This window comes from Actinoplanes sichuanensis (assembly GCF_033097365.1).
GTDB lineage: Bacteria > Actinomycetota > Actinomycetes > Mycobacteriales > Micromonosporaceae > Actinoplanes > Actinoplanes sichuanensis.
The window spans coordinates 8542948-8658290 of the sequence record NZ_AP028461.1 but is presented as its reverse complement, the minus strand read 5'-3'; the positions used below and the strand labels follow the sequence as shown (position 1 = coordinate 8658290).

The window sequence follows — 115343 nt, the reverse complement described above, 5'->3', positions numbered from 1 at the left end:
CGTCACCGACGAGGTGATCGAGGTCAGCGACTCGGACTCGTTCGAGATGACCCGTCGTCTCGCCCGTGAGGAGGGCCTGCTGGTCGGCGGCTCCTGCGGGATGGCCGTGGTGGCCGCGCTCGAGGTGGCCCGCAAGGCCGGCCCGGACGACGTCATCGTGGTCCTGCTGCCGGACGGCGGCCGTGGCTACCTTTCGAAGATCTTCAACGACAAATGGATGGCACGGTACGGCTTCCTGCGCACCCAGGAGGGCACCCCGACGGTGGCCGACGCCCTGGCCGGCAAGGGCGCCGAGATCCCGCCGCTGATCCACGTGCACCCGACCGAGACGGTCCGCGACGCCATCGACTACATGCGGGAGTACGGCGTGAGCCAGCTCCCGGTGCTGAAGGCCGAGCCGCCCGTGGTGACCGGCGAGGTGGCCGGCTCCATCTCGGAGAAGGCGCTGCTGGACGCGCTCTTCACCGGTCAGGCCCACCTGCACGACACGATCGAACGGCACATGACCGACTCGCTGCCGATGATCGGTGGCGGTGAGCCGGTCGCCGAGGCGGTCGTGCTGCTGGAGAAGGCGGACGCCGCGATGGTCCTGGTCGACGGCAAGCCCGCGGGCGTGCTGACCCGTCAGGACCTGCTCGCCCACCTGAGCTAGCTGGCTCCGCTTCGCTCCGCGGCAAAATGCCTTGTAACCGGTGATGAGGCACGCGATTTTCCGACGCCCGCGGGGTTTGCGGGTGGCGGAAAATCACATGCCTCATCACCGGCGGCATTTTGCGGGCCGCCCAGTTCTCACTCCGCTCACGGGGCCAGGTGTTCGACCTGTTCCCAGCGGGGGTCGGGCGTGACGGTGATCCGGACACGCCCGTCCTGCCAGCCGCCGATCAGCGGTTTCAGGACCTCGGCGGCCACCGGGCTGTCGGCGTAGAGGTGCGTGGTCCGTACCCCGTCGCTGGTCTCGTGGGCGACCACCACCATGCCGTCGGCGTGTGCGGCCACGTGGTCCTCGAAGCCGTGCAGTTCGGCCAGCGCCGCCTTGTCCGGGAAGCCGTTCTCGTCCCGGGCCGAGTACGGCACGTCCATCCGGATGTGCAGGTCGTGCCCGGGCCAGCGGGCCGGGCGGAGCCGGGTCTGAGCCATCGCGATGATCGGTTTCCCGCCCCGGATCCCGGACATGTTGCGCCAGCGCGGCTCCCCGTCGGCCGGTTGCATCGCGGCGACCAGGTCGGCCAGCCGCGGACCGGTCAGCCCGGCGCCGGTGAGGGTGGTGACCGCGTCGATCGCGCCGACCCAGATCTCCACGGTGTCCTCGCCGAGCAGCCAGTCGAGCGAGAGGTACGCGATCTGCCCGCGCGCCTCCTCCGGTAGCCCAGGGAAGGCCGGGTGCCACACCTCGACGTTCACGCAGTCGCGTTCCTCGTCGTGGTCGGCGTGGAATCGCAGCTCACCCAGGTCCAGGTGGTGGCCGTCGATCGCCAGCCGGGCCCCGTCCAGTGCGTCCGGCCGGCCCTGACGGGCGGCCGCATAACCGAACGTCTCGTCCGGCGCCGGCCCGGCCCGCCGCCAGCGCTCGGCCAGGGAACGCAGCTCAGGTGATCCGCCGGTGCTGACCACCAGCAGATGCCGGGACGTCGTGCCGGCCGCGAACTCCCAGTGCAGGTCCGGATGGATCGCGGTGACCAGGGCGGCGATCTCCTCGATGAGCGTGTCGTCCGGACCGCCGTCGATCATCTTCTCGGCGCGCGGCCGAGCGCTCGCCCACCAGGCCCAGAACGCCGTGATCGCGTCGGCCGGGCCCGCCTTCTGGCGCCTCTTGAAGATCACGGCAGGACCGTACCAACAAAGGGCCGGATACGGCGTGAACAGCGCGGTAGACAGCCTCGGTACATGGATCGTCACGGATAGTCGCGGCAATCGCACAGACAGTCCGACCGCCTGATGGGCCGCTGCTGTTGTATGTGTCGTGACGGAGCTATGAGCCACTCCCGGACGAAGGGGCAGGAGATGGTCGACGTCGACGAGGCGGCGCCCGCCGGCATCGTGGACCGCCTGCTGTGGCGGGACGCGCAGAACATGCTCGGGCGCCACGTGGAGTCCCGCAACGGCACCTGCGTCTGGTGTGGATGGCGCTGGCCGTGCTCGGCGCGACACCTGGCCGAGCGCGCCGACGCGATCGCCAGGCGCCCCTGGCGTGAGGCTTGGACGCTCCGGCACGACCTGAACAGCATGCGGGCCCTGCCCGGACGACGGGCCGGGCTGGACGAGATCGGCGGCCGGTACACCGGTGCCGGCTCGCACCACCGCAACGACGACCACCGGAGGTATCAGGCCTGACCCCAGGACCACGACGTCGCCGACACGCTTGACCGTCCCCCGGCAAGTACGGCTTCCCGGCCCGGCCGACGTCGACCAGCGGTGACACCGGGGCGCCCCGCCAGCGCACCGGTATCCCGCGCCCAGACCCGCCCTTGAACTGGATCCCAGATCGGCACGCCTCCGCTGATCGAGCGCCTCCGGCCAGGCGCATCCGGTTCGGGCGGGGCGGTGGGCGGGAGCACGCGACTACAGGTTCCCCCGCATTCACTCGGTCGCGTGTTCCCGCCCAACCAGCAACCCCTACAGCTCGTGTGTGTAGCGCAGCTGCGGCAACGGATGATCGTTGACCGGTGCGACCCTGGTCGCGCCGTCCGGCGTCCAGCCGCCACGCTCGTAGAAGCGCCGTGCCACCTGGTTGTCCGCCAGCACCCACAGCACGGCCCGGTCCGCGTCGAGAGTCGCCAGCTGCGCCAGCGCGTTGATCATCAGTTGCCGGCCGATGCCCGAGCCGACCCGACGCGGCTCCAGATGGATCGCGTACAGCTCGGCGGCACCGTCGGTCTCGCTCGGGCCGACGTAGGTGAATCCGGCCAGCTCACCGTCCGCCTCGGCGACTGTCATCAGGTGTGTCTCGCGTTCCCACTTCCAGCGCTCCACCCACCAGGCGCTCATCGCCTCCGGCCCGCGGGCGGCGAACGTCTCGGGCGGCAGCAGACCGGCGTAGGCGGCGGCACGGGAACGATGATGCAGCGCGCCGACCGCGATCAGGTCGGCATCCTCCACCGGGCGAAGCAGAACTGTCATGCCACCAAGGGAACCAGTCTCAGGCTGCCGCCTGACGCGAGGGCACCTTCACCCGGGACAGATCCTCGGCGATCACCACCGGACCGTCGAACTCCTTGCGCGCCTCCTCCAGGAAGCGGTTCGGGTCCGGATAGCGTTGCGAGAAGTGCGTCAGGACCAGCTTTCGTACGCCGCACTCGCGCGCGACCGCAGCGGCCTGGCCGGCCGTGAGATGCCCGACCTGCGCGGCGAGTTCCGCGTCCTCGGCGAGGAAGGTCGACTCGATCACCAGCATGTCGACGCCCCGGGCCAGCTCGAACACGCTGTCGCAGAGGCCGGTGTCCATCACGAAGGCGAAACTCTGCCCGGGGCGGGCCACGCTCACCTGCTCCAGGGTGACGTCACCGAGCCGGCCGGTGCGCTGCAGCTCACCGACGGCCGGGCCGCCGATGCCATGCTCGGCCAGCAGGGCGGGCACGATTCGGCGCGAGTCCGGTTCGGTCAGGCGGTAGCCGTACGTCTCGATGGGGTGTCGCAGTGGAAGCGCGGTGAGTCGCCCCGCGGACGTCTCCACCTCGAATCCGGCGCCGACCGGACCGGGCACGATCTCCGCGTTGTCCCAGTAGCTGGTGGCGTGCCGCAGGCGGTCGAAGAACTCCTGCCCACCCGCCGGGTAGTGCACGGTGACCGGATGCGGCACCTTGTCGAGCGAGATCCGCTGGAGCACGCCGGGCAGGCCGAGGCTGTGGTCGCCGTGGAAGTGGGTGATGCAGATCCGCCTGATCGGGGTGACCGGGAGGCCGGCCATCAGCAGCTGGCGCTGGGTGCCCTCACCCGGGTCGAAGAGGATCACCTCGTCGTCCCAGCGCAGCAGATAGCCGTTGTGGTTGCGGTGCCGCGTCGGCACCTGGCTCGCGGTGCCGAGCACCATCAGCTCGCGCGTCACCGAAACTCCCCCCGGATATGAAGCGACCCCTGGGGACTTCCGCGATCGCAATCACGGTCCGGTCGGACAAGGCCGGATCCCCAGGGGTCGGGTGGCTGTCTGATATTCGCCGCACCGCTGCCACACGGTCTCGACGTAGAGCTGTCAAGGACAGCGGCTAGCGGACAGCCACCTCACGAGTCCCGTTGCTATACAACTTCGGACCACCTCCCTTCACGTGTACGGCCACGTTATCCAGCCCGTGCGGGGAGTGCCAACGAATTTGAATCACTACAGACGCGGGAATATCAGCGGGGAGTCGTTGGTGCTCTCGACGAACAGCGAGGCCGGTCCGACGATCTCCGGGTCCGGGACACCGACGATCTCCGGGTCCTTACCGGTGTAGTCGAACCTGTTCAGAACGTGCCGCATCGCGTTCAGCCGGGCCCGCTTCTTGTCGTTGCTCTTCACCACCGTCCACGGGGCGTCCGCGGTGTCGGTGTAGAAGAACATCGCCTCCTTGGCTTCGGTGTAGTCGTCCCACTTGTCCAGGGACTTGAGGTCCATCGGGGACAGCTTCCACTGCCGGACCGGGTCCACCTGGCGGATCGCGAACCTGGTCCGCTGCTCGCCCTGCGTCACCGAGAACCAGAACTTGACCAGCTTGATGCCCGAGCGCACGAGCATCCGCTCCAGCTCCGGGGTCTGCCGCAGGAACTCCAGATACTCCTTGCGGTCGCAGAAGCCCATCACCCGCTCCACGCCGGCCCGGTTATACCAGGACCGGTCGAAGAGCACGATCTCTCCGGCCGCCGGCAGGTGCTTGATGTAGCGCTGGTAATACCACTGGGTGCTCTCGCGCTGGTTCGGCTTCTCCAGCGCGACGACCCGGGCGCCACGCGGGTTCAGATGCTCCATGAACCGCTTGATCGTGCCGCCCTTGCCCGCCGCGTCCCGGCCCTCGAAGAGGATCAGCAGCCGCTCGCCGGTGTCCTTGCACCAGTTCTGCAGCTTCAGCAGTTCGATCTGCAGCAGGCGTTTGTCGTGGTCGTACTCCGGGCGGGGCAGCCGCTCGTCGTACGGATAGTCGTCCCGCCACGTGTCCACCGGCTGGCCGTCGGCGTTGAGCAGACGCGGGTCGTCGTCCTCGTCGTCGACGACCCGGTAGCCGGACAGCTCGGCGATCGGCCCGTCATAGGGGTTGGTGGTCGCCTGATCGAACTCGGATTGCATGACACTGATTCATACCCGCGAACGCCAAGACCACAACCGGCTTGATCAGAACACTCGCCTAACTTTTCGACGCCGAGACGCCTTCGCCAGCGCCGGAACCTTCGCCAGCGCCTCCCGGCCCACCTGCTCCTGCCGGCCGTACAGCACACCGAAGTGGAAACTGTCCGAACCCAGCTCGCGCAACACCCCACGGGCGATGTTCGAATCCTGGTAGTCGCCGAGCCCGTCCTGCAGGGCGGTCAGCGCCTTCACCAGCCGCTTCGCAGGTTTGCCGGCGCTCGGGGCGATCAGCTCGACGGCGTACCGCGCCTGCTTGAAGCCCTTCCGCGACTCGTGGATCTCCTCGTCGACACCGGAGGCCAACGCCGCGTCCAGCTTCTCGTCCGCCTTCGCCAGCACCTTCCCGGCCCGGCGAACCGGGTCCGGGGTGCGCGGTGAACCGTGGTCCACCAGCTCGTCGATGCGGTCCAGCAGATCCAGGTAGCGGTCCGTCTCCAGCGCCTCGGCCAGCTCGGCCCGGCCGGTCTCGATCCGGTGCTCCAGGTGCGCCCGCACCCGCTGTGCCGTGTGCGCGAACTCCGGGCCGGCCTCGTCGACCAGCGCCAGCAGCTTGTCCTCCAGCACCTGCGGGTCACGGACCGCGCCCAGTACCCCGGCCAGCCAGCGCAGCTCGTCGCGCAGATCCTGCTCGTCGAACGCCTTCTTGTACGTCTTCAGCGTGCTGCGCAGACGACGGGTGGCGACCCGCATCTGGTGGACGGCGCGCGGCTCACCACGGCGGGCCGCCGGGTCGAAGCCGACGATGGCGTCGCGCTGCTCACGGGCGTACCGCATGACGGGGTTGTCGCTGTTTTTGGTCTTTTTGGCGGGCTTGATCGAGGCCAGCCGTGCGGCCAGCGCCCGGGCCACCTTCGACGGGCCCGCGGCCGGGGTCGCGCCGGCCTCGAACAGCCGCTGCTCGACCGCCTCCAGCACCGCCGTGTCCCCGTCGACCAGCTCGACCTCGACCTCCTGCCAGACCGTCTCGGTGCCGTCCGACTCGGCGGTCACCCGGTCCTGTGCGACAAGCGCGAGCGTGCGGCCGTCGGCGTCGCGCAGCGGCGTCTCCACCCGATGCGTGCGCAGCCGCGCCACCGGACCCAGCGGGCTGCGCCGCACGATCGACCGGACCAGGGCGATCAGCTCGGCCGGCACCGTGTCGCCGCTCGCCGGCAGCCGATGCTCGGTCCGGCCGTCACCGTCGCCCGGGGTCTTCAGATGCCAGCCCGCGTCGTTGCCGCCGCTGCGTTGCCGAAGAGTCCGGCGATTTCTCATCAAGCGGAGGTCTTCGGTGTCGAAGTACGTGGCGTCGAGATCATGGGTCTCGGCACCGTCGACGCCGGCTATCTCGCCGACACCGACCAGGTCAGGAAGTTCGAACGTCTCTGGGACGTCGTATTTGCGCTCGGTCTCGGTGGCGATCTCCACCCGTCCATGGTGCCTGGCCCGACGGCTCGTGCACAGCGGTGTCTCAGGTTCGCCTGGCATCGTGGTGGCCCGGCCAGTAAGGAGTGCTCATGGAGAAGTCCGAACGCCGCCCGATCACACTCGCCGCCTCGCTCGCCGGGCTGCGCCTCATCGGCGCCGGCGCCGTTCTCGGCCTGGCGCTCGCCGTCCCCGCGTCGCCCGCCCAGGCCGACCCGCCCCGGCCCCCGGCCACCACGCAGGACCAGCCCGACGAGGCGCCGGAGGGCTAGGGTTCGTCACCGTCGCAACTCGTCGCTGGCCATCAGATAGATGGCTCGGGCGTAGTTGGCGGTCGCCGCGTTGTAGTACATCGTCGCGAGGCCGGTGCTGAAATTGTTCGTGGTCAGCGCGTTCTTCGCGTTCGACGACGCGGACCAGCGGATCTCGGCATCGGTGGTGCTGATGCCGCGGCGCGCGCAGCGCAGCCGGTTCATCTCCTTGCCGGTCCGCCAGGTGTCGAGGGCCACTTCGGCCTCACGCATCATCGCGCGGGCCTGCTGCATCAGGGACTCGGCGAGGTCCCAGGCGTCCTGCTCGTTCTCGTTGTGCTGGTAGATCGGATTCACATCCACCTCCCGCTGGCTCGATTTCGAGTTTGAGCGGAGTTTCCGGACATGTCGACTTTTTTCGATCGCCAGCGTGAAATCCTCCCCACCCACTTGCCACCCGCCACCCCGCCTGATCACCGGTGCTCCCCGTCCCGTCGCGGACCCCGCCCCTGATCGCCTCTCCGCAAACCTGGACATAGCTTTGATAACGCTTCCAAACGGGCAGTAATCTGATTCGGCAGAAAAGCCAAAAGAGTTTTTGGAGAATCCTCAACGAGGGCACGGGACAGCCCCCAGTGGGGTGAGCGCGACGTCATGACTCATGGACGGGTCGGTTCGAATCCTGGATCAGGGAGGAGCCACTCATGGGTCTTCGTATCAATCAGAACATCGCCGCGCAGAACGCCTACCGGAACCTGTCGGTCACCGACAACCAGATGGCCAAGTCCCTGGAGAAGCTGTCCAGCGGCTTCCGGATCAACCGCGCCTCCGACGACGCGGCCGGTCTGTCGATCTCCGAGGGCCTGCGCTCGCAGACCAGCGGTCTCAAGGTCGCCGTCCGCAACACCCAGGACGGCGTCAGCGTCGTCCAGACCGCTGAAGGCGCGCTCAACGAGTCGACCGCCATCCTGCAACGCATGCGTGACCTGGCCGTGCAGACCTCGAACGCCGGTGCGGTGGACGCCGACGCCAAAGACGCCGCGAACAAGGAACTCCAGCAGCTCAACCAGGAACTGGACCGGATCGGCAGGACCACCTCGTTCGGCAAGTCGAAGCTGTTCGACGGCTCGTTCGGCGCCATCGCGAAAACCGTTGACGGTCGGGCCTTCGCGGCAGGCACCCGTGGTGCGGCCATCGGTGGTGTCGCCATCGCGCTCACCGGCGGGGGAGCCACCTTCAAGCTCACGCAGATCGACGGCGCCGCCACTGTCCCGGCCACCGGCATCGACGTCACCCTCCCGGCCGGGGCGCTCTCGGCCACCTCCAGCGGCCAGGACGTCGCCAAGGCGGTCAACACCGCGATCTCGGCCGCGCTCAAGGGCGCGGGTTACCAGGGCAACGAAGTCCAGACCACGGCCAGCACCGCGGCCAACGGCGACACCACCTTCAGCATGTCCGGCACCGGCACCTTCAAGATGATCGACGGTGCCTACGGTGTCGATCTGCTCGCCAAGATCGGCCTGGCCCCGTCCCCCGTCGTCACAAGCGTGACGGGAAGCGCGGTCGGGAACCTGGCTTCCACCATTGCCGCGCTAGACGCGGTCAGTCAATCCTTCGACCTCACGCAGATCGACGGCGCCGCCGTGAGCCCTCCCGTCACCATCACCATCGCGAGCGGCAGCTTTTCGAACGCGGTCACCGGTCAGGACGTCGCCGATGTCATCAACGCCGCGATCACGACCGGGCTCACGGCCAACGGCTACGCGGGCAACGAGATCAAGATGACCGCCGGCGGCGACACTTTCAGCATTTCCGGCGGCGGGGCCTTGACGATGACCGACGGTCTGGCCGGTGCTGCGCTGCTCCGCGAGATCGGCATGCCGGGCGCCCAGGTCGGTGCCCCCACGAGCGCGAAGGGGAGCGCGGTCGGGAACCTGGCTTCCACCATTGCCGCGCTAGACGCGGTCAGTCAATCCTTCGACCTCACGCAGATCGACGGCGCCGCCGTGAGCCCTCCCGTCACCATCACCATCGCGAGCGGCAGCTTTTCGAACGCGGTCACCGGTCAGGACGTCGCCGATGTCATCAACGCCGCGATCACGACCGGGCTCACGGCCAACGGCTACGCGGGCAACGAGATCACGATGAGCGCCGCCACCGCGGCCAACGGTGACACCACCTTCAGCATGTCCGGCACCGGAGCCTTCACCGCCGCCCAGGCCACCGCCACCGACATACTCGGCGACCTCGCGTTGACGAGAACCACGACGCTCACCGGTGTCACCACCGTTGTCGGTGTCACCACCATCGTCGGTGCCGCCACCGTTGTCGGTGACACCACCGTCACCGACGGAAACACCGGCCGGTTCCAGGTCGGTGCCGACCCGAACGAGCGGATCGGCATCACCATCACCGCGGTCAACTCCAACACTCTCGGCACCGCGGCACTCGACCTGACCACGGTCGACGGACCCGACGCCGCGATCACCGCGCTGAACAAAGCCATCGGCTATGTCTCCGACACCCGCGCGAACCTCGGTGCCTACCAGAACCGGTTCGAGCACACCATCAACAACCTCAACGTCGCTGTCGAGAACCTGTCGGCCTCCGAGTCCCGCATCCGCGACGCCGACATCGCCGCGGAAATGGTCACCTTCACCCGCGTCCAGATCCTGACCCAGGCCGGCACCTCCATGCTGTCCCAGGCCAACCAGTCCGCCCAGAGCGTCATGTCCCTGCTCCGCGGATGACCACCATCGGACGCCTGGATACGGCCGATGGAGAACCGATGGCTACTCGGCGACCTTCGCGACGCCCGTCGGGCAGGTCAGGCCGTTCGGGCCGTGGTTGCAGTAACCGTTGGGGTTCTTGGTCGGGGCCAGGTACTGCTGGTGGTAGTCCTCGGCGTAGTAGTACCTCGTCAGCGGCTTGATCTCGGTGGTGATCTCACCAAGCCGGGCCTTGGACACCACCGGCTGGAACGCCGCGAGCGACGCCCGCGCGGTCTCGGCCTGGGCCTCGGTGGTGGTGTAGATCGCGGACCGGTACTGAGTGCCCACGTCGTTGCCCTGGCGCATGCCCTGGGTCGGGTCGTGGTTCTCCCAGAAGGCCTTCAGTAGCTGCTCGTACCCGATCCGGCTGGGGTCGTAGACCACCTGCACGACCTCGTTGTGGCCGGTGCTGCCGGAGCAGACCTCCTCGTAGGTCGGGTTGGCGGTGAACCCGCCGGCGTACCCGGCCGAGGTGGAGTGCACGCCCGGCAACCTCCAGAAGATCCGCTCGACGCCCCAGAAGCAGCCCATCCCGAAGACGGCGACCTCGTAGCCGGCCGGCCACGGGCCCTCCAGCGGGGTGCCGAGGACCTCGTGACGGTCGGCGACCGGCATCGAGATCAACCGGCCGGGCAGAGCGGTGTCGGCGGTGGGCAGGTCGAGCTTCTTGTACCGCAGGAACACGGTCACTCCCTTCGTCCGCCCTCTGCAACGCTGAGCCGGAGGTAATCCTTACCGATGGCCTCGGCGACCGTGGTGGCCTCCTCGTCGCTGTCGTACTTCCGGCGGGGCCAGAAGAATCCGCGCAGGCCGTCGCCCTTGGTGCGGGGCACGACGTGGGTGTGCAGGTGTGGCACCGACTGGGAGACGATGTTGTTCATCGCGACGAAGGTGCCCTGCGCTCCCAGAGCGGCCGGAACAGCGGCGGCGATGGAGCGGACAAAGGCGAAATAGTCGGACAGCAGGTCGGTCGGAAGGTCGGGCAGCGTCACGATGTGCGGGCGCGGCACCACCAGAACGTGACCCTTGAACACCGGGCGGATGTCGAGAAACGCGATGCCCGCCGGGGCGGACGCGACGGTGAAAGCCGGGATCGATCCCGCCACGATGCCGCAGAACACGCAGTCCGCCATCTGGTGAGACTAGCCTTGCGCAACATGACGGCTAACAGCTACGGGTTCGACACCCTCGCCATCCACGCCGGCCAGGAGCCGGACCCGCGGACCGGTGCGGTGGTGCCACCCATCTACCAGACGAGCACCTACGCCCAGGACGCCGTCGGCGCCCCCCGCCTGGGTTACGAGTACAGCCGGTCCGGTAACCCCACCCGGGACGCCCTCCAGGAGTGCCTGGCCGCGATCGAGGGCGGTCGGCGTGGCCTGGCCTTCGCCAGCGGCCTCGCGGCCGAGGACACCCTTCTGCGTACGGTGTGCCGGCCGGGCGACCACGTGGTCATCCCGAACGACGCCTACGGTGGCACTTTCCGCCTTTTCAGCAAGGTCGCCGAGCGCTGGGGCCTGGACTGGACGGCCGCCCCGCTGGACGACATCGACGCGGTCCGGGCCGCCTTCCGCCCCGGGCACACCCGGCTGATCTGGTCCGAGACGCCGACCAACCCGCTGCTCAACGTGAACGACATCGCGCAGCTGGCCGCTCTCGCCCATGAGTACGACGCGATGCTGGCGGTGGACAACACGTTCGCCTCGCCGTATCTCCAGCAGCCGATCACCCTCGGCGCCGACGTGGTGATCCACTCCACCACCAAGTACCTGGGTGGGCACTCCGACGTGGTCGGCGGTGCGCTGATCACCGCGGACGCCGGGCTCGGCGACGAGTTGGCCTTCCACCAGAACGCGATGGGCGGCGTCAACGGTCCCTTCGACGCCTGGCTGACCCTCCGGGGGATCAAGACCCTGGGGGTACGGATGGACCGGCACTGCGACAACGCCGAGCGGATCGTCGGCTACCTGCGTGAGCACCCGGCCGTGGCGAGCGTGCTCTACCCGGGCCTGGAGACGCATCCCGGGCACGAGGTCGCGGCCAAGCAGATGAGCCGGTTCGGTGGCATGGTGTCGTTCCGTGCGGCCGGCGGCCCGGAGGCGGCGATCGCGATCTGCAACAAGGCGAAGCTCTTCGTGCTCGCCGAGTCGCTCGGTGGGGTGGAATCGCTGATCGAGCACCCGGGTCAGATGACACATCTGTCGGCTGCGGGCTCAGCGCTTGAAGTTCCCGCCGATCTCGTGCGACTGTCTGTCGGCATCGAAACCGTTGACGATCTGCTCGCCGATCTCGAGCAGGCCCTCGGATAAGACCGACGCTGGAGAAACTGAGAGCGATGGACTCGACGACCTGGGTGGGCGCCACCGCCAGACAGATCTCCCGTGCGGTGCGCCGCGGAGACGCGAGCGCCACCCAGGTCGTGGCCGATCACCTGGAGCAGATCGCCATCTCCGACCCGGCCCTCGGCGCGTTCCGGGTGGTCCGTGGCGGCGAGGCGATCACCGAGGCGGAGAAGGTCGACGACCAGGAGGACCTGGCCAACCTTCCGTTGGCCGGGGTGCCGGTGGCGGTCAAGGAGAACACCGCGGTGGCCGGGCTGCCGACGTGGCACGGTTCGGCCGCCGCCCGTACCCCCGAGGTCGCTGAAGAGGACCACGAAGTGGTCCGTCGGTTGCGCGGCGCAGGTGCCGTCGTGGTCGGGGTGACCAAGATGCCGGAGATGGGTCTGTGGGCCGTCACCGACGACGAGGGCGGCCCGACCCGCAACCCGTGGGACCTGGAGCGGACCCCCGGTGGCTCGTCGGGTGGTTCGGCCGCCGCGGTGGCCGCCGGCCTGGTGCCGATCGCGCAGGGCAATGACGGGCTCGGCTCGATCCGGATCCCGGCCGCCTGCTGTGGCCTGGTCGGGCTCAAGCCGGGCCGCGGCGTCGTCCCGGTCGACTTCGGTGACAAGGACTGGTTCGGCCTGGTGGAGAACGGCGTGCTCACCACCACGGTGGCCGACGCCGCGTTGGGCTTCTCGGTGCTGGCCGGCCAGGCCCCGGCCAAACTGGTCGAGCCGTCGAAACTGCGGATCGGCGTCTCGTTGCGGTCGCCGGCGGCCGGGGTGAAACCGGACGAGGCGAACGTCTCGGCCGTCGCCAAGGCGTCGAAGCTGCTCGTCGACGTCGGGCACGACACGGTCACCGCCGACCCGGTCTATCCGACGAGTGTGGCCCTGGGTGTGCTGGCGACCTGGTTCGCCGGGGCGTATGTGAACTCGGAGGGTCTGCCGGTCGAGCGCCTCCAGCCGCGGACCCGGCGGCACATCGCCCTCGGCAAGACGATGATGCGGGCCGGTCTGGTCCGGCAGAAGCAGCGGGACGCCTGGCGCGAGCGGTCCACCCAGTTCTTCGCCGACAAGTCGGTCGACCTGTTGCTCACTCCGGCGCTCGCGACCGCGCCACCGCCCGCCGTGCAGTATTCGGCGTCACCCTGGCGCAAGAACATGTGGGCCAACGCGTCCTACGCGCCGTACGCGGCGCCGTGGAACTACGCCGGGCTGCCCGCGATCGTGGTGCCGGTCGGCTTCCGGCCGGACGGGCTGCCGCTCGCCATCCAGCTCGTCGGGCCGCCCGGATCGGAGTTGCTGCTGCTCTCGGTGGCCGGCCAATTCGAGGTCGCCAATCCCTGGCAGCGGCACGCCCTGGTATGACCGACTGCACCGAGTGGCAGCCCCCGGAACCGGAACAACAACATCGCGGACGAGGGCCACGAGGGCATACCGATTGAACACAGTCTGAGGCCGGGCTTCCGGGGCGGCCGGGGCCGGATGGCACGATTGGTGTCCATGACCGCCTCCGGCACCTCGCTCGACCTGCTCACACTCGCCGACGTCGAAGCCGCCCGCGACCTGCTCTCCGGTGTCGTCAAGGAGACACCGCTGATCCCGTCGCGGCCACTCAGCGAGATCACCGGGGTGCCGGTCTGGCTCAAGTGTGAAAACCAGCAGCGCGCCGGGTCGTACAAGGTGCGGGGGGCGTACACCCGGATCTCCCGGTTGTCCACCACCGAACGCGCTCGCGGTGTGGTCGCGGCGAGCGCCGGCAACCATGCACAGGGGGTGGCGCTCGCCGCGGGTCTGCTCGGTGCCCGGGCCACGGTCTTCATGCCGGAGGGCGCTCCACTGCCCAAGGTCTCCGCCACCAAGGGGTACGGCGCGGCCGTCGAGTACGCCGGGAGCAGCGTGGACGACGCGCTGGAGGCGGCGCACGACTTCGCCCGTACCACCGGAGCGGTTTTGATCCATCCCTTCGACCACCCGGACGTGATCGCCGGCCAGGGCACCGTCGCCCTGGAGATCCTGGCCCAGTGCCCGGAGGCGGCGACGATCGTGACCGCGGTCGGCGGCGGCGGGCTGATCTCCGGGCTGGCGGTCGCGGCCAAGGCGCTGCGGCCGGACATCCGGATCGTCGGGGTGCAGGCGAGCGGGGCGGCGGCGTACCCGCCCTCACTGGCCGCCGGCGCCCCGCGCAAGCTGGAGTCGAGCGCGACGATCGCCGACGGCATCGCCGTCCTGCGGCCCGGTGATCTCACCTTCGCGCACGTCGCGAAGCTTGTCGACGAGGTCGTCACGGTCAACGACGAGGATCTGTCGGCGGCGCTGCTGGTGCTGCTGGAACGGCACAAGACGGTGGTCGAGCCGGCCGGTGCGGCGGCCACGGCGGCCCTGCTGACCGGTGCTCATGTGCCCGCCGCGGGTCCGGTGGTGGCCATCCTGTCCGGCGGCAACATCGACCCGATGCTGCTACTGCGGGTGATCGAGCACGGACTGGCCTCGGCGGGCCGGTTCCTGCGGCTGGCGGTGCGTTGCTCGGACCGGCCGGGGGAGTTGGCCCGGCTGCTGCGGGAGATCGCCGCGCAGCGGGCGAACATCGTCGACGTGAACCACTCGCGGCAGAGCCCGCGGCTCAGCTTCGGCGAGGTGGAGGTGGCGCTGTCGGTCGAGACCCGCGGGCCGGCGCACTCGTCGGCGCTGATCAAGGCGCTGCGCGACGCCGGTTATCGGGTGGCTCTGCTGGCCGACACGACGCCCTGACCCACGGAAAAGCCCGCGGCGAGCACGCCGCGGGCTTTCCGAAAAGCGGTGATCAGCCCTCGAAGGGGCCGAACTCGACCACGGTGACCTTGATGTCCGCGCCGCTCGGGGTCGCGTAGGTGACCGTCTGGCCGGGGCGGGAACCGAGGATCGCCTGGCCCAGCGCCGACTCGGGGCTGTAGACCTTGAGCTTGGTGGTGGACGCGATCTCCCGGGAGCCGAGCAGGAAGGTCTCGGTGTCCTTCTGGTCGTCGTCGAAGTAGATCGTCACGACCGAGCCGGGGCCGACCGCGTCGGCCGCCTTGATCTCGCCGACCTCGGAGTTGCGCAGGAACTCCTTCAAGTACAGGATCCGGCCTTCCTGACGGCTCTGCTCCTCACGCGCCGCGTGATAGCCACCGTTCTCCCGGAGGTCACCCTCCTCACGCCGTGCGTTGATCTCCGCCGCTATGGCCGGCCGGTTGGCGATCAACTCGTCGAGCTCGGCCTGCAGCCGGTCGTAAGCGTCCTGGGAGAGCCAGGTCTTCGGCGCCTCGGAACTGGACACGGTCGATCTCCTTGCTGGAACGGGGCATGGTCGAAGCACGCCACCTGAAAGGCGTCATGCTGAACGCAGCGAATTACCAAGCTTACCAGCGGTATGCGGGCCGCCCGGAAGGTGAAATGTTGTCGGATCTCGACTCAGCCCGCGGCGCGGCAGCCCATCACGTCGCCCACCGAGGCCTTGCTCTCGGTCTTCACCGGCTGGCTGACCTCGACCGCGCCACCGCCGTCACCGGCACGCACCGTCACCGCCTGTCGACCGACCTCGAAACCGTCGTAGTCGCGGGCCCGGACCATGCACATCGCGGCGCCACCGGCCGGCACCCGAACCCGGAACTCGACCACCATCTCGGTGTCGGACGGAATGCTCCAGCCGATGATGTCGGCCGTGTAGTCGGTCTGACCGAACTTGTCGTAGTAGGCATAGGTGATGCCGGAGATCACGACAACGAAGGTCACGATGGCCAGGACCGGAGCCAGACGACGCCGTCCACCTTCACGGCGACGGCCGTACCGGCCGGGCGGGAAGACCGGAGCTGTGGCGTGCGTCTCGCTCACCTGACGACCTCTCGTGCGTTTGTTGTCGGGGGGATCGGCCAGAATGGCAGGGTTCCATCTTCGCAGCCGATCCCGGCCCGCCGACGGCAGGCCTGGTCGAGAGGATCTCAACAACCGTGGCCGAGCAATTGCGTCTCATGACCGTGCACGCGCACCCCGACGACGAGTCGAGCAAGGGCGCCGCCACCATGGCGAAATATGTCGCCGAGGGTGTCCAGGTGCTGGTGGCGACCTGTACCGGTGGGGAACGGGGCAGCGTCCTCAACCCCAAGATGGATCGGCCCGAGGTGCTCGCCGACATCACCGAAATCCGCCGCGCCGAGATGGACCGGGCGCGCGAGATCCTCGGCGTCGAGCAGGCCTGGCTCGGTTTCGTCGACTCCGGGCTGCCCGAGGGCGACCCGCTGCCGCCGCTGCCGGAGGGCTGCTTCGGCCTGCAGGACCCGGAGGAGGCGGCCAAGCCGTTGATCAAGCTGATCCGCGAGTTCCGGCCGCACGTCATGACCACCTATGACGAGAACGGCGGCTACCCGCACCCCGACCACATCATGTGCCACAAGGTCTCGGTCGTGGCGTTCGAGAAGGCCGGTGACCCCGAGCTCTACCCGGAGCTGGGCGAGCCGTGGCAGCCGTCGAAGCTGTACTACAACTCCGGCTGGACCCGGGCGCGGATGCTGGCGCTGCACGAGGGCATGCTGGCCGCGGGGCTGGAGTCGCCGTATGCGGAGTGGCTGGAGAAGTGGGCCGACCGCGACGACCGGGGTGACAAGATCACCACGCGGGTCGAGTGCGGAGAGTATTTCGGGATCCGTGACGATGCGCTGCGTGCCCACGCCACCCAGGTCGACCCGGACGGATTCTGGTTCCACATCCCGCTGGAGATGCAGCAGAAGGTGTGGCCCACCGAGGACTTCGAGCTCGCCCGCTCGCTCGTGGACAGCCCGGTTCCGGAGTCCGACCTGTTCGCGGGCATCCGGGAGAAGGTCGACGCGCGCTGAGCAGTACGCTGGCGACGTGGACTTCGTAGTAGCGGTCAACAACTTCGGCGACACCCGATCGGGCGGCCTGGCCGGCCCGATGGGGTTGTTCCTCATCGTCCTCATGTGCGTGGCGACCGTTCTGTTGATCCGCAACATGAACAAGCGAATCCGTCGGCTTCCCGACAGTTTTCCTGTTGCATCTGAGCGCGATCGTGTGTCAGAGATCGCCCGCGGCGGCGACGCGGCCCAGCGTCCCGACGCCGCCGCCGCCGGTGAGGTCGAGACCGATCGATCGGTCGCCGCTGGCCAGGGCGAGGAGGCCGAGGTGACGGGCTCGCGCGACGAGTCGTCCGCGCCCGGCTCGCGCGACGGTTCGACACCCGCCTGATCCACTTCGCGCCTCGCTCGCCGCGCGTGGTTTCGACCGCCGCGCGGCGAGTGTGGCCGTCTCGACCCCGTCAAGCCCTGTTGCGTTCATCAGGATTGATTTAGCCTTCCGCCGGGGGCCGCACGGCCCCGGGACCCTGCGCGGAAGGGGGCGCCGACATGCCACTTGTCCGGCGCAAACTCTCCGTAACCGATCTGCACGTGCATCGGGCCGTGCGTCTGCGGATGGCGCCGTGAAAGCCGTCCGGGAGTCCTGGCACACCGCGACCGGCGCCCTCGGCCGCCCCCGCCCGGTGCGCATCCTCACCGCCGTCGTCGTGATCGCCGCCGCTGCCGCGGTCCTCCTCGGAGCCCTGCAACCCGTGCCGGTCGCCGACGGCCGACCACTGTCGCCGACCACCGGCGTCTGCGTCGCCGCCGTCCTCTCCGCCATCGCGCAGCTCGCCGGTCTCCGGTTCCGTCTCGGGCCGGACGCCGTCTCGGTGAGCTGGGCCGAGGCCGCCGTGGTGGTCGGCTTCGTGGTCGCACCGGCCGGCTGGCTACCGGCCGCCACCCTGGCCGGCACCGGCGCCGCCTGGCTGCTGCTCGCCTGGCTGACCGGGCTGCGCAACGTCGCCGAGATAGTCCACCTGGTCGCCTCGATGACCCTCGGCGTCGCCGGCGCCGCACTCGTCACGTCGTTGCTGGCCGGGGAGGTGCCGGTGCACAGCGGCCGGCTCCCGCTGGCCCTGGCCGCCGGTGCCGGCACCTACCTGCTCATCACGTTCGGGCTGGTCGTACTCACCCTGATGCTGCACCGCGACGCCCACCCGGGGCAGATCGCGGCCCGCGTCCTCTACGCCAAACTGCCGATGTCGATCGGCAACGTCATCGTCGGGGTCCTCGCCGTCTACGCGCTGATCCGGGAACCGCTCTGGCTGCTCGCCTTCGGCCCGGTCCTCTGGCTGCTGCACCGCACCTACCGCTTCCACCTGCGCGCCGCCGAGGAACGCCGGATGTGGGAGGCGTTCGCGGCCGCCACCGCCCGCCTGCCCGGCGCCAGCGAGGCCGAGGTGGCCCGGGCCGGTCTGCGCGGCGCCCTGGAGGTCTTCGGCGCCTGCCGCGCCGAACTCGAGGTGCACACCGGGCACGGCCGCCGGCGGTACGCCCAGGACAACCCCGGCCTGGAGGGCGACGCCGGCACGCGATCCGGAGCAGCCGTCACCCGGACCATGGTCGTGGCCGGCCGGCCGCTCGGTGAGCTCACCGTCTGGCTCGGCGACGCCGGGCTGCCGGGACCCCGCGACGAGGCGGCGATCGCCGCGTTCGGCGAAGCCCTGGCCGGCGCCCTGCACGACGCGGCCGCCCACCAGCGCATCTCCGAACTGGACGCGCGTGCCGCCCACGATCGCCTGCACGACCCGCTGACCGGCCTGATCAACCGGGTCGCGCTGGCCGGCGAGGGCGACCCGCTGCTCCGCTCGCTGGAGCGGGACCGGCAGGTGGCCCTGCTCCTGCTCGACATCGTCGGCTTCCGCCAGGTCAACAGCACCCTCGGGCACGGCGGCGGCGACGAGGTGCTGCGGCTGGCCGGTGGCCGGCTCACCGCGCTGACCCGGCCCGGTGAGCTCGTCGCCCGGATCGGTGACGACGAGTTCGCGCTGCTCCTGCCGGTGACCACGCTCGCCGACTCGACGGGGCAGCAGAGTCGACCCAGCCCGCTGCCGGCCGCCCTGCGCCGGGCCCGGGAACTGGTCGAGCAGTTGCGACTGCCGGTCGAGGCGGCCGGGGTCCGGCTCTCCGTCGAGGTGACCGTCGGCGTGGCGGTGGCCGCGGCGGGAGAGGCCGAGGTGGCTGAACTGCTGCGCCGCGCGTCGATCGCGGTGGACCGGGCCAAGGAGCTCGGCATCACCGTCGGGACCTACGACAGCGGTCAGGACGCCAGCAGCACCGACCAGCTGGCGCTGCTCGCCGACCTTCAGGACGCGTTCGCCGCCGACGACCAGATCCTGCTGCACCTGCAGCCCGCCGTGGATCTGGTGACGGCCGCACCGACCGGGGTGGAGGCGCTGGTCCGCTGGCGGCATCCGCGCCGGGGTCACCTGTCGCCGGCCGAGTTCCTGCCCGCGGTGGAACGCAGCGAACTTCTCATCCCCTTCACCAGACGGGTGCTCGACCTGGCGCTGGCCTCGGCGGCGGACTGGACGGCGGCCGGCATCGACGTGCCCGTCTCGGTCAACGTGTCGGCTCGCAGCCTCACCGACCCGACCTTCCCGGCGCAGGTCACCGAGGCGTTGCGCCGGCACCGTACCCCCGCGTCCCGTCTGGTCCTGGAGATCACCGAATCGGTGGCGGTCAGCGAGCAGGAGATCGTCGACGAGGTGCTGGCCCGGCTGCGGGCCTCGGGTGTGCAGGTGTCCCTCGACGACTTCGGCACCGGTTTCTCGTCGCTGGCGTCGGTCACCCGGATGCCGGTCGACGAGATCAAGATCGACAGGTCGTTCGTGGACGAGATGATCGACTCGGCGGCGGCCGGCGCGGTCGTCCGGGCCGCCGTCGAACTCGGCGTCCGGCTCGGGGTCCGGGTGGTCGCCGAGGGCATCGAGACGATCGAGCAGCGGGCCGCGCTGATCGCGCTGGGCTGCCCGTCCGCGCAGGGTTACCACTTCTGCAAGCCGATGCCGGCCGACAAGATCGTCCAGGCGCTGACCCAGCTGGCCCGGTCGGCCCCTCCGAATGTCACCCAGCTCAGGGCCGACGGCACGGCATAGTCTGGGGGCATGGCCAACCGTCTCGCTGATGCCACCTCGCCCTATCTTCAGCAGCACCGGGACAACCCGGTCGACTGGTGGCAGTGGTCGGCCGAGGCGTTCGAGGAGGCCCGGCGGCGTGATGTGCCGGTGCTGATCTCGGTGGGCTATGCGGCCTGCCACTGGTGTCACGTGATGGCTCACGAGTCCTTCGAGGACGAGGGGATCGCGGCGCGGCTCAACGCGGCGTTCGTGGCGATCAAGGTGGATCGGGAGGAGCGGCCCGACGTCGACGCCGTCTACATGACCGCCACCCAGGCGATGACCGGGCAGGGCGGATGGCCGATGACGGTCTTCGCCACCCCGGACGGCCGGCCGTTCTTCTGTGGCACCTACTTTCCGAAGGACCAGTTCGCCCGGCTGATCTCCTCGGTCGAGGAGGCCTGGCGCGACCAGCGGGAGGCGGTCGTCCAGCAGGGTGCCGCGGTGGTCGAGGCGGTCGCCGGCGCCCAGCTCGTCGGTGGCCCGACCGCGCCGATCTCCGCCGAGCTGCTCGCGGCCTCGGCCTCCGGCCTGGCCAAGGAGCAGGATCAGCTGTACGGCGGATTCGGCGGCGCCCCCAAGTTCCCGCCACACATGAACCTGCTGTTCCTGCTGCGCCACCACGAGCGGACCGGTTCGGCCGAGGCGCTGGAGATCGTCCGGCACGCGTGCGAGCGGATGGGCCGGGGCGGGCTCTACGACCAGCTGGCCGGTGGTTTCGCGCGGTACTCGGTGGACGCCACGTGGACGGTGCCGCACTTCGAGAAGATGCTGTACGACAATGCGCTGCTGCTCCGGGCGTACACCCGGTTGTGGCGGATCACCGGTGACGTCTACGCCCGCCGGATCGCCGACGAGACCGCCGCGTTCCTGCTCCGTGACCTCGGTACCCCACACGGCGGTCTGGCGTCGGCTCTGGACGCGGACACCGACGGCGTCGAGGGTCTGACGTACGCGTGGACGCCCGCCGAGCTGATCGGGGCGCTCGGCGAGGAGGACGGCACGTGGGCCGCCGATCTGTTCCGGGTCACCACCCGGGGCACGTTCGAGCACGGGAAGAGCGTGCTGGTGCTGGCTCGGGACATCGACGAGGCAGACCCGTCACTGGTGGAGCGCTGGCGTGCCGTACGGCGGCGGTTGCTCGCGGCGCGTGACGAGCGCCCGCAACCGGCCCGCGACGACAAGGTGGTCGCCTCCTGGAACGGCCTGGCGATCACCGCGCTGGCCGAGCACCCGGCGGCGGAGTCCCGGGCGGCGGCGGTCGCGCTCGCCGAGGTGCTGGCCGAGCGGCACATCGTCGACGGCCGGTTGCGGCGGGTCTCCCGGGACGGTGTGGTCGGTGAGCCGGCCGGGGTGCTGGAGGACTACGGCTGTGTCGCGGAGGGGTTCCTCGCCGTGCACCAGCTGACCGGGGAGGGCCGCTGGTTGGACCTGGCGCGGCAGCTGCTGGATGTGGCGCTGGCCCGGTTCGGCAACGGTCAGGGCGGGTTCTACGACACCGCCGACGATGCGGAGAAGCTGCTCACCCGACCGGCCGACCCGACCGACAACGCCACCCCGTCCGGTGCTTCGGCGATCTGCGCGGCTCTGGTCGGCTACGGGGCCCTGAGCGGCGAGACGACCTACCGGGAGGCGGCCGACTCGGCGCTGGCGACGCTCGGGCCGCTGATCGAGGGGCACCCGCGCTTCGCCGGATACGCCGCCACCGTCGCCGAGGCCGCGCTGGCCGGGCCGTTCGAGATCGCGGTGGCCACCACCGACCCGGCGGATCCGCTGGTGGAGGCCGCGCACCGGCACGCGCCGGGCGGCTCGGTGATCGTCGTCGGCATCCCGAACCAGCCAGGTGTACCCCTGCTGGCCGACCGCCCACTGACCGACGGTGCCGCCACCGCCTATGTGTGCCGCGGTTTCGTCTGCGACCGCCCGGTCACCACGCCGGCCGACCTCGTGGCCCGCCTGCGGCCGACGTCGTGAACCCCGGGGACTCGGGACAGCTCTGCGGGCCGGCCGCCGGTTCGCGGTCGCGGCCGTAGGCCGGGGGCGGGGTGGTTGCGGTTGGGGAGGTGTGGCCGTACCACCGCGATTTGGGGGTTGATCTGCGGCGTCGCTAGGCTGGCCTGGCGATGGATACCCGAACCGGTCTGCCTGTAGTCGGCATGGTGGGGGGCGGGCAACTGGCCCGTATGACCCACCAGGCCGCCATTTCTCTCGGCCAGTCACTGCGCGTGCTCAGTGAGAAGCCCGATGACAGTGCCGCGCTGGTCGCGGCCGACGTGCCGATCGGCACGCACACCGATCTCGCCGCTCTGCGTGAGTTCGCGAAAGGGTGCGACGCCGTCACCTTCGACCACGAGCATGTGCCGACCGAGCACATCGAGGCGCTCGAGGCCGAGGGGGTGAAGATCTTCCCGGGGTCCAAGGCGCTGGTCTTCGCCCAGGACAAGGGCATGATGCGGGAGCGTCTGGCGTCGCTGGGGGCACCGGTGCCACGCTGGGCCCGGGTCGCCACCGGCGAAGAGATCGAGACGTTCGCGGGCGGGTCCTGGCCCGTCGTGGCCAAGGCGACCCGCGGGGGTTATGACGGTCGCGGGGTCTGGATGGTCGGTTCCCGCGAGGCCGCCGACGACCTCGTGTCGACAGGCATCTCGCTGATCGTCGAGGAGAAGGTGCCGTTGCGGCGCGAGCTCGCCGCCCTGGTCGCGCGGTCGCCGTTCGGGCAGGTCGCGGCCTACCCGGTGGTCGAGACGGTGCAGCGCGACGGCATCTGTGTCGAGGTGATCGCGCCCGCGCCCGATCTGTCCGACGAGCGCGCGCTGGAGGCGCAGCAGCTCGCCATCGACCTGGCCACCTCGCTCGGGGTGGTGGGTCTGCTCGCCGTCGAGCTGTTCGAGACCGACGCCGGCATCGTGGTCAACGAGCTGGCCATGCGCCCGCACAACTCCGGCCACTGGACCATCGAGGGCGCCCGGACGTCGCAGTTCGAGCAGCATCTGCGGGCCGTCCTCGACTATCCGATGGGTTCGACCGCGCTGGCCGCCCCGTTCGTGGTGATGGCGAATGTGCTGGGTGGCGAGCCCGGCGGCATCTCCATCGACGAGCGGCTGCACCACCTGTTCGCCACCGACCCCGGCGCCCGGGTGCACCTCTACGGCAAGCAGGTCCGTCCGGGCCGCAAGATCGGTCATGTGACCGTGCTCGGCGACGATCTGCTCCAGGTGCGCGCGCGGGCGGTTCGCGCCGCGAAGTGGCTTCAGGAGGGTGTGTAGATGAATCCCGTCGTCGGCATCATCATGGGCAGCGACTCGGACTGGCCGACCATGGAGGCGGCCGCGGTCGCTCTGGCCGAGTTCGACGTCCCCTTCGAGGTCGGTGTGGTCTCCGCACACCGGACCGTGAAGAAGATGGTGGACTACGCCGAGTCGGCCGCCGACCGGGGCATCCGGGCGATCATCGCCGGGGCCGGCGGGGCCGCGCACCTGCCGGGCATGGTGGCCGCGCTGACCCCGCTGCCGGTGATCGGTGTCCCGGTGCCGCTCAAGCACCTGGACGGGATGGATTCGCTGCTGTCGATCGTGCAGATGCCGGCCGGGGTGCCGGTGGCCACCGTGTCGATCGGTGGGGCGCGCAACGCCGGCCTGCTCGCGGTCCGCATTCTCGGGGCCTCGCACCCGGAGATCCGCCAGCGGATGGTGGATTTCCAGGCCGGCCTCGAAAAGCTGGTCGCCGAGAAGGACGCGGCGCTGCGCGACCGCCTGATGGGTTAGCTCACCGCATCTTCGACAGCACCTCGCGGAACTCCTGGGTGCGCCGGCGATTTTCGCTCGACGCGCCCAGGAACAGCAGCACCACACCGACCGGGATCAGCATCAACCAGGGGCCGCCCACGGTGAAGGCGAAGGCCAACGCCGCGACCACGGTGGCCACCGTGCCGACCACCACGGGCGCCTGCTGACGGGTGCGCGAGCCGATGATCAGCGTCACCACCGCCCCGAGCAGCAGGAGCACCGCCCGCAGGTCGCCGCCGTTACCGGCGATCACGATGCCCATCGTCGGCACGAACGCGGCCAGCAGCGCCGGGCCGTACGCCGCCCAACTGCTCAGATCCGGCCGGTGATGCGCCTCCACGATGCCGACCGCCAGGGCGAGAGCGGCGAACGGCAGGGTGTACGCCTCCGGCAGCCCCACCTCGTTGAGCGAGATGAACAGCCACCAACCGGCGATCTCGAACCCGACCGCCACCCAGAACAGCGTGCGCCGCTGGCTCGCCGTACGGTCCGGCCGCGACGCGGTCAGGCCCAGCACCGCACCCCACGCCGCGAGCAGCGCCGCCAGATGGACAGGCGAGTGCAGGGCCAGCGCACCGGCGACAGCCGCCGACGCGTAGCCGCTCCACTCCACGGTGATCGCCTCGGCCCGGTACTGCGGCAGCCCGAGCCGGGGCAGCGCCGCCTCCAGCGACAGCAGCCCGGCGCCGACCGCGAGCACCCCGAACGCCGCCCAATGCCGTTCCAGCCCGGCCGAGATCGCCACCGCCATCACGAACATCTGGCCCATCACCGCGGCGAACAGCCAGCCCAGCAGCCGGGCCGACTGGTTGCGCCCGGCCAGCGCCGCGACCAGCCCGACACCCACCGCGCTGCCCAGCGTGAACACCGTCAGCGACTCCAGCGCGAGGCTGCCGGCCAGGCCCGCGCCACCGGCCAGCAGGCCGATCACGAAAACCACGGCCCGGGTGGTACGCAACAGTGGCGCCCGGTGCGCGACGGGCGGCGGAGTGAGCGCCAGCCCCAACATCGAGATGGTGAACACCACGAGCGCCGCACCGGTGGCCGCCGGGAATCCGGCGCCCAGTGCGATCGGTGTGATCAGCAGGGTCAGGGCCAGCCCCGGCAGGATCACCGGAACCGCCTCGGACACCTTCCCGCCGAAACCGACGGCGGCGAGCGCGGCGGCGCCGGTCAGCAGGATCGCGGCCAGGGCGCTGGTGCCGTCCACGTTGCCGGCGGCCGGGTCGGTCAGCGCCGGGATCGGGCCCTCCCAGATCGCCCGCAACTGGCCCAGCGGATCGAACAGCGCCGCCCGCAGGGCCGGGGCCAGCGAGAACAGCGCCAACACGGTGGGTAGCAGGGCCAGCATCACGGCGCCCGTGGCCGGGTCGGCGAGCCAGCGCTCACCCCAGCCGGACCGCCGCAGCCGCATCGAACGGCTGGCCGCCGGACTGTCGTCGAACGGCGCGACCCGTGGCAGATCCGACGGTGCCGGCGGAACCGCGGCCCGCAGCATCTCGGCGAGCACACCGACCAGGGCGGCCGCCGCCGCGTAGAGGGCCGTCGGATAGTCGGTCGGGATACAGGCCACCGCGGTCACCGTGGCGCCGAGCACCACACCGATGGTGGCCCACGGCAGATACTGCGGAAGGAACCGGCTGAGCGCGGCCAGGATCGCCAGGCCCAGCGTGGAACCGGCCAGCGCCGCGCTCAGTACCGCCTCGATGCCGTGCCCCTGGTCGGCGGTGAGCGCGGCCAGCAGACCGGGCAGTGCCAGCAGCACCGAGCCGGTGGCCGCGCCGCCGATCTGCGCCCGATGATGCGGCAGCACCCGATCCGGAGCCCGATCCGGCGCCTCGTCCATCTCGGCGGTGTCGTCGAACGTCGTGGGCGGCGCTTTCACCGGGATCCGGGCGGCCGCCGCCACCAACACTCCGAGCAGCACGATCACCAGCAGGGCGAGTGCGGTCGACCAGGGCCGGGCCAGGCCTGCCGAGGTGGCGTGCAGCAGCACCACGGCAGCCACCCCGGCCCGGGCGCGGGCCGAATGCGGGTCGGTCGCGGCTACGGCGGCCAGCGCGTACGCGACCGCGACCGCCGTGCCCACCAGCAGCGGCGACCACCAGGGCAGGCCGAGCGCGTACGGCGTGCAGATCGCGGCCAGCGCGGCGGCCAGCCCCGATGCGTACGGCGACCACGGTCTCGGCATCGCCATGGCCGCCGTGATCGCGATCGCGACCAGGGCGAACGGGGCCTGCCAGGCACCCGGCGGCGCGGTGGTCGGATAGGCGGACAGGTCGGCGGCCCACAGCGGCCCGGGCAGCGACAGCACCTTCAGCCCGCCGACCACCGCCTGCCAGCCGGCGATCGCGCCGACCACCAGGGCGGCGATGCCGAGGCCACGGGCCGGGCCGGGCCGCCAGTCGTCCGGCAGGATAGTCACTCCCATGCCGACCAGCAGCACCATCACACCGGCGACGGCGAGCGGCGCGTCCGGGAAGGCCAGTGCGGCGACCCGGGCCAGCGCGCCGCAGATCGCCACGGTGGCGGCCGCGGCGGCGATGTCCGGGCCGTCCAGCACCCGGTCGGTCCGCCCCCGGTTGTCGATCGACTTGGCGAAGAAGAGCAGGAGAGCCGCGCCGAGCAGCAGCGCGCCCACCCAGATGTCGGGTGCGGTCGCGCCCGGGGCGAAGAGCGCGGCCAGCGCCATCGCCATCGCGCCCAGCCCGGTCCCGACCGTCATCGGCAGGCTGATCTCCCGCCGCGCCACCTGGAACACGGCCGCGTAGCTGAGGGTGCCGGCGACCGCGAGGAAACCGGCGGCCAGCGCCGGAACCGTCGAGCCGGCGGTCGGCGGCGGGCCACCACCAGGGTCGGAGACGGCCAGTGCCGCGGTCACCGCGGCGCCGGGGATGGCCAGCGCGGCCGCGCCCGACGCCCAGTCGCCGATCACCCAGGCGAACAGTCGCACCGGGATCTGCCGGGCCGCGATCGCGACCATCACCCCGGCCCCGGCCAGTGCGGTCAGCACGGCCGCGGTCAGCCAGGACGCGCTCAGCGCGGCACACGCACCGAACAGGCCGACCACACCGGCCGCGGCCACATGGGTCGCGGCGGTCCGCAGCGTGTTCGCCCAGAGGCCGGCCGCGCCCAGGCCGATCGACGCCAGCACCAGCGGCCACGGGGCCTCCGACCAGGGCAGCCCCAGCGAGGCGGGCACCGACAGCGCGGTCAGGGCGATGCCGATCACCGCACCCTCGTGCCGGATCGTGTCGGGCAGCGCCAGGGCCGCGGCGATCGTCATCAGCAGCGCGCTGAAGGCCAGCAGCCAGCCGGACGGGCCGACCGCCTCGGCGAGCTTCTGGGCGTACGCCGCGGTGTCCGCGTCCCAGATCGGGCGGGCCGCGGCGACCGGTGCGACCGCCGCGCGCAGCACGTCGACCCCGACGACCAGACCGAGAAGGATCAGTGCACCGGTCGACGCGTACTGCGGACCGGACCGGGCCGCCGCGGGCAGTAGACCGATCACCGCACCGGCGATCGCGACGGTCGCGGCGGCGGCCACCACGCTCCAGTTCGGCGCCACCACACCGGCGATCCGGGCCATCGCGCCGATCACCGCCAGGGTGAGCACCGCGCCCGCCACGTTGATCGCGGTCGGCTGCTTGAGCAGGCGGGCGGCGGCCACCGCGGTCAGCGCGGCGGCGATCAGGATCAGGCCGGACCGCAGCGCGTCACCGAGCACCTGGGCCTGCAGCAGCGCCACCGACGAGTAGAGCAGCGCGCCCGCGGACGCGATGCAGAGCAGCGCGAACGTCAACTCCCGGAGCCAGTCGGCGGACGGCGGGACGGCCGGCGGGGCCAGCGGCATCGAACCGGCGGGCGGCGCGCCCTCCGGCCGCGGCCCGGGGAAGATCCGGGTCGGCAGCCAGCGGCGACGCGGTCGGTTGAAGCCGGAAATGATCAGATCCGGCTCCTCCTGGCGGGACTCCGGCCGGGGCGGGGCGTCCGCGGCGTACGTCGAGGGGTCGGCCGGATCCGCGACGCGGTCGGTGTCGGCGTCGGCGAGCGACTCGCGGTCGGCGGCCACCGGCCGCCCCAGCGGCCAGCGCGGCACGAGCCGCCCAGCCCGGATCACCCGGGTCAGAAGCAGCAGGTCGAGGAGGGCCACGGCGGTCAGCGCGAGGCCCCAGCCGGCCGGGCTCTGGATCATGGGGTACGCCAGGAGCGGCGCGACCGGCTGTGTGGCGATCACCGTCGCGTACCGCGGAGCGGCCAGTCGCGTGGCCCCGGCGTAGACGAAGGAGGCCACCGCGGTGATCGCGAACGTGATGCCCAGGTAGAGAGCGGTCGGCACGTCCCCGCCGGTCAGCGGGCTGTCGTGCAACGCGTACAGCGTCATCGGGAGCAGGATCAGCCCGATCGCGGCGATCGTCTCACCGGTCGAGGTGAGCCCGCGTTTGGCCACGCCCGGGGCCACCGACAGGGCGATCCCGGTGGACAGCGCCAGGATCAGCGCCCGCGCGAACGGGTTGTTGACCGCTACCGTGGCGAAGACGACCGCCGCCACGCCGAGCAGCAACGCGCCCAGGACCAGCAGAATGTTCTGCACCGACTGGGTGGACGCCTCGGGCGGGTGCTCCATGGTGGCCAGTGGCGGGCGGCGCGGTGGTGGTTTCGGCCGGGGCTCGGGCCGCTCGGTCGGTGGAGGATCGTCGACCAGCAGCGCGGCGCCGTCGGTGGCGACCCCGGGCGGCCCGGTGTGCGCGGTGCCCGGCTCGGCCCAGTCCGGCGGCGGGCCCGGCCGGCGGGCCGCCGGGCGTGGCGGCTCCTCGGCCTGGACCGGAGCCGGCTCACCGGGCCGGGGTGGTGGTGGGAAGTCGACAGGCTTACGGCGAGCCGCGGTACGCCTGGTCTTGGTGCCCTTCGCACGCTGCTGTTTCTGCGCGTGCGCGAGGATGTCGCGCTGGAACAACGCGGCCTGGAGCTTGCTCGCGATCTTGGTCCGCTCGGCGGCGGCCTGCATGTCGCGAATCTTCAGGTCGGATATGGAGGCGTCGATGCGAGCCAGTTGTTCGTCAACGTGATCGGGCTCGTCAGCCTGCGCCACAGGACCTCCTCGACCGTCCGGCCGCTGTCTGTAGTTAGAGCATGCCTTTCCGGCACCTCATTAGAACAGTCTCAACCGGGTGGAGATCTGTGGAAACGGCCCCGAACCCGGCGGTTTCCCCGGGTGCCCTGGTCAGGCCGCGATATTCGGCACACTCAGGACTGTTGCCCAGCCCACGCTACGCACCGGTAACATTGCCCCGGGACGACCTTAAGGATGGTTAAGGGCATGGCTGATTTCGACGTCTACCAGCTTCCGGAGGACCACGAGACGATCCGCGCCGCCGTGCGTGAGATCTGCGACGCGCGGGTCGCTCCGCACGCCGCCGAGGCCGACGAGACTGGTGAGTTCCCCAAGGCGTCGTATGACGCCCTGCGCTCCTCGGACTTCCACGCCCCGCACATCCCGGTGGAGTATGGCGGCGCCGGTGCGGACGCTCTCGCCACCGCGATCGTGATCGAGGAGGTGGCCCGGGCCTGCGCCTCGTCGTCGCTGATCCCCGCGGTCAACAAGCTCGGCACGATGCCGCTGATCATCGCCGCCTCGGAGGACCTCAAGCAGCGCTACCTGAGCAAGGTCGCCGCCGGGGAGGGCATGTTCTCGTACTGCCTCTCCGAGCCCGAGGCCGGCTCCGACGCCGCCTCGATGACCACCCGCGCGGTCCGCGACGGAGACCACTGGGTGCTCAACGGTGTGAAGCGCTGGATCACCAACGCCGGCGTCTCGGAGTACTACACGGTCTTCGCGGTCACCGACCCGTCCGCCCGCTCCCGCGGCATCTCCGCCTTCGTGGTGGAGAAGTCGGACGAGGGCGTCAGCTTCGGCGCCCCGGAGAAGAAGCTCGGCATCAAGGGCTCGCCGACCCGCGAGGTCTACTTCGACAACGTGCGCATCCCGGCCGACCGGATGATCGGCGAGGAGGGCACCGGCTTCGCCACCGCGATGAAGACCCTCGACCACACCCGGGTCACCATCGCCGCGCAGGCCATCGGCATCGCGCAGGGCGCGCTCGACTTCGCTCTGGGGTACGCCAAGGAGCGCAAGCAGTTCGGAAAGGCGATCGCCGACTTCCAGGGCCTGCAGTTCATGCTCGCCGACATGGGCATGAAGCTGGAGGCGGCCCGCCAGCTCACGTACGCGGCGGCCGGCAAGAGCGAGCGCGGTGACGCCGACCTGACCTACTTCGGCGCGGCCGCGAAGTGCTTCGCCTCCGACGTGGCCATGGAGATCACCACGGACGCGGTCCAGATCCTCGGCGGCTACGGCTACACCCGCGACTACCCGGTCGAGCGCATGATGCGCGACGCCAAGATCACCCAGATCTACGAGGGCACCAACCAGGTGCAGCGCATCGTGATGGCCCGTCAGCTCCTGAAGGGCTGAAAGAAACACTCGGCGCGGGGCCGGCCGCTGCCGGCCGGTCCCGTCCGCCGTCCCAGGGTGTCGCGCGTCAGGATCTCTTCCAGGCCTGGAGGAGTTCGGCGGGGCCCGTAGGCCGCGCTCAGGCCGGTGTGGGAGGCCGCCGGTCACCAGAGCCGCGTCGAAGGCCTCGGCCGGGGCCGACCGGAGGATCCCCTCGAAGGCGTCCACTCGATCGACCAGGTAGGGCACCTCGTCGATCACCACAACACTCGGCCGGACGCGGTGAAGAAGACCGCGGGCACGCCCGCGCGGTCGACGAACGCCTCCTCCCGAAAGCGGTCAGATAGTCACGACAGCGATACTTTCATCAAAGAAAGTATCGCTAGCGAAACTATCTTCAGCGCCGACTCGGCCTGTCGGAGGGAAGGCGCTCGGTGTAGAACACGCTGGCGCGGAGATTCCGGGTCTGCTCCTCGGTTAGGGAGTCCAGAGCTGGTGGGGCCGGGGTCCGGGCGAAGTGTGGCCGGAAGTGATCGCGCCTTTCGGGCCAGGTCATCACCACGACGCTGAGCAGGGTCACGCCGAGGATCAGCGACAGGAACACGAAGTCGAAGACATCGACGAACAGGCCGTCCGGGTGTGTGCCCCACAGCATCGGCACCGCCCATGGGAACGGCAGCACCAGGGCGACCGTGGCCGCCGTCATCTGCAGGTAGTCGCCGGGGTTGTGGTGCGCCCACCGGCTCCGCAGCCACTCCGGCACGCCGAGCCGTACATCCTGGTCGTGCAGGAAACCGGCGTGCGGCACCTTCAGCTGGTTGAGTGCGGCCGGCTCCTCCCGCCGACTCAGTGCCTCCAGTAGCGCGATCTCGACCGGATGGTCCGGCGGCACGTCCGGCCCGCCGTCCGCGGGTGTCGACAGCAGCCCCTCCGCGTCGATCCGCACCCGGGCGTCGAGCAGCAGCGCCGCCGCGGCGGCCCGGTTCATGTCGGCCGTGCGGCCGATTCTGCCCATCGCGTGGTACGGGTCGATCTCCACTGCCGTGACGCGGGCCGCCGCTGTCCGGCGATCGACCTGGTCGCGTGCCTGCCAGCAGACGGCGAACCCGGCGAACACGAGTGCGGTGCTCCAGGCCAGCACCTCGAAGTAGTCGCCCAACGGCATACGGCACCTCCCACCACTGTGGCCGACTGTATGGCCGGGCACCAAGCCGGACCACCGCTCTGCACGTTCTGGACGCAGAGCGTTGACGAACCGATGACACATCTGAAACATTGAATGCCTCGGCATGCAAAAAGTAAGCAGCAAGACGAAAATTTTGCACTGCCGGGTCCCTTCCCCCCCTCGGCGTGGCGGCGCCCCCTGTTGGACGACCCCTGCGCCGGTCCGACAGGACGGACCCCTCATGAAGGCGATAACCCTCAGCCGGCGGCTGGTCGGCGTGGCCCTCGTGGCCGCTCTGGCCGTCTTCGGCCTCACCCCGCAGGCCGCGCACGCGGCCGGTGGGCCCAACCTCGCGCTCGGCAGAGCGACGAGCGCGAGCGGCTCGCTCGGAGCACAGCCCGCCTCGGCCGTCAACGACGGCAACCCGAACTCCTACTGGGAGAGCCCGAACAACGTCTTCCCACAGTGGATCCAGGTCGATCTCGGCGGCAGCGTCGCGATCGACCAGGTGGTGCTGAAGCTGCCGCCGGCGTCTGCGTGGGCCACCCGCACGCAGACCCTGAGCGTGCAGGGCAGCACCGACGGCTCCGCGTTCAGCACGCTGTCGGCGTCCGCGGGCCGGGTCTTCAACCCGGCCACCGGCAACACCGTCACGATCAACTTCACGGCGACGACCATCCGGTACGTACGTGTGCACATCACCGCGAACACCGGCTGGCCGGCCGGTCAGCTGGCCGAGCTGGAGATCTACGGTGTGGCCGGCCCGGTCGACCCGGACCCGGAGCCGCCGGCCGGTGGCGACCTGGCCGCCGGTAAGGCGATCGAGGCGTCGTCGGCGGTCTTCAACTTCGTGGCCACCAACGCGAACGACGGCAACACCGGCACCTACTGGGAGTCGGCCGGCTTCCCGTCCACGCTGACCGTCAAGCTCGGTGCCGACGCCGAGGTGACCGGCCTGGTCGTCAAGCTCAACCCGGACACCGCCTGGGGCCCGCGGACGCAGAGCATCCAGGTACTGGGGCGGGCCGGCACCGCGACCACGTTCACCGAGCTGAAGGCCCGTGCCGACTACGGGTTCAGCCCGTCCGGCAACCAGAACACGATCACCATCCCGATCAGCGGGCGGGCTTCGGACGTACGCCTGCAGATCTTCAGCAACACCGGTGCGCCCGGCGGCCAGGTCGCCGAGCTGCAGGTGATCGGCGCCTGGGCGCCGGCGCCGGATCTGGTCGTCACGTCGGCCACGTGGAGCCCGGCGAACCCGAACGAGACCTCCGCGATCACCCTGACCGCCACCGTCCGTAACTCGGGCACCGTGGCCGCGGCCGCCACCAAGGTGGACTTCAAGCTCGGCGGCACCGTCGTGGCCGGTGCGGACGTGCCCGCACTCGCCTCCGGAGCCTCGGCCACCGTCACCGGCAACGCCGGAACCCGGCCGCAGGGCAGCTATATCGTGTCGGCCACCGCCGACCCGGCGAACACCGTGGCCGAGACGAACAACGACAACAACACCTTCACCGCGGCCTCGCCGCTGGTCGTCGGCCAGGCGCCCGGCCCCGACCTGCAGGTCACCGCGATCAACATGAACCCGGCCAACCCGGCGGTCGGCGCCGCGGTCAGCTTCACCGTCGCGGTGCAGAACCGCGGGATCGACGCCGCGGGCGCCAGCACCACCCGGGTGGCCGTCGGCGGAACCACTCTCACCGGGGCGACCTCGGCGATCGCGGCCGGCGCCACCACCACCGTCACCATCGGCGGTACCTGGACCGCGACCAGCGGTGGCGCCACCGCCGTGGCCACCGCCGACTCGGCCGGTGTGGTCGCCGAGACCAACGAGAACAACAACACCCTGTCCCGGTCCATCGTGGTCGGTCGGGGTGCCGCCGTGCCGTACGTCTCCTACGAGGCCGAGGCCGCCCGCTACCAGGGCACGCTGCTCCAGGCCGACCCGCTGCGCACGTTCGGGCACACCAACTTCGCCACCGAGTCCAGTGGCCGCCAGTCGGTACGCCTGAACAGCACCGGCCAGTTCGTCGAGTTCACCTCGACCAACCAGGCCAACTCGATCGTGGTCCGCAACTCGGTGCCGGATTCGGCGAGCGGCGGCGGCCAGGACTGGACGATCAGCCTCTACGTCAACGACGTGTTCACCCGGAAGCTGACACTCAGCTCACGCAACAGCTGGCTGTACGGCACCTCCGACGACACCGAGTCGCTGTCCAACAGCCCGATGGCCGACGCCCGCCGCCTGTTCGACGAGTCGAACGCGCTGCTGGGCCAGTCGTACCCGGCGGGCACCCGGTTCAAGCTGCAGCGCGACTCGGGTGACGCGGCGAGCTTCTACATCATCGACATGATCGACCTGGAGCAGGTGGCCCCGGCGCTGAGCCAGCCGACCGGCTGCGTCTCGATCACCACCTACGGCGCGGTCGCGAACGACGGGCTCGACGACACGGCGGCCATCCAGCGGGCCGTCACCGACGACGAGAACGGGGTGATCCCCTGCGTCTGGATCCCGGCCGGCCAGTGGCGTCAGGAGCAGAAGATCCTGTCCCCGGACCCGACCCGTGGCCAGTGGAATCAGAAGGGCATCCGGAACGTGGTGATCCGCGGCGCCGGGATGTGGCACACCCAGCTCTACTCGAACACCCAGCCGCACCAGGTGACCGGCAACATCAACCACCCGCACGAGGGCAACGTCGGCTTCGACATCGACGACAACACCCAGATCTCCGACCTGGCGATCTTCGGCAACACGCAGAACCGGGCCAACCGCGGTCACGGCCTCAACGGCCGGTTCGGGAAGAACACGAAGATCAGCAACGTGTGGATCGAGCACGTCAACGTCGGCGCGTGGGTCGGCCGCGACTACTCGGACACGCCCGCCTACTGGAACCCGGGTGACGGCGTCGAGTTCACCGGCATGCGGATCCGCAACACCTTCGCCGACGGCATCAACTTCTCCAACGGCACCCGGAACTCGCGGGTCTTCAACTCCTCGTTCCGGACCACGGGTGACGACGCGCTGGCGATCTGGGCGAACCCGTACGTCAAGGACCAGAACGTGGACATCAACCACGACGACCACTTCCTGAACAACACCGTCCAGCTGCCGTGGCGGGCGAACGGCATCGCGATCTACGGGGGGTACAACAACAGCGCACAGAACAACCTGGTGTACGACACCGCGAACTACCCGGGCATCATGCTGGCCACCGACCACAGCCCGCTGCCGTTCTCCGGTACCACGCTGCTGGCCAACAACGGGCTGTACCGGACCGGTGGGGCGTTCTGGAACGAGGACCAGGAGTTCGGCGCGATCACTCTCTTCCCGTCCACGAAGGACATCACCGGCGTCACCATCCGGGACACCGACATCATCGACTCGACCTACGACGGCATCCAGTTCAAGAACGGCGGCGGCAACATGCCGAACGTCACCGTCACGAACGTACGCATCGACAGGTCGAACAACGGCGCCGGGATCCTGGCGATGAGCGGAGCCCGCGGTAACGCGGTCCTGTCCAACGTCCAGATCACCAACTCGGCCGACGGCGACATCGTCATCCAGCCGGGTTCGCAGTTCACCATCTCGGGCAGCTGATCCACGGGTGTGCGGGGGCCGGACGGTCCCCGCACATCACTATGCCGCGGCGCAGGTGGTGGCGGCGAGGATCGGCCAGCCGGCGCGCTCGGCGACCGCCGTCAGATCGGGGTCGCCGCCGATCACCGTCGGGTGCCCGACCTCGGCCAGGAACGCCAGATCGCTGGAGTGGTCGCCGTATCCGAAGCAGCGTGCCGGGTCGGCGCCCCGGGCGGCGATCAGCCCGAGCACCGCGGACCGTTTGTTGTCACCGATCATCGGCACGGCCACCTCGCCGGTGAGGCGGCCGTCGCCGTCCAGCAGCGGTTCCGTGCAGAGGATCGTGTCGGCGCCGAGGTGTGCGGCGATCGGGTCGAGACAGGCCCGGAACGAGCCGGAGACCAGCGCGACGACGTGCCCGGCGGCCTGGTGGAACCGGAGCGCGGCGATCCCCTCGGCGAGGAACGGCTCGGGACGGGTGCGCAAGTCGGCGTACCAGCGCTCGCCCTCGGCCAGCAGCCCGCTCCAGTTCGACCCGGCGAAGAGCCGGTAGTAGGCGCGGTTGATCTCGTGGCGGGGCACCCCGGCGGCGGCCGCCCGGCGCAGCGCCCCGGCTTGCTCGTCATAACGCGTGCCGTCGTCACCGTCGGCGGCCAGGTGGAACCGCAGGAAGTCGAACATGCTCTTGGTGTCGACGAGGGTCTCGTCCACGTCGAAGAAGGCGATCGTCATCCCGGTCACCACCGGACCAGGCTCATGCCGACCGCCATGCCGCCACCGAACGCCACGAGCAGCACCAGTTCGCCGCGCTCGACGTGGCCGGCCCGTACCGCGGCATCGAGAGTGACCGGCACCGAGGCGGCACCGGTGTTGCCGTATCGGTCGACGGTGCGGTGCACGGACGCGTGCGGCAGCCCCAGATCGGCGGCCAGGTCGTCGAGCATCCGCCCGTTCGCCTGGTGCGGCACCACGTGCCGAACCTGTGCCGGATCCACCCCGCTGTCGGCCAGGAACCGCCGCACCAGGCCGGGCACGTGGGTGGCGACATAGTCCCGGACGGCCCGGCCCTTCATGGTGAAGAACTGGTCGCCGGCCGCGATCGCGTCGACGGTCAGCGGGGCCCGGCTGCCGCCGCCCGGCACCCCGATCAGGTCGGCGTGGTCACCGTTGCTGATCAGTCGGTGGGCGAGCACCCCGGAGCCGTGCGGCACCGCGCCCACGATCACCGCGCCGGCGCCGTCACCGAACAGGATCGTGGTACGCCGATCGGCCGGGTTGAGGATGCGGGAGTAGACGTCGGCCCCGATCACCAGGGCCCGGGAACCCTCCCGTCCGGCCAGGAATCGCTCCGCGGTGCCCAACGCGAAGACGAAGCCGCTGCACACCGCGTTGAGGTCGAAGGCGGTGGCCCCGACGGCCCCGAGTTTCGCCTGCACCAGGGTTGCGGTCGGCGGCTGCGGGTGGTCGGGCGTGGAGGTGGCGACCACGATCAGGTCGATGTCGGCGGCGGTCAGCCCGGCCTGCCCCAGTGCCCGCTGCCCGGCCATCGCGGCCAGGTCGGAGGTGGCCTCGGTGGGCGCCGCCCACCGCCGGGTGCTAATGCCCGTCTTACCGAGGATCCACTCGTGGTCGACTCCGGCCGGGCGGCCGACGTCGTCGTTGCCGACCTCACGTTCCGGCAGGTAGGAGCCGGTGCCCAGGATGCCGGCCGGAGCGGGTCCGGCCCGGCGGCCGGTGATAACGGTGCGCATAGCGTTCCCCCGAATTGATCGAATTTGCTTCCGGCTGCAAATACCCGGATTTGTTTTCTTTATTGTCTGATCGGCCGGTCGAACGTATCCAGTGGCGTCGGTGAGGGTCAATCCCGATGTCCGGAAAGCGATTGTGACCGGGCGCACACGGCATTGTAGGATGTGTCACCTCTGCGACCGCTCAAGTGTGTTGACACTCAAAGAGAAGAGCCGATACGTTCGGTCCGAACGCGACTGTGGCCGACATCTTGGGGGGCGGCCCGGCGGAAATCGGGGGATATCTCATGCGAGTCGTTTCGTCCTAGTGGACAAGCAGTCCCAGTCAGCCGGTGGCCGAGTGGCCGGCCGGTTTCCTGTCATGCCTTTCGCGCGCGCCGAGTCGATTCCGGCGGTGCGAGGACGAGCCTGTTCATTTCAACTAGGAGTCATCGTGCGAAAAATCTGTATCGTCGGCGACCGGTTCCGTGGTCTGGAGCAGCACGAGCGCGTCAGCACGCTGAGCGGCTTCACCCGCTCGCTCGGCAGCGGCGCCCTGGATTCGCTGGACGAGGACCTGGTGCTGGTCGCCGGGGACGGCGTCGGCCGCTACGAGTGGGACCACCTGGCCGAGGCGCTGGCCCGGCGCGGTCTGGAGGACCGGATCACCATCGAGGCGCGCGACGAGCCGCTGGTCCGCCGGGGTGAGGCGCACAAGCACCGGGAGACGAACATCCTGGTGGCGGGCCTGCATCGGGTCGCCGAGGGGCACTTCGCGGCGTCGCTGCGGGTGCACAACGACAATGAACTGCTGCTCGACCACCAGACCGGTCAGCACACGCAGGGCATGGTCTCGGTCGAGGCGGCGCGGCAGATGTTCCTGGCCGTGACCGAGCGGTTCTACGCCAGCGCCTGGCCGCAGAACCACTACTACTACGTGCTGAACTCGATGAACGTCACCTTCGAGAACTTCCTGTTCCCGATCGGGGCGACCCTCGACCTGCACGTCGAGCGGGCCGACGTGGCACGGCCCGAGCGTCTGGCGATGACCGTGCGGGTCGACGTGTCGCAGGCGGGCCGGCGTTGCGCGTCGGTCGCGATCGAGTACACCGCCTTCGAATCGTCGGTGGTGGAGAGCAAGGAGACCAGGCGCGCGGCGGCCGCCGTCGACGTCGTGCTCGACCGGCGGCTGGTCACCGCCTGACCGTCAGCGCACCTCCGGCGTCGCCGGGTGGAATCGGCCGAGACCGGTTCCACCCGGCGACGCCGTTTGTTTCACCGATAATGTCGAAGCGATTCGAGAATGCCGGGCGGTAAACAGTCACGGACCATTTACCACCCGGAAATGAAGGCTCAGGAGGAGAGTGCCGCGATGCTGATCGTGAATCCGGCTCCGGCGCTGATGAAAATGTCGGTCCGGGGCTTATCGGCGGCCGTCTGGGCGTCCGCGATATTGGCGATCAGGTCACCCGCCCCGAGATGTCCGGTCATATCACCGAGACGCCGCTGCGGAAGGTCGGTCAGTGCGGCCACGGCCGGGGCGTAGAGCGAATCCAACGTCGCATTCATGAGCCGGGGCAGATAAACCACCCCGTCGGCGGTCCGGCCCTGACCGGCGAGGTCGGTGAAGACCCTGGCGAGCAGTTTGCCGACCATGCCGCGCATCGCCTCGGCCAGCGAATCACCGCCGTGCTCCTGCAGATAGCGACGCTTGGTCGCCTGCACGTCGATCGGCCACGCGGCGGCCGGGGCGGCGTCGACCGACGCGTCGACCGGCCGGTGCATGCTCTCCAGGTGCGGCAGAGCTCCGGTGTGCAGGCTCAGCAGGGTGCTCGACGGGCCGTCGATCGGGGCCGGATGATCGGCGGAGACGGCCAGCATCGCGGTCCCGGCGTCGCCGTAGAGCACGCCGTAGTCACCCGACCAGCGGTCGAAGCCCGGGCCGCGGAACGCGTCACCGGTGCAGATCAGCGCGGTGAACGGGGCGCCGGCCCGGGCCGCCCGGTCGGCGAGGTGCACCGCGGCCCCGGCGCCGTTGCACATCTGCTGGAGGCCGATCGGATTGGCCGAGGTGAGCCCGGTCCGGTCGGCGAGCGCGTGTGCGGGCGACCAGAAGTGCGCCCCCTGGAAGTAGGTCCAGGCGTAATACAGGTCCTCGACCTCGGCCGCCGGGTGACCGGTGCGTTCCAGAACGGTCCGTGCCGCGGCGGCCGCCAGGTCTATCGGGCTGCCCGCGGTCGCCGGCAGGGCGGTCGACGGGTCGACCTCGGGATGCCGGCCGCGCAACCGGCCCTCGGCGATCGCGGTGGACAGGGTGTCGGTGGTGGCGGGCAGTTCCAGTGTCGCGGCGTGCAGCCGGAGACGATGCGTGGTCATGGTGCGGATCCCCCGTGAAGTGGGCGGCCGTGGCCGCCCGGGTTACCGCCCGGCGGACTCGACCGCGGTGATGAGTCGTTCCACGTACTCCTGGAGCTGCTCTCGCTCTTTGTCGTTGAAGGCCTCGGCCATCCGCAGCTCGAGCTCGACGGCCCGCTCGTCGGCCTTGCGAAGCAGGGTCTGGCCCGCCCGGGTGAGCCGGGCGACCAGGACCTGACCGTGATCCTCCGAGCGGCGCCGCTCGACGAGCCCGCGCGTCTCCAGGTTGGCCAGCATCGTCGCCATCGTCTGCGGGGTGACCATGCAGCGACGGGCCAGGTTGGCCCCGGAGATCCCGGGATGCTCGCCGAGCACCAGGAGAGCGCTGTACTGCGGGACGGTCAGGTCGAGATCGCGCAGGACGGCGGTCTTGCCCGCGATGACCACCTGCTCGGCCCGTTTGACCAGGTTGCCGAGCCGTTGGTCGATCGGCAGTCGCGTCGTCGTCGGCACGCTTGGCCTCCCTGGCGAGGATGGTCGGAGAATGCGGCCACTCTATCAGTGTCCTGATATGTGTTCTACCTCCGATACTCCCCAGGACGCCGCTGATGTGACGGTGACCAGGCCGTTCAGCACCTGTAGGGCCTGTCGATGCCCCTCCATGGAGAGGCTCGTGGTCGCGTCTTCGAGCACCGTGACCCGGAAGCCGAGGGCCGCCGCCTCCCGGGCCGTGACACCGACACCGTGCGAGAGGGCGATGCCGGCCAGCCCCACGCGGGTCACCCCGGCGGCGCGCAACCGGTCGGCCAGCGGGGTGCCGTCGAACGCGCCGAGCCCGTACTTGGTGATCACCGGCTCGTCCGGGCGCACCTCGAGGCCGGGCACGATCCGGTTGCGTGGGGCCGCCGGGTCCGCGCCGGGGCCGGTGCCGTCGAGGTAGCGCACGTGCCAGACCGGCACGCCGGCCGCCCGGCTGTCGGCGGCGAGCGTGGCGCACCGCTCGACGACCTCCGCGCCGTGCCGCGGTGACAGTGGCATCCGGGTGATCCAGGTCTGCAGGTCGATGAGGATCAGCGCGTCCATCGGCTCCTCCTCAGTAGCGGTGACCGGCGGCGGCGGGCAGCCCGTCGAGGACGGCCAGCACCTCGGCCGGGATCTCGACCGACGCGGCGGCCAGGTTGTCCCGCAGGTAGGCAGGGTTCTTCGTACCGGGGATGGGCACCACGAACCGGCCCTGCGCGAGCACCCAGGCCAGCGCGAGCTGCGCCGGCGTCACCTCCAGCCGAGCCGCCTGCTCGCGTACCACCTCGGCGATCTTCTGGTTCTTCGCCATCGTGTCGGCCTGGAAGCGCGGATTGCCGTGCCGCCAGTCGCCGGCCGGCAGATCCTCCGGTGAGGTGAACCGGCCGGCCAGGAACCCGCGGCCGAGCGGCGAGAACGGGATGAGCGCGATGCCCAGTTCCTCGGTCAGTGGCAGCACCCCGGCCAGCACGTCGGGCGTCCACAGGGAGAGCTCGGACTGGACGCTGGTGACCGGGTGGATGGCGTGCGCCTCGCGGATCTGCGCCGGGTCCGCCTCGGAGAGCCCGATCGCCCGCGCCTTGCCGGCCGCGACCATCTCGGCCATCGCGCCCCAGGTCTCGGCGAGCGGCACCGCCGGGTCGACCCGGTGCAACTGGTAGAGGTCGACGTGGTCGGTGCGCAGCCGCAGCAGGCTGGCGTCCAGAGCGGCACGCAGGTGCTCGGGGCGGCCGTTGCGGTGCAGATTGCGGGCGCCGTCGACGATCAGACCACCCTTGGTGGCCAGCACCGCGTCGTCGCGTCGTCCGGCCAGCGCCCGGCCGACCAGGTATTCGTTGTCGAACGGCCCGTACATGTCGGCGGTGTCGATCAGCGTCGCGCCGGAGTCGAGCGCCTCGTGGATGACCTTGATCGAGGTCGTCTCGTCGCGGCCCTGCTCGTCGTAGACCCAGGACATGCCCATGCATCCGAGGCCGACGCGGCCCACCTCGGGTCCGTTCGTGCCGAGCGTGGTGGTGTCGATCACGGTTTCTCCTTTCCGGGCCGGGTCAGTGCGGCCAGGTGGCGGGTGATGGCGGGCAGTGCGGGGTCGGTCTCGTGCACGGCGACGTAGTGGTCCGGGCGGATCAGGGTCACCGCGATCCGGCCTCCGGGCGTTCCGCCCGGTCGGTCTCCGGCCGGTTTCAGCAGCGTCCCGGCGCGGGCCCATCCGGAGATCAAACGGGGGTACGCCCGGAGCAGCCCGAAGAAGGCCGGGCCGGGGCGCGGCTCCACCCCGTCCGGAACGGTCACCAACAGGGTGTAGCGGTCGTCCGGCAGCACGTCGCGGATCGGCCGCCAGATCTCGCCGTCGGTGGAGACCGCGACGTTCGGGATCAACGCCCCGTGCCGGACCGGCCGGCGGGGGCCGCGTGACCGCGGTGCGACCGTCAGGCCGGGTGGGTACTCGTGCCGGGTGCCGGTCAGCCAGGGCACGTAATGCCTGTCGAAGACCCCGATGCGGGCCGCCGCGCCCGCCGCCAGGTCCCGGGCCGCGACCTGCCACGGCTTCTTGAGCAGCCAGGCCCGGGTCTGTGTCTCGGCCTGCCGGACCACCGACCGGGCCACCGCCGAGCGCTCCGGCTCGTAGGAGTCGAGAACCTCCGCCGGCAGATCGCCGTGCCACACCGCGGCCAGTTTCCAGGCCAGGTTGTGCGCGTCGGTGACCCCGGTGTTCAGCCCCTGGCCACCGGCCGGACTGTGGATGTGCGCGGCGTCACCGGCCAGGAAGACCCGCCCGTCGCGGGGCCGCTCCACGTGCCGCGCGTGGATCCGGAAGGCGGCGCTCCAGGACAGGTCGTGCAGTCGCAGACCACCCGGCCCGCGGTCGTCGACCAGCTCCTGCAGCAGCTCCAGGCGGACGTCGTCGGAGGTGAGGTCGCCGGGCGCGGCGGTGAACACCCGATGCCGCCCGTTCGGCAACGGCACCAGGACCAGCACGCCGCGCGGGGACAGGTAGTAGTGCACCGAGTCGGGCTCGGCCGTGCCGTCGATCGCGGTGTCGCCGAGCACGAAGGTCTGCGGGTAGGTGGCACCCTCGAACTCCAGCCCGAGCAGGCCGCGGACCGTGCTGCCGGCCCCGTCGGCCCCGATCACGTGGCTGAACCGGTGGGTGCGCGCGACACCGTCCGGCTCGCGCAGGGTGGCGGTCACGCCGTCGTCGTCCTGGCTCAGCCCGGTGAGCGTGGTCTGCCACTCCGGCTTGCCACCGCGGTCGGCGAGAGCGGCGTGCAGCATCGCCTCCACATCCGGCTGAATGATGATCTTCGGCCGGGTGGCGGCACCGAACGGGATCCGGCAGACCGGGCGCCCGTCCGACCAGTAGCGGAAGTCGGCGACGTCCTGCCCGTGCTCGGTGATGTGCCGCCCGCCGCCCAGCCGGCGCAGCACCTCGAGGGTTCGTGGCCACACCAGGAGCGCCTTGCTGAACTCGCTGGGGGCGGTGGCGCGGTCGATCACCCGGACGTCGACACCGCGCCCGAGGAGGATCGCGGCCGCTGTGAGGCCGACCGGGCCGGCGCCCACCACCAGGACCGGATGGTTCTCCGGCATCGTTCCCACCCCTCTGTGATCTCTGTCAAACCGATGCTCTCGCATGAGCATCAGGACTCTGATACGCATCCTAAGTCAGAGCCGCTCGCCGCGGGTACCGGGACGCCGTGCCGGACATTTGACAACCCGATCCCGAGGCATCAGGATCCGATTGAGTATCAGAGTTCGAATATGCGTCCGTGTTCTGAGCCGTGCTGGATGGGCGGACCGGACAGCGCATTCCCGCAGAGCAAGGAGCTCGCGTCCCATGTCTGACAAGGGATCCGGCGCGCCCGTATCGCGCCCCACCCTCACCCTGATCACGGTCTGCGTGGCAGGCGGTCTGCTGCCGCTCTCCCTCACCGGGTCGTCGATGGCGCTGCCCGGCATCAACGCCGACCTGGAGCCCTCGCTGCCCGCCCTGCAGTGGGTGGTCAACGCCTACAACCTGCTGTTCGCGAGCCTGATGCTGGCCGCCGGATCACTCGCCGACCGCCTCGGCCGCCGCCGGATGTTCGTGATCGGATCCGTGTTGTTCGCCACTGCCTCGGCGGTCAGCGCGGCGGCCGGCCAGATTCTGGTGATCGACATCGCCCGCGCTCTCGCCGGTGTCGGTGCCGCGGCCGTCCTGACCAGCGGCAGCGCGATCCTGGCGCAGACCTTCCAGGGGCCCGCCCTGGGTAAGGCGTTCGGTGCCCTCGGCACGTCGTTCGGCTTCGGCCTGGCGTTCGGCCCGTTCCTGTCCGGCCTGCTGGTCTCGATCGGCGGCTGGCGGACCGTGTTCGCCGTCCACGCCGGTGTCTCAGTGCTGGTCCTGCTGGTCAGCCGGCTGCTGCCGGAGTCCCGATCGGCCGTCGCGTCCCGGGTGGACTGGCTCGGCACGATCACCTTCTCCGGCAGCCTGCTCGCCTTCGTGCTGGCCGTCGTGCAGGCGCCGCAGATCGGCTGGACCGACCCGATCACGCTCGTCCTCTTCGGAGTCTGCGCGCTGCTCATGGTGGCGTTCGTGGTCGCCGAGCGCCGACAGCCGGCCCCGATGTTCGACCTGTCACTGTTCCGTCAGTCCAAGTACGTGGCCGCCTGCCTGGTCCCGGTCGCCCTGGCCTTCGGCTTCGTGACCCTGCTCGTGCTGCTCCCGTCCTACCTGATCTCGGTGGACGGGGTGAGCGCCCAGCGGGCCGGTGTCACCCTGCTCCTGCTGACCGCGCCGACCCTGGTGATGCCGTCGGTCGCCGGGTACCTGTCCCGTTGGGTCTCGGCCCGGGTCCTGCTGGTGGTGACGCTGCTGCTGGTCGGTGGCGGCGCGGCCTGGCTCACCGTGATCGACCGCGGCGTGGGTGTCCTGGCCATCGCCGGTCCGCTGCTCACCATCGGCGCCGGCATGGGTATCTCGCTGGCGATCCTGGACGCCACCGCGGTCGGCAGCGTCGAGCCGGAGCGGGCCGGGATGGCGGCCGGCATGTTCAACACCATGCGTCTGTCCGGTGAGGTCGTCGCGATCGCCACGATGGGTTCGGTGCTCGCCGGTCTCACCACATCCCGGCTGGCCGAGGGCATCGGCGCCTACCAGCCGGCGGGTGCGCCGTCAGCGTCCGAGGCGGCCGGTCAGATCGTCTCGGGTGACCTCGCGACGGTGGCCGGGCAGGTGGCCGAGCCGTCCCGGGCGGCGTTCGTCGACTTCGCGGCGGGCGCGTACTCGGACGGCTTCCACACCGCGCTCTGGGTGCTGGCGATCACGACCGTGCTGGCCGCCCCGGTGATCGGCATCCTGCTGCGGGACCGGAAGGCCGCGGCGCAGCCGGCCGAGCAGCCCAGCCGGCGGCTCGACCCGGTCGCCTGACCCTCCTCTCCCCGTGCGGTGCCCGGGTGCTCCTCAGGGACGCCCGGGCACCGCGGTCCGCCGGTGGTGCCAGACCACCAGCGGGACGATGCCGAGCGGGTACCAGACCAGATCGATCGGGTCGAAGGAGGCGCCGAACACGAGACGGGCCACCAGGCTGTCCGCGGACAGTGCCGCGGGGATCCCGGTGAGTTGGAAGAACTCGGCACCCCAGCACCAGGCCAGGGCGATCCCGCCGGCGGTGAGTGGAGTCAGGCGGGGGCCCAGGAAACGCACGCCGGCCCAGGTCATCGAGGCGTAGAGGGCGGTCCCGGACGACTGCTCCAGCCAGCTGCCGAGGGGCGCCACCGCCCGGATCGCCAAGGCCGTGGTCAGGAAGGCCAGCGCGGCTCCGGACATGGCGAGGCGTAGTCGCCCGTGGCTGATCGGCATGGCGGCGATCGTAGGCGGCGGCTTCACCCGCCCGGTTCTCCCGGGTCAGTGCCACGCTCGATCGAGAGCGGTCATCGGCGACCGGAACTCCGCGATATTCCTCCCGTCCTCGCTCGTACCCCTCGGACGGAGTTCCCGAATGCGTACCCCCAAGGTGTTTCTGGTCGGCCTGCTCGTGGCCGGGCTGGCCGGATGCGGCACGGCCACGGCCGGGGAGATCACGTCGGGAGCCGGGGCGCCGGCCGGCGAGTCGGCGTCCGCTTCACCGTCGATCGAGCCGTCCGCTTCGCCTGCCGGGGAGCCCTCCGCAGAGCCGACCGAGGAGCCGACCGAGGAGCCGACCGAGCAACCCGCGGAGGAGACTTCGGCGGACCCGACGGAGACGCCGGACGCCGCGCCGTCCGAGGCGGTGCGGCCCTCGCCGACGCCGTCGGTACGCCCCGGCCGCCGAGGTGACGGTCCCGCCGAGAGCCTGCGCCGGACCGGGGCGGCCGGGGTCGCGTTGACCTTCGACGACGGCCCGGACCCGGTGCAGACACCCCGTCTGCTCGACCTGCTCGCCGAGCACCACGTCAAGGCCACGTTCTGCGTGGTCGGCGAGAACGTTGTGGCGTACCCGGACCTGGTCCGCCGGATCGTCGACGAGGGCCACACCCTGTGCAACCACACCTGGCGGCACAGCCTGACGCTCGGCACGGAGAGCCCCGAGGCCATCCGGGCCGACCTGGAGCGCACCAACGACGCGATCCGGCAGGCGGTTCCGGGGGCGGAGATCAAGTACATGCGGGCGCCCGGTGGCAACTTCACCAAACCGTTCGTGGCGGTGGCGGCCGAACTCGGCATGACGTCGATCTACTGGCAGGTCGACCCGCGGGACTGGGACCACCCGGCCGGGGAGACCGACGAGCAGCACGTCGCGAAGATCGTCGCAACGGTACGGCAGCACGTGAGCAAGGGTGCGATCGTGCTGTCCCACGACTATCGGCAGCCGGACACGATCACCGCTTACGAGCAGCTCATCCCCTGGCTGAAGGCGCGGTACAAGCTGATCGCGCTGCGCTGACTCAGCTCCGATGGGCCGGATAGACCCGGCGCTGATTGAGCGGATTCCGCGGGCCGTCCGTCTCGGGATGGTGGTACGGGCCCGCGGCGAGCCGGGCGGTGGCGACGCTCAGCGGCCGGCCGGACTGTCTCGGGTCACCCATCATCCGCATGATCGACCGGGAGGCCTCGTCATACCCGGTGCGGTACGCCTTGTCCCGCTCCACCCCGTGCCGGTGCCACTGGTGGATCCGGCCGACCGCATAGCCGGTCGACATGACGATGGCGAGCGTGAGGAGGAAGTACACGAGGTAGTTGCCGGGTGCTGTCATGCCGCATTACCTTCTTTCATGCCTTCCGTCCTCGGCGGTACGTTTTCCGGATAGCGGTTTCGCGACGTCGGAATGCGTCGCCGAGGCTTTTCCGGAGATGGCCGCGGCAGCTTCGGGAATTCGTCTCTCAGGACTGGAAACTGGCGTTCGACGACGGTGGACGTCACCCGTGGGTGCACCGTTGGCGCCGGAAGGCACGCCCGTGAGTGCCCGATCAGCCCAGTCTCCCCGTCGTGTCGTGACCGGGCGGGTTCCCGATGATCGAATGGTGGCCCGCGGGTGCCCGTTGATCTCTTTTCGTTTTTCGTGGAGACCGGGCTGATTGGATCATCGGCAGGCCGCGGGGTCGAGATCAAATGGCCGACGGCGGAGACCGAACGAGTGAGAATCGGCCCTTTTTCACGCGAACGGGAGCTCGGGGATTTGCTTCCTTTGCCCGTTTCCGGACGATTCACAGCGAATCATCCGGTCGCGGCTGACGGGACACCGTCCACGGCCTCCTGATCCGAGAAAGGTTCCCGCGGATGTCTCCACACAACGCCCCGGCCGGCTGCGGCCCGATGAACCACGGCGGCCACCCGCGCGGTGGGTGCCGGTCGTGATCACGGACGCCGGGGTGATGCCCCTCCAGCGCGACGTCGACGGTGTACCGGTCCATCCGGTGCCGCCCGCACCGCAGGTGGCCCCACCGGACCGGGCGATCGCGATCCTGGCCCTGGCCCAGCGCACCGCCGACGACCACGTCGCCGAAGCGCGGGTGCACGCCGAACGGATCGTCGCGGAGGCGCGCTCGTACGCCGACGGGATCCGGGTCGAGGCCGACCGGCTACTGTCCGACGCGCGGGCCGAGGCGGAGCACATCGTGTCCGCCGGCGGCGCCTACGCCGAGCAGTTGAGAGTGCAGGCGCAGCAACGTTACGAGGACGCCGTCGGAGGGCTGTCGATCCAGCGGGAGGCGTTGCAGCGCCAGGTGGAGAACCTGGCCGCCTTCGACCACGACTACCGGCACCGGATCACGCTGTTCCTGCAGAGCCAGCTGCGGGCGCTCTGGGCTGAACATCCGCAGTCGGCCGACGTGCCGGACACCGCGCTGCCGGGGCCGGGCGGCCCGGTCGACCCGACCGGGCTGGGCTGAGCGCTCACCGGTGACCCGGGGCCGGGTCACCGGGCCGCCGTCACTCGCGCCGGGTACGCACCCGACGCTGACGCTGGAGGTCGATCTCGCGCCAGTTGTCCGGGATCTGGGCGACGAAGAAGCGCTGTACCGGGGAGAGCCCACCGGTCGCCGCGAGCAGCTTCTGCATGCGGATCCATCGGCGGGTGTCGGTCCGGGCTCGCTGCACCCGGGCGCGCGCCACGGGATCGGAGGGATCGCTGTACGGCTGGTCGCTCTCCAGCAGCGCGAGCGCCGCCTTGTAGGCCGCCCGCCAGCGGGTCGGCAGGTTGGTGTCCATCTGTTCCACAAGGAATAACCTGCCAGAAATGTCGGCCTGCATCAGGATCGTCTATTTTCGGCGTGTGGCGCCCGACTATCAGATGGACCGGCCGCTGTGCAAGGTGCCGAAATACCCTTGTGCGAACTATTTCGAGGTAGGGGCTACGCCGGTCAGCCGACTTGCGGCCAATTGCGCGTCGGGATTTCGGCCGTTGCGGGGTGGCCGGTCGGATGATGCGGCTTCGTCGATGTGACCACAGGTACCGCCCGGCCGCACTAATCCATTGAGGTGACTCGTCGGCCACCGTTCGCGAAATCTCTTTCCGCTGGTGAGCGTTTCTCATTTTGGCGAACCCGTTCCGGGGTCCACTGAACGGCCATCGGCGGGCGGACTGTCCGGCGTCCGGCGATATCCGCGCGTTCGACGACCGGCGTGGCGGAAATCGGGTTCAACATCACGAAGGGGCATTCCCGGGCCGGTCCGCGATGCCGGTCGGCAGCCGTGTTCGGCTCCGCCAGGCCGATCGAGGCCGGCCACTGATCGTTGCCGGCCCGGCCGAGAAGAAGGGGTATTGCGGTGTGTGTGAATGACGGCAGGGCGAGTATCGCTCCCGCCCTGCCGTCATGTTCTTCGGGATCAGTCCCGGGCGCTTTCCGGGGAGAACTCCTCGGAACCGGTCCGAGAGACGAGCGGAAACAGCGTCTGATAGCCGTGTCGGTAGCCTTCCCGGAAAGATCGGTCCCGGTCCAGGCCCAGTTTGTACCACTGATGGAAACGGCCTCCGGCGTAGGAGGTCAAGGCCGAGATCACGATGCAACCGATGATCTGAAAGGCGCTGCTGTCGGTCGGCATTCGACTACCTTAGTTATTGGATACGTCGTGATGAAATGCCGTCCGTGCCAGCCGGACGTGGCTTTTCGTGCAAACCGTTCCGCCGATCATCCGAGTCATTCCGTCGACCTGCCCCCTGATGTGCGCACGCGCCGGACCGGAAAACCGGCTCAGTCCGGCGGCGCGGCGGCCGACAGTGACTTCAGAAGGCCCGGCCGGGCCATGGCCGGGCCCCGCACGACGCAACGACGCGACGAAGGGGAATCCACATGACCGTCACCGCGAATCTCGACAAGCTCCTCGACAAGAAGTTCGAGGACCTGGACCTGCACGCGCTGCCGAACGCGCCGGTCGACGCGCTCGCCGGGGTGAGCAAGGCCGATGCCGAGGCGCTGGCCAAGGCGTTCAACGTGAAGACCATCGGCGACCTGGGCCGTAACCCCTACATCAAGGCCGCCGTCTCGATCACGAGCCTGGCCGACGCCAGTAACTGAGCTTTGATTACGGGCCGCATCGGGGATCCACCCGATGCGGCCGGGAATCATGCTTCCTACCGTCGAAGACATGAACCTGCTGCTCAGAGTGCTCAGCGTCGTCGTCGCGCTGTTCTTCGTCGCGCGGGCGGTGGCCGAACCGTTCGTGATCGACGTGACCGATGCGTCCACCTATGCGAACGACTGGGGCGGCCCGAGTCTCGCCGGCGTGCTGGCGGTTCACTGCGGGCCGGGCGTGCTGGCCGCGATGTTCCTCTACGGTTCGGTGGTCCGCTGGCGTAACAGTCGCAAGCGAGAGCCCGTATCGTCCGATCGATGAAACAGAGCGATGAAACAAGGGCGACCGTGCGGGACGTCGCCGCGCGGACCGGCCTGTCCATCGCGACCGTCTCCCGGGTGCTCAACGGGCGGGCCAACGTCGCGCCGGACACTCGGGAGCGAGTGCTCGCCGCGATGGGGGAGCTGGGCCAGAAGGCGCCGCGGCGACGTGGCGAACGGGCCACCGGGATCTACCTGCGCTGCCCCTACCTGCTCACCGACTACTTCGGACTGATCGTCTCGGCGGTCACCGAGGCTCTGGAACCACACGGCCTCCAAGTGATCCTGAACGCCGGGGTGGCCGCCCAGCAGGAGCACGTGCTGACCGCCCTGACCGGCCGTCGGGACGTGGCCGGGGCGATCCTGATCCTGCCCCCGGAGCCCGGAGCCGAACTGGCCCGACTACGCGACCGGGGCTTCCCGTTCGTGGTGCTCGATCCGCGGACCCCGCCGCCTCGGAACCTCGCCGCGGTCTCGGCGGCACACTTCTCGGGCGCCCGGCAGCTCACCGCCCACCTGATCGAACTCGGTCATCGCCGGATCGGCATCGCCGGCGGGCCGCGTGACTGGCTGGCCGGCGAGAACCGGTTCGCCGGTTATCTGGCGCCGCTGGCCGACGCCGGGGTGCTGCCGGCGCCCGAGCTGATCCGGTTCGTCGCCGAGCCCACCGTCGAGTTGGGCCACCGCGCCGCCACCGAGCTGCTCGATCTGCCGAATCGGCCGACCGCGCTGGTCGCGTTCAACGACAAGATGGCGATCGGGGCGTTGCACGCGGCCGCCGAGCGCGGGCTGCGGGTGCCGGAGGATCTTTCGGTGGCCGGGTTCGACGACATCGAGCTGGGCCAGGCGTGCCGGCCGCGGCTGACCACCGTCCGCCAGCCGTTGGAGGAGATGGGGCGGATGGCCGTACACCTGCTGTTGCGGATGTTGGGCGGGCACCGCCTCGACGCACTGCACGTGGAGCTGGCGACCGAACTCGTGATCCGGGAGTCCACCGGGCCGGTTCCTGACGTGTTTCATGGTTCCGGAACCGGCACACGTCATTCCGCAACCCGGATGCATTGACCCGTACAAATTAGCAAAGGTTTCCTTCCTGTTACCTGTCCCCCGTGTAGCAGGAGTCCTCATGAGAAAGACCGCGTTGCTCGCGGCGGCCGTGATCGGCGCCGCCTCGCTGAGCGCACCGGCCTACGCCGCCGGAGAGACCGTCAACGTCTACCTCACCACCACATCGGACAGTGCCGGCCGGACCGTGACCCGCGGTCTCCAGCAGCAGGCGTCCATCGCCTTCGGCCCGGCCGGCGGCAGTGCCAACCAGACCATCAACGTCGACGAGGGCACCACCTACCAGGTCTTCGAGGGCGCCGGCGCGTCGATCACCGACACCACCGCCTACCTGCTGCGCGGCGGCCCGATCAGTGCCGCGACCCGGGACCAGGTGATGTCGAAGCTGTTCAGCCCGACCGACGGCATCGGCCTGTCGTTCGTCCGCAACCCGATCGGCGCCTCCGACCTGTCCCGGCCCGGCAACGTCTCGCTCGACGACACCTGCTGCGACCTGAACGACTTCGGCACCAACGGGTACGACACGAACGTCCGCCTGCTCACCCAGCAGGCACGGCAGCTCAACCCGGCGCTGCGGGTGAAGGGTGTGCCGTGGAGTGCGCCCGGCTGGATGAAGGACAACGGCCGGATGGACCAGATGGGCTGGCTCAAGTGGGAGCACTACCCCACCTACGCCCAGTACCTGGTCAAGTACATCCAGAGCTATCAGGCCGCGGGCGTGCCGATCAACTACATCTCGGTGCAGAACGAGCCGAACTGCTGCCAGGCCTCGAACCCGACCGCGATGAACTACCCGGGCATGAGCTGGAACCCGTCCGGGCTGGTCGAGTTCACCAAGAACTTCGTGTACCCGGCGTTCCGGGCGGCCGGCATCAACACCAAGGTGCTGATCCACGACTGGAACTACGGCGACTACGCGAACTTCGGCGCCGCCATCCTCGCCGACGCCGGGGTCCGCAACGACCCGCTGTTCGGCGGCATCGCCTGGCACGGCTACTTCGGTGACCCGGTCGTCGGCTCCCAGGTCCACGACGCGTTCCCGGCCGTGAAGCAGTTCAGCACCGAGCACTCGGGCGGCACCTGGATCGCGAACCAGCACAACGAGGATATGGCCGACATCGTCAACTACACCCGAAACTGGAGCAGCAGCGTCGTCAAGTGGAGCCTCGCGCTCAACCAGAGCATGGGCCCGCACAACGGCGGCTGCGGCACCTGCACCGGACTGATCACCGTGCAGGAGGGCGGCTCCCGGGCCGGCCAGGTCGACTACACCATCGAGTACTACACGACCGGGCACCTCACCAAGTTCGTCAAGCCGGGCGCGGTGCGGATCGCTTCCGACAACACCACGGTGCAGAACGTCGCCTGGCGCAACCCGGACGGCTCCAAGGCCCTGATCGCCCACAACGGCGGCACGGGCAGCCAGTCGGTGCGGGTCGACTGGGGCTCACAGTCCTTCGTGTACACGCTGCCGGCTCGTACCACCGCGACCTTCACCTGGTCCGGAACCGGAAGCCCGACGCCGGGCGGAACCATCACCGGCCTCGGCGGCAAATGTGTCGACGTCGCCGGCGCCAACAGCGCCAACGGAACGGCGATCCAGCTGTACGGCTGCAACGGCACCACCGCCCAGCGGTGGAGCCGCCCCGGTGACGGCACGCTGCGCTCGCTCGGCAAGTGCCTCGACATCAGCGGCCCCAGCAACGCCGACGGCACCGTCGCGCACCTCTGGGACTGCCACGCCGGCACCTCCCAGAAGTGGACGCTGGACGGCTCGCAGCGCCTGGTCAACACGTACTCCGGCAAGTGCCTCGACGTGACCGGCAACAGTTCGGCCGACGGTGCCCGCCTGCAGATCTGGACCTGCACCACCGGCGCCAACCAGAAGTGGACCCTCAACTGAAGATCAACAAGGCTGCCGAAGGCGGGCGAGCAGCTCGCCTTCGGCCGCGTCGGACGCCGGGTCCGACCAGAATCCCAGGGGTACGGACCTGAGGTTGCGTCCGTGCGGATCCAACAGGTGACCGCCCAGTTTGAGCACCCACAGCGCCACCGCCCGGTCGGTGATGGTCAGCTCCGGCACCTGCACGGCCAGCCGCGCCTCGAACGCCGCGATGTCCTGCACCGAACGCAACCAGACCACGACCAGCAGATTCGCCGCGCCGGACAGCGTCGCGCAGAACCTGGTCTCGCGCATCCCGCTCAGTTTGCTGACCGTTCGCTGCGTCTCGGCGGGCGGCAGCGCGCACCACAGCGACACCGAGATCGGATAACCGGAGACATAACGGGCCACCTCGCAGCGGTACGTGATGCTCCGCTCCGCGTCCAGCCGGTCCAACCTGCGCCGTACCGTCGTCGGACTCAAGCCGGTCTTCTCGGCGAGCTGCACCGCCGGCTGCCGCGGATCATCACTGAGCGCCTGGAACAACCGGATGTCCTCGTCCGTGAACACCCGCCCGGACCACGTCTGCGACCGGCCGCCGGTGAGCGCCTGCCGGGCCGGGTCACTGAGCCGGTCCAGCCGCCACCGGCTGCCCTCGGTGTGCACGGTCACCGCGATCTGGGTCCGCGACGACGCCACCCCGGGCAGCCTGCCCAGCCGCAGGCTGAGATAACGACCGAGTTGTACGTGATCCGTGAACGCGGCCTGGATCAGCAGGTCACGCGCCCCGGTCACGTGCTCCAGAGTGACGATGTTGACGTCGTCTGCCAGATCGCCGGCCACCTCCGGCAGCCGCCCGGCCACACAGTCCACCTCGATGATCGCCATCACCACCGACGGGATCGCCAGCTGCGCCGGCAGGCAGCTGATCCAGGCGTGACCGGAACGGTACAACCGGTTCCAGCGGCGGGCCACGGTCGACCCGTCCACCCCGAGAGCGGCGCCTATCCGCTGCCAGTCGGCCCTCGGCGCCAGCTGCAGCGCGGTCACCAGTTGATAGTCCAGCTCGTCGAGCGTGACCGATTCCGGCATGTCAGCGGCCGTCATCGGCGGATCCCTGCAATCCGACCCCGATCACGATCATTCTGGCGACCATACCGCCATGTTCTCCTCGCTTGACGCCCTCCCGCTGGCCGAACGACTGATCAGTCTGCGCCACGCGCTGCACCGCGAACCCGAGCTCGGGCTGGACCTGCCCCGGACCCAGGCCAAGGTGCTCGCCGCGCTGGACGGGCTCCCGCTGGAGATCGGCATCGGAACATCGCTGACCTCGGTCGTCGCGGTGCTGCGCGGCGGACGGCCCGGCCCGGCGGTGCTGCTCCGCGGCGACATGGACGCGCTGCCGGTGCGGGAGGAGAGCGGGATGCCGTACGCCTCCGAGATCGCCGGCCGGATGCACGCCTGCGGGCACGACATCCACACGGCCGGGCTGGTCGGCGCCGCGCACCTGCTGGCCGGCCGTCGCGCCGAACTCGCCGGGGACGTGGTGTTCATGTTCCAGCCCGGGGAGGAGGGCCAGGGCGGGGCCAAACTGATGATCGACGAAGGGGTGCTGGACGCCGCCGGGGAGCGGGTCGTCGCCGCGTACGCCGTCCACGTCGCCGCCACCGCGCTGCCGCTCGGCCTGGTCGCGACCCGGCCCGGCACCGTGCTGGCCGCCTCCGACACGGTCACCGTCACCGTCACCGGTCGCGGTGGACACGGATCCTCCCCGCACCTGGCGGTCGATCCGGTTCCGGCGCTCGCCGAGATGGTCACCGCGTTGCAGACCGTCGTCACCCGTACCATCGACGCCTTCGACCCGGCCGTGGTCACTGTCGGGTCGATCCACGCCGGGTCGGCGGCCAACGTGATCCCGGAGAACGGCACGCTCCAGGTGACGGTCCGCAGTTTCTCCACCGCCACCCACCGGACCGTTCGGGCCGGAATCGAACGGGTCCTGCGCGGGATCGCGGACGCCCACGGGGTCCGAGTCGACATCGATTACCAGGAGAACTATCCGGTCACCGCCAACGATTCGGTGGAGGCCGACTTCGCGCTGCGGGTCGCCCGGGAATCGTTCGGAGAACAGCGGGTCTTCGTGGCTCCCCGGCCGATGGCCGGTTCCGAGGACTTCTCCTTCGTGCTCGACGAGGTGCCCGGGGCCTATCTGATGCTCGGTGCCGTTCCACCCGGCGTAGAACCGGCGACCGCGCCGATGAACCATTCCCCGCAAGCCGTCTTCGACGATCGGGCCGTCGGAGAGGCCGCCGTTCTACTCGCCTCGCTCGCGGCGGCACGGCTTCGGGAAGCCGCCCAGTGACCGCGGTCATCGATCGGAGCCGGGTGTCCGCGGTGGTCGGGCTGCTCGTGCTCTTCGAGATCACCAGCGGATTCATTCAAGGTGGGGTGGCGCCCCTGCTGCCCGACCTGGGGGCCGAGATGAACATCTCGGATGCGGATCTCAACTGGGTCATCTCGGTACAACTGCTGGCGGCCGCGGTCTCGGTGCCGGCGTTCGGGCGGCTCGGTGACCTCTACGGGCATCGGCGGATGCTCCGGATCGCGCTCGTCTGCGTCGCGGCCGGAAGCCTGCTCGTCGTGCTCGCCCCCAATCTGGGGATCCTGCTTTTCGGCCGCGTCCTTCTCGGCCCGCTCGCCGCGTTGCTGCCGCTGGAGATCGCGCTCGTCCGGGACCGGCTTCCGGCCGAACTCGCCCGGCGGGCCATCGCCCGGCTCGTCGGGGCACTCGCTCTCGGCACCCTGCTCGGTGCGGTCCTCACCGCCGGGCTGCACCAGATCATCGGGGACGCACGGCTCACACTTCTGGTGCCGGCGGTGCTCGCTCTGCTCTGTGTGCCGGTGTCGTTCGTGGCCGTACCGGAGAGTGAAACGCTTGCCACCGGGAAACTGGACGTTCCCGGCGTTCTGCTGCTCAGCGTCTCCATGGTCGCCGTGCTCGGTGGGATCTCGCTGATCGGCACCTCGGCCGGGGCCGGAGTCGGACTACTCGTCGGCGGTGTCGTCGGGTTCGCCGGCTGGGTCGTTCTCGAACTGCGCACCCCGGAACCTCTCGTCGATCTTCGAGCGCTCGCCGGGCGTACCGTGTCGCCGTTCTTCTTCTGCTCCTTCGTCTTCGGCATCGTCTACTTCGGAAGCCAGGCGCCGGACGCCACGTTCCTCGCCGCCGACCGGGCCGTCACCGGCTACGGGTTCGGATTCACCGCTCTACAGATCTCGCTGGTGGCGCTTCCGGCCGCCGTCGGTGCCGTCGTCGGATCGAGTCTCACCGCGGTGATCGCCGGACGGTTCGGATATCGGCCCACCCTGATCGCGGCGTTTCTGACCATTGCGGCGACCTTTGTGGCGATGGCCTTCCTACATGCCGAGGTCTGGCAGCTGTTGCTGTTCAAGGTGCCGGTCGGGTTGGCCGCCGGGGTGGCGTTGGGGGCCATGCCGACCGTCATCGCGGAAACCGCCGAACCGTCCCGGACCGGGATCACCACCGCGCTCTACAACAACGTCAAGACGCTCGGTGGGGCGGTGGCGGGTGCGGTCGTCGCGGCGATCCTGGCCGCGCTGGTCCAGGGCGGGGGCGACACACCGGCCGAAAGCGCTTACGTGCTGGTGTGGTTGATGTGCGGCGGGTTGTGCGTGGCGGCGGCGGTGGCCGCGCGGTTCGCTCACCGATCCGAATCGCCCCGCTGATCAGGCCGCGGTCGGCCCCGTGGTGAACTACGGCGGGAATCGACCGTAGGTCACCACGGGGGTCGAGCCTCAGGACTCGATTGCCGGTGGCCGGCGCTGCGCCGGGATCACGGTGGTCGGCTCGGTCTCGTCGCTCGGCGGCTTGACCAGCGCGGTCGCCTCTTCGGCGGGAATCGACATCGCGGTGGTCTTGTCCCGGTCCGCGTCGGTCGAGGACGACCCCATCGCCTCGGTACGGTCGTCAGCCGCCGTGGTGCTCTTCTCGTCCTTCGCCGCCGGAGTGGCGGGCGTCGCGCTGACCGGAACAGCGGCTGTCGCCGGCTTGGCCGTACCCGCGGCGGTCGCGGGTTTGGCGGGGGCGACAGTCACCGAAGCCGAGGCGGTGGCCGGCTTGGCGGCGGCCGGGGCGGAGGCTGCGGGTTTCGCGGCGACTGGAGCGGAGCCTGCGGCTTTGGTGGCGGCCGGGGCGGCGGCTGCGGCTTTGGTGGCGGCCGGGGCGGCGGCTGCGGCTTTGGCGGCGACGGGAGCGGAGGTCGCGGGTTTCGCGGCGACCGGGGTGGAGGCCGCTGCGGGTTTGGTGACCGAGGCCGATCCGCTCGCGGGCGCAGCCGGGGCTGGGCCACTTGCGGCTGCGGGCGGGACGGAAGCTGAACCGCTTGCTGAAGCGGCACCGACCGCGGCCGACCCGGATGCGGGTGCGGTCGCGACCGACGCGGAGGCGGTCACCGGCGCAGCGGAGGCGGCGACGGGCTTGGCCTGCGTGGCCGCGACCGGTGCGGAAGCCGTCGCGGGCTTGGCGGTGGCGGCGGCCGAAGCGGTGGGGGCCGGGGTGGGCTTGGGCTGGGCCAAGGCCATGCCGCTCACGACGGTCGGCTCGTCGGCCGGGGCCGGGGTCCGGACCACGGTGGGCTCGTTCGAGCCGATCGGGAGGACCGTGGTCGGCTCCGGCTCGGCGGGACGAGAGGCCGGGTCGGCGGGACGAGCAGCCGGCGGCACGGAAGGCGGGGTCGGGCGCGCGGTGGCCGGCGCGGCCGGGGACTGCGGCTGGGTGACGAAGACCGTGCGGTCGTTGTCAGCCACCACCTCGGTCCGGTCGGTGCGCGGCGGGACGCCGTTGAACGCGACGGTCCGGTCCGCGGCCGCCGGGCGGTTGATCGCGACCGTCGGGTCGGCCGGGACACCGGTGCGGATGACCGTGGTCTGCTCAGCGGCGACCGGGGTGCCGACCACCTGCGCCGAACCCCGGAACCGGCCGATCTCACCGATGATCGGGAGCACCGGCGGCTCGTAGCGGGCCCAGCGGCGGGCGCTCAGCGCGGTCAGGAGCAGCGGGATCGCCAGGACGGCGGCGAGACCGTATCCGGGCCGGCTCAGGTTGAAGCCCTCTTTGGAGATCTCCGGGGACCACAGCGCCGCGTACGCCTCCGGGGAATTGAACGCCCAGATGGTCACGCCCAGATAGACCGCGCCGGCGAGAACCGGACCGGCGGGGGAGACCGGGCCCGCGGCCAGGATGGAGAAGAGGATGCCGGCGAAGATCAGCAGGAGGAGCCCGCTGACCGACTCGGCGGTGAAGAACTCGCGGCCGCGACTGCTCAGGTCGTCGGTGAACCCGACGGCGAGGAGCACCCAGATGCACGGGGCCAGCACGAGTGCGTAGAAGATCGACCTGAGGTGACGCATGATCCGGCACGGTACTCGGCACCGGCAAGAACTACCGTACCGGCTATGGAAGAACAGCATCCCGGTCGGCCGACCGCCCTGTCCCGGGTCACTCTGAGCCGGATCATGACCGCGGTCGACGTGAACCTCTACGGCACCGTGCACGGCGGTGTGCTGATGAAGTTCGTGGACGACGTGGCGGGCGCGGCGGCGGCCCGGCACAGTGGCGGCACCGCGGTCACCGCGGCGATCGACGAGATCGTCTTCCTGGAGCCGGTTCGGGTCGGCGACCTGGTGCACGCCTCCGCGCAGATCAACTGGACCGGCAGCACCTCGATGGAGGTGGGTGTGAAGCTGGCCGCCGAGCGCTGGGACGAGGTCGGCCCGGAGCCGCTGCCGGTGGCCACCGCCTACCTGGTCTTCGTGGCCGTGGACGCGGCCGGTAACCCGCGTCGGGTGCCGCCCGTGTTGCCGTCGGAGGACGAGGACAAGCGCCGGTTCACCGAGGCGATGATCCGCCGTGACCACCGGTTGTCCCGCCGCGCGGCGATCCAGAAAGCCCGAGCGGAACATCACACGGCGGCCGGCTGACCCACCGTTAAGGTGTGGTGATGACGACAGGTGTGGTGACGCCGGGCACAGTTCTGTGGGAGCCGCCGTCGGACATCCGGCAGACCTCCCGGATCGGGCACTATCTCGCCTGGCTGGAGTCCGAGCGGGGCCTGACCTTCGCCGACTACGCGGCGCTGTGGCAGTGGTCGGTCACCGACCTGCCGGCGTTCTGGCGGTCCATCTGGGACTGGTCCGGGGTGGTCTCGCACTCACCGCCGACCGCCGTCCTGGAGAACGCGGGTATGCCGGGGGCGCGCTGGTTCCCCGGAGCCACGCTCAACTACGCCGAGAACGTGCTGCGCATGCCGGGCATCGCGGATGACGAGACGGTCGTTCACGCGTACTCCCAGAGTCGTGAACCCGTCGCCCTGACCGCCCGCAGCCTTCGGGAAGAGGTCCGGCGGGTCCGTGCCGGGCTGAAGGCCCGCGGGGTCGGCAAGGGTGACCGGGTTGCCGCCTATGCGCCGAACATTCCGGAAACCTATGTGCTGATGCTCGCCTCGGCGAGCCTCGGCGCGGTCTTCTCGTCGTGCGCCCCCGAGTTCGGTGCACGCAGCGTGATCGACAGGTGGGTTCAGATCGAGCCGAAGGTACTGGTCGCGACCGACGGTTACCGGTACGGCGACAAGGACGTCGACAGGCGCACCGAGATCGCGGCGATCCGGGCGGCGATCCCGTCGATCGAGCATGTGATCACCATCGGTTACCTGAATGAGAGCGGCGGCGACTGGGACTCCCTGCGCGGCGACGATCCACTCGAGTTCGAGCCGGTGCCGTTCGACCAGCCGCTCTACGTGCTCTACAGCTCCGGCACCACGGGCCTGCCCAAGCCGATCGTTCACGGTCACGGCGGCATCCTGCTGGAGCACCTCAAGATCCTCGCGCTGCACCACGACCTCGGGCCCGGCGACAGGTTCTTCTGGTTCACCACCACCGGCTGGATGATGTGGAACTACCTGGCCAGCGGGCCGGCCGTGGGCGCGGCGATCGTGCTCTTCGACGGCAACCCGGGCTGGCCCTCACTCGACACCCTGTGGGATCTCGTCGACACCGCGGGCATCACGTATTTCGGCACGTCGGCGCCGTTCCTGCTGGCCTGCCGCAAGGCCGGGCTCAAGCCCGACAAAACTCTCAAGGGCCTCGGCTCGACCGGCGCGCCGCTGCCGCCGGAGGGCTGGGCGTGGGTGTACGAGGCGGTCGACCCCGACGTGCACCTGGTCTCGCTGTCCGGCGGCACCGACGTGTGCACCGGGTTCGTCGGGGGAGTTCCGCTGCTGCCGGTCCGGGCCGGGGTGATCACCTGCCGGATCCTGGGCGCGCGCGTCGAGGCGTACGACCCGGTCGGTCAACCGGTCGTCGGTGAGCTGGGCGAACTGGTGATCACCGGGCCGATGCCGAGCATGCCCGTCGGCTTCTGGAACGACCACGACGGCGCCCGTTACCGGGAGGCCTACTTCGACGTCTTCCCCGGGGTCTGGCGGCACGGCGACTGGATCACGATCGGTCACGACGGCAGCTGTGTGATCACCGGGCGCTCGGACGCCACCCTCAACCGGGGCGGCGTGCGGCTCGGCACGGCGGAGTTCTACTCGGTGGTCGAGGCGTTGCCCGAGGTGGTCGACTCGCTCGTCGTACATCTTGATAAACCGGACGATCCGAACGGTGAACTGCTGCTCTTCGTGGTGCTCACCGACGGCGCCGAACTCGACGCCGCGCTGCGCGCGCGCATCGCCAAGGAGCTTCGCGGCGCGCTCTCGCCCCGGCACGTGCCCGACGCCGCCTACGCGGTACGGGCACTGCCGCGCACCCTGTCCGGCAAGAAACTGGAGGTGCCGGTGAAGCGGATCCTCACCGGCACCCCGGTCGAGTCGGCCGCGGCCAAGGGTGCGTTGGCCAACCCGGACTCCCTGAACGCCTTCGCCGTTCTGTATGCCGAGCGGGTCACACCAGCGTCAGAGTGACCTTCTCGGTGGCCGACCGCGCCTCGGTCTTCGACGTGTCCAGGTTGGCGCAGAGCACGATCGAGGCACCGGCCACGAGCGGGGCCAGCAGCCAATCGTTCGCGTCCGGGTAGAAGGCGGTGTCGATCAGGACCCGGGCGCCGGCCGTGATGCCCAGCTCGCCGGCCCGTTCGACGGCCGCCTCGACGACGTCCTGGTGGCTCAGCTCGACATGACCGGCCAGCGCCCGATCGGCGGCGCCGACCGGCTCGCCGCGGAAGTGGTCGCCGTGGTTGCGGACCTCGGTGACGTAGTCGGCGTACCCCTCGGGTGGCGTGCGCAGCGGCATGGCCAGCGGGAGCAGCCCGGTCGCATACCGATCCAGGGTGGCCCAGCCGGCCGCCCGCTCCACCAGTTCCGGGGTGGTGAAGAGCGCCTCGACCGGCTGCGGGTCGCCGCCCAGATCGGCGGCCAGCCCGGCGGCCGACACCCCGAGCAGGAGCGCCGCGGTCTGCCAGTGCGGCGGCAGCAGCAGGGCCACGGTGTCGCCGTGGCCCAGGCCGACCCCGTCGACCAGCAGGTTGGCGGTTTTCGCCACCCAGTTGTCCAGGGTCGTCCCGGACAGCTCGGTCCGGTCGCCGGTGGCATCGTCGTACCAGGTCAGCAGCGGGGCGGCGGGGTCGCGACCGACCGCCTTCGCGAAAACCTGCGGGATCGTCGTGTTCATCGCTTCACAGCGTAGGCGGATCACGCACAGTAATGGCCGTGGAAGGACCGCAACGATCGGCAGTGTCGCGGACACCTCCGTGAAGCCTTCCCGGCGTACCCTCGAACCGTCGGTGGTCCCGCCGCCGTACAGGTATGGCAGAACCATCGCATCGGTACGTCAGAGCTGCCAAGGAGATGCCTCGTGACCCCCGGTCGCCCCCCGCGAGTGCTCGTCGACGCCACAAGCGTCCCCGCTGACCGAGGTGGTGTCGGCAGATACGTCGACGGGCTTCTCGGAGCCCTGGGGCAGGAGAGCCCCGGCCGCGTCGAGCTCGCCGTCGTGTCCCAACGGTCGGATGCGGAGCGTTACCGCCGCATGCTTCCCAGTGCCGAGGTGATCCCCGGCCCGGCCGCGATCGTGCACCGGCCGGCCCGGCTGGCCTGGGAGCAGACCGGATTACCGCTGCTCGCGCAGCAGGTCGGGGCGGATGTGCTGCACTCGCCGTTCTACACCTGCCCGCTTCGGGTGGGATGTCCGGTCACGGTCACCGTGCACGACGCGACCTTCTTCACCGAGCCCGAGCACTACGACAACACCAAGCGGACCTTCTTCCGCAGTGCCATCAAGACGTCGCTGCGCCGGGCGGCCCGGGTGATCGTGCCCAGCAAGGCCACCCGTGACGAGCTGATCCGGCTTCTCGACGCCGACCCGACCAAGATCGACGTGGCGTATCACGGGGTCGACCACTCGGCCTTCCACGCCCCGGCCGAGGACGAGAAGGCGCGGGTCCGGGCCCGGCTCGGCCTGGGCGACTCGGGCTACGTGGCGTTCCTCGGCGCCAAGGAGCCCCGCAAGAACGTGCCGAACCTGATTCGCGGCTGGGCCCGCGCGGTCGCCGACTGGCCGCGCCCGCCGGCCCTGGTGATCGCCGGTGGCCAGGGCCACGACGACGACATCGACCGTGCGGTGGCCGAGGTCCCACCCCACCTGCGGCTGCTCCGACCAGGCTATCTGCGGTATGCGGATCTGCCCGGTTTCCTCGGCGGCGCCCTGGTGGCCTGCTACCCGTCCTTCGGCGAGGGATTCGGCCTGCCGATCCTGGAGGCGATGGCCTGCGGCACCCCGGTGCTCACCACGCCGAGGCTGTCCCTGCCCGAGGTCGGCGGGGACGCTGTCGCGTACACGACCGAGACCCCCGAGCGGATCGCCGAGGACCTCGCCGACCTGCTCCACGACGAGGATCGCCGCGGCATGCTGGCCAAGGCCGGCTTCGATCGGGCGAAAGAGTTCACCTGGTCGTCCAGCGCGGAGGTACATGTAACAACGTGGAATCGGGCTGCCTCTTGATCATCAACTAAACTTTCCGCGCATGAGCGACGAACAGGCCGTGTTGTACGGAGTGGTTCTTGCCGGGGGCACCGGAACCCGTCTCTGGCCACTGTCCCGCGCCGGTCATCCCAAGTTCCTGCATCCGTTGACCGGCACCGAGGCCTCCCTTCTGCAGGCCACGGTGGACCGGCTGGACACGTTGGCGTCCCCCGATCGGGTGTTCGTGGTGACCGGTGTGGCCCACGCCGCCGCGGTCTCCCGCCAGCTCGCGGCGATGCCCGAGGAGAACGTGCTCGTCGAGCCGTCACCGCGCGACTCGTGCGCGGCGATCGCCCTGGCGGCCGCGGTGATCGCCCGGCGTAACCCGGAGGCGATCATGGGCTCCTTCGCGTCCGATCACCTGATCGCCGACAAGGAGGCGTTCGCCGCCGTCATCCGCCAGGCGATGACGGGCGCGAGCCAGGGCCTGCTGATGACCCTCGGCATCACCCCGACCAGGCCCGAGACGGGCTATGGCTACCTCCAGTGCGGCGCCTCGGTCGGTGACGGGCCGCTGCTGAAGGTCGAGGAGTTCAAGGAGAAGCCGTCCTACGACGTGGCCGAGAGCTACGTGAAGTCCGGCAACTATCTGTGGAACGCGGGCATGTTCGTCTGGCGGGTGGACGCCTTCCTGGCCGAGCTGCACCGCCAGCAGCCGCAGCTCGCCGCCGGGGTCAGCCGGATCGCCTCGGCGTGGGGGACCGCCGACCAGGAGGAGGTCATGGGTGACGTCTGGCCGACGCTGCCGAAGATCTCCGTCGACTACGCGGTGATGGAGGGCGCGGCCGCGGTCGGCCGGGTCGGCACCGTGCCCGGCGACTTCGGGTGGAACGACGTCGGCGACTTCCACACCCTCGGCGAGGTGCTGACCGCCGACCAGGCCGGCAACGTGGTCGTCGGCCACGACACCGGTGCCGAGCGGCCGACCGTGCTGCTGCGTGAGACCGAGGGCCTGGTCGTGGTCCCGTCGTCGGGCCGCCTGGTCGCCGCGATGGGCGTCCGCGACCTGGTCATCGTCGACACGCCGGACGCCGTCCTGGTCTGCCCGCGCGAGCGTGCCCAGGAGGTCAAGCAGCTCGTCGACCATCTGAAGGAGCTGGGCCAGCACGGCTACATCTAGCCGCTTCTCGGGTCGATCTTGTGAGTTGTCGCCCGACTCACAAGATCGACGCGAGGCCGGGGGTCAGCGGAAGCGGGCCAGCGCCGGGGCGATCTGCTGGATCGTTCCCGAAGCCAGTGGGGCCGGCAACGCCTCCGGGCTGAACCAGCGCAGGTCGGACGACTCCGCGCTGATCCGCTCCACGCTGCCGGCCGGTGCCCGCAGCAGGAACCGCACGTCGTAGTGCACCGACGGCTCGGCCGGTGCGCCGTCCCGGGCGCCGCACCGGACCTCGTGGATGTCGATGTCGATCGGCGCCGGGTCGAGAAGCAGGCCGGAAATACCGGACTCCTCGGTCGCCTCCCGGAGCGCGGCCCGCGCCAGCGTCGCGTCGGCCTCCTCGCAGTGCCCGCCGAGCTGCATCCACAGACCGAGCCGCCCGTGTAGGCAGAGCAGGACCCGGCGGTCGTCGCCGACGATCAGGGCGCTCGCCGTGACGTGCCCGACCCGGTGGGCACGGGTCATCGCGACCGGCCCGTCGGCCAGCAGGTCCAGCGTGCGCTTGCGGGCCCCCTCGGCCTCCTCGGAGGTGGCGACCCAGGTGCTCAGCACGTCGACCGCGTCTTCGTAGAGGGCGCTCATGCCGATACTCCGTAGGTCAGGGTGACGCCCTCGTCGTCGATGACGGCGGTGGTCTCGATGCCTTCGGCGGCCAGGGCGGCCCGCAGGCGATGTGCGTCCGCTCCGGTGCGGATCAGCGCGGCGGCCCCGCCCCGGGCCGGGGTGAGGCGGATGCCGTCGGTCAGCTGGACATCCGACTGCCGCAGACCGTCAAGCGTCTGAAGCGCACGGGCGACGACGGCCGGATCGACCGTCGGTACGGCGGACACCGGGGCGGCGGGCGGTGAGTCGGGGGGTACCGCGGCGGCGGGCGGTGAGTCGGGGAGTACCGCGGCGGCCCGCAGACCGGCGGCCCGGGCCTCGGCGGTGCCCAGGCTGAACATGTCGCTCTCGGCGTCGCGGATCAGCACGGCCGCCCCGGAACCCTCGCCGGATCGTGGATGACCGCGCACCACGGCCACCGGCACCCGGTCGCACTTGCCCTTGACCAGCTCGGCCGCGGCCGCCAACTCGTCGACCACCGCCATCTGGGTCAGCGACAGCTCGTTGCCATACGGATCGACCTGTCCCCGATGGTCGAGCAGCGCCTCGATCCCGGCCGCGCCCAGAGCCACGTCGGTCAGGCCGTTGCGCCACGCCCGGCCCATCGTGTCGGAGATGACGATCACCACGTCGAGCCCGCGGGCGAGCAGGTCGGCGCGCAGTCGGCGGGCCGACGCGTCCGGGTCCTCGGGCAGCAGCACCAGGTGGGTCTTGTCCACGTTCGACGCGTCGATGCCGGCGGCCGCCATCACGAAACCGTGGTGGGTCTGCACGATCGAGGTCGGGCCACGGCGGGCCACCACCCGGGCGGTCTCGCCGTCCAGCACCCGCTGACGGGCCTCGTCACGCTCCGGGCCGTCCGCCGGAACCTCCACCAGGCGGCCCTCCGCCTTGGACACGATCTTGCTGGTCACCACCAGGACGTCACCGTCGGTGATCCACGGCGCGGCGGTGACGATCAGCCGCGCGAGGTCGTCGCCGGCCACCACGTCGCCGATCCCGCGGACCGGCAGGACCTGGAGGCCGTCATCGGGCGTGCCGCCGGTCATCGGGCCAGCTCCAGCGCGTCGGCGACCATCCGCGCGGTCGCGTCCTCGTCGCGCATCCACAGCGGCACCGCCCGGGTCCGCACGCCGGGGACCTGGGCGCCCTCGTCGGAGGTGTCGACCAGCCAGCCGTCCAGCAGGCCGCCGTCGGCGCGTGGGCCGTACATCCGGCCGACGCCCGCCGCGCTCACCTCGACCCCCAGCGTGGCCAGGCACTTGTCGGCCATCCCGCGGACCGGGGAGCCGCCGATGATCGGCGAGACGCCCACCACCGGCGCCGAACCGGCGGCGACCGCCTCCTTGAGCGCGGGCACGGCCAGGATCGGGGCGATACTCACCACCGGATTGCTCGGGGCGACGAGGATCACGTCAGCCGCCGAGACCGCGTCGAGAACGCCGACGCCCGGTTTCGCGCTGTCGGCGCCCCGGAAGACGAAGTTGTGCGTCGGCACGGCGCCCCGGTGACGGACCCACCACTCCTGGAAGTGGATCGCCTTCCGCTCGCCGTCGACATCCACCACCACGTGTGTCTCGAGCCGGTCGTCGGTGGCCGGGAGCATGGTGATGCCGGGCTGCCAGCGCTCACAGAGGGCGGCGGTGACCGCGGAGAGCGGGTATCCGGCGTTCAGCATGGTGGTGCGTACCAGATGGGTGGCGGTGTCCTTGTCGCCGAGGCCGAACCAGGACGGCTCCACCCCGTACTTCGCCAACTCCTCCTTGACCACCCACGTCTCGCCGACCCGGCCCCAGCCGCGCTCGGGGTCGGCGGCGCCGCCCAGCGTGTACATCACCGAATCCAGGTCGGGACAGATCTGGAGGCCGTGCATGCGCACGTCGTCGCCGACATTGACGACCGCCGTCACCTCCGCGCCGATGGCTCGGGCGTGAGCTCGCACGCCGAGAAGGAAACGGGCACCGCCGATGCCCCCGGTCAGGACCACGATCCGCATCCCCCCATCCTCCCGCACCCGCGCCGTCCCCTCGGGTGGCGGGTATCGGTTTACTCTGTGCCGACCTCGATCCACCGCACCGGGAGCAACTGTGACCACACCACAACAGCCTGATCCGGCCGCTGAGAAGACCATCGGGCAATTCCTGCGGCCCCTGCGCGACCTGGCCGTCTACGTTCTGATCGCGGCCCCGGCCGTGTTCCTGTTCGTGGCCCTGCTCAGCCTGTTCGGGGCCGACTTCTCGCTGAGTGCGCGGTACAGCTTCGGTTCCTTCGTGAACGTGGCGACGGTCTTCTTCCCACTCGCCGCCGTGCTGCTGTCGCTCGGTGTCAAGCCGGTGCACCCGAAAGCACGGCTGCTCACCATGGTGGCCCTCGGGGAGTATGCGTTCGCGTCCTTCTTCGGGGTGGTCTTCGGACTCCTCTTCGGGGTGAGCGGGATCGCCGCCGACGACGCCCTGGCCGCCTTCGGTGCGCTGCTGGAGCGGGTCGCCTGGCTCGGCGTGCTCGGCCTGGCCGGTTACGCGGTCCTGCAGATCTGGCTGGGGTACTACCCGTCGGTCAAGCCGCAGCCGGGTGTCTACGGGCAGCCCTACCAGTACGGCCCGCCGCCCGGGTACGGCCGGCAGCAGCCCGGGTACGGCCAGCAGTACGGCACCCCGCAGCCGCCCGCCTCGTTCCCGGGCCCGGTGCCGCCGGGCGCTCCGACGCAGCCGCCGGTGGCCACCCAGCCGTTCAACGCCGGGCCGCCGCCGGCGCCCTACGGGCAGTACCCGGCGGTGCCGCAGCCACAGCCCGGGTGGGGTCCGCCCCCGCCGCCGTTCGCCGAGCCCACCCAGCCGGTGCCGCCCCAGGTCCCGCCGGTCCCGTCGGCCCCGCCCGCGTCCGACCGCACCGAGGTGCTGCCGGAGGAGCGTCCCGGCTTCGGCCCGGCCGCCCAGGACCCGCCGCGGCAATAGGCGATTCGGGCCCGGATCGTGTTTCACGACACGTTCCGGGCCCGTGACCATAGCGGCAGCCGAAACGATTCCGGCCTAGGCTGCTTTGCGTGGTAGAGGTCAACGTGGAACCCGTACCGACCGAGGCGAGCATCCGCCGCGCACTGCGCCGCGCAGCCGACGGTAAAGCGATCGACGTCGATGAGGCTGTGGCGCTGCTCACGGCCCGAGACGAACAGTTCGACGAGCTGCTGGCGATCGCCGGTGGCATCCGGGACGCCGGCCTGCGCGAGGCCGGGCGGCCGGGCGTCGTCACGTACTCCCGTAAGGTCTTCATTCCGTTGACCCGGCTCTGCCGGGACCGATGCCACTACTGCACGTTCGCCACCGTGCCGCACAAGTTGCCGGCGCCGTTCCTGGAGCGTGACGAGGTCCTGGAGATCGCCCGGCAGGGCGCCGCGCAGGGCTGCAAGGAAGCGCTGTTCACCCTCGGTGACCGGCCGGAGGAGCGCTGGCCGGCGGCCCGGCAGTGGCTCGACGAGCGGGGGTACGACTCCACCCTCGACTACGTGCGGGCCTGCGCCATCGCCGTGCTGGAGGAGACCGGTCTGCTCCCGCACCTCAACCCGGGCGTGATGAGCTGGGCCGAGCTGCAGCGACTCAAGCCGGTGGCGCCGAGCATGGGCATGATGCTGGAGACCACCGCCACCCGGCTGTGGTCGGAGAAGGGCGGTCCGCACTACGGCTCGCCGGACAAGGAGCCCGCGGTCCGCCTGCGGGTGCTCGACGACGCCGGTCGGGTCGGTGTGCCGTTCACCACGGGCATCCTGATCGGCATCGGGGAGAACCTGACCGAGCGGGTCGACTCGCTCTTCGCGATCCGTCGGACGGCCCGGGAGTTCGGGCACATCCAAGAGGTGATCGTGCAGAATTTCCGCGCCAAGCCGGACACGGCGATGCGTGGGATGCCCGACGCGGAGCTGCGCGAGCTGGCCGCCACGGTGGCGGTGGCGCGGATCATCATGGGCCCGCGAGCACGGATCCAGGCCCCACCGAACCTGATCGACGACGAGTTCGCACTGCTGCTGCGCGCCGGGATCGACGACTGGGGTGGCGTCTCCCCGGTGACACCCGATCACGTGAATCCGGAGCGTCCGTGGCCGCAGATCGACCTGCTCGCCGAAAAATCGGAAAAGTCCGGATTCATCCTCAAGGAGCGCCTGACCATCTACCCGGAGTACGTCCGCCGGGGTGACGAAGGCTGGCTCGATCCGCGTATCAAGAACCACGTCGCTGCGCTGGCCACCGACGACGGCCTCGCGCAAATCGGGACGAATCCGGCAGGGTTGCCGTGGCAGGAGCCCGACGAGAGCTTCGGCGGCGGCCGCATCGACCTCTTCAAGAGCATCGACGAGGAGGGCCGCACCGAGGACCGCCGCTCCGACTTCGACCACGTCTACGGCGACTGGGACGAGGTCGCCGCCCATGTCCGCAGCGCACCGGCGAGTATGCCCACCGACGTGGTGGCGGCTCTCAAGCTGGCCTCGGAAGACCCGGCCGCCCTGCTCCTGGAGCAGCACGAGGACAAGGCGATGGCGCTGTTCAACGCCGACGGCCCGGCTCTCGACGAACTCGCCCGGATCGCCGACGACCTGCGTCGGCAGGTCAACGGCGACGACATCACGTACGTGGTGAACCGCAACATCAACTTCTCGAACGTCTGTTACGTCGGCTGCCGGTTCTGCGCGTTCGCCCAGCGAGAGAAGGACGCCGACGCCTACCGCCTGTCGGTCGAGCAGGTCGCCGACCGGGCCGAGGAGGCGTGGCGGGACGGCGCGTCCGAGGTGTGCATGCAGGGTGGCATCGACCCCAAGATGCCGGTCACCGCGTATGCCGACCTGGTTCGCGCGGTCAAGCAGCGCGTTCCCGGGATGCACGTCCACGCGTACTCCCCGATGGAGATCGTCACCGCCTCGGCGAAGGCCGGGGTGTCGCTGCGGGAGTGGCTGACCGGCCTGAAGGAGGCGGGTCTCGGCACCATTCCGGGTACCGCCGCCGAGATCCTCGACGACGACGTGCGCTGGGTGCTGACCAAGGGCAAGCTGCCCACCTCGACCTGGGTGGACGTGGTGACGACCGCGCACCAGGTGGGCATCCGGTCCAGTTCGACCATGATGTACGGCCACGTCGACCACCCGCGCCAGTGGCTCGGCCACTTCCGGGTGCTGGCCGGCATTCAGGACGTGACGGGTGGGTTCACCGAGTTCGTGGCGCTGCCGTTCATCCACACGAACGCCCCGATCTACCTGGCCGGCATCGCCCGTCCGGGTCCGACCTGGAGGGAGAACCGGGTCGTGCACGCGATGGCCCGGGTGCTGCTGCACGGCCGGATCGACAACATTCAGTGCTCCTGGGTGAAACTCGGCGACGAGGGTACCCGCGTGATGCTCAACAGTGGTTGTAATGACCTGGGGGGCACTCTCATGGAGGAGACGATCTCGAGAATGGCCGGTTCGGAGCACGGTTCGGCCAGGACGGTCGCGGAGCTGAAGGAGCTGGCGGCGGCCGCTGGACGGCCTGCGGTGGAACGCACCACGGTGTACGGACGGCGCTAGGGGGAAACATCACCCGGACCCGCTGCCGCAAGGTCACAAAACGGGTTAAATTGGACGCGAGGGTCCGGCTTCGCGTTACCTTCTGACGGCTTGGAGCGATAGGGCTGAAACAGGCCTCTCATCCGCTCCCCAGTGGTGCGGAAACGGGCCCATTTAGCAGGTTCGGCTTGACGACGCACGTCTTACACGCGTGTAATTTTGGTGGGGTTGTGGGGACGATGTGGCACAAAGGCGTCGTACCCACAAAAACACGCCGCGTGCGTGGGGGGTCAGCGCCGGCTTCATGCCGGCGCGGAATTTGGAGGCACGCCGATGGAAGCGACGCAGGTTGAAGGGGTAGACCTGCTCGGGGACGCGCCCGAGTGGCAGGAGCGGGCGCTGTGTTCACAGACCGATCCCGAGGCTTTCTTCCCTGAGAAGGGCGGCTCGACGCGCGAGGCGAAGCGCATCTGCGGCCGCTGTGATGTGAAAGCCGAGTGTCTGGAGTATGCGCTCGGGCACGACGAACGTTTCGGGATCTGGGGTGGACTGTCCGAACGTGAACGTCGCAAGTTGAAGCGACGGGTGGCCTAAGCCAACTCGTCGGGATCCACCCCGAGCAGGTTGGCAACCTGCTCGATGATCACATCGTGGACGAGGTCGGCGAGGTCCTCCCGATCCATCGCCCGGAACTCCAGCGGGCGCCGGTAGAGCACGATCCGTGGCGGCAGCTCATGCCGCCCCGGACGGCCCGGCAGCAACCGGGCCAGGGGCACCTCGCCGTCCTCGAGCACGTCCGAGTCGTAGACGTTCAGCTCCGGTGGCACGTCCTCGACCGCGAACTCCACGCCGGCGAGCTCCTTGGCATACCGCCGCTCGAGGCTCTCCACGGTGTCCAGCACCAGGTCGTCGAAGATCTCCGCCTTGGTGCGGGCCAGCGGCACGGTAGCCGGCACCAGACGGCCACGCAGGCCTCGGCCGTGCCGATCCCGTCGCGTGGGATGGCCCGGACCGGTGCTGCGCGTCGCCTTGCCGTCCGTCCGGCGGCGTTCGGGGCTGGTGGTCACGCGGCCAGCGTATCCCCACTCGGGCGAGGTACGTGGTCAGGCCGTTCGCATCGTGTGTCCGCGCCGTTAATTCGTCCCATCGGGTCGGCGTTTACAACGACCATCGCCGAATCGTGATGCGCCCGAGTCGGCGTGTCGCGAGGCAACACGACCCAGAATCGCGAACGGGGAGATAAGTTGCCGCCGTGAGGTCACCACGGCGCTGCTCCCGGAACGGCTGTCCCCGACAGGCGGTCGCCACCCTGACCTACGTCTACGGCGATTCCACGGCCGTCGTGGGCCCGCTGGCGGCCTTCGCCGAACCCCACACGTACGACCTGTGCGAGACGCACGCCCGCAGCCTCACCGCCCCCCGAGGCTGGGAACTCGTGCGCCACGACGGTGACTTCGCGCCTCCGCCCCCCACCACCGACGACCTGGTCGCTCTCGCCGAGGCCGTCCGTGAGGCCGCCCGTCCGGTCCCGCCACGCCCGGACGACACCGAACACACCCAGGGCCACCAGACCGGCCGCCGCGGTCATCTCCGGGTGATCCCGCCTTCGCACTGAAAGACCCCCGCAGCGGTACGGCCACCCCACCGACGACCGCAGTCGGCCCGCCCCCGGGCTACACCGCGACGTCCGCGGCCCCTCCAGCCCGCCGGCGCGCCTTTCGGGCGGCGGCGTCCCCTCACCCCGTCGGCGCGCTCCCGATCGTCCCAGGCCGGCTCCCAGAGCAGCCCTGAGCGCCGGCTGGTTCGTCGGGTGGCCGGTTTTCGCGGCTGTGCTGGAGGGCGGGTGACGGCTCTGGGAGCCGGCCTGTTCAGACGAGAGCCACCAGCTGGAAGCGCTTGCGCAGGTAAGGGATCAGGACGCGGTAGGCGTCGATGGTGGCCGGCTGCGCGTAATCGTGGGAGAGGACGATCGCGCCGGCGTGCGTGTGCTTCTTCACCGACCGGATGATCTTGTCGCGGTGGGCGTTGTTCGACTCGGTCTCGCGCTGATCCCAGTCGCGCGGGTCGACCTTCCAGTAGATCGAGTGCATGCCCAGCTCGGCCGAGATCTTGACCAGGGCCGGGGTGAAGTTGCCGCCCGGTGCGCGCATGTAACGGATCTTGGCGCCCGGGACGGCGGCGCGGATGGCGGCGTTGGTGCGCTCCAGATCGGCGCGGATGGCGTGGTGTGAGCGCTTGCCGAGTTTGAGGTCGTGGTTCCACGAGTGGTTGCAGAAGCTGTGGCCGCCCTTGGCGATCGCGCGCACCAGATCGGGGTGGCGGCGCGCCTGGGTGCCGACCAGGCAGAAGGTGGCCTTGACCTTCTCCTTGGCGAGGAGCTTCAACAGTTTCGGGGTGAGGTCCGGGTCGGGACCGTCGTCGAAGGTGAGCGCGACTCCCTTGGACCCGGTCGTCATGAGGCTGCCGGCGGGTCCGGTCTTGCCTTTGGGTTTGACGATCGGAACGCTCGTGGGAGTGGTCTTCGACGGCTTCGGAGCCGGAGTCGTCGGCGTCGCGACCGGAGCCGCCGACGCGGATGCGGATGCGGATGCGGATGGTGCCGGGCCGGACGGCGCGGCACCGGCCGTCGGCTGAGCGGTCGTCGTCGCCGCGGTCGCCTGGCCGACGAGCCCTGTCATGATCAGTGCGACGCTGATCGCGAAGGCCTTCCGGGTATGCGACAGCCGTATCAAGAGACCTCCCCAGGTCGGTGTGGCGACTGACGAGGATGCCTCGAATCGCCGTCGATCGCCACAGCCGGGTGTTCGTTTGGCGCGAATCCGGTAATGCGTCAAGTTTCGCCGCAGATCGATCGCGGTGCGCCGATGGGGTCGGTCACGGTGGTAAATGTCTCGAATGTCTACCCCGCTGGTGGGCGGGGCCCCGAGGACCCCACCCACTAACGGCTTAGCCGAGTTCCGCCAGCTCCTCGCTGGTGAGCAGACGGGAGCGGATGAGGAACCGGACGCCCTCCGGCGCCTCCAGTGAGAAGCCGGAGCCGCGGCCGGGGACCACGTCCACGGTCAGGTGCGTGTGCTTCCAGAGTTCGAACTGACTGGCCGACATCCAGAACGTGATGGGCTCCGGCACCCCCTCGATCGCCAGAGACTGCAAGAGCACGTCCGAGCCGCCGGTACGGAACTCGCCCTCCAGGTAACACATGGGCGAGCTGCCGTCACAGCACCCGCCGGACTGGTGGAACATCAGTGGGCCGTGCTGTCCCCGCAGCTGCCGCATCATGTCGGCAGCCGCGGGAGTCACGTCGACTCTGGTCGCGACCATGGCCTAGAAGAACCCGAGAGCCTTGGGCGAGTAGCTGACCAGCAGGTTCTTGGTCTGCTGGTAGTGGTCGAGCATCATCCGGTGGTTCTCCCGGCCGATGCCGGACTGCTTGTAACCACCGAACGCAGCGTGCGCCGGGTAGAGGTGGTAGCAGTTCGTCCACACCCGGCCCGCCTTGATCGCCCGCCCGGCCCGGTACGCCTGGTTGCCGTCCCGCGTCCAGACGCCGGCGCCCAGCCCGTACAGCGTGTCGTTGGCGATTTTGATCGCGTCGTCGAAGTCGCCGAACGGCGTGACCGAGACCACCGGCCCGAAGATCTCCTCCTGGAAGATCCGCATGTTGTTGCGGCCCTCGAAGATCGTCGGCTGCACGTAGTAGCCGCCGGCCAGGTCGCCCGGCATCTCCGCCTTCGCACCGCCGACCAGGGCGCGGGCGCCCTCCTGCCGGCCGATGTCGAGGTAGGAGAGGATCTTCTCCAGCTGGTCGTTGGAGGCCTGCGCGCCGACCTGGGTGTCGGTGTCGAGCGGGTTGCCCTGCTTGAGGTTCTCCACCCGCTTCACGCCGGCGGCCAGGAAGTCCGAGTAGTGGCCCTGCTGGATCAGCGCGCGGGACGGGCAGGTGCACACCTCGCCCTGGTTGAGGGCGAACATCGCGAAGCCCTCGAGCGCCTTGTCGAAGAAGTCGTCGTCGGCCCGGCTGACGTCCTCGAAGAAGATGTTCGGGCTCTTGCCGCCGAGTTCCAGGGTGACCGGGATCAGGTTCTCCGAGGCGTACTGCATGATCAGGCGGCCGGTGGTGGTCTCACCGGTGAACGCGACCTTGGCCACCCGGCTCGAGCTGGCCAGCGGCTTGCCCGCCTCGACGCCGAAGCCGTTGACGATGTTCACCACGCCCGCCGGGATCAGGTCGCCGATCAGCGAGAACAGGTAGTGGATGGACGCCGGGGTCTGCTCGGCCGGCTTCAGCACCACCGCGTTGCCGGCGGCCAGAGCGGGGGCCAGCTTCCAGACCGCCATCAGGATCGGGAAGTTCCACGGGATGATCTGCGCGACCACGCCGAGCGGCTCGTGGAAGTGGTAGGCGACGGTGTCCTCGTCCAGTTCGCCCGCAGTGCCCTCCTGCGCGCGGATCGCGCCGGCGAAGTAGCGGAAATGGTCGATCGCGAGCGGGATGTCGGCGGCCAGCGTCTCCCGTACCGCCTTGCCGTTCTCCCAGGCTTCGGCGACGGCGAGCTTCTCGAGGTTCTGCTCCATCCGGTCGGCGATCCGGTTGAGGATGTTGGCCCGCTCGGTGGGGGAGGTGCGACCCCATCCGGGTGCGGCGGCGTGTGCCGCGTCCAGGGCCTTCTCCACGTCGTCGGCGGTGCCCCGGGCGACCTCGCAGAAGATCTGGCCGGTCACCGGGGAGGGGTTGGTGAAGTACTGGCCCTTGGCCGGCGGGACGTACTCGCCACCGATGTAGTGGTCGTAGCGTGACTGGTAGCTGACGATCGAGCCTTCGGAGCCGGGCGGGGTATAGATGGTCACGGTCTCGCCTCCTCGTTTCGGCGGACCTTAGTTACGGCTACGTTGCAGCAACGTTGCACGCGTATTCCAGGGTCAGGGCGGCGACCCGACGGGCGGCGACCGGGTCGGCCGGGGCCAGTGCCGCGTACGCCTCCCAGAGGTCCAGATCGTCGCTGCCCCACGAACTGTTCAGCCAGCTCCGGAGCAGCCGTCGGTCGCCGGACTCCAGGATCGCGGCGCGCAGCCGGTCGTCCAGCAGCCGCCGCAGGCGCACGATTCCGGGCGCGTCCGAGGCGGGCAACAGCGGCCCGGGGTACGCGTCCACGGCCTCGGCCGTCCGCCCGGCGTCCAGCAGCCGCGCGACCGTGCCGTGATCGGTCGCCACGTCGGCGCGGAACCGGTAGGGCCGTGAGTCGAGCAGTTCCGGGCCCAGGATGCGGCGCAGGCGGGACAGTTCGGCGCGGATCGTCACCGGGTTCACGTCGTCGCCGTACAGGTCGATGCCGAGCTGCTCGCCGGTCCGGCCCTCCGGATGCACGGTGAGCAGCACCAGCAGCTCGGAGTGTCGTCGTTTGAGACGGAGCCGTTCGCCGCCGAACGCGACCAGGGCCTCGTTGCGGCCGAGTGCCGCGACCTGCGGTTTCCGGGCGGTCCGGACCCCTTGCCGGAGGTACGCCTCAGCCGCCAGCGCGGTGGCGCGGACCAGGGCCAGGCTGTGCGGATTGGCGAGATGGTCCCCGCCCGTGACGTCGATCGCCCCGAGCAGCCGGCCGGTGCCGGGATCGTGGATCGGGGCCGCCGCGCAGGTCCACCGCTGCACCGGATGACTGAAGTGCTCGGTCGCGAAGATCTGCAGAGCGTGGTCGACGGCGAGCGCGGTGCCCGGTGCGTTCGTCCCGGCGTGCGCCTCGTCCCAGCGGGCACCGGGTACGAAGTTCATCGACGCGGCGCTGCGCAACGTGGCCGGGTGCCCCTCCACCCAGAGCAGGCGCCCGTGCGCGTCGCAGACCGCCATCATGTGGTCGCCGTCCTCGGCCAGACCGCCCAGCAGGTCCCGGAAGATCGGCATGACCCGGGCCAGCGGGTGCGCCGACCGGTACGCCTCCAGTTCGTCCTCGGCCAGGTCGATCGGCGCGGTGCTGTCCGCGCCGATGAACGCGGCCGACCGGGCCCAGGAGTCGGCCACCACCCGCCGCATCCGATCCGGCCTCAGCTCGCCGGCCAGGAACCTCTCATGGGCACGACCGATCAGCCGGATCCGCTCGGCGGGGTCGTCTCCGGGGGTCAGCGCGAGCCACGGGTTCACCGGCAGCACCTCCAGCCCCCATCGTGACCCGCGTCACGTGATGTGACAACAGTCCCTAGGCTGCGGGCCGTGGATGCCTGGCCGCGTACCGAAGAAGAAGCTCTCGCCGTGCAGGACGCCCTGCGTTCCCGCGTGGTCCTCGAGGATGGTCCGGCGCTGCCGTCGACCGTCGCCGGGCTGGACGTGGCCTACTCCACCGACGATCAGCGCCTGGCCGCCGCGATCGTCGTCCTGAACACCGCCGACCTCTCGATCGCCGACACCGCCGTGGTCCGCGGGGTGCCGGCCTTCCCGTACGTCCCGGGGCTGTTCGCCTTCCGCGAGGTGCCGGCGCTGCTGTCCGCCCTCGAACGGCTGACCGTGCGGCCCGAGGTGCTGATCTGCGACGGGCACGGCCTCGCCCACCCACGCCGGTTCGGGCTCGCCGCGCACCTCGGTGTGCTCACCGATCTCCCGTCGTTCGGCGTCGGGAAGACCCGCCTGGTGGGAGACTGGGAACCGGTCGGCGAACCGCGGGGCTCGCGATCCGCGCTCGTCGACGCGGGGGAGACGGTCGGCGCCGTGCTGCGTACCCAGGCCGGGGTGAAACCGGTCTTCGTCTCGGTCGGGCACCGGATCGGCCTGGACCGGGCGTGCGAGCTGACACTCCGCCTGGCACCGCGTTTCCGGCTGCCGGAGACGACCAGGGTTGCGGACCGTGCTTGCCGAGATCTGCTGAGTTAATCGCCCGGCAGTGCGGTTAAAACATGGGGGTACCAGGCACTCCGCTACCCTCGGGGCCAAAGGGGACTTTCCTGAGGAGCGAGTGGTGACCGATCTGTCGCAGATCATCAAGGCGTACGACGTACGGGGGATCGTCCCGGACCAGTTCAACGAAACGGTGGCTCGGGCGATCGGCACGGCGTTCGTCGAGATGTTGCGTGAGTCCGGCGACGAGCCGGACCAGATCGTGATCGGCCACGACATGCGCGAGTCCGGTCCCAGTCTGGCCGCCGCCTTCGCCAGTGGCGCCAACGCGGCCGGCGCCGCCGTGATCAACATCGGCTTGGCCTCGACCGACCAGCTCTACTACGCCTCCGGATCGCTGAGCCTGCCCGGTGCGATGTTCACCGCCAGCCACAACCCGGCGGAGTACAACGGGATCAAGCTGTGCCGGGCCGGCGCCCGCCCGGTCGGCCAGGACAGCGGCCTCGCCGTCGTCCGGCAGCGCGCCCAGCAGCTGCTCGCCGACCTGAACGCGGAGGCCGACGGCCCGTCCCGGGTCGAGCAGCGCGACGTACTCACCGACTACGCGGCCCACCTGCGGTCGCTCGTCGACCTCTCCGGCATCCGGCCGCTCAAGGTGATCGTGGACGCCGGTAACGGCATGGGCGGCTACACCGTCCCGGCCGTCCTCGGCGACCAGGTGCTGCCCGCCCTGCCGCTGACCATCGCGCCGCTCTTCTTCGAGCTGGACGGCTCGTTCCCCAACCACGAGGCCAACCCGCTCGACCCGAAGAACCTGGTCGACCTGCAGAAGGCGGTCCGGGAGCAGGGCGCCGACATCGGCCTGGCCTTCGACGGCGACGCCGACCGCTGCTTCGTCATCGACGAGAAGGGCGACCCGGTCTCGCCGTCCGCGATCACCGGCCTGGTCGCCACCCGTGAGCTGGCCAAGTTCCCGGGTAGCACGATCATCCACAACCTGATCACCTCGGCCGCGGTGCCGGAGATCGTCACGGAGAACGGCGGCAAGCCGGTCCGCAGCCGGGTCGGCCACTCGTTCATCAAGGCCGAGATGGCGTCCACCAACGCCGTCTTCGGTGGTGAGCACTCCGCGCACTACTACTTCCGCGACTTCTGGTTCGCCGACACCGGCATGCTCGCCGCGATGCACGTGCTCGCCGCGCTCGGTGGCCAGGACCTGCCGCTCTCGGAGTACGCCGCCGAGTACGAGCGGTACGTCGCCTCCGGTGAGATCAACTCCACCGTGGCCGACTCCACCGCCAAGATCGCCGAGGTGCGGGCGGCGTTCCCGGACGCCGTGGTGGACGACCTGGACGGCATGACGTTCCAGGTCGGCGACGGTGCCTGGTTCAATCTGCGGGCGTCCAACACGGAGCCGCTGCTGCGGCTCAACGTGGAGGCTCCCGACGCGGACCGGATGGCAAAGCTACGTGACGAGGTCCTGGCCATCGTTCGTGGATAGGATCGCCACGACCGGAGTTCTTTCGTGGCGATTAGGAGTAGCTCGGTGGCGCTCGATCAGCAGTTGCTGGAGATTCTGGCCTGCCCGGACACCCATCACGCGCCGCTCGATTACGACGCGGGCGCGCAGACGCTGACGTGCACCGAGTGCGGCCGGATCTTCGAGATCCGTGACGACATCCCGATCCTGCTCCTCGACGAGGCGCGGGAGCCGGGATCGGGATCGGCGACCCCGGCGGCATCCTCGGACGCCGTCGGTTCCTCCGCCGCGGATTCTTCCGCTGCGGCTTCGGGGCCGGCCGCGGCCACCAGGCCGGAGGCCGCCGCTGTGCCGGCCGCACGGTCGGCCGGGCCGCTGGCCGACAGCTCGGTCGAGAAGTCGGGTGGCAGCTCGTCGACGGCTGACACCCCGGCGGCAACAGCGGACGCCGGCGACGCCGCCCCCACGATGGCGTCGGCCGCTGCGGCCGACGCGCCGGATTCGGCCGGGTTGGCGGATGCGGCGGGGTCGGCGGATGCGGCGGGGTCGGCGGATGCGGCCGGGTCGCCGGATGCGGCCGGGTCGCCGGATGCGGCCGGGTCGGCGGACTCGTCCGGTAAGGGGTCCAACTGATGGCCGGCCCACGGGGTGGCGCGGCCGGGGTCAACGGACACCGGATCGCCGACGAGTCGTTGCTCAACGACGAGAAGTCGATGCTCGACAACGACCCGGGCGGCATGCTCCGGGCCACCGCCTCGGCGGGCGCGCAGGTTCGTGAGGCGGCCGCGCTGGCCGCCGAGGTCGACCTGAGCATGCTCGCCGACGAGGGGCGGCCGCGCGCCGTCGTGGTCGCCGGCATCGGCACCGCCGGTCTGACCGGCAGCATCCTGTCCACGGTCGCCGGGCCGCGCTGCCCGGTGCCGATCATCGGTCACCGCAGCGCGGGCGTGCCCGGCTGGGTCGGCGCGGCCGACGTGGTGATCGCGGTCTCCGCCTCGGGCCGCAGCCCGGAAGCGCTCGCCGCCGCCGAGGCGGCCGCCCGTCGCGGCGCCCGCCTGGTCGCCATCGGCAATCCCGGTTCCGAGCTGGAGGCGCTGGCCGAGCGGGCCCGTGCCCCGTTCATCGGCGTGCCGCGTCGGGCCCCGGCCCGAGCCACGCTGTGGGGCCTGACCATCCCGGTGCTCTTCGCCGGGCGTGCGCTGGGCATCGCCAAGCTGGCCGAGGCGGACATCGCCGAGACCGCCACCCGGCTCGACGCCGACGCCGAGCGCTGCCGGGCCGGTGCCGACTCCTTCGTGAACCCGGCGAAGGCGCTGGCTCTCGGCCTGGCCGGCTCGGTGCCGATCGTCTGGGGCTCCTCGCCGCTGGCCACGGTCGCGGCCCGGCGGTTCGGCGACACCCTGGCCGCCAACGCGCGCTACCCGGTGATGGCGGGCGCGCTCGGTGAGGCCGGTCGGGGTCGGGTCGGGCTGCTCGACGGCGTTTTCGGCGGTCTCGCCGAGACGTCGCGCGACATCTTCGCCGACCCGGACGACGAGGCCGACGAGCAGGCGTTGACCAGGCTGCGGCTCGTGGTCTTCCGCGACGGCGGCCTGAACCCGGAGGACGACGCGGACGAGCCGGTCGCCGTGGAGGAGCGGCGGGCCGACGCCATCCAGACGATCGCCGACCGGCGCGGGGTGCGTTGCGACGTGCTGACCGCCGAGGGCGGTTCGACCCTGGAGCGCCTGGCCTCGCTGGTCGCCGTGCCCGACTACGCCTCGCTCTATCTGGCCCTGGCCCACGGCCTCGACCCGATGGCGGTTCCGGCGATCAGCGAGATGAAGGAGCTCGCCAACCCTCTCCCGGAAGGGTTGTGAGCACCGGAGGCAGACCGTAACCGGCGCGACCCCCGGGTCGCGCCGGTTAGCTGCTACTTTGCCGGGTATGACCGTGTATCCCTTGACCGGAGTCATCCGGCCGTATGCCTGGGGGTCCCGGACCGCGATCGCCGACCTCCAGGGCCGTCCCGCTAGCGACGGGCCCGAGGCGGAGCTGTGGCTCGGCGCGCACCCCGGCGACCCTTCCACCGTGCCGGGCCCGGACGGGCCGGTCGATCTGATCCGGCTGATCGGTGCCGATCCGGCCGGGCAGCTCGGTGACGACGTGGTGCGTACCTTCGGGGCGCGTCTGCCGTACCTGCTGAAGGTTCTCGCCGCCGGTGCGCCGCTGTCGTTGCAGGCCCACCCCGACGCCGAGTACGCCAAGGTGGCGTTCGCCCGCCAGGAGGCCGATCCGGCAGCCCCGAAGAACTACACGGACGCCCACCACAAGCCCGAGATGCTGGTGGCGCTCACGCCGTTCGAGGCGCTCTGCGGTTTCCGTGATCCGGCCGTGGCGGCCGCTGTGATCGACGCGTTCGGCCTGGCCCGGCTGGAGCCGGTGGTGGCCGCCCTGCGCGGCGGTGACCTGGCCGAGGCGGTCCGGGTGCTGCTGACCTGGCCGACCGGCGATCGGGACGCCCTGATCGACGAGGTGGTCGCCGCGGCCCGCGCGATCCCGGCCGGGCACGAGCACGCCGACTCGTTCCGGCTCGCCATCGACCTGGCCGGCCACTACCCGGGTGATCCCGGCGTGCTGGTCGCCCTGCTGCTCAACCTGGTGCGGCTGGCGCCCGGCGAGGCCATCTGGATGCCGGCCGGAAACCTGCACGCCTACCTCAACGGGCTCGGCGTGGAACTGATGGCGGCCAGTGACAACGTGCTCCGGGGCGGTCTCACCCCGAAACGCGTCGACGTGGACGAGTTGCTGCGGGTGCTGCGTTTCGAGGTTCTGGAGGACCCGCTGCTGCCCGCCACGACCCTCGAGCCCGGTGTGGACACCTGGAACGTGCCGGTGGGCGACTTCGTCCTCGTCCGCATCGAACTGGACGGCACCCGCCCGCCCGTCGAGGTGCCCGCTCACGGTCCGCGGATCGTTCTGTGCACCGAGGGGACCGTGTTCGCCGGTCAGAGTGAGGACGGCACGCCTGTCGAGCTGGGTCCGGGGACCGCGGCGTACGTTCCGGCCGGCGCCGGGGCGATCAAGGTGGCCGGCACCGGACGCCTGTTCGTGGCCGCGGTCCCGGCCTGACCCGGAGACGTCACCGTTCCGGCTGCGGGGCGGTGACGTTCCGTCTAGCCGACATGCCCGAAATTTCTGCAAATAACTTGACATGGTGGTTGCGGAGTGTGAATCTAAGAGCACGCAGCGTCATTGGTGATCGGGGGGTCCCACGGACGCGCGCGGTACCAAACCGGGGGGATGAACGGGGCGGCGGGCTCAGGCCTGTCGCCCCGTTCGCTATTCCGGGGCGGGCCGGGGTGACCTCGCGCCGCGGCCGGAACGGTGAGCTTCGCGCGTTCGTCGCGGGGGACCGGCACGGGGCGGCATGGGTGCGGTCGGGCGCCTTTGGGTTCGTACCAAATCGGGGTTTTCGGGGTGAAGCTCGTCTTAGAGTGAACCGCTTGCTTCGGATAGCCAGGGGGACTCGGGATGACGGGCACGCTTGCCGACGGTGATTTCAAGGTCGCGGACCTGTCGCTGGCCGCTTTCGGTCGTAAGGAGATCGAGCTCGCCGAGCACGAGATGCCCGGCCTGATGGCGCTCCGCGCAGAGTTCGGGCCGTCGCAGCCGCTGCGCGGGGCCCGGATCACCGGATCGCTGCACATGACGATCCAGACCGCGGTGCTGATCGAGACGCTGACCGCACTCGGCGCGCAGGTGCGCTGGGCCTCCTGCAACATCTTCTCGACGCAGGATCACGCCGCCGCCGCGATCGTGGTCGGGCGCGACGGCACGCCGGCGAAGCCGAACGGGGTGCCGGTCTACGCCTGGAAGGGCGAGACGCTCGACGAATACTGGTGGTGCACGGAGAAGGTGCTGCTCTGGCCGGACGGCGAGGCGCCCAACATGATCCTCGACGACGGCGGTGACGCGACGCTGCTCGTGCACAAGGGCGCCGAGTTCGAGCGGGCCGGTGCGGCGCCGTCGCCGGAGACCGCCGACTCCGAGGAGTACGCGGTGATCCTGAAGCTGCTCGGGCGCAGCCTCCAGGAGGACGACAAGCGCTGGACCCGGATCGCCGCCGGGATCAAGGGCGTCACCGAGGAGACCACCACCGGCGTGCACCGGCTCTACGAGATGCAGCAGGCCGGGACGCTGCTGTTCCCGGCGATCAACGTGAACGACTCGGTGACGAAATCGAAGTTCGACAACAAGTACGGCTGCCGGCACTCCCTGATCGACGGCATCAACCGGGCCACCGACGTGCTGATCGGCGGCAAGGTGGCGGTCGTCTTCGGGTACGGCGACGTGGGCAAGGGCTGTGCCGAGTCGCTGCGCGGCCAGGGCGCCCGGGTCATCGTCACCGAGGTCGACCCGATCTGCGCGCTGCAGGCCGCGATGGACGGCTACCAGGTGGCGACGATCGACGACGTGATCTCCACCGCGGACATCTTCGTGACCGCGACCGGCTGCTTCGACGTGATCACCCACGAGCACATGGCCCGGATGAAGCACCAGGCCATCGTCGGGAACATCGGGCATTTCGACAACGAGATCGACATGGCCGGACTGACCCGGCGTGCCGACGTCTCCCGGGTGACGATCAAGCCGCAGGTCGACGAGTGGCGGTTCGACGACGGCCACTCGATCATCGTGCTCTCCGAGGGGCGCCTTTTGAACCTCGGCAACGCCACCGGGCACCCGTCGTTCGTGATGAGCAACAGCTTCTCGAACCAGACGATCGCCCAGATCGAGCTGTTCACGAAGACCTCGGAGTACCCCGTCGGGGTGTATGTGCTGCCGAAGAAACTCGACGAGAAGGTGGCCCGGCTGCACCTCGACGCGCTCGGCGTGCGACTGACCGAACTGACCAAGGAGCAGGCCGCATACCTCGGGATCGCGGTCGAGGGGCCCTACAAGCCGGAGCACTACCGCTACTGAAAGTGCTGTGCAAGTTGCATCGGGGGGCCGATGCGTCGATATGGTGGGCCTCGTGGCGAGGCCGACTTCGACAGCACGCCGGGAGCTGGGCGGTGAACTGCGCCGGCTTCGCGGTGAGCGCCGTGGTGTCGACGTGGCGACGGCCCTCGGATGGTCCGAGTCGAAACTGAGCCGGATCGAGACCGCGCACACCGGGATCAGCGAGCCCGACCTGGACCGTCTACTCACCCTCTACGGGGTCGCGGTGGAGGATCGGGGGCGGCTGCGTGACCTGGCCCGGCGTGGCCGTGCCCGGGCCTGGTGGACGCCGTACCGGTCGTCGGTGCCGGATCCGTACGACGAGTACCTGGCCCTGGAGTCCGAGGCGGTCCGGATCTTCGAGTGGGAGGCCCAGGTGGTTCCGGGCCTGCTGCAGACCGACGAGTACGCCCGGGCGGTGATCGAGACCGGCGCCGACATCGACGACTCGGCGATCATCCAGCGCCGCCTGGCCTTGCGGATGGGTCGGCAGAACACGATGAACCGGGTCCCGCCGCCCACCCTGCGGATGGTGGTGGACGAGGGAGTCCTGCTGCGCCAGATCGGCGGTCCGGCGGTCCAGCGGCGCCAGTTGACCCGCCTCTACGAGGCGAGCAGCCGGCCCGGGATCGAGCTGCTGATCCTCCCTTTTGAGGCGGGCGCGCACGCCGGGCTGATCGAGTCGTTCATGGTCCTGGAGTTCGCGCCCGGCACCCGATCTCCGGTCGTGCACATCGAAGGGCTGACCGGCGGCCTCTTCCGGGTGAAGCCCGAGGAGATCGACGTCTATCGGGATGCCTTCGATGACCTGCAGGAACGCGCATTGTCGCCAGAAGAGAGCCGAACGGCCATCGCTGAGACGAGGGATCGGATCGGCCGTTGACTCCTCGCCGTGGGGTCCAATGGAGAAGCATTCCACGGTAAAGGGAGACCATCATGCAGGACACCACACTGACCTGGCGCAAGAGTAGCCGCAGTGGCGCTGCCGGGCATTGCGTCGAAGTCGCCGAAGCGCCGGCCACCATGCTGGTGCGCGATTCCAAGGACGTCACCGGCCCGGTGCTGAGCTTCGGCGCCCGGGACTGGACCGGCTTCATCGCCGGTGTTCGCGCGGGGGAGTTCGACCGGCCCGGCATGTGACAGCCGCTCGCGTGCCACGGGCGGTCCCGGACCGGGGCCGCCCGTTTTTCTGTCCTCAGGGGTAGGCTCCCGGGCAAGATCGGCCCCCAGGTAGCGCGAAGACCGCAAGGACAGTGCAATATTGGACCGCATGAGAGCCCGGGTACTGGTCGTCGATGACGACCCAGCGTTGGCCGAGATGCTCGGCATCGTTCTGCGCAGCGAAGGCTTCCTTCCGTCTTTCGTAGCCGACGGTGAACGGGCCCTGGCCGCCTTCCGGGAGAACCGACCCGACATCGTCCTGCTCGACCTGATGCTGCCGGGGATGAGCGGGATCGACGTGGCCCGCGCCATCCGCGCCGAGTCGGGCATCCCGATCGTCATGCTCACCGCCAAGAGCGACACCGTCGACGTGGTGCTCGGCCTGGAGTCCGGCGCCGACGACTACGTGGTGAAGCCGTTCAAGCCCAAGGACTGGTGGCCCGGATGCGGGCCCGGCTGCGTCGGGGCGAGGACGCCGCGCCGGAGATGCTGACCATAGGGCCTCCGGGGAACCAGATCACCATCGACGTGCCGGCGCACACCGTGTCCCGGGACGGCGAGGAGGTGAAACTGACGCCGCTGGAGTTCGACCTGCTGGTCGCGCTGGCCCGTAAGCCGCGTCAGGTGTTCACCCGCGAGGTGCTCCTGGAGCAGGTCTGGGGTTACCGGCACGCCGCCGACACCCGCCTGGTCAACGTGCACGTGCAGCGGCTGCGCGCGAAGATCGAGCCGGACCCGGAGCGACCGGAGATCATCCTGACGGTCCGCGGTGTCGGCTACAAGGCGGGCACCGGCTGATCCCCGGGAACGGCTAACCTTGCCGCGAGATGCGTGCTCCTGCCTGGCTCCCCATGCCCGTGCGCCGTGCCCTGCGACTGGTGCGGCGCTACTGGCGCGTGCTGGTCCGATATTCGACGCGATACACCGCGCCGGTCCGGCGGGCCTGGCGCCGCTCGCTGCAGCTGCGGGTGGTGGCGATCACCCTGGTCGCCTCCAGCCTGCTGGTCGGCACGTTCGGCGGCTACATCGCCGACCGCAGCTCCGACATCCTGCTGGGCCGGGCCAGGGATGAGGCGCGGTCGGCGCTGGCCACGAAGGTCAAGTTCGCGACCGACCAGCTGACGCTCTATCCGCAGGCTCGTGACCCGTCACTGCCGAGCGCGCTCACCGACCTGGTCAACGATCTCTTCGACGGTGACTCGGCGGACCGCGGCACCTCGGTGATCTCGATCCGTGCCGAGCACTGGCCGGATCTCAAGGCCGTCGCGCTCCCCCCGGTGGACACCAGCGAGCTGATCACCCCAGAGATGATCAAAGCGGTCTCCGGCGAGGGCGGCGGGGTCAGCGAGCAGATCCGGACCGCGGAGATCCGCGGCGAGACGATCAAATATCTGGTGTACGGGTCACCCGTCACCACCAGGTTCGGCCAGGTCGAGCTCTACTACATGGTCCCGATCGCCAGCGAGGACCAGGACGCCAACCTGATGCGGACCACGGTGCTCGCCACCGGCCTGGCCCTGGTCATCCTGCTCGGCGTGGTGGCGGCCCTGGTCACCCGGTTGGTCGTCACCCCGGTCCGGGTCGCCGCCCGGACCGCTCAGCGGCTTTCGGCAGGCCTGCTCGACCAGCGGATGAAGGTCGACGGTGAGGACGATCTGGCCCTGCTGGCGGCGGCGTTCAACCAGATGGCGGCGAACCTGCAGCGGCAGATCGTCCGGCTGGAGGAGATGTCCCGGTTGCAGCGCCGGTTCACCTCGGACGTGTCGCACGAGTTGCGTACTCCGCTGACCACCGTCCGGATGGCCGCCGACCTGATCTTCTCCGAGCGCGACGAGTTCGACCCGGCCGTGGCGCGCAGCGCCGAGCTGCTCCAGGCCGAGCTGGACCGGTTCGAGGAGCTGCTCACCGACCTACTGGAGATCAGCCGGTTCGACGCCGGTTTCGCCGCCCTGGACGCCGAGCACACCGACCTGGTCCCGATCGTCGAGCGGGTGGCCGAGCGGCTCGCCGGGCTGGCCGAGCGGGCCGGTGTCGAGATCCAGCTGAACCTGCCGGACACCCCGGTGATCGCCGAGGTCGACCCGCGGCGGGTGGAGCGGGTGCTGCGCAATCTGGTGGGCAACGCCGTCGAGCACGCCGAGGCGAAACCGGTGCAGGTCACCCTGGCCACCGACGACGCGGCGGTGGCGATCACCGTCCGCGACCACGGGATCGGCCTGAAACCGGGTGAGGAGCGCCTGGTCTTCAACAGGTTCTGGCGGGCCGACCCGTCCCGGGCCCGGCAGACCGGCGGCACCGGCCTGGGCCTGTCGATCAGCGTCGAGGACGCCCGTCTGCACGGCGGCTGGCTGGAGGCGTGGGGTTCGCCCGGGGAGGGTGCCCAGTTCCGGCTCACCGTGCCGGTGCGGGCCGGTGACCGGCTGGTGGCCGCGCCGCTGCCGCTGATCCCCAGAGACCGCAACGTGGAGGTGAGCTGATGGTCCGTCGAGTCCTGACCTGCGTGGTCGTCGCCGCGGTGGCGCTCACCGGCTGCGGCATCCCCGACAACTCGGACGTCACGGTCGTCGGGCCCGGCGTGTCCACCGGCACCACCTCCCGGGAGGGCGGCACACGCAGCCGGATCACCCGTGACCAGACCAGCGACCGCCAGACGTTCGCCCTCAACTACCTGCGGGCGGCCGCGGGGGAGTACGACGGGGCGCTCGACCGGGTCAAGCAGTTCATGTCGACGAGCGCGCGGGACAACTTCAACCCGCCCGCCGCGCCCCGGGTGATCCGTCTGATCGACGAGCCGCTCCTCGACTCGGCCACCGACCGGGTCGAGCTCTCCTACCAACTGCTCGGCACGCTCGGTAAGAACGGCCTGCTGGAGCCCTCGCCGGAGAAGGTCGAGGGTAAGTACGAACTGGTGCTCGGCGAGGTCGCGGGTGAGGGGCTCTACGTGCTCCAGGCGCCGCCGTTCCTGCTGCTCAGCGACACCGCGCTGAGCGAGTACTACAAGGAACGCACGATCTACTTCTGGAACACCGACCGGACCGGTCTGGTCCCCGACGTCAGGTATCTGCTGCAGGACGTGCCGATCGAGCAGGAACCGACGATCATTCTGAACTGGCTGATCGGCGGGCCCGCCCCGTGGCTTCAGGACGCGGTCGAGCCGCTGCCGGACGGCACCAAACTGGAGAACAAGGTGCCGGCGATCGACAACGACCGGCTCCAGATCAGATTGAGCGCCCAGGCCGTGCCGACCGAGGGGGCGGTCGAGGCGATGGAACGGCTGCGCATGCAGTTGCAGTGGTCGCTGCGGAATCTGCTGCCCGACTATCTGGACCTGACCGTCGGCCACCAGCAGCCGCGTAGTTACTCCGGCGAGGACTTCCTCACCAGCAACCCGTCGTACCGGCTGGTGCAGGAGCCGGAGCGGTATGTGATCTACGACCGCACCATCAGGCGCCTGGTCAACTCGAGTCGGCCCACCTCGGACACGGTTCCCGGCCTGGCGCCGGACGACAACAAGGACATCTCCCGGGCCGCCCTCACCACCTCCGGGACGCACGTGTTCACCGCCCTGGTCACCGGCTCGGGAAAGAACGAGCGGCTGCGGGTCGGCAGTGCCGGCACCGGCGGCCAGGTCGCTCTGAAGGAGATCCCCGGCCTGCCCGCGGGCCTGGGCAACCCGGTCTGGGCGATCACCCCGGATGACGACGCGGCGGCCGCGGTCGGACTGATCATCGCGGGCGGCCGGCTCTGGCGCTTCCGGGCCGACGGTGGCCCGGCGCAGGAGGTCAGCACCTCCGGCACGGCCGGGATCACTGCGATCACGGTCGCGCCGGACGGGCACCGGGTGGCGATGGTGGTCGGCGGCCGGCTGTATCGGGCGGTTCTCAACGTCAGTGGCGACGGCTTGGCCTTCACCGGGCTCCAGCAGGTCTTCACGCCGCTCACGTCGCTCACCGCGGTGGACTTCAGCGGCGAGGGCTGGCTGGCCGTGGCCGGGACCCGCCGGGACAAGAACCGGACCTCGATCGTCTACACGTCCATCGACGGCGCGTTGAAGTCCCAGGTGCTCCCGGACATCGGCAACGAGACGGTCACCTACCTGTCCGCCTATCCGGCGAACCCGCGGCACAGTCTCAACAGCCTCGGCGCGGTGCTCTACTCGACCGGGAAGAACGCCTGGGAAGCGCTGTCGTCGGGAGTCCAGATCACGGCGAAGGACATGGCCGGCCCGAGCGGCGAGCCACGGCCCGAGGTGGTTCCCGAGGCGCCCTTCTTCCTGAACTGAACCTTCTCTTTCGAACCGGGACTCACCTTGGTCTTCGCGGATCTCGCGGATCTCGTGCTGCCCGCCGCCTGCGCGGGGTGCGGGGCGGAGCGGGTACGCCTCACCTACGGCACCTGTGTGGCCTGTGTGACGGCGCTGGAGTCGCTACGACCGCGGTCGGCGGTACCGAGTCCGCCACCGGCCGGTTTTCCGGACTGTGTGGCGGTCGGGCCGTATTCCGGGCCGTTGCGGGGCGCTCTGCTGGCGTACAAGGAGAAGGGCCGGCACCGGCTCGCCCGGCCACTCGGCACGCTTCTGGCCGGCGCGGTGGCGACTTTCGCGCCGCGGGACCGCCCGGTGACCCTGGTTCCGGTCCCGTCGACCGCGGCCGCCCGGCGCGAGCGGTACGGCGACCACATGGCCCGGCTCGCCGAGCACGCGGCCCGGCGGTTGCGGGCCGCGGGCTACCGGGTGAACGTCGTGCAGCCGCTTCGTGCACTGCCTCGTCCTGACTCAACGTCACTGGAAGCATCCGAACGGGCGACTGTAGCTGTCAATTCGCTGCGAATGATGCCCCGAATCAGCAATCCCCTACGCGATGAGAGATCGCGAGGCACGCTTGTGGTGGCGGATGACATCGTCACCACCGGCGCCACGTTGGCGGCGGTGGCACGCCGGCTAGAGGAGGCGGACATGCAGGTCACAGGTGCCGCGGTGCTCGCAGCGACGGAACTGCGCAAGGTTCGCCCCGGTATTTGACTGTGACCGTGCCCGGGTTTGCCGATAGAGGCGAAGGTCAGCCTTCCGGTATCCCAAACGAGGGGTGACTGTCGGGCATAGGCGGGTTAGCGTCTAGGTGACGAGGGTAAGCGCGCAGACTTATCCGCCACCGGGAGCGCCGCAGCCGCACCGGAAAGGAGTCGTCTCACTCTCATAGGCCGCGTCGGGTTGTCGATCACGACGCGGCGTTTTCACCCGGTAGCCGGCTGCGCCGCGAATCGGCGCCCAGCACACAAACGTTGGGGGAGGTCACGAGTGGACATTGTCGTCAAGGGCCGCAACGTAGAGGTTCCCGACCACTATCGAGAGCATGTCGCCGACAAGCTGAGCAAGGTCGAACGTTACGACCAGAAGCTGATGAGGGCGGACGTGGAGCTCTTCCACGAACGCAATCCGCGACAGTCCGACACCTGCCAGCGGGTCGAGATCACCGTCATGACCAAGGGGCCGGTGGTACGCGCCGAGGCCCAGGCACAGGATTTCTACGCAGCCCTGGACTGCGCCATCAACAAACTCGATGCCCGGCTGCGCCGCTCCGCCGACCGGCGCCGGGTGCATCGCGGACGGCACGCGCCGGTCTCCGTCGCCGCGGCCACCGCAAATCTCCCCACCGACCTGACGCACGGTCGGACCGCGACGCTGACCGAGCCGGTCCTCGACACCGAGCCGACCGAGCACGACGAGGACCAGCCGTGGCGCATCGTGCGGGAGAAGGAGCACTCGGCCGAGCCGATGACCGTCGACGACGCTCTCTTTCAGATGGAGCTCGTCGGCCACGACTTCTATCTGTTCCATGACAAGGACAGCGGGCGGCCCAGTGTGGTCTATCGCCGCCGCGGCTACGACTACGGCATCCTCAGCCTAGGCATGTGAGGTGCCACCGCCGGAGGCCTGTGCGAGCAGGTCTCCGGCGAGAAGCACGTACTGGACGTCGTCGGTGCGCGTGCCGTCCGGACCGGGCAGGCGCGAGCGCAGGTATGCCTCCCGCGTGAAGCCGGCTTTCTCCAGCACCCGTTGGGAGCCGGTGTTCGTCGGTAGCGTCCCGGCGATCAGACGGGCGATGCCCGTCTCGGCGAAGGCCCAGAGGGCGATCAGTTGCGCTGCGCGCGAGGCGAAACCCCTGCCGCGGTACGCCGGGAGCGTGCTGTAGCCGATCATGGCCTGACCGGTGGGCGGCTCCTGGTAGTACAGACCGATCTCGCCGGCCCGCTCACCCGTCGCGCTGTCCAGGATGACCAGGTCGGCCCGGGTACCGGCCAGCCAGTGCGCCTCCGCGCGGACGCACCGACGCCGGACCTCCTCGGCCGGTCGCGGCTCGGGCGGCACACTGGTCGCGATCACGTCCGGCAGGTTGTGCAGCTCGGTGTAGAAATCGGCGTCCCGCTCGCCGAGCGGCCGCAGGGTGATCACTCCGTCGGACAGCTCACCGCCGGGCAGGTCGGGCAGCAGGCGCGGCGTGGGTCCCTCCGGGTCGCCCGCCAGACGGGAGAAGACGATCAGCTCGGGATCGCCGCGGCGGACCGACTCGCGGGTGTAACCGGCCGCCAGGGCGACCCGCTGGGCCACCGGATTGTCCCAGCCGATCCGCATCTCCAGCCGATCGCGGCGGGTCAGCAGCGCCCGGCTGAACTCGCGGACCGCCGTCGTCGCCACACCACGTCGCCGGGCCTCCGGCACCACCTCGAAGGTCAGGATCCCGTGATCGAGTGCGATGCGGCCGAGGACCTCGCCGGTCTGCTCGTCGACGATGGCCTCACCCCGGAAGCGGACTCCGCTGCCGGCGCCCGCGTCCTCGGGCCGTACTTCGGTGTTCTGATCCACATGGCCATCCTCTCCGGGACGCGCCCGGCCGCCAAACACGTTTCCGACGGGTCGGCGACTGCGCTGTCAGCGAACTTCATGGAATCTTTCGCCCTGTTTGCGAGTTTCACTGGAGGCCAGGGTCACAGGTGCCGGGTGAAGGTGCCTACGATGGTTCGGCAGACTGTCTAGGGGAGCGTTGACCCGTGTCGATTTTGGAAAAGATTCTTCGCGCCGGCGAAGGCCGCATGGTGCGACGGCTCAAGGCGATCGCGGACGCGGTCAACTCGATCGAGGACGACTACGTCGATCTCACCGATGACGAGTTGCGTGACTGCACCCAGCAGTTCAAGGAGCGCTATGAGGAGGGCGAGAGTCTCGACTCGCTGCTCCCCGAGGCCTTCGCGGTGGCCCGGGAGGGCGCGAAGCGGGTCCTCGGCCAGCGGGCCTATGACGTCCAGCTGATGGGTGGCGCCGCCCTGCACTTCGGGAACATCCCGGAGATGAAGACCGGTGAGGGCAAGACCCTGACCGGTGTGTTCCCGGCCTACCTCAACGCGTTGAGCGGCAAGGGCGTGCACATCATCACGGTCAACGACTACCTCGCCCAGCGTGACGCCGAGTGGGTCGGTCGGGTGCACGTGTTCCTCGGCCTCACCGTCGGCGTCATCCTGCCGAACCGTCCGGCCGCCGAGCACCGGGCCGCGTACCACTGCGACATCACGTACGGGACGAACAACGAGTTCGGCTTCGACTACCTGCGCGACAACATGGCGTGGTCGAGGGACGAGCGGGTGCAGCGCGGGCACAACTTCGCGATCGTCGACGAGGTCGACTCGATCCTGATCGACGAAGCGCGTACGCCGCTGATCATCTCCGGTCCGGCCGAGCACTCCCAGCGGTGGTATGGCGAGTTCGCCCAGATCGTCGCCCGCCTGCAGGCCGGCAAGGACGGCGAGGGCGACTACGAGGTCGACATCGCCAAGCGGACCATCGCGGTCACCGAGCGCGGCGTCGCCAAGGTCGAGGACCGGATCGGCATCGACAACCTGTACGAGTCGGTGAACACGCCACTGGTCGGCTACCTGAACAACGCCATCAAGGCCAAGGAGCTCTACAAGCGCGACAAGGACTACATCGTCAGCCCGGAGGGCGAGGTCCTGATCGTCGACGAGTTCACCGGCCGCATCCTGCACGGCCGCCGCTACAACGAGGGCATGCACCAGGCCATCGAGGCGAAGGAGGGGGTGGAGGTCAAGCAGGAGAACCAGACCCTGGCGACCGTCACCCTGCAGAACTACTTCCGCCTCTACGAGAAGCTCGGCGGCATGACCGGTACGGCGCAGACCGAGGCCGGCGAGTTCAACAGCGTCTACAAGGTCGGCGTCGTGACCATCCCGACGCACCGCCCGATGGTCCGGATCGACCACCCGGACGTCATCTACAAGACCGAGAAGGCCAAGTTCAACGCGGTCATCGAGGACATCGCCGAGCGGCACGCGACCGGCCAGCCGGTCCTCGTCGGCACCGTCTCCGTGGAGAACTCGGAGATCCTCTCCACCCTGCTGCGTCGCCGCGGCATCCCGCACAGCGTGCTGAACGCGAAGTTCCACGCGCAGGAGGCCACGATCATCGCGCAGGCCGGCCGTAAGGGCGCGGTCACCGTGGCCACCAACATGGCCGGTCGTGGCACCGACATCCTGCTCGGCGGTAACCCGGACTTCACCGCCGCCGCCGAGCTGCGTCAGCGCGGTCTGGACCCGGTGGAGAGCCCGGAGGAGTACGCGAAGGCGCTGGAGGACATCCTCCCGAGCGTGAAGCAGGCCACCGAGCAGGAAGCCGCCGAGGTGCAGGCCGCCGGCGGTCTCTACGTGCTCGGCACCGAGCGCCACGACTCCCGCCGCATCGACAACCAGCTCCGCGGTCGGTCCGGCCGGCAGGGCGACCCGGGCGAGTCCCGGTTCTACCTGTCGCTGCAGGACGACCTGATGAAGCGGTTCCGGGCCGGCGCCGTCGAGGCGGTCATGGAGCGCTTCAACATCCCCGAGGACGTTCCCATCGAGTCGAAGATGGTGAGCAAGCAGATCCGCAACGCGCAGACCCAGATCGAGGCGCAGAACGCGGAGATCCGCAAGAACGTCCTCAAGTACGACGAGGTGATGAACAAGCAGCGGCAGGTCGTCTACGCCGAGCGCAAGCGCGTGCTCGACGGTGAGGACATGCACGAGCAGGTCACCCACATGGTCGACGACGTGGTCGCCGACTACGTGAACGCCGCGACCGCGGACGGCTTCGCCGACGACTGGGACCTGGACGACCTCTGGACCAACCTGAAGCGGCTCTACCCGATCACCCTCACCATCGAGGACATCGTCGAGGAGTCCGGCGGCGAGCGGAACACGCTCGACCAGGACTTCCTGCTGGAGCAGCTGAAGCAGGACGCGCAGGCGGCGTACCAGGCCCGCGAGGACGAGCTCGGCGCCGAGGCGCTGCGTGAGCTGGAGCGTCAGGTCCTGCTCGCGGTGATCGACCGCAAGTGGCGTGAGCACCTCTACGAGATGGACTACCTGCAGGAGGGCATCTCCCTGCGGGCCTACGCGCAGCGCGACCCGGTCGTGGAGTACCAGCGCGAGGGCTTCGACATGTTCAACCAGATGATGGAGGGCATCAAGGAGGAGGCCGTCGGTCTCGTCTTCAACCTGGAGGTCCAGGTCGAGGAGGCGCCGCCGCCGGTCACCCTGGACCCGAGCCAGGCCTTCGAGCTGCCCAAGGTCGGCGAGGTGCCGGACGACGAGCCCGAGCGGGTCGAGGTGCACGCCAAGGGCCTCAACACGCCGAGCCGCCCGCAGAACCTCCAGTACACGGCGCCGACCATCGATGGTGAAGCCGGTCCCGGTCGCCCGCCGGTCCAGCCGGAGCCGCCGGTCTCGATCGGCCCGGGCGGCTCGCCCGTCCCGGCCGGTCCGGCTCACACCGCGGCCGGCTCGGCGACCAACCGGTCGTCCGGTCAGTCGGAGTCGAACGGCCCGTCGCGGAACGCGCCCTGCTACTGCGGCTCGGGCAAGAAGTACAAGCGCTGCCACGGTGCGCCCGGGGCGGTCTGACCTCGTTAAGTGAGACGGCCCGTGTGGTCCTCTGCCTCGGCAGGGACCACACGGGCCGTTCGTCATGTGGGCGGGATCCGTCAGATGATCAGGAGGGCGGTCGCGGACCAGGACTGCTGGTGCAACTCCAGGCGGAACGCCATCGCCCAGGTCCGGTCGCCGGTGATCAGAGTGACCGCTGCCTCGATCGCGCCGGTCCGGGGCTCGCAGAGCACCACCTTGAGCACGCCCACCGGCGGGCGCCGGGCCGCCGGGGGACGAGCCCGGCGCAGATCGGCCGCCCGGCGTGCCCCGGCCAGGCCCTGGGCGACCACATCGGCCGCGTGTGACGGCAGCGCGAGCCGCCGCAGGTGGGCGGCGGGCCGGAATCCGTTGAGGACCTCGACGCAGAGCCGGACGAATCGGCGGACGGCGAGCTTCGCGTCCCCGGAGGCTCCGACGACGGCTGGTGGCTCGATCACCGCCGGTGGCGACGTCGGTGGGCCGTCGGCCGGCCACTCCAGAGTCAGTTGCCGCGACGACGTCCAGACCTGTGGCGTGGCCTCGTCGTCGAACGGGGGTTCATACCGGGGAACCGGGCGCAGGCGGATCGTCGCCCGAGACCCGGTGGGCGCCAACTCGGCCGTCGAGCGCATCACCACCGCCAATTCTTGCGTTTGCCTCCGTTTGCCTTCGATAGCGTCGAGTCTTGCTCAGTCGCGGTGGTTGCGGCAAGCGCCACTCATCGATCGGTAAGAGGAACAAAAGCCGCCGTGCAGGTCAATCCGCCTCGCGCTCGGAGAGTGGGTTGTCGCGGACCCACGCGGCGGTCTCGGCATACTTGCCCGCGATGTATTCCTCCAGCTTGGCGCGCTCGACCCGCCACTGACCACGGCCGCCGATCTTGATCGCGGGCAGCTCGCCGCCCCGGACCATGTGATAGACCTGCGAATCCGAGACGTTGAGCTCGGCCGCCACGTCGGACAGCAGCAGGAAACGTGGCTCGGTCACGGTGTTCTCCCATCGACAGCCTGAGTTTGCCACCGTTTGCCACCGGCCGCTCGTCCGGTGCACCCCGCCGCATCGCCTTCGGGCCGCTCCCGGGCGCCGGAGTGGTGGCCGGTTCGCCGCGGCGTCCTCGACCTGATCGTTGATCGCCGGGGTGTCGGCCGGCCCCGTGCCGCCTCGATCCGGAGACGCCTGGTGGAATGGGGCACTCGGCGAACCGTGTGGACGGTGTACTGTCCGGGACCGCAGAACGCGCCGCGTGCAGGAGGAAGACGTGCCGATCACCGATCTGGTCCGGGTTTACGTGCCGGCCACGCTGCCGATGCTCGCCGCATTGCGGGCCGACGGGCAGCTCGGCGACCAGGCGACGATCGCGCACGCGGTGACTCCCGGCCTCCGGGAGTGGTATGCGGAGGGCGACGAGGAGGAGCTGGAGTACGTCGCCTTCACCCGGGCCGCTCAGGGCGCCCTGCAACTGCTACGGCACGACTCGTCCGCACCTCGCCGGCGAGTGGTGGTGTCGGCCGACGTGCCGGCGTCCGGCCTGATCCGGGAGGACACCGAGCTCGGGTCGAGCACCGTGCGCCTGCCGCAGGCGGTGCGCCTGTCCGAGCTGGCCAGCATCCACGTCGACAGCACCGACGCCGAGGAGGCGATCGGGGAGGCCGCCGAGGTGGTCGAGGAGGCCCTGGCCGGCGACCCGGACGCCCAGTTCACCGTCGACGGTGCCGAGGATCACGAGTTGGAGTGGTACGCCGTCTCCGAGCTCGACGAGCTGCTCTGAGTCTCCTCTTCGGCCTCGTCGGCAGTGTCCTCGGCGGCGGTCCGCGGCGCGCTGGTCGCCGGGGAGGTCGCGTCGTCGGTCTCGGGCTCGTCGGCCGGTGACCCCAGGGTCCGGCCGACCGCGAAGATCGCGGTCAGAGCGCCGGCGAAGAGCACGATCAGCGCGTTGTTGAGCCGGGCGGTGCTGAGCAGCTCCTGGACCGTCTGCTCCAGCTCGCTGACCTTGCCGGCCAGCTCCAGCACCTTCGCCCCGGCGGTCCGTGACAGCAGCTCGCCGATCACCAGCAGCAGGCCCGGCCCGGCGCCGGCCAACGCGTACAGCGGCCAACGGACCCCGGTGCCGGCCCGGCGCAGCAGCAGGTAGGCGATGAGCCCGGCGGCCAGCCCGCTGAGGGCCGCCTGACTGTAGGAGAACCACTGTGCCGCGTTGGCCGACGACTCGGTGTCACCGGCGCCGAAAGCGCTGAGCACCGGCTCCTGGAAGAGGTTGAGCACGAATCCGATCAGGAAGACACCGACCGCGGCCGCCGCGGACGCCGAGATCACCCGGGGGATCCGCAGTCCGGCGAACGCGCCGCCGATGGTCGCCGCCGCCGCCACGGTGCCGCCGACCGCCGCGTAGATCGTGCCGAGCGTGTTGATCGTGATGATCGGGATCGCGCTGAGCACACCGACCAGGAGCCCGGATCCGGTGGCCACGGCGAACCGGGCGGTCGCCCCGAGCGCCCACCGTCCGCTGATCAGGGTGAGCACGAGCAGCGCCACCGCCGCGCCGGCGACCAGGTCGGCGGAGACCGCACCGGGCAACGCGTACGCCGTGGAGGTCACCTCCATCGCGGCATCCGCCCGGCTGGTGATGCTGGCCCGGGCCGACCAGAGCATCGCGGCGGTCCACCCCACGGCGGCGACCGCGAGCAGCGCCGCGGTGAGCCGGGACTCCTCGACGGTCTCGGGGGCGGTCTGGCGGTCTGTCATGGGGCTCAGGGTAACCGGCGTACCTGCGAAGGCCCGACCGGCCGTCCGGTGAGGTGCGACGATGGACGGTCGCGGGCGGAAGGGCGTCCCGGCGACGGCCCCGGCAGGAGCCGGAACGGCCCGTAGAGGGGCTCGGAGCGGCCCGACGACGACCGGGGAGGGCCGACGCAATTCGCACATGAGGAGACGATGGGCGGTAAGCGCTGATTGTCTGGTTTTGCATGGCGAATCGCGGGGTTTCGCGTAGTTCCTGCCCGCAACGGTTCGTGTGACCGTTTATCTGCGCCATATTACCTGGTCAACGCGGTTTTCATGGCCGAAACGCCCGATCCGCACGCTCGTTGTCGGACTGTCTGTGCGGGACAGTCGTTTGTGGAGGCGCAAACTGGACGGATCGGGCTAAATCCTGGACGGGGGCGCGACAAAGTGGCAGCTTATTAGGCATGCCCGACTTCCAAATCAATCCGACGGCGGCTGCCCTTCTCGGCCTCCTCCATGAGGGGGCGATGACCGGTGGTCAGCTGATGGCGGCTGCCGAACGCCGCCTCGGGCCCTATTGGTCGATGACGCGGAGCCAGGTCTACCGCGAACTACCCGTACTGGCCGAAATGGGGTACGTCCGCCTCGGAAAGCCGGGCCCTCGATCAAGTCAGCCCTACGCCATCACCGCGTCCGGCAAGCGTGCCTTCACTCGGTGGCTCGCCGAGTCGCCGGGCCGGGACGCGCTGCGCAACCCGGTCGCGCTGCGGGTCGCCTTCGGCCAGCAGCACAGCGGCGACCAGTTGCAGACGCTCTACAGCAATGCCAACCAGTACCACTCGGAGGCCATGACGATGGCGAAAGAACAGGCCAAGGAGGCCAAGAAGAACGGCGACCCGTTCGGCGCGGCGGCGCTGGAGTTCGCGGTCGCCTATCACAAGGCCGCTCTCACCTGGCTCAAAGCCGCTCCGACGAGTTGAACGGACCGCCCCGGCCAGCAATCTGGCCGGGCGGCGTAGTCTTGAGTGTCGTGACCGCTGCCGACTTTCCCGAGCAACTGAAGGCCCTCGACGCGACCCTGCGCAACATCGAGAACGTCCTGGACGTCGACAAGCTGCGCCGGGACAAGGCGGACCTCGAGGAGCAGGCCTCCGCCCCGGACCTCTGGGACGACCAGGCGCGTGCGCAGGAGGTCAACAGCCGTCTCGCGTACGTCTCCGGTGAGATCTCCAAGCTGGAGCGCCTGCGCTCCCGCCTCGACGACGCCGGGGTCCTCCTCGAGCTCGCCGAGGCCGAGGGTGACGCCGGCTCGATCGACGAGGTCGGTGAGGAGCTCACCACGTTGACCAAGGCGGTCGACGAGATGGAGGTCCGCACCCTTCTCTCCGGGGAGTACGACTCCCGGGAGGCCCTCGTCGCCATCCGGGCCGGAGCGGGCGGCGTGGACGCCGCCGACTTCGCCGAGATGCTGATGCGGATGTACCTGCGCTGGGCCGAGCGGCACGGCTACCCGACCGAGGTCTACGACACCTCCTACGCGGAGGAGGCCGGCCTCAAGTCGGCGACGTTCACCGTCAAGGTGCCGTACGCCTACGGCACCCTCGGCGTCGAGTCGGGCACCCACCGACTGGTCCGGATCAGCCCGTTCGACAACCAGGGCCGCCGCCAGACCAGCTTCGCCAGTGTCGAGGTGATGCCGGTGGTCGAGCAGACCGACAGCATCGACATTCCGGAGAACGAGATCCGGACCGACGTCTACCGCTCCTCCGGGCCGGGTGGGCAGAGCGTCAACACCACCGACTCGGCGGTCCGGCTGACCCACATCCCGACCGGCATCGTGGCGTCGTGTCAGAACGAGAAGTCGCAGCTGCAGAACAAGGCGGCCGCCCTGCGGGTGCTCCAGGCCCGGCTTCTGGAGCGGAAGCGCCAGGAGGAGGCGGCGAAGATGGCCGATCTTCGACAGGACACCACCGGATCGTGGGGCGACCAGATGCGTTCGTACGTCCTCCACCCGTACCAGATGGTGAAGGATCTGCGCACTGAGTTCGAGACCGGTAACCCTTCGTCGGTGTTCGACGGCGATGTGGACGGGTTCATCGAGGCCGGCATCCGTTGGCGCAAGCAGAACCAGCTCGCGGGCTGATTCGACGGTGACGGAGCGCAACCCGACCTGAACGGTGAGTCAGGCCGGGTTGTGGTCGAATGTGCCGTTACCGCAGCTCGTGAATATTCCCGGCCCCGGCGGGCTTGGCGATTTCGTTACACCGCGTAGACTCCAGTCCCGTGATTCAGCTCGAGAACGTGACGAAGACGTATCCGAAGGGGTCTCGGCCGTCGCTGGACAATGTCAGCGTCGGTATCGAGAAGGGTGAGTTCGTCTTCTTCATCGGTCCCTCCGGTTCCGGCAAGTCGACGATCATCAAGCTGCTGCTGCACGAGGTCTCTCCGACCAGCGGCAAAGTGGTGGTGAACCAGAAGGATGTGACCACTCTCCGGTCCTGGAAGGTCCCCCACTTCCGGCGCTCGATCGGCTGCGTGTTCCAGGACTTCCGGCTCCTGCCGAACCGTACGGCGTACGAGAACGTGGCCTTCGCCCTTGAAGTGATCGGCAAGACCAAGGCCGTCGCCCGCCGCGTCGTGCCCGAGGTTCTCGAGCTGGTCGGTCTGGGTGGCAAGGAGCACCGGTACCCGCACGAGCTCTCCGGTGGTGAGCAGCAGCGTGTCGCGGTGGCCCGGGCCTTCGTCAACCGCCCGCTGATTCTGCTGGCCGACGAGCCCACGGGTAACCTGGACCCGGACACCTCCATCGAGATCATGCGACTGCTGGACCGGATCAACCGCACCGGCACCACGGTCGTGATGGTCACGCACGACTCCAACATCGTTAACCAGATGCGCCGCCGGGTTATCGAGATCGAGAGCGGACGGATCGTCCGTGACCAGGCGCGCGGTGTCTACGGCTAGTCCCGGCTCCGCCCCCGTAACGAACGCTGAAGCTGTGACACGCGGAGTCCTGGAAGGATCCCCCCGATGCGCGTGAAGTACGTACTCAACGAGGTCCTGGTGGGCCTGTGGCGAAACGTCACGATGACGGTCGCCATGATCATCACCATGGCCGTCTCGTTGAGCATGCTGGGCGCCAGTGTGCTGCTGTACATGCAGGTCGACCAGATGAAGGACTACTACTACGGGAACATCCAGGTTTCGATCTTCCTGACCGAGGACATCACCGACGGTCAGAAGGCCACCATCGAACAGGCCATCACCGGTAGTGACCTCGTCAAGGACAAGACCTACGAGACCAAGGAAGACGCGCTCAAGCGCTTCCAGCAGCTCTGGGCCGACTCGCCGGACTTCGTCAACGCGATCAACGCGGACAGTCTGCCGGAGTCGTACCGGGTGACGCTGAAGAACCCGGAGCAGTACAAGGACTTCGCCAAGGGCCTCGAGGGCATGCCCGGGATCCGGCAGATCATCGACCAGAGTGACATCCTTGAAGAGGTCTTCGACATCTTCAACTCGATCCAGCTGGCGGCGCTGATCGTCGCGGGCTTCATGGCGGTGGCCGCCTTGCTCCTCGTGGGTAACACCATCCAGGTGGCGGCCTACAGCAAGCGCCGTGAGGTCGCGGTGATGAAGCTCGTCGGCGCATCGAACTGGTTCATCCAGGCGCCGTTCGTGCTGGAGGCGGTGGTCGCCGGTCTGATCGGCGCGATCCTGGGCTTCGTGGCGCTCTTCATCGCCAAGGTGGTCCTGCTGGACAACAAGCTCCAGGCGCTCACCACGATCCTCACCCCGATCCCCACCGGCAACGTGCTGCTCATGCTGCCGCTGTTGGCCGGTGTGGGCGCCCTGGTCAGCGCGGTCACCGCGTGGATCACGCTGCGCTTCTACCTGAAGGTCTGACGACCTGACCGTGCCGATGGCCGCATTCCCGGACAGGGATGCGGCCATCGGGCGTTTTGGGGCTTTGAGGGTGATTGGTCGCGGTAGCGTGACCCGGTGAGGTACCGCCTGATCGCCGCCTGCCTCTGCCTCCTCGGCATCCTGGGAACCGTCCTGACCGGACCCCGACCGGCCGCCGCAGACCGCAACGACGACGCGGCCCGGGCCGTCCGCCGAGCCGAGGCCCTCCTGGAGAACGCGAGCGCGGCCGCCCGTACCGCCGCGACCAACCTGGCCCGCGCCACCGCCGCCTTCCCGGCCGCCCAGAACCGGGTCGCCACCACGCGCGGCGTGGTCGTCGCCACCCGTGTGCAGGCGGACCTGGCTCGCCGCAACGCCGACCTGGCCCGCAGCGAGCACCGGCGGGTCGTCGGCGACTACCAGGTCGCGGCCGGGCGGCTCGACCAGGCCCGGGCCCGGGTCGACGAGATCGCGGCGACGAGCTACATGGGCAGCCGACTCACCCGGTTCAACATGCTCGCCCGATCGAGCGGGCCACAGGACATGCTGGACCGCCTCGGGCTCGTCGAATACCTCCAGACCCGGGAGCAGGAGGAGGTCCGTACCCTCTTCGGCGCCCGGCGGGAGGCCCGCGCCGCGCAGGACCGGGCCGGCGCCGCCAAGCGTGTCGCCGAGGCGGCCGAACGATCAGCCGTCGACAAGCTCCGCGCCGCACAGAACGCCCAGGCGGCCGCCATCCGCGCTCGGCAGGCGCTCTACCACCTGGTGCTCGCCCGGCAGACCGCCCTGCGGGCCGCCGAGGCCCAACGCACCACGGTCCTGGCCCAGTATCGGGCCGCGGTCCGGGCCGAGCACCGGGTCCGGTCGTCGGTCCGCGGCTGGGAGAACCGGGGCGGTGTCGGCAGCCGCTATCCCGGTGGGCACCTCCTGATGCCCGTCCGCGGTTGGAAGAGCAGTGACTACGGCAACCGCTACGACCCCTACTACCGGGTCTGGCAACTGCACGCCGGTACGGACTTCGCGGCCGGCTCGGGCAGCCCGATCCGGGCCGCCGCCTCCGGCCGGGTCATCCAGGCCGACTGGAACGGCGGTTACGGTCGGTACACGTGCATCAACCACGGACGATTGAGTGGGTACGGCTTCACCACCTGCTACGCCCACCAGTCCCGGATCTACGTGCGGGTCGGCGACTACGTCAGGCGTGGCGAGGTGATCGGCCGGGTCGGCAGCACAGGAGCTTCGACCGGAGCGCACCTGCACTTCGAGACCAGGTTCGGCGGGGTGCCCCGCAACCCGCTCAATTACCTCCCCGGCTGTCTCTGCTGAACCCCGGGTAGGCTTTTCGCTCATGCCACGGGAACAGGGCCGCAAGGTCGTCGCCTCCAATCGGAAGGCGTACCACGACTACACCATCCTCGACACCTACGAGGCCGGCATGGTCCTCACCGGCACCGAGGTGAAGTCGTTGCGGGCCGGCCGGTCGTCCCTGGTCGACGCGTTCGGCCACGAGAAGGACGGCGAGATCTACCTGCACGGGATGCACATCCCGGAGTACACGCAGGGCACCTGGACCAACCACGAGCCGCGCCGGGTGCGCAAGCTGCTGCTGCACCGCGAAGAGATCCACAAGATGCTGGGCAAACTGCGTGACGACGGCGTCACCCTGGTCCCGCTCTCGGTCTACTTCCACAACGGGTATGCGAAGGTCGAGCTCGGCGTGGCCAAGGGCAAGAAGTCGTACGACAAGCGTCAGGACATGGCCAGTCGGGACGCGCAGCGGGAGATCAACCGGGCGATGGGCCGCCGTGCGAAGGGGATGGACTGACGGGTATTCTCGCCCGCCAGGCTTTGATCTTCGCCTGATCCGCCGTTGCCCCATCCTCCACAATCGTGCGATCTTTCCCTGTCGCGCGGTTGTCCGCCGCCGTTCCGTCTTTCGCCGCTGTTCCGTCTTCCGCTGCCGTTTCGATCTTCCGCTGCCGTTTCGATCTTCCGATGCCGTGAGGGAGAGCCACCCCCTTGGCGAAGCATGCCACCCGTCAGTTCATCTTGGCCCGCCTCGTGCTCGGCTCCGCCGCCGCGGTCCTCGTCGCCCTGGTCGTCTGGGTCGCCGTGGTCGCCGGCGGGTCGGCCGGCAGCGGCGAGCCGCTGATGGTCCAGCCGACCACGAACCTCCAGGCCGCCCAGGGCTCCCTGCCGGCCACCGCCCCATCGACCGAATCAGCCACGGTGACGCCGTCCCTCGACCCGTCCACCTCGGCTTCCGCCTCGGCGTCACCCTCGGCGACGGCGTCCCGCTCACCGTCCGCGTCGGCCTCGGTCAAACCTTCAAAGAGCGTCAGCCGTACGCCGAGCGCCTCACCCTCCCGCAGCGCCAGCCCCTCGCCCACGCCTGACGTGTTCACCGCCACCTACTCGACCAGCGCCAACTGGCGGGACGGGTTCATCGCCGCGGTCCGGATCGTCAACAACGACGCGAGTGCCCGCGACTGGTCGGTCACGATCACCTACCCGTCCAGCGCCGACGTCGAGGTGCGCGGCGCGTGGAACGCCACCGTGAGCGTCAGCGGTGACACCGTCACCCTGCGCGGGAAGTCGCTGGCCGGCGGCCAGTCCATCACCGCGGGTTTCCAGGGCGCCAAGGACGTGGCCGACGCGGTACGACCGGTGGCCTGCTCCGTCGGTGGAGGTTCCTGCCGGATGGGTTAAGATTGCCAGGCGGTAATACCGACATGGGGGTGACTGGTTTCGACTTCGTACGTGGAGACAGGGGAAGCGAGCCGAGGAAGCCGACGTCGTCTCGAGAATCGGTCGTCGGAAACTTATAAGCGCCAACGAAAAGTTTGACGCTGACCAGTACGCTCTCGCCGCCTGAGGCAAGTAGCGTGGTCTGTCGGTCTGGGAGCGCCTCCGTCCCAGCTGCCGGCATCAGCTAGGAGGCTGGCCAATGGGTCCCGGTCACGGGGACCTTGCGGCGAGATCAATCAGTGACTGGGCCCGTCGTCCGAACTTGCTCACGTGAGTCGGAGGGCCGAGTAGGGACATAGTGAGCTGCGCTCGGAGAAGCCCTGACAAAACAACGAAGGACCCGGGTTCGATTCCCGGCACCTCCACGAAAGTCTGGCGGCCCCCTGGTCGCGGAAATGCGACCAGGGGGCCGTTTCGTCTTGTCTGCGCCGGGGCCGAGCCCTCGGCGATCCCGCATCACGGTGGTCCGGCGTGTGGCTTCGGTTCGCCTACCGCCGTGACGGTTGAGAACGCTCCCTTGGTGCGCGGCCAGGCTAGCCGTGGAGTCTCTTGAAGTAGTGAGCCGATACGTATGCGCTGGTCGCGTCGCCCAACTGTTTGCCTTGGACGCTCGCGGTACGGAAGTGGATCCCTCCCCAGACGCGGGCGGAGACCACCTCGGCGACGGCCTCGGAGAAGCTGTGGAAGTAGCGGGTCGTGCCGGTCGCCTCGCTGTAGGCGTGGAAGGCGATCCGGTCACTGCCCAGGACGGTGCGCCAGATCGCCATGCGTGCCGCCGTGGCGCAGGTGTGGCCGGACGGGTGGTCGGGGAACGGCGGGGTGACGAGCAGTGGCATCCAATCCGGGTCCGGGGCCGTACCCGGGTTGCCGTCGGTGTCGGCGAGCTGAATGGCGCTGACCGGCCGCCAGAAGCTCCACGCGCGCTTGTCGTCGAAGCAGGCTATGCCCGTGTCGGCGACGGTGAGGTCGGTCATCGCGAACATCCGGGCGGTCTGCAGAACGGACAGGCGCTGATTCCGGGCCAGTTGCCGTTTGATCTCCCATTCGGTCACATGCCGGTCGTGCCACCAGATCGCGGCCTCGGTCTGATCCGCCGTGCGTGCGGAGCTGTTCACTCCGCCGACCTGTTTGATCTCGTTGAAATCGGCGCTATAACCGGTGCTGCCGAGCGACAGCGGCCCCGCCGTCCGGAACATCGCGGCGTTCGGAATCAGATACGGCCGGATGAACGGGGTCATCCCGCCCGCGGTGGTGAAGGCGGGCGGCGTCGGCCGCCACTCGCCGGGTCTCGTGCCGATCACCCACTGCTGGTCGCCGTCTGATCCGTCGTTCCGCCTCGCGGCGATCATCGCGGCTGCCGTCCGGGTACCCACCTCGATCCCGCCCTGTTTGGCCCGGCCCTCCGGGATCCCGGCGAGTTCCTGACCGTACTGTTCGCTCAGCCGGGCCGCCTGCGCGGGGAACAGCGCGTCGAGCACCCGGTAGGCCGCGGTCGCGACGGCGGCGTCCGTCGACTCGCGGCCGGTGGTCCGCGGTGCGATCAGATACGGCTGGTACGGCTTGCCGGCGATGGCGTTCACCGCGTCGTACACGGCGCCGTTGACCATCGCAAAGCTACGGCCCTGCTCCCAGGGCTGCTGCTGGGCCACGTCCCAGATCGCGGTCTGAGCGTTTCGGTCCCATCTGACGACGGAGTTCGCCGTCCCCGTGGTGGCGTCGGCCGGTGTCGCGCCGAGCGGCGAGATCGCTGCCAAGAGCAGCGCGGTGGCCATACCCACATGACGTCTCATGGCTCCCCCAGTCGATCATCGAATTGATGAAAGTCAATTTCGAGGCACTCTGGGGACTGTATCGGTGGGTAGCTGTGGCGAAGGCGTTCAGGTGGTGATCCGACAGTCGGTCGCCGCCTTCGCCTCCCGACTCGTTGAGTGGGCCCGCATCACCGCCACCGCTCCGAAGCGGCGGCACCGATGATGCCGCCGCTTCGTCGTCCTGGCGTCACGGGGGCCCGGCGACCGCCGGGTCGCCGGATCGCCGGATCGGTACTCGCTTCGGCGAGGCGGCTCTCGCCGGAGGGGCCGAGTCAGCGAGATGCCGCCTTGGGGGCGGGCCTTCCGGCCGTCGGCGCGCTGCAACCGAGCATGGCCTGTGCCGCCCTGCGCACCGTCCGGGGCGGGAGGACATCGCTGCACAGGACGGTTCCCTCCTCGACGGGGCCGAAGGTGGTGTAGGTGCCGCCGCCCCAGCGCTCATACTTCGGGTACCCCCAGCCGAGACGGCAGACCGCCTGGCTGAAAGTTCCGCTGACCCGCCTCGTGCCCTTGTAGAGGCCGTAGTAGCCGGGGCTGCTGAACCTCCACTTCACCGTGGTGTCCTGAGTGATGGTGGAGCCCTGGTCCTTGCGAACGGAGAACCCGACCGTCCGGGTCACCTCGTCGGAGAGCGCCGCGGATGCGCCCTGGTTGCCGTTGATGGTCGTGCCCACGCGGTCTACCAGGTTCAGGCGATAGGTGTTTTCGGAGAACGTTCCGGTGGTCACGTTGAAGGTGTTGAAATGGGTCACCACGGATGACACCGAGGCGGATTCGACTGTGAACACCTGCCGGCCGAGTTCGCCGAAGGAGCAGGATCGTCCCACGACCGATGGGGACTCCGCGGCGGACGCACTCGATGCGAAACCGACGGTCAGTCCGGTCACGAGTGTCATCGCGATGAGAAACTCCTCGGTCCGCCGAGGGAGTAGTTTCCTGATCATCTTGTTCTCCTGCTTGGTTGGATCCGATCGGCCCTGATTCCGGCGCCGTCGGTTCGAGGCCGCCGACTCCTGCTCGGTTCGTCATTCGATCGTCGGCCGACCGATCGATGACGTGAATTTCCCTCCGTTTCAGCGGGTGGGATTCCGAGGTATGTCTCCGAGTCGGCGGATGCTTTTTCGGAGGTAGTTTACCGGGTTGATTGCGGGTTCTTTGTCGCCCCTCGCCCCCGGGAGTCCCTATTCAGAAAAGCCGATTCTCGAAGGTCTTCATTCGCAATTAGATGATCTTCTTACGGTTCTCGGCCGACCCGATATCGATCTGTCCGGCGCTCGTCCGCGCGCGATTGTTCCGCCCCAACCGGCGATGACGGCCGCAACCGGACGGCACCGGGCGCGGTACCGGCCGCGCACCCTCCGACCCTGAATCTCTTTCACATGCCCGGCCGAAACGCGGCTGGATAAGCGGGGGAGAAGCTAATTGCGTCGTCGGAAGCTGCGTAAATACGGTCCGGTGCTGGCGGCCCTGCTCGCGATGACGAGCGCGGTCACGATGGTTCCCCGTACCGCCGACGCGGCGGCCGGTGCCGGCGCGGCCGGTGTCACGGATTTCCAGTCGGCCGCTGCGGATCCCCGTATCGGTGGGCGCCTCTACTCCGCCACCAGCCCGTTCAACCAGGCCATCCCGGCGAATCCGCAGCTGGACCCGAAGTCCGCGGAATATGTGAAGCTGATGAACCGCAGCAAGAAGGAGAAGGGCTTCGTCCTGGCCCTCGACGAGTGGACCGTGCCGGCCTACTTCGCCAAGCCGGCCACGAAGCGCAGCGACGTGCGGATCATCGGCTTCGACGAGGTCCGCCGGGTCATGCGCGGCGTCCCGATCCCGGACAACGCCCGCCCCGACCCGGCCGACGACGGCCACCTCACGGTGATCGACCCGGCCACCCGCTGCGAGTACGACCTCTACGACGCCGAGAAGACCGCGACCGGCTGGACCGCGAAGTGGGCCAACGTCACCTCGACGTCCGACACCGGCATCTACCCGTACGGCCTTTCGTCCCGGGCCACCGGGTTCGCGCCGCTGGCCGGCATGATCTGGCCGTCCGAGCTGCGTAACGGTCGTATCGACCACGCGCTGGTCTTCGCCTACCCGTACACGCGGGCCGGTGGACCGGTGGCCCCGGCCACCTCCAGTGACGGCACGACGACCCTGGCCGCGGCGATGCCGGAAGGTGCGCGGGTCCAGCTCGACCCGAAGCTGAACCTCGGTTCGCTCGGTCTGAGCGCTCACGAGCGGACGATCGCCGAAGCCCTGCAGCGCTACGGGATGTTCCTGGGTGACACCGGCGGTGCGCTCTCGCTCTACGGGGTGCACCCGCAGAGCTTCGACACCGACCAGTACGCCGGTCTGGTGCCCGACGACCCCTACACGTTCCTCAACAAGATCCCGGTGGACCGGTTCCGGGTCCTCAAGACCGGCAAGCAGGTAGCACAGACGCGCTACTCGATCGTGCCGTCGACCTGCGCCCGGATCGACGTCGTCAACTGACGACGGGACATCACCGCGGCCGGTACGGATAGGCCGGGCTGGAACAAGGGAGCCACCGTCGCGTCCACGGTCCATGCGGATCGGAGAGGACGCGGCGGTGGCTTTCGTCGTTCACGACTCGGATCGGCTGCCGATGACCTGGATCTGTGCACAGGTCGACGGCACGATCGAGTAGCGCTTGTGTTCGAGCTGTTTGCCGGTCTTCAGCACCCGGAACCGGTCGACCGGGATCTTGTCGAGCGGCACGGACGGCTCGTCGGGCAGCAGTCCGGCGTACGGATTGGTGTCGAAGCTCTGCGGGTTGACCCCGTACAGGGCCAGGGCGCCGCCGGTGTCGCCGAGGAACATTCCGTACCGCTGCAGGGCTTCGGCGATCGTCCGTTCGTAAGCGCTCAGGTCCAGCGAGTCGAGGTCCAGATCGGGGTCGAGCTGGACCCGGGCTCCCTGTGGCAGAGCCGAGGCCAGCGCCGTTTTCCCGTCGCTGGACGTGGCCGGGGCCACCGGCCCGCCGGATCGGGTGTACGGGTAGGCGAAGACCAGTGCGTGGTCGATACGACCGTTGCGCAGCTCGGCGGGCCAGATCATGCCGGCCAGCGGCGCGAAACCGGTGGCCCGGGTCGACAGACCGGACGGGTAGATGCCGCTGTCCGCTGTCGAGGTGACGTTGGCCCACTTGGCTGTCCAGCCGGTCGCGGTCTTCTCGGCGCCGTACAGGTCGTATCCGCAGCGGGTGGCCGGGTCGATCACCGACAGATGAGCGTCCTCGGCCGGGTCGGGACGGGCGTTGTCCGGGATCGGGACGCCGCGCATGATCCGGCGGACCTCGTCGAAGCCGGTGATCCGCACGTCGCTGCGCTTCGTGGCCGGCTTGGCGAAGTAGGCCGGCACGGTCCACTCCTTGAGGGCCAGGACGAAGCCCTTCTCCTTCTTGCTGCGGCCCAGCAGCTTCACATATTCCGCGGACTTCGGGTCCAACTGGGGATCCGCCGGGATGGCCTGGTTGAACGGGCTGTCGGCGGAGTAGAGACGCCCACCGATCCGGGGGTCCAGGTTGTCCTCGACGATTTTCGGGGCGTCGGTCGACCCGTGGCATTCGACGACCGTCAACATGGCCAGTGAGACCACGAGCAAACCCGCCATGACCCGGCCCGGTGTGGATCGCGTGAATGTGGACCGTTTCCCACTGCACGCGCACCGTGGCCCCGGCAGTTCCGGCTCCAGGTGGCGCGGCTCCTCGATATTCAAGGCTTGAAATTCCTACGAGCGACGGGGGCGCAGCGCGCCCGGGGATCTCGGAAAGACCCAATCATCTCTTCCCGTAAGGCGATCTCGGGCGAAAGCCACTCGAACGGGTCCGAAAATAGTGGTTCCGGGTGACCCGCGGAAGTGGTCGGCCGCAGGCCACCGGTCCTCTTCGTCGGGCTCGGCCGGGCCATCGCCGAATCGACCGTCACCGCGCCACCCGGGCTTCGTTGGTAAACGGTGTTCCCCGCGGTTCTGTTTACCCGCGGACAACCATTATCGGCCTGGCGAGAAGAGCGAACTGATCTCCGTCCGAGGAATTGACCTTCAATTCATCAAGGTCAACCGGCTATGAGCAGCATCGGCCGCTCGGCTGATCCCGGCCGAGTGAAATGTGATGGAGAAACAGTATCGGAGTGGTGCCGCCATGCACAATAAAATCGAAAGCGTCGACGTCCGGCCCGTGAGTTCATCGATCGAGCCGTGCCAAGTACCGGAACCAGGAGTACGTCGCCTTGCGAGAACGATTCCGTCGCGCACTGGACATGGGCGGCATCGAAATTTCACCCCTCGTCTCGGTCGCCACGATCGGGCTTGCCGCCATCACCGAGTCACTGACCTGGGATGAGGCCCCGGCCGTCACGGCGGCCATGTGTGTATCCATTCTGATCGTTCGGTGCGGTCGTCCCTTCGCCCACTTCCTTCCGCTGGCGAAGCGTCTGGTGCCGGCCAGCGGGCCATTGATCTTCCTGGCGATGACGCTGGCCTCGGAACTGGTCGCTCGGCGAACGCACATTCCGACCGGAAAGTTCGCGATGGTCTGCGTGGCCGGCAGCCTGGGCATCGTTCTGCTGTCCTTCCTCCGGCGGCCGAGGAACAAAGCGGTCCGGATCGCGCTGCTGGGCAACTCCGAGCTGGTCACGGCGCTGAATCAGGCGTTGGCGGCGCATCCGTCGGTCGGCCGGGTCGTCGGATATGTCGGTGACCGATCAGCCGACCCGCTCCAGAGCGACGCCGACCGGTTGGGAGCGAGGAGCGAGCTGCCCGCGATCATCGAGCGGAACGGAATCGATCTCCTTCTGGTCTCCTCGGAGGAGGCTCGTCGTTCCGCTTTCGAACTGCTGGCCGTCAACTGTCTCGACATGAAGGTCCGTGTGCTCGAACTGGTCTCGTACTGCGAGGAGACGTTCGGGCTGACCGCGCTGGCGGCGATGGAGCCACGCTGGCTCGAATCGGTGCTGCACCCGAGCTATCAAACGGGCATACCCCGGAGCAAGCGGATCCTCGACGTGGTCGTCAGTTCGGTGGCGGGCCTTCTCGCCCTGCCCGTGCTTCTCGTCCTCGCCATCCTGGTGAAAATGGACGGCGGCCCGGTCCTCTACCGTCAGATGCGGATCGGCGAGCGCGGCCGGCCGTTCGAGATCCTGAAGATGCGCTCCATGCGGTCCACCGGCGGGCGCGAGCAGTGGTCGTCACGTTCGGATCCCCGGGTCACCTGGATCGGGAGGTTCATGCGACGGACCCACCTCGACGAGCTGCCGCAGATCATCAACGTCTTTCGTGGCGACATGAGCATCGTCGGGCCACGACCTGAACAACCGGCTCTGGCCGAAGGCCTGCGGGCGGCGATTCCGTACTACGACGTCCGTCATCTCGTACGGCCGGGCCTGACCGGCTGGGCCCAGGTTCGTGGCGGTTACGCGGGTTCCGAGGCCGGCTCCGCGTTGAAGGTCTGTTACGACCTCTTCTACATCAAGCACCGCTCGTTCTCGGTTGACTGCGTGATTCTCCTGGAGACCGTCCGGACCCTGGTATTCGACCGTCAGTGGCAGAACGCCGGCGCACATCGGGCGCTGGCCCTGCCCGGCAGCCCCAGCGCACGCTCCGAGCAAGACGACTCCCTTCCCCCGGACCTAGTCGATTTAGGCGTGCCCCTGTGATCAATTCCCAGCTCAAGGCCAAACCGAGCACAAAACCAGTGTCCGCGGCGCCGGTGCCGGCGCTGACGCTGGGCGGCATCGTCCGCTACTGGAGGTTCGCCGCCGTGGTGATCGCGGCGTGTGTCGCCGCGACGTCCGTCTACGTTCTGGTCGTGCCGCCGAAGTGGGAGGCGTCCGCACACATCCTGGTCGCGCCGGTCCCGGCCGACGCCGATCTGTCGGAGCTGGGCGTCATCAGCGGATCCGTCGAGCCCGCGCGGTCGGTGCAGACGGCTGTCGCGGTGCTCGACACACCGGCCGCCGTGGCGGCCACCGCCGCCCGGCTGGGTGCTCCCTGGAGCCCGGAGTCGGTTGATCAGAGCGTCGTTCTCGAACCGCTGGGACAGAGCTATGTCGTCGAGGTGAAGGCGCAGGCCGATTCGCCCGCCGACGCGGCCCGGCTGGCGACGACGTTCGCGGAGACCGCCCTCGCGACGAGGAATTCGGAGATCAGGAAACGGGCGACCGCCATGCTCGACCTGCGCACCAAGATGTCCGCGGGCACCACGAGCAAGCCGAGTGCGGCCACCGTGGCACGGCTGGAGCTGATCATCCGAACCGGTGATCCGTCACTGTCGACGGATCAACCGGCGAGTCTGCCGACCTCCCCGGTCGGGCTGAAGGCCGCGTACAAGATCGCGTTGTCGGTGGTCCTCGGTCTCTGTCTTGCCGTCGCCGGAGCATGGGCAAGAACCCATGGCACCAGACCCGAGGACGAGATGCGGGCGCCGGGGTACGCACCGGACGACGATGGCTGGGACAAGTGACGGCAGCAGTCCGAACGCTGCCCGTTGTGATCTGCTCAGCGATGGCACTCGGGGTGCTGGTCGGGTTCGACGAGCAGATCGCGGTCGGTGCTCTGGCCGCGGTGGCCCTTGCCGCCTGCTGCTTCCTCAAGCCGACGGTGGGTCTGCTCTGCTGGTTGCCGGCGGTGTTCATCAACGCCAGCGCGGCCGGTGGCGCGCTGCTGAGGCTGGGCTTCGTGCTGAGTGTCGCCGCGTGGACCGTCGAGGCGATCCGGCGGCGGTCGATCATGGATGAGCGGATCCGGGAGTTCCGCTGGCTGTTCGTCCTGCTCATCACGATGTACGTGTGGTTCGGCGCGACCATGCTGTGGGCGGCCGAACCGATGGCCACCCTGCGGGAGTACCGGTGGTGGCCGATCCCGCTGGCGGTCTTCGGCCTGGTGCTGACCCGCATCACGTCGATCAATCGGCTGTTGGCCCTGGTGGCCACGTTCGTCGCGTCGGCCACGCTGGCCGCCGTGATCGGCATGATCGTCCTGCGTTCCACCGCCTCCGCCTCCGCCGACCCGCTGAACAGCCTGGACAACCGCGTCTCGGGTGCAGCCGGGGACCCCAACGTGTTGTGCGCCGGGCTCGTCGCCGCGGCGATCCTGGCGTTCGGTCTGGCGTGTGCGGTGCGTCGTGTGTGGGTCCGGTCGGTGATCGCGGTGGCGATCCTGGCGCTGGCGGCGGCCGCGGCCGGCACGGCGTCCCGGATGGTCGTGATCTCGGCCGGCGTCGCGTTGATCGCCGCGCTGGTGATCTTCAGGCAGGTGATCGGACGGGTGATCGCGGCGTCGCTCTGTGCCGCCGCACCCGCCGCGTTGTGGTTCTACTCCTTCCCGCCGGCGTGGCAACGGATGGTGGTCTCCAGCGACGGCGGGTCCGGCCGGGAGGATCTGTGGCGGGCCGCGCTCCACCTGGCGCAGGAGAGTCCGCTCGTGGGCCTGGGCCTGGACAACTTCCAGGTGCACAAACCGTCTGTCGCGCTGGAGATCGGCGCGGTGCAGAACGCTTCCGCCGTGGCCGAGAAGCCGCTGGTGGCCCACAACACCTACCTGCAGTTGTGGGTGGACAGTGGAGTGATCGGCCTGGCGCTGTTCCTCGCCATCGTCGTGTTCTGCACCTGGTGCTCGCTGCGTGCCGGTCGCGACTTCACCTCGGCCGGCCGGCGTGACCTGGCGGTGCTGAGCCGCAGTGTGGCGGTGGCCGTCGTCTCGATGCTCGGGTCGGCCGCGTTCCTCACCATCGCCCGGGACTTCCGGCTGTGGATCCTGCTGGCCATCGGACCGATCCTGCTGTCGCTGGCGCGCAGCGAGACACATCGGCGCCGTGAGCAACGGGTGGGGGCGGCAGCTGTCGCAGGATCGGGTTCCCGGGCATGACCGACGCACAGACCCTTCCCGAGGACCACCGCCCGTCGATGCTGCGGGCGGCGATGCAGACCTACGGGTCGTACGTGGTCGCCTCCGCGGTCAGCCTGGCCAACGTGGTACTGACCGCGCGCCTGCTGGGCGCGACCGGCCGCGGCGAGATCGCCTTCCTCACCACCGTGTCCGGCCTGATCGCGTTCCTGGCCAGCCTGAGCGCGTACGAAGCCATGATCAATATCAGTGGTGCGCACCCGGAGAAGCGGCCGGCTCTCGCCGGTGCCGGTGTGGTGCTCGCCGGCGCGCTGGGCGCGCTGGGCGCGGTGGTGGCCTGGGTCGTCTTCCGGGCCGTACCGGCACCGGGAATTCGATTCGCCGACGTCGACGTCATGATCGCGATCAGTGCCATCCCGATCTGGATCCTGCAGAACTACTTCCTGTTCCTGGCCCGGGCCGCGTACGACCTGGCCATGGCCAGCCTCGGCTTCATCAGCGCGCCACTTGTCACCTTCCTCCTGAACTTGGGTTTCGCGGCGATGGACGGCCTGACGATCAGCGTCGCCATCATGAACTGGGCGATCGGGTTCGCCGTCTCGGCCGGGCTGCTCGTGGCCCACGTCGGCCGTTCGTCCGGATTCGCCGCTCCGTCGGCACCGCTCCTCCGGCAGGTACTCGGGTTCGGCCTGCGCAGCCACGTCGGCGGCGTCATGATGACCGGCACCTACCGCCTCGACCACTGGCTGGTCGGCGCCCTCGGCAACGCCCGCGAGCTCGGCACCTACAGCGTCGCCGCGGCGTGGTTCGACGGGATCGTGCACCTGTCCCGGGCGGTGAGCGTGACCTTCCGGCCGGACCTGCTACGGGCCTCGACGGCTGACGCCGGTCGCCAGGCGGCGCGCATCTTCCGTGTCTGTGCCGTCCTCGTGCTGGTCATCGTCGGCGGGACGATGCTGGCCGCCCCGTTCCTCTGCGTGACCATCTTCGGTTCGGAGTTCGCGGACTCCGTACTCGATCTCCGGATTCTGGCCGTCGGCGCCTTCGGGATGATGGCGTTGAACATCTTCGGTACCGCACTTGTCGCTCAGCGGCGGCCGATCCTCGAATCGTCGGCCCACACCGCCGGATTCGCGGTCGCGATGGTCATGTTCGTGCTGATGATCCCGCGGTACGGCGCGACCGGCGCTGCCTTCGCCTCCGCGGTCGGCTATCTGGTCTGCGGAATCGTCGCGCTGGGCCTCGCCCATCGGACCCTCGGCATGCGGTACCGGTCGCTGCTGCCGCAGCAGACCGACATCGCGCATCTGGTACGGGTAGTGCGTAACCGGAAGGGCTGAGCCGCGGCCGGTCAGCGCGACTCGAAGATGATCACTTCCGTGCTCCGCGCGGCGACGACGAAGCCGGCCGCCCGTCGCCCGGCCAGGAGAGAGGCGAGGAAGGGCGATTCTGATTGGACGCTTCGCCCGCTGACCTCGTCCGGGTGGGTGTACAGGATCAGGTAGCGGGCCCGGTACTGCCTTATCACGCTCACCACGGTCGCCTCGTCCCACCTGGTGCTGCTGTACCTGGACTCGGCCATCCCGACGACCGGCCGGTGCAGGGCGTACGACGTCGCCTGGCTCTCGGTCGCCATCACCGGAACCCCCGGTGCGTTCCGGGCGGCCAACCAGTCGATCACGCGGGAACCGTCCTCCAGGGGCGCGGCCAGTTTCGCCTCCACGCCGTGGTGCGGCGGGGAGTAGGGCAGGTCGAGGCAGGTGCAGCCGGAGATGAAGTAGGCGCACACGCCGACTGTCGCCAGTACTTTCGAGGCGACGGTCCGAAGGCGGCGGTGGCTCCGGCGTTGCAGCCGCCAGACGACGAGTCCGCCGGTCAGCGAGATCAGCGGCAGCGCCGGGAACAGCAGGCGGGCGCCGATGTCGATGGGTGAGTTCAGGGACGCGAGAACGATCGCCGCGATGTAGACGACGAGGACCGTCGCGACCAGATTCAGGTCGGGCATGTGCGGCCAGCTGCGCAGCTTCGTCAGGGCGACGACCGCGACGATCGCGACGGTGACCTGTGCGGCCACCGCGACGGCTGTCGTGCCGTTGCCCACGGCCAGCCACGCCAGCCCGGTCGCTCCCTTCATCAGCGTCCGCGCCGCGCCGTCCTCGCTGGCCACCGTGTTCCCGCCCTGCCAGGTCCC

General features: G+C 69.8%; 101 protein-coding genes, 1 other RNA gene and 2 pseudogenes (2 of these 104 only partly in view). 62 read left to right on the top strand and 42 right to left on the bottom strand.

The annotated features are described in order from the left end of the window. A protein-coding gene (locus tag Q0Z83_RS39705; RefSeq protein WP_317788514.1) for a cystathionine beta-synthase crosses the window boundary here: on the top strand, positions 1-652 show its end. Its footprint begins 707 nt before the window's first position; the window shows 652 of its 1359 coding nt (coding positions 708-1359); its start codon lies off the left edge, out of view; it ends in the stop codon at positions 650-652. Positions 653-798: 146 nt separating this feature from the next. On the opposite strand, the gene Q0Z83_RS39700 is transcribed toward Q0Z83_RS39705, so the two are convergent. Next, positions 799-1821: a DUF695 domain-containing protein gene (locus tag Q0Z83_RS39700; RefSeq protein WP_317788513.1), complete on the bottom strand. Its 1023-nt coding sequence runs from the start codon at positions 1819-1821 to the stop codon at positions 799-801. A 150-nt stretch (positions 1822-1971) separates the two neighbouring features. Here Q0Z83_RS39700 and Q0Z83_RS39695 point away from each other — a divergent pair, with 150 nt between their 5' ends. Beyond that, a complete protein-coding gene (locus Q0Z83_RS39695) occupies positions 1972-2331 on the top strand; it encodes a hypothetical protein (RefSeq protein ID WP_317788512.1) in 360 nt (119 codons plus the stop codon). A 282-nt stretch (positions 2332-2613) separates the two neighbouring features. Here Q0Z83_RS39695 and Q0Z83_RS39690 read toward each other — a convergent pair whose 3' ends face one another. From Q0Z83_RS39690 to Q0Z83_RS39675, 4 genes are all read right to left on the bottom strand, one after another. Beyond that, entirely contained in the window at positions 2614-3117 is a 504-nt protein-coding gene (locus tag Q0Z83_RS39690) for a GNAT family N-acetyltransferase (protein WP_317788511.1), read from the bottom strand. A 19-nt stretch (positions 3118-3136) separates the two neighbouring features. Further along, the gene (locus tag Q0Z83_RS39685) at positions 3137-4027 is read right to left on the bottom strand and encodes a ribonuclease Z (RefSeq protein WP_317797244.1); all 891 of its coding nucleotides are present in this window, start codon (positions 4025-4027) and stop codon (positions 3137-3139) included. Between the two features lie 285 nt (positions 4028-4312). Then, positions 4313-5254, bottom strand: a complete 942-nt coding sequence (ppk2, locus tag Q0Z83_RS39680; protein ID WP_317788509.1) for a polyphosphate kinase 2 — start codon at positions 5252-5254, stop codon at positions 4313-4315. Positions 5255-5299: 45 nt separating this feature from the next. Continuing rightward, positions 5300-6721, bottom strand: a complete 1422-nt coding sequence (locus Q0Z83_RS39675; RefSeq protein ID WP_317788508.1) for a CYTH and CHAD domain-containing protein — start codon at positions 6719-6721, stop codon at positions 5300-5302. A gap of 89 nt (positions 6722-6810) precedes the next feature. On the opposite strand from Q0Z83_RS39675, the gene Q0Z83_RS39670 reads away from it, so the two are divergent. Continuing rightward, positions 6811-6990, top strand: a complete 180-nt coding sequence (locus Q0Z83_RS39670; protein ID WP_317788506.1) for a hypothetical protein — start codon at positions 6811-6813, stop codon at positions 6988-6990. Between the two features lie 6 nt (positions 6991-6996). Here Q0Z83_RS39670 and Q0Z83_RS39665 read toward each other — a convergent pair whose 3' ends face one another. After that, a complete protein-coding gene (locus Q0Z83_RS39665) occupies positions 6997-7326 on the bottom strand; it encodes a hypothetical protein (RefSeq protein WP_317788505.1) in 330 nt (109 codons plus the stop codon). Positions 7327-7673: 347 nt separating this feature from the next. Here Q0Z83_RS39665 and Q0Z83_RS39660 point away from each other — a divergent pair, with 347 nt between their 5' ends. Further along, positions 7674-9719, top strand: a complete 2046-nt coding sequence (locus Q0Z83_RS39660; RefSeq protein WP_317788504.1) for a flagellin N-terminal helical domain-containing protein — start codon at positions 7674-7676, stop codon at positions 9717-9719. A gap of 42 nt (positions 9720-9761) precedes the next feature. On the opposite strand, the gene msrA is transcribed toward Q0Z83_RS39660, so the two are convergent. Both msrA and Q0Z83_RS39650 read right to left on the bottom strand, forming a co-directional pair. Continuing rightward, complete coding sequence (gene msrA, locus Q0Z83_RS39655; RefSeq protein ID WP_317788502.1) at positions 9762-10424, bottom strand: peptide-methionine (S)-S-oxide reductase MsrA; 663 nt, start codon at positions 10422-10424, stop codon at positions 9762-9764. Between the two features lie 2 nt (positions 10425-10426). Further along, complete coding sequence (locus Q0Z83_RS39650) at positions 10427-10873, bottom strand: HIT family protein (RefSeq protein ID WP_317788500.1); 447 nt, start codon at positions 10871-10873, stop codon at positions 10427-10429. A 24-nt stretch (positions 10874-10897) separates the two neighbouring features. On the opposite strand from Q0Z83_RS39650, the gene Q0Z83_RS39645 reads away from it, so the two are divergent. The 3 genes from Q0Z83_RS39645 to ilvA all read left to right on the top strand — a co-directional run bounded on the left by Q0Z83_RS39645 (position 10898) and on the right by ilvA (position 14817). Further along, positions 10898-12049 carry a cystathionine gamma-synthase gene (locus Q0Z83_RS39645; protein WP_317788499.1) on the top strand — a complete coding sequence of 384 codons (1152 nt, stop codon included), beginning with the start codon at positions 10898-10900 and terminating at the stop codon, positions 12047-12049. A 26-nt stretch (positions 12050-12075) separates the two neighbouring features. Further along, on the top strand, positions 12076-13434 hold the full coding sequence (locus Q0Z83_RS39640; protein WP_317788497.1) for an amidase: 1359 nt from the start codon (positions 12076-12078) through the stop codon (positions 13432-13434). Positions 13435-13569: 135 nt separating this feature from the next. Continuing rightward, the gene (ilvA, locus tag Q0Z83_RS39635) at positions 13570-14817 is read left to right on the top strand and encodes a threonine ammonia-lyase (protein WP_317788496.1); all 1248 of its coding nucleotides are present in this window, start codon (positions 13570-13572) and stop codon (positions 14815-14817) included. A 52-nt stretch (positions 14818-14869) separates the two neighbouring features. On the opposite strand, the gene greA is transcribed toward ilvA, so the two are convergent. Then, a complete protein-coding gene (gene greA, locus Q0Z83_RS39630; protein WP_317788495.1) occupies positions 14870-15364 on the bottom strand; it encodes a transcription elongation factor GreA in 495 nt (164 codons plus the stop codon). Between the two features lie 134 nt (positions 15365-15498). Then, the gene (locus tag Q0Z83_RS39625) at positions 15499-15918 is read right to left on the bottom strand and encodes a DUF4307 domain-containing protein (RefSeq protein WP_317788494.1); all 420 of its coding nucleotides are present in this window, start codon (positions 15916-15918) and stop codon (positions 15499-15501) included. Positions 15919-16034: 116 nt separating this feature from the next. On the opposite strand from Q0Z83_RS39625, the gene mca reads away from it, so the two are divergent. The 6 genes from mca (at position 16035) to purE (ending at position 23820) form a co-directional block, all read left to right on the top strand. Next, entirely contained in the window at positions 16035-16916 is an 882-nt protein-coding gene (mca, locus tag Q0Z83_RS39620; protein WP_317788493.1) for a mycothiol conjugate amidase Mca, read from the top strand. Positions 16917-16932: 16 nt separating this feature from the next. Continuing rightward, positions 16933-17286, top strand: a complete 354-nt coding sequence (locus Q0Z83_RS39615) for a hypothetical protein (RefSeq protein WP_317788492.1) — start codon at positions 16933-16935, stop codon at positions 17284-17286. 232 nt (positions 17287-17518) lie between these two features. Next, complete coding sequence (locus Q0Z83_RS39610) at positions 17519-20035, top strand: putative bifunctional diguanylate cyclase/phosphodiesterase (RefSeq protein ID WP_317788491.1); 2517 nt, start codon at positions 17519-17521, stop codon at positions 20033-20035. A gap of 9 nt (positions 20036-20044) precedes the next feature. Next, complete coding sequence (locus Q0Z83_RS39605) at positions 20045-22030, top strand: thioredoxin domain-containing protein (RefSeq protein WP_317788490.1); 1986 nt, start codon at positions 20045-20047, stop codon at positions 22028-22030. A gap of 149 nt (positions 22031-22179) precedes the next feature. After that, positions 22180-23322 carry a 5-(carboxyamino)imidazole ribonucleotide synthase gene (locus Q0Z83_RS39600; protein WP_317788489.1) on the top strand — a complete coding sequence of 381 codons (1143 nt, stop codon included), beginning with the start codon at positions 22180-22182 and terminating at the stop codon, positions 23320-23322. Beyond that, a complete protein-coding gene (gene purE / locus Q0Z83_RS39595) occupies positions 23323-23820 on the top strand; it encodes a 5-(carboxyamino)imidazole ribonucleotide mutase (protein WP_317788487.1) in 498 nt (165 codons plus the stop codon). Position 23821: 1 nt separating this feature from the next. Here the strand turns inward: purE and Q0Z83_RS39590 are convergent, their stop codons facing one another. Then, complete coding sequence (locus Q0Z83_RS39590; RefSeq protein WP_317788486.1) at positions 23822-28933, bottom strand: SCO7613 C-terminal domain-containing membrane protein; 5112 nt, start codon at positions 28931-28933, stop codon at positions 23822-23824. A 228-nt stretch (positions 28934-29161) separates the two neighbouring features. Between Q0Z83_RS39590 and Q0Z83_RS39585 the strand changes: the two genes are divergently transcribed. Then, positions 29162-30316, top strand: coding sequence for an acyl-CoA dehydrogenase family protein (locus tag Q0Z83_RS39585; protein ID WP_317788485.1), 1155 nt, complete (start codon positions 29162-29164; stop codon positions 30314-30316). 376 nt (positions 30317-30692) lie between these two features. On the opposite strand, the gene Q0Z83_RS39580 is transcribed toward Q0Z83_RS39585, so the two are convergent. Next, positions 30693-31460, bottom strand: coding sequence for a hypothetical protein (locus tag Q0Z83_RS39580; protein WP_317788484.1), 768 nt, complete (start codon positions 31458-31460; stop codon positions 30693-30695). A 241-nt stretch (positions 31461-31701) separates the two neighbouring features. On the opposite strand from Q0Z83_RS39580, the gene Q0Z83_RS39575 reads away from it, so the two are divergent. Continuing rightward, the gene (locus Q0Z83_RS39575) at positions 31702-35064 is read left to right on the top strand and encodes a CARDB domain-containing protein (RefSeq protein WP_317788482.1); all 3363 of its coding nucleotides are present in this window, start codon (positions 31702-31704) and stop codon (positions 35062-35064) included. 39 nt (positions 35065-35103) lie between these two features. Here Q0Z83_RS39575 and Q0Z83_RS39570 read toward each other — a convergent pair whose 3' ends face one another. Both Q0Z83_RS39570 and Q0Z83_RS39565 read right to left on the bottom strand, forming a co-directional pair. Further along, a complete protein-coding gene (locus tag Q0Z83_RS39570) occupies positions 35104-35775 on the bottom strand; it encodes an HAD family hydrolase (RefSeq protein WP_317788481.1) in 672 nt (223 codons plus the stop codon). A gap of 5 nt (positions 35776-35780) precedes the next feature. Continuing rightward, the gene (locus Q0Z83_RS39565) at positions 35781-36794 is read right to left on the bottom strand and encodes a 3-oxoacyl-ACP synthase III family protein (RefSeq protein ID WP_317788480.1); all 1014 of its coding nucleotides are present in this window, start codon (positions 36792-36794) and stop codon (positions 35781-35783) included. A gap of 430 nt (positions 36795-37224) precedes the next feature. On the opposite strand from Q0Z83_RS39565, the gene Q0Z83_RS39560 reads away from it, so the two are divergent. Then, positions 37225-37974: an AfsA-related hotdog domain-containing protein gene (locus Q0Z83_RS39560; protein WP_317788479.1), complete on the top strand. Its 750-nt coding sequence runs from the start codon at positions 37225-37227 to the stop codon at positions 37972-37974. A gap of 149 nt (positions 37975-38123) precedes the next feature. Here the strand turns inward: Q0Z83_RS39560 and Q0Z83_RS39555 are convergent, their stop codons facing one another. From Q0Z83_RS39555 to Q0Z83_RS39535, 5 genes are read right to left on the bottom strand one after another with little or no spacing between them, the layout of a single operon-like run. Continuing rightward, on the bottom strand, positions 38124-39146 hold the full coding sequence (locus Q0Z83_RS39555; protein WP_317788478.1) for a beta-ketoacyl-[acyl-carrier-protein] synthase family protein: 1023 nt from the start codon (positions 39144-39146) through the stop codon (positions 38124-38126). A 42-nt stretch (positions 39147-39188) separates the two neighbouring features. Next, the gene (locus tag Q0Z83_RS39550; RefSeq protein WP_317788477.1) at positions 39189-39638 is read right to left on the bottom strand and encodes a MarR family winged helix-turn-helix transcriptional regulator; all 450 of its coding nucleotides are present in this window, start codon (positions 39636-39638) and stop codon (positions 39189-39191) included. Between the two features lie 45 nt (positions 39639-39683). Beyond that, a complete protein-coding gene (locus Q0Z83_RS39545; protein WP_317788476.1) occupies positions 39684-40208 on the bottom strand; it encodes a cysteine hydrolase family protein in 525 nt (174 codons plus the stop codon). A gap of 10 nt (positions 40209-40218) precedes the next feature. Beyond that, positions 40219-41172, bottom strand: coding sequence for an aldo/keto reductase (locus Q0Z83_RS39540; protein ID WP_317788475.1), 954 nt, complete (start codon positions 41170-41172; stop codon positions 40219-40221). Further along, on the bottom strand, positions 41169-42737 hold the full coding sequence (locus Q0Z83_RS39535) for an FAD-dependent monooxygenase (RefSeq protein WP_317788474.1): 1569 nt from the start codon (positions 42735-42737) through the stop codon (positions 41169-41171). The genes Q0Z83_RS39540 and Q0Z83_RS39535 overlap by 4 nt, the downstream gene beginning before the upstream one ends. Before the next feature lie 247 nt (positions 42738-42984). Between Q0Z83_RS39535 and Q0Z83_RS39530 the strand changes: the two genes are divergently transcribed. Continuing rightward, on the top strand, positions 42985-44556 hold the full coding sequence (locus Q0Z83_RS39530) for an MFS transporter (protein WP_317788473.1): 1572 nt from the start codon (positions 42985-42987) through the stop codon (positions 44554-44556). Positions 44557-44589: 33 nt separating this feature from the next. On the opposite strand, the gene Q0Z83_RS39525 is transcribed toward Q0Z83_RS39530, so the two are convergent. Then, positions 44590-44988, bottom strand: coding sequence for a ribosomal maturation YjgA family protein (locus Q0Z83_RS39525; protein ID WP_317788472.1), 399 nt, complete (start codon positions 44986-44988; stop codon positions 44590-44592). Between the two features lie 139 nt (positions 44989-45127). Here Q0Z83_RS39525 and Q0Z83_RS39520 point away from each other — a divergent pair, with 139 nt between their 5' ends. Then, positions 45128-46051 (top strand): polysaccharide deacetylase family protein, encoded by a 924-nt coding sequence (locus tag Q0Z83_RS39520; protein WP_317788471.1) that lies wholly within the window; start codon positions 45128-45130, stop codon positions 46049-46051. A gap of 1 nt (position 46052) precedes the next feature. On the opposite strand, the gene Q0Z83_RS39515 is transcribed toward Q0Z83_RS39520, so the two are convergent. Then, positions 46053-46361: a hypothetical protein gene (locus Q0Z83_RS39515; protein WP_317788470.1), complete on the bottom strand. Its 309-nt coding sequence runs from the start codon at positions 46359-46361 to the stop codon at positions 46053-46055. Positions 46362-46959: 598 nt separating this feature from the next. Here Q0Z83_RS39515 and Q0Z83_RS39510 point away from each other — a divergent pair. Further along, positions 46960-47496 carry a DivIVA domain-containing protein gene (locus Q0Z83_RS39510; RefSeq protein ID WP_317788469.1) on the top strand — a complete coding sequence of 179 codons (537 nt, stop codon included), beginning with the start codon at positions 46960-46962 and terminating at the stop codon, positions 47494-47496. A 40-nt stretch (positions 47497-47536) separates the two neighbouring features. On the opposite strand, the gene Q0Z83_RS39505 is transcribed toward Q0Z83_RS39510, so the two are convergent. Together Q0Z83_RS39505 and Q0Z83_RS39500 are read right to left on the bottom strand one after the other, a co-directional pair. Next, a complete protein-coding gene (locus Q0Z83_RS39505) occupies positions 47537-47824 on the bottom strand; it encodes a hypothetical protein (protein WP_317788468.1) in 288 nt (95 codons plus the stop codon). Between the two features lie 609 nt (positions 47825-48433). Then, positions 48434-48649, bottom strand: a complete 216-nt coding sequence (locus Q0Z83_RS39500) for a hypothetical protein (protein ID WP_317788467.1) — start codon at positions 48647-48649, stop codon at positions 48434-48436. Between the two features lie 248 nt (positions 48650-48897). Here Q0Z83_RS39500 and Q0Z83_RS39495 point away from each other — a divergent pair, with 248 nt between their 5' ends. The 4 genes from Q0Z83_RS39495 (at position 48898) to Q0Z83_RS39480 (ending at position 52408) form a co-directional block, all read left to right on the top strand. Beyond that, positions 48898-49122, top strand: a complete 225-nt coding sequence (locus tag Q0Z83_RS39495; protein WP_317788466.1) for a hypothetical protein — start codon at positions 48898-48900, stop codon at positions 49120-49122. Positions 49123-49192: 70 nt separating this feature from the next. Next, complete coding sequence (locus Q0Z83_RS39490) at positions 49193-49441, top strand: hypothetical protein (RefSeq protein ID WP_317788465.1); 249 nt, start codon at positions 49193-49195, stop codon at positions 49439-49441. Beyond that, on the top strand, positions 49438-50505 hold the full coding sequence (locus Q0Z83_RS39485; RefSeq protein ID WP_317788464.1) for a LacI family DNA-binding transcriptional regulator: 1068 nt from the start codon (positions 49438-49440) through the stop codon (positions 50503-50505). Before Q0Z83_RS39490 ends, Q0Z83_RS39485 begins: the two co-directional genes overlap by 4 nt. A 61-nt stretch (positions 50506-50566) precedes the next feature. Continuing rightward, positions 50567-52408 (top strand): RICIN domain-containing protein, encoded by a 1842-nt coding sequence (locus Q0Z83_RS39480; protein WP_317788463.1) that lies wholly within the window; start codon positions 50567-50569, stop codon positions 52406-52408. A 3-nt stretch (positions 52409-52411) separates the two neighbouring features. Here Q0Z83_RS39480 and Q0Z83_RS39475 read toward each other — a convergent pair whose 3' ends face one another. Then, positions 52412-53494 carry an Lrp/AsnC family transcriptional regulator gene (locus Q0Z83_RS39475; RefSeq protein WP_317788462.1) on the bottom strand — a complete coding sequence of 361 codons (1083 nt, stop codon included), beginning with the start codon at positions 53492-53494 and terminating at the stop codon, positions 52412-52414. Between the two features lie 55 nt (positions 53495-53549). On the opposite strand from Q0Z83_RS39475, the gene Q0Z83_RS39470 reads away from it, so the two are divergent. Then, the gene (locus Q0Z83_RS39470) at positions 53550-54749 is read left to right on the top strand and encodes a M20 metallopeptidase family protein (RefSeq protein ID WP_317788461.1); all 1200 of its coding nucleotides are present in this window, start codon (positions 53550-53552) and stop codon (positions 54747-54749) included. Continuing rightward, the gene (locus tag Q0Z83_RS39465) at positions 54746-56134 is read left to right on the top strand and encodes an MFS transporter (protein WP_317788460.1); all 1389 of its coding nucleotides are present in this window, start codon (positions 54746-54748) and stop codon (positions 56132-56134) included. The genes Q0Z83_RS39470 and Q0Z83_RS39465 overlap by 4 nt, the downstream gene beginning before the upstream one ends. A gap of 69 nt (positions 56135-56203) precedes the next feature. Here the strand turns inward: Q0Z83_RS39465 and Q0Z83_RS39460 are convergent, their stop codons facing one another. Further along, the gene (locus Q0Z83_RS39460) at positions 56204-57817 is read right to left on the bottom strand and encodes a hypothetical protein (RefSeq protein ID WP_317788458.1); all 1614 of its coding nucleotides are present in this window, start codon (positions 57815-57817) and stop codon (positions 56204-56206) included. Positions 57818-57862: 45 nt separating this feature from the next. Between Q0Z83_RS39460 and Q0Z83_RS39455 the strand changes: the two genes are divergently transcribed. Together Q0Z83_RS39455 and Q0Z83_RS39450 are read left to right on the top strand one after the other, a co-directional pair. After that, positions 57863-58387 carry an acyl-CoA thioesterase gene (locus Q0Z83_RS39455; protein ID WP_317788457.1) on the top strand — a complete coding sequence of 175 codons (525 nt, stop codon included), beginning with the start codon at positions 57863-57865 and terminating at the stop codon, positions 58385-58387. 20 nt (positions 58388-58407) lie between these two features. Beyond that, positions 58408-60369, top strand: a complete 1962-nt coding sequence (locus tag Q0Z83_RS39450; protein ID WP_317788456.1) for an acetoacetate--CoA ligase — start codon at positions 58408-58410, stop codon at positions 60367-60369. Here Q0Z83_RS39450 and Q0Z83_RS39445 read toward each other — a convergent pair. Further along, on the bottom strand, positions 60350-61075 hold the full coding sequence (locus Q0Z83_RS39445) for a TIGR03089 family protein (protein WP_317788455.1): 726 nt from the start codon (positions 61073-61075) through the stop codon (positions 60350-60352). The genes Q0Z83_RS39450 and Q0Z83_RS39445 overlap by 20 nt on opposite strands. A gap of 183 nt (positions 61076-61258) precedes the next feature. Between Q0Z83_RS39445 and Q0Z83_RS39440 the strand changes: the two genes are divergently transcribed. Next, entirely contained in the window at positions 61259-62404 is a 1146-nt protein-coding gene (locus tag Q0Z83_RS39440) for a glycosyltransferase family 4 protein (RefSeq protein WP_317788454.1), read from the top strand. Between the two features lie 40 nt (positions 62405-62444). Further along, entirely contained in the window at positions 62445-63545 is a 1101-nt protein-coding gene (locus Q0Z83_RS39435; protein WP_317797243.1) for a mannose-1-phosphate guanylyltransferase, read from the top strand. A gap of 63 nt (positions 63546-63608) precedes the next feature. Here Q0Z83_RS39435 and Q0Z83_RS39430 read toward each other — a convergent pair whose 3' ends face one another. From Q0Z83_RS39430 to cofD, 3 genes are read right to left on the bottom strand one after another with little or no spacing between them, the layout of a single operon-like run. Next, on the bottom strand, positions 63609-64166 hold the full coding sequence (locus Q0Z83_RS39430) for an NUDIX hydrolase (protein WP_317788453.1): 558 nt from the start codon (positions 64164-64166) through the stop codon (positions 63609-63611). Further along, positions 64163-65236, bottom strand: coding sequence for a coenzyme F420-0:L-glutamate ligase (locus Q0Z83_RS39425; protein WP_317788451.1), 1074 nt, complete (start codon positions 65234-65236; stop codon positions 64163-64165). The genes Q0Z83_RS39430 and Q0Z83_RS39425 overlap by 4 nt, the downstream gene beginning before the upstream one ends. After that, positions 65233-66183, bottom strand: coding sequence for a 2-phospho-L-lactate transferase (gene cofD / locus Q0Z83_RS39420; protein WP_317788450.1), 951 nt, complete (start codon positions 66181-66183; stop codon positions 65233-65235). Before cofD ends, Q0Z83_RS39425 begins: the two co-directional genes overlap by 4 nt. Positions 66184-66274: 91 nt before the next feature. On the opposite strand from cofD, the gene Q0Z83_RS39415 reads away from it, so the two are divergent. From Q0Z83_RS39415 to Q0Z83_RS39405, 3 genes are all read left to right on the top strand, one after another. Continuing rightward, positions 66275-67141 carry a hypothetical protein gene (locus Q0Z83_RS39415; RefSeq protein ID WP_317788448.1) on the top strand — a complete coding sequence of 289 codons (867 nt, stop codon included), beginning with the start codon at positions 66275-66277 and terminating at the stop codon, positions 67139-67141. A gap of 89 nt (positions 67142-67230) precedes the next feature. Continuing rightward, the gene (locus tag Q0Z83_RS39410) at positions 67231-69735 is read left to right on the top strand and encodes a bifunctional FO biosynthesis protein CofGH (RefSeq protein ID WP_317788447.1); all 2505 of its coding nucleotides are present in this window, start codon (positions 67231-67233) and stop codon (positions 69733-69735) included. A gap of 312 nt (positions 69736-70047) precedes the next feature. Beyond that, positions 70048-70308, top strand: a complete 261-nt coding sequence (locus Q0Z83_RS39405; protein ID WP_093618567.1) for a WhiB family transcriptional regulator — start codon at positions 70048-70050, stop codon at positions 70306-70308. Here the strand turns inward: Q0Z83_RS39405 and Q0Z83_RS39400 are convergent. After that, complete coding sequence (locus tag Q0Z83_RS39400; RefSeq protein WP_378078884.1) at positions 70305-70781, bottom strand: metallopeptidase family protein; 477 nt, start codon at positions 70779-70781, stop codon at positions 70305-70307. The genes Q0Z83_RS39405 and Q0Z83_RS39400 overlap by 4 nt on opposite strands. 185 nt (positions 70782-70966) lie before the next feature. On the opposite strand from Q0Z83_RS39400, the gene Q0Z83_RS39395 reads away from it, so the two are divergent. Then, positions 70967-71329 (top strand): DUF3499 domain-containing protein, encoded by a 363-nt coding sequence (locus Q0Z83_RS39395; RefSeq protein ID WP_317788446.1) that lies wholly within the window; start codon positions 70967-70969, stop codon positions 71327-71329. Between the two features lie 253 nt (positions 71330-71582). Here the strand turns inward: Q0Z83_RS39395 and Q0Z83_RS39390 are convergent, their stop codons facing one another. Next, positions 71583-72170, bottom strand: a complete 588-nt coding sequence (locus tag Q0Z83_RS39390; protein ID WP_317788444.1) for a polysaccharide deacetylase family protein — start codon at positions 72168-72170, stop codon at positions 71583-71585. Between the two features lie 34 nt (positions 72171-72204). Here Q0Z83_RS39390 and Q0Z83_RS39385 point away from each other — a divergent pair, with 34 nt between their 5' ends. Next, positions 72205-72348: a hypothetical protein gene (locus Q0Z83_RS39385; protein WP_317788443.1), complete on the top strand. Its 144-nt coding sequence runs from the start codon at positions 72205-72207 to the stop codon at positions 72346-72348. Positions 72349-72660: 312 nt separating this feature from the next. On the opposite strand, the gene Q0Z83_RS39380 is transcribed toward Q0Z83_RS39385, so the two are convergent. Genes Q0Z83_RS39380 through Q0Z83_RS39370 form a run of 3 tightly spaced genes read right to left on the bottom strand, consistent with a single transcriptional unit; the run spans position 72661 to position 75847 of the window. Beyond that, complete coding sequence (locus Q0Z83_RS39380; protein ID WP_317788442.1) at positions 72661-73035, bottom strand: DUF779 domain-containing protein; 375 nt, start codon at positions 73033-73035, stop codon at positions 72661-72663. Positions 73036-73038: 3 nt separating this feature from the next. Then, positions 73039-74562 (bottom strand): acetaldehyde dehydrogenase ExaC, encoded by a 1524-nt coding sequence (gene exaC, locus Q0Z83_RS39375; RefSeq protein WP_317788440.1) that lies wholly within the window; start codon positions 74560-74562, stop codon positions 73039-73041. A 37-nt stretch (positions 74563-74599) separates the two neighbouring features. Beyond that, positions 74600-75847: a GAF domain-containing protein gene (locus Q0Z83_RS39370; protein ID WP_317788439.1), complete on the bottom strand. Its 1248-nt coding sequence runs from the start codon at positions 75845-75847 to the stop codon at positions 74600-74602. A 69-nt stretch (positions 75848-75916) separates the two neighbouring features. On the opposite strand from Q0Z83_RS39370, the gene nfi reads away from it, so the two are divergent. The 13 genes and pseudogenes from nfi to hpf all read left to right on the top strand — a co-directional run bounded on the left by nfi (position 75917) and on the right by hpf (position 90072). Continuing rightward, positions 75917-76570, top strand: coding sequence for a deoxyribonuclease V (nfi, locus tag Q0Z83_RS39365; protein WP_317788438.1), 654 nt, complete (start codon positions 75917-75919; stop codon positions 76568-76570). An 85-nt stretch (positions 76571-76655) separates the two neighbouring features. Continuing rightward, complete coding sequence (locus Q0Z83_RS39360; protein ID WP_317788437.1) at positions 76656-78035, top strand: phosphomannomutase/phosphoglucomutase; 1380 nt, start codon at positions 76656-76658, stop codon at positions 78033-78035. Positions 78036-78080: 45 nt separating this feature from the next. After that, a pseudogene (locus Q0Z83_RS39355) lies at positions 78081-78242 on the top strand (Trm112 family protein); the annotation flags it as partial. Between the two features lie 404 nt (positions 78243-78646). Further along, positions 78647-79873, top strand: coding sequence for an SIS domain-containing protein (locus tag Q0Z83_RS39350; RefSeq protein ID WP_317788436.1), 1227 nt, complete (start codon positions 78647-78649; stop codon positions 79871-79873). 67 nt (positions 79874-79940) lie between these two features. Then, positions 79941-81125, top strand: a complete 1185-nt coding sequence (manA, locus tag Q0Z83_RS39345) for a mannose-6-phosphate isomerase, class I (protein WP_378078886.1) — start codon at positions 79941-79943, stop codon at positions 81123-81125. 402 nt (positions 81126-81527) lie between these two features. After that, positions 81528-82979, top strand: a complete 1452-nt coding sequence (ahcY, locus tag Q0Z83_RS39340; RefSeq protein ID WP_317788435.1) for an adenosylhomocysteinase — start codon at positions 81528-81530, stop codon at positions 82977-82979. 52 nt (positions 82980-83031) lie between these two features. Continuing rightward, on the top strand, positions 83032-83880 hold the full coding sequence (locus tag Q0Z83_RS39335; RefSeq protein WP_317788434.1) for a helix-turn-helix domain-containing protein: 849 nt from the start codon (positions 83032-83034) through the stop codon (positions 83878-83880). Between the two features lie 53 nt (positions 83881-83933). Then, positions 83934-84137: a DUF397 domain-containing protein gene (locus Q0Z83_RS39330; RefSeq protein ID WP_317788432.1), complete on the top strand. Its 204-nt coding sequence runs from the start codon at positions 83934-83936 to the stop codon at positions 84135-84137. Positions 84138-84267: 130 nt separating this feature from the next. Then, positions 84268-84956: pseudogene (mtrA, locus tag Q0Z83_RS39325) on the top strand (MtrAB system response regulator MtrA). 53 nt (positions 84957-85009) lie between these two features. Continuing rightward, positions 85010-86635 carry an MtrAB system histidine kinase MtrB gene (gene mtrB, locus Q0Z83_RS39320; RefSeq protein ID WP_317788430.1) on the top strand — a complete coding sequence of 542 codons (1626 nt, stop codon included), beginning with the start codon at positions 85010-85012 and terminating at the stop codon, positions 86633-86635. Beyond that, positions 86635-88440 carry an LpqB family beta-propeller domain-containing protein gene (locus Q0Z83_RS39315; protein WP_317788428.1) on the top strand — a complete coding sequence of 602 codons (1806 nt, stop codon included), beginning with the start codon at positions 86635-86637 and terminating at the stop codon, positions 88438-88440. The genes mtrB and Q0Z83_RS39315 overlap by 1 nt, the downstream gene beginning before the upstream one ends. 27 nt (positions 88441-88467) lie before the next feature. Continuing rightward, positions 88468-89178: a ComF family protein gene (locus tag Q0Z83_RS39310; protein ID WP_317788426.1), complete on the top strand. Its 711-nt coding sequence runs from the start codon at positions 88468-88470 to the stop codon at positions 89176-89178. A 276-nt stretch (positions 89179-89454) separates the two neighbouring features. Continuing rightward, positions 89455-90072 carry a ribosome hibernation-promoting factor, HPF/YfiA family gene (gene hpf / locus Q0Z83_RS39305; RefSeq protein WP_093618553.1) on the top strand — a complete coding sequence of 206 codons (618 nt, stop codon included), beginning with the start codon at positions 89455-89457 and terminating at the stop codon, positions 90070-90072. On the opposite strand, the gene Q0Z83_RS39300 is transcribed toward hpf, so the two are convergent. Continuing rightward, a complete protein-coding gene (locus Q0Z83_RS39300; protein WP_317788425.1) occupies positions 90061-91020 on the bottom strand; it encodes a GNAT family N-acetyltransferase in 960 nt (319 codons plus the stop codon). The genes hpf and Q0Z83_RS39300 overlap by 12 nt on opposite strands. 185 nt (positions 91021-91205) lie before the next feature. Here Q0Z83_RS39300 and secA point away from each other — a divergent pair, with 185 nt between their 5' ends. Further along, positions 91206-94103, top strand: coding sequence for a preprotein translocase subunit SecA (gene secA / locus Q0Z83_RS39295; protein ID WP_317788424.1), 2898 nt, complete (start codon positions 91206-91208; stop codon positions 94101-94103). A gap of 80 nt (positions 94104-94183) precedes the next feature. Here the strand turns inward: secA and Q0Z83_RS39290 are convergent, their stop codons facing one another. Continuing rightward, positions 94184-94738 carry an Rv3235 family protein gene (locus Q0Z83_RS39290; protein ID WP_317797241.1) on the bottom strand — a complete coding sequence of 185 codons (555 nt, stop codon included), beginning with the start codon at positions 94736-94738 and terminating at the stop codon, positions 94184-94186. 124 nt (positions 94739-94862) lie between these two features. Beyond that, positions 94863-95093: a helix-turn-helix transcriptional regulator gene (locus Q0Z83_RS39285; protein ID WP_317788423.1), complete on the bottom strand. Its 231-nt coding sequence runs from the start codon at positions 95091-95093 to the stop codon at positions 94863-94865. 277 nt (positions 95094-95370) lie between these two features. Here Q0Z83_RS39285 and Q0Z83_RS39280 point away from each other — a divergent pair, with 277 nt between their 5' ends. Then, positions 95371-95874, top strand: a complete 504-nt coding sequence (locus Q0Z83_RS39280; RefSeq protein ID WP_317797240.1) for a DUF6912 family protein — start codon at positions 95371-95373, stop codon at positions 95872-95874. On the opposite strand, the gene Q0Z83_RS39275 is transcribed toward Q0Z83_RS39280, so the two are convergent. Continuing rightward, positions 95826-96848, bottom strand: a complete 1023-nt coding sequence (locus Q0Z83_RS39275; RefSeq protein WP_317788422.1) for a hypothetical protein — start codon at positions 96846-96848, stop codon at positions 95826-95828. The genes Q0Z83_RS39280 and Q0Z83_RS39275 overlap by 49 nt on opposite strands. A 443-nt stretch (positions 96849-97291) precedes the next feature. Between Q0Z83_RS39275 and Q0Z83_RS39270 the strand changes: the two genes are divergently transcribed. The 8 genes from Q0Z83_RS39270 to ssrA all read left to right on the top strand — a co-directional run bounded on the left by Q0Z83_RS39270 (position 97292) and on the right by ssrA (position 103849). After that, positions 97292-97807, top strand: a complete 516-nt coding sequence (locus Q0Z83_RS39270) for a PadR family transcriptional regulator (RefSeq protein WP_317788421.1) — start codon at positions 97292-97294, stop codon at positions 97805-97807. 50 nt (positions 97808-97857) lie between these two features. Next, positions 97858-98970, top strand: a complete 1113-nt coding sequence (gene prfB, locus Q0Z83_RS39265; protein ID WP_317788420.1) for a peptide chain release factor 2 — start codon at positions 97858-97860, stop codon at positions 98968-98970. A gap of 140 nt (positions 98971-99110) precedes the next feature. Then, positions 99111-99791: a cell division ATP-binding protein FtsE gene (gene ftsE / locus Q0Z83_RS39260; RefSeq protein WP_317788419.1), complete on the top strand. Its 681-nt coding sequence runs from the start codon at positions 99111-99113 to the stop codon at positions 99789-99791. Between the two features lie 66 nt (positions 99792-99857). Continuing rightward, positions 99858-100733 carry a permease-like cell division protein FtsX gene (gene ftsX, locus Q0Z83_RS39255; RefSeq protein ID WP_317788418.1) on the top strand — a complete coding sequence of 292 codons (876 nt, stop codon included), beginning with the start codon at positions 99858-99860 and terminating at the stop codon, positions 100731-100733. A gap of 96 nt (positions 100734-100829) precedes the next feature. Next, positions 100830-102059 carry a M23 family metallopeptidase gene (locus Q0Z83_RS39250; RefSeq protein ID WP_317788416.1) on the top strand — a complete coding sequence of 410 codons (1230 nt, stop codon included), beginning with the start codon at positions 100830-100832 and terminating at the stop codon, positions 102057-102059. 22 nt (positions 102060-102081) lie between these two features. After that, the gene (smpB, locus tag Q0Z83_RS39245) at positions 102082-102558 is read left to right on the top strand and encodes an SsrA-binding protein SmpB (protein ID WP_317788415.1); all 477 of its coding nucleotides are present in this window, start codon (positions 102082-102084) and stop codon (positions 102556-102558) included. Positions 102559-102752: 194 nt separating this feature from the next. Next, positions 102753-103442, top strand: coding sequence for a cellulose binding domain-containing protein (locus tag Q0Z83_RS39240; protein ID WP_317788414.1), 690 nt, complete (start codon positions 102753-102755; stop codon positions 103440-103442). Between the two features lie 25 nt (positions 103443-103467). Further along, positions 103468-103849: a transfer-messenger RNA gene (gene ssrA / locus Q0Z83_RS39235) on the top strand. A 165-nt stretch (positions 103850-104014) separates the two neighbouring features. Here the strand turns inward: ssrA and Q0Z83_RS39230 are convergent. Both Q0Z83_RS39230 and Q0Z83_RS39225 read right to left on the bottom strand, forming a co-directional pair. Next, positions 104015-105253, bottom strand: coding sequence for a vanadium-dependent haloperoxidase (locus Q0Z83_RS39230; protein ID WP_317788413.1), 1239 nt, complete (start codon positions 105251-105253; stop codon positions 104015-104017). Positions 105254-105564: 311 nt separating this feature from the next. Then, positions 105565-106236 carry a hypothetical protein gene (locus Q0Z83_RS39225; protein ID WP_317788411.1) on the bottom strand — a complete coding sequence of 224 codons (672 nt, stop codon included), beginning with the start codon at positions 106234-106236 and terminating at the stop codon, positions 105565-105567. A gap of 478 nt (positions 106237-106714) precedes the next feature. On the opposite strand from Q0Z83_RS39225, the gene Q0Z83_RS39220 reads away from it, so the two are divergent. Continuing rightward, on the top strand, positions 106715-107782 hold the full coding sequence (locus Q0Z83_RS39220; protein ID WP_317788410.1) for a hypothetical protein: 1068 nt from the start codon (positions 106715-106717) through the stop codon (positions 107780-107782). A 111-nt stretch (positions 107783-107893) separates the two neighbouring features. On the opposite strand, the gene Q0Z83_RS39215 is transcribed toward Q0Z83_RS39220, so the two are convergent. Beyond that, a complete protein-coding gene (locus tag Q0Z83_RS39215; protein ID WP_317788409.1) occupies positions 107894-108922 on the bottom strand; it encodes a hypothetical protein in 1029 nt (342 codons plus the stop codon). Between the two features lie 617 nt (positions 108923-109539). Between Q0Z83_RS39215 and Q0Z83_RS39210 the strand changes: the two genes are divergently transcribed. From Q0Z83_RS39210 to Q0Z83_RS39195, 4 genes are read left to right on the top strand one after another with little or no spacing between them, the layout of a single operon-like run. After that, a complete protein-coding gene (locus tag Q0Z83_RS39210) occupies positions 109540-110964 on the top strand; it encodes an exopolysaccharide biosynthesis polyprenyl glycosylphosphotransferase (protein WP_317788407.1) in 1425 nt (474 codons plus the stop codon). Positions 110965-111002: 38 nt separating this feature from the next. Next, positions 111003-111770 (top strand): GumC domain-containing protein, encoded by a 768-nt coding sequence (locus tag Q0Z83_RS39205; protein WP_317788406.1) that lies wholly within the window; start codon positions 111003-111005, stop codon positions 111768-111770. Positions 111771-111796: 26 nt separating this feature from the next. After that, positions 111797-113173 (top strand): O-antigen ligase family protein, encoded by a 1377-nt coding sequence (locus Q0Z83_RS39200; RefSeq protein WP_317788405.1) that lies wholly within the window; start codon positions 111797-111799, stop codon positions 113171-113173. Then, on the top strand, positions 113170-114492 hold the full coding sequence (locus Q0Z83_RS39195; protein WP_317788404.1) for a lipopolysaccharide biosynthesis protein: 1323 nt from the start codon (positions 113170-113172) through the stop codon (positions 114490-114492). Before Q0Z83_RS39200 ends, Q0Z83_RS39195 begins: the two co-directional genes overlap by 4 nt. Positions 114493-114503: 11 nt before the next feature. Here the strand turns inward: Q0Z83_RS39195 and Q0Z83_RS39190 are convergent, their stop codons facing one another. Further along, positions 114504-115343 carry the 3' portion of a hypothetical protein gene (locus Q0Z83_RS39190; protein ID WP_317788403.1) on the bottom strand. 741 nt of this gene lie beyond the right edge of the window, so only the last 840 of its 1581 coding nucleotides appear in the window; its start codon lies beyond the right edge, outside the window; the stop codon is at positions 114504-114506.

What these genes read in the sequence shown, in the direction of transcription:
- Q0Z83_RS39695 (WP_317788512.1), top strand. Translation starts at nt 1,972, where the DNA reads ATGAGCCACTCCCGGACGAAGGGGCAGGAGATGGTCGACGTCGACGAG.
- Q0Z83_RS39690 (WP_317788511.1), bottom strand. Translation starts at nt 3,117, where the DNA reads ATGACAGTTCTGCTTCGCCCGGTGGAGGATGCCGACCTGATCGCGGTC.
- Q0Z83_RS39685 (WP_317797244.1), bottom strand. Translation starts at nt 4,027, where the DNA reads ATGGTGCTCGGCACCGCGAGCCAGGTGCCGACGCGGCACCGCAACCAC.
- ppk2 (WP_317788509.1), bottom strand. Translation starts at nt 5,254, where the DNA reads ATGCAATCCGAGTTCGATCAGGCGACCACCAACCCCTATGACGGGCCG.
- Q0Z83_RS39670 (WP_317788506.1), top strand. Translation starts at nt 6,811, where the DNA reads ATGGAGAAGTCCGAACGCCGCCCGATCACACTCGCCGCCTCGCTCGCC.
- Q0Z83_RS39660 (WP_317788504.1), top strand. Translation starts at nt 7,674, where the DNA reads ATGGGTCTTCGTATCAATCAGAACATCGCCGCGCAGAACGCCTACCGG.
- Q0Z83_RS39650 (WP_317788500.1), bottom strand. Translation starts at nt 10,873, where the DNA reads ATGGCGGACTGCGTGTTCTGCGGCATCGTGGCGGGATCGATCCCGGCT.
- Q0Z83_RS39645 (WP_317788499.1), top strand. Translation starts at nt 10,898, where the DNA reads ATGACGGCTAACAGCTACGGGTTCGACACCCTCGCCATCCACGCCGGC.
- Q0Z83_RS39640 (WP_317788497.1), top strand. Translation starts at nt 12,076, where the DNA reads ATGGACTCGACGACCTGGGTGGGCGCCACCGCCAGACAGATCTCCCGT.
- ilvA (WP_317788496.1), top strand. Translation starts at nt 13,570, where the DNA reads ATGACCGCCTCCGGCACCTCGCTCGACCTGCTCACACTCGCCGACGTC.
- Q0Z83_RS39605 (WP_317788490.1), top strand. Translation starts at nt 20,045, where the DNA reads ATGGCCAACCGTCTCGCTGATGCCACCTCGCCCTATCTTCAGCAGCAC.
- Q0Z83_RS39600 (WP_317788489.1), top strand. Translation starts at nt 22,180, where the DNA reads ATGGATACCCGAACCGGTCTGCCTGTAGTCGGCATGGTGGGGGGCGGG.
- purE (WP_317788487.1), top strand. Translation starts at nt 23,323, where the DNA reads ATGAATCCCGTCGTCGGCATCATCATGGGCAGCGACTCGGACTGGCCG.
- Q0Z83_RS39585 (WP_317788485.1), top strand. Translation starts at nt 29,162, where the DNA reads ATGGCTGATTTCGACGTCTACCAGCTTCCGGAGGACCACGAGACGATC.
- Q0Z83_RS39580 (WP_317788484.1), bottom strand. Translation starts at nt 31,460, where the DNA reads ATGCCGTTGGGCGACTACTTCGAGGTGCTGGCCTGGAGCACCGCACTC.
- Q0Z83_RS39575 (WP_317788482.1), top strand. Translation starts at nt 31,702, where the DNA reads ATGAAGGCGATAACCCTCAGCCGGCGGCTGGTCGGCGTGGCCCTCGTG.
- Q0Z83_RS39570 (WP_317788481.1), bottom strand. Translation starts at nt 35,775, where the DNA reads ATGACGATCGCCTTCTTCGACGTGGACGAGACCCTCGTCGACACCAAG.
- Q0Z83_RS39565 (WP_317788480.1), bottom strand. Translation starts at nt 36,794, where the DNA reads ATGCGCACCGTTATCACCGGCCGCCGGGCCGGACCCGCTCCGGCCGGC.
- Q0Z83_RS39555 (WP_317788478.1), bottom strand. Translation starts at nt 39,146, where the DNA reads ATGACCACGCATCGTCTCCGGCTGCACGCCGCGACACTGGAACTGCCC.
- Q0Z83_RS39545 (WP_317788476.1), bottom strand. Translation starts at nt 40,208, where the DNA reads ATGGACGCGCTGATCCTCATCGACCTGCAGACCTGGATCACCCGGATG.
- Q0Z83_RS39535 (WP_317788474.1), bottom strand. Translation starts at nt 42,737, where the DNA reads ATGCCGGAGAACCATCCGGTCCTGGTGGTGGGCGCCGGCCCGGTCGGC.
- Q0Z83_RS39530 (WP_317788473.1), top strand. Translation starts at nt 42,985, where the DNA reads ATGTCTGACAAGGGATCCGGCGCGCCCGTATCGCGCCCCACCCTCACC.
- Q0Z83_RS39525 (WP_317788472.1), bottom strand. Translation starts at nt 44,988, where the DNA reads ATGCCGATCAGCCACGGGCGACTACGCCTCGCCATGTCCGGAGCCGCG.
- Q0Z83_RS39520 (WP_317788471.1), top strand. Translation starts at nt 45,128, where the DNA reads ATGCGTACCCCCAAGGTGTTTCTGGTCGGCCTGCTCGTGGCCGGGCTG.
- Q0Z83_RS39515 (WP_317788470.1), bottom strand. Translation starts at nt 46,361, where the DNA reads ATGACAGCACCCGGCAACTACCTCGTGTACTTCCTCCTCACGCTCGCC.
- Q0Z83_RS39500 (WP_317788467.1), bottom strand. Translation starts at nt 48,649, where the DNA reads ATGCCGACCGACAGCAGCGCCTTTCAGATCATCGGTTGCATCGTGATC.
- Q0Z83_RS39495 (WP_317788466.1), top strand. Translation starts at nt 48,898, where the DNA reads ATGACCGTCACCGCGAATCTCGACAAGCTCCTCGACAAGAAGTTCGAG.
- Q0Z83_RS39490 (WP_317788465.1), top strand. Translation starts at nt 49,193, where the DNA reads ATGAACCTGCTGCTCAGAGTGCTCAGCGTCGTCGTCGCGCTGTTCTTC.
- Q0Z83_RS39485 (WP_317788464.1), top strand. Translation starts at nt 49,438, where the DNA reads ATGAAACAGAGCGATGAAACAAGGGCGACCGTGCGGGACGTCGCCGCG.
- Q0Z83_RS39480 (WP_317788463.1), top strand. Translation starts at nt 50,567, where the DNA reads ATGAGAAAGACCGCGTTGCTCGCGGCGGCCGTGATCGGCGCCGCCTCG.
- Q0Z83_RS39475 (WP_317788462.1), bottom strand. Translation starts at nt 53,494, where the DNA reads ATGACGGCCGCTGACATGCCGGAATCGGTCACGCTCGACGAGCTGGAC.
- Q0Z83_RS39470 (WP_317788461.1), top strand. Translation starts at nt 53,550, where the DNA reads ATGTTCTCCTCGCTTGACGCCCTCCCGCTGGCCGAACGACTGATCAGT.
- Q0Z83_RS39460 (WP_317788458.1), bottom strand. Translation starts at nt 57,817, where the DNA reads ATGCGTCACCTCAGGTCGATCTTCTACGCACTCGTGCTGGCCCCGTGC.
- Q0Z83_RS39455 (WP_317788457.1), top strand. Translation starts at nt 57,863, where the DNA reads ATGGAAGAACAGCATCCCGGTCGGCCGACCGCCCTGTCCCGGGTCACT.
- Q0Z83_RS39450 (WP_317788456.1), top strand. Translation starts at nt 58,408, where the DNA reads ATGACGACAGGTGTGGTGACGCCGGGCACAGTTCTGTGGGAGCCGCCG.
- Q0Z83_RS39445 (WP_317788455.1), bottom strand. Translation starts at nt 61,075, where the DNA reads ATGAACACGACGATCCCGCAGGTTTTCGCGAAGGCGGTCGGTCGCGAC.
- Q0Z83_RS39430 (WP_317788453.1), bottom strand. Translation starts at nt 64,166, where the DNA reads ATGAGCGCCCTCTACGAAGACGCGGTCGACGTGCTGAGCACCTGGGTC.
- Q0Z83_RS39425 (WP_317788451.1), bottom strand. Translation starts at nt 65,236, where the DNA reads ATGACCGGCGGCACGCCCGATGACGGCCTCCAGGTCCTGCCGGTCCGC.
- cofD (WP_317788450.1), bottom strand. Translation starts at nt 66,183, where the DNA reads ATGCGGATCGTGGTCCTGACCGGGGGCATCGGCGGTGCCCGTTTCCTT.
- Q0Z83_RS39405 (WP_093618567.1), top strand. Translation starts at nt 70,048, where the DNA reads ATGGAAGCGACGCAGGTTGAAGGGGTAGACCTGCTCGGGGACGCGCCC.
- Q0Z83_RS39390 (WP_317788444.1), bottom strand. Translation starts at nt 72,170, where the DNA reads ATGACGACCGGGTCCAAGGGAGTCGCGCTCACCTTCGACGACGGTCCC.
- Q0Z83_RS39380 (WP_317788442.1), bottom strand. Translation starts at nt 73,035, where the DNA reads ATGGTCGCGACCAGAGTCGACGTGACTCCCGCGGCTGCCGACATGATG.
- Q0Z83_RS39350 (WP_317788436.1), top strand. Translation starts at nt 78,647, where the DNA reads ATGGCCGGCCCACGGGGTGGCGCGGCCGGGGTCAACGGACACCGGATC.
- manA (WP_378078886.1), top strand. Translation starts at nt 79,941, where the DNA reads ATGACCGTGTATCCCTTGACCGGAGTCATCCGGCCGTATGCCTGGGGG.
- ahcY (WP_317788435.1), top strand. Translation starts at nt 81,528, where the DNA reads ATGACGGGCACGCTTGCCGACGGTGATTTCAAGGTCGCGGACCTGTCG.
- Q0Z83_RS39330 (WP_317788432.1), top strand. Translation starts at nt 83,934, where the DNA reads ATGCAGGACACCACACTGACCTGGCGCAAGAGTAGCCGCAGTGGCGCT.
- mtrB (WP_317788430.1), top strand. Translation starts at nt 85,010, where the DNA reads ATGCCCGTGCGCCGTGCCCTGCGACTGGTGCGGCGCTACTGGCGCGTG.
- Q0Z83_RS39315 (WP_317788428.1), top strand. Translation starts at nt 86,635, where the DNA reads ATGGTCCGTCGAGTCCTGACCTGCGTGGTCGTCGCCGCGGTGGCGCTC.
- Q0Z83_RS39290 (WP_317797241.1), bottom strand. Translation starts at nt 94,738, where the DNA reads ATGCGCTCGACGGCCGAGTTGGCGCCCACCGGGTCTCGGGCGACGATC.
- Q0Z83_RS39275 (WP_317788422.1), bottom strand. Translation starts at nt 96,848, where the DNA reads ATGACAGACCGCCAGACCGCCCCCGAGACCGTCGAGGAGTCCCGGCTC.
- Q0Z83_RS39270 (WP_317788421.1), top strand. Translation starts at nt 97,292, where the DNA reads ATGCCCGACTTCCAAATCAATCCGACGGCGGCTGCCCTTCTCGGCCTC.
- ftsX (WP_317788418.1), top strand. Translation starts at nt 99,858, where the DNA reads ATGCGCGTGAAGTACGTACTCAACGAGGTCCTGGTGGGCCTGTGGCGA.
- smpB (WP_317788415.1), top strand. Translation starts at nt 102,082, where the DNA reads ATGCCACGGGAACAGGGCCGCAAGGTCGTCGCCTCCAATCGGAAGGCG.
- Q0Z83_RS39230 (WP_317788413.1), bottom strand. Translation starts at nt 105,253, where the DNA reads ATGGCCACCGCGCTGCTCTTGGCAGCGATCTCGCCGCTCGGCGCGACA.
- Q0Z83_RS39225 (WP_317788411.1), bottom strand. Translation starts at nt 106,236, where the DNA reads ATGATCAGGAAACTACTCCCTCGGCGGACCGAGGAGTTTCTCATCGCG.
- Q0Z83_RS39215 (WP_317788409.1), bottom strand. Translation starts at nt 108,922, where the DNA reads ATGGCGGGTTTGCTCGTGGTCTCACTGGCCATGTTGACGGTCGTCGAA.
- Q0Z83_RS39195 (WP_317788404.1), top strand. Translation starts at nt 113,170, where the DNA reads ATGACCGACGCACAGACCCTTCCCGAGGACCACCGCCCGTCGATGCTG.